Source organism: Paenibacillus sp. FSL R5-0378, assembly GCF_038009285.1.
Classification (GTDB): Bacteria; Bacillota; Bacilli; order Paenibacillales; family Paenibacillaceae; genus Paenibacillus_AQ; species Paenibacillus_AQ favisporus.
This window is the reverse complement of sequence record NZ_JBBPAY010000001.1, coordinates 1,150,311-1,265,653: the sequence shown is the minus strand read 5'-3', so window position 1 is coordinate 1,265,653 and position 115,343 is coordinate 1,150,311. Positions and strand designations below refer to the sequence as shown.

The following is a 115,343-nucleotide window of genomic DNA, read 5'->3' as shown; positions in this document are numbered from 1 at the left end:
GAATATCGTAGTTAAACACGTGCGTGACGCCTTCCACGTCAAGCCCGCGGGCCGCCACGTCCGTCGCGACCAGCAGCTGCAGCTTCGCCTCACGGAACCGCTTCATGACCGCTTCGCGCTTCGCCTGCGACAGGTCGCCGTGCAGCTCGTCCGAGTTATATCCTTTCTCCAGCAAGGCTTCGTTGAGTGTCGACGCCCGCCGTTTCGTGCGGCAAAAAATGATCGCCAGGAACGGGCGGTACGTGTCGATCATGGACATCAGCGCCTCCTGCTTCGTCCGGTCCGTCACTTCCACGACGATCTGCCGGATATGGTCCAGCGGCACCGGCGATTTCTCCCCTTTGATCACTACGTCCTCCGCGTCCCGGGTATAGGCTGCCGCAAGCCGCTTGACCTCGGCAGGCATCGTGGCCGAGAACAGCATCGTCTGGCGCTTGTAGGGCAGCGCCTGAATCAGCGTCTCGACCTCGTCCAGGAAGCCCATGTGCAGCATTTGGTCGGCTTCGTCCAGCACGAGCATTTTGACGCGCCCGAGCTCCAGCGTACCGCGCCGGAGGTGATCCAGCAGCCGGCCCGGCGTTCCGATGATCAGCTGGCGTCCCCCTTCGAGCTTCCGCAGCTGCTTCTCGACGTCCTGTCCGCCGTAAACGGCCAGAATCCGGATATCGGTCCCTGCCGCCAGCTTGCGCGCCTCCTCGGTAATTTGCAGCGCCAGCTCGCGTGTAGGCGCAACGACAAGCGCCTGCGGGTACAGCTGTGTCGGGTCTATTTTTTGCAGCATCGGCAGCATAAAGGCCAGCGTCTTGCCGGTTCCTGTACGTGCCCTCGCAATCACGTCGCTACCTGCAAGCAGGAGCGGGATCGTCTCCGTTTGCACCGGTGTCGGGATGGCAATACCGTTCGCCCTCAGTGTATTGACCAATGATTCGTTAACGCCCAAACTTGAAAACTTCAACAAAAATGCACCTCATTCATTAAGTTCCGCCTTTAGCGGGATATATAGTGGATTAACTCGGTTCAGACGCTTGTACTTTTATCTTAAAAAGGAGGACCGCCACGTGACCCGTGCAGGGCCGCCGGACAGACCTCCCTTAAAGGATGAAATGAAAAACGCATGAATAACAATGTATGGATCATAATGGCGGCAATACAGGCAGCTAAAACCTGCCGGATTTGAATATGGAAAACAGCAGCCACAGCACCATCAACAGCGCCACAATAAAGCCGGTTCCGATCACCGGAAAATGCCACAGTACCGAAGATTGCTGATTCAGGGAAGAACCGATGATCAGCCCAACCATGATGATGCTGAAGGCAAGCAGCACGATGCTGAAAGACAGCCGGTTGCTGATCTGGTCGAGCTTCCTCATCAGGGCTTCCATCTCCGGAACGCTGATCTCAACCTTCAGCTTGCCCTTGCTGATTAACGATGAAATCTGCCTTGCCTGGTCCGGCAGGTCGAACAGCGCCTCCGCCAGACCCGCCGCTCCGCCCAGCAGCTTCTTGCGCAGATTGCGGGTGCTGAAGCGGTCCTTGATCAGCTTCCGTCCAAACGGCTCCGCCATGTCGATGATGCTGAGCGTAGGGTCCAGCTTCTCGATGACGCCTTCCATCGTCAGCAGCGCCTTGCCGAGCAGCGTCAGATCAGGCGGAATCATCACTTTGTGACGCTGGGCGACCGCGAACAGATCGTTCAGCGCCGTCCCCATGCTGATTTCGGAAAAAGGAATATTATAGTACTGCTCCCGCAGACTGTCCAGATCCCTGCGCAGCTCGCGAATATCGCCGTCTTCCGGCATCATGCCCAGCCTCAGCACGGCGCGGACCATGCTGTCGGTGTTTTTCCGCATCAGGGCGATGATCAGCGAAGACAGATGATCCTTCATCTCCTCGCTAAGCCGTCCCACCATACCGAAATCCAGATAGGCAAGGCTGCCGTCCTTGCGCACGAGCAGATTGCCCGGATGCGGATCGGCGTGGAAAAAGCCTTCGATGAAAATCTGGTGCAGCATGCTCTCCACGAGCTTCTCGGCCGTTTCCTTCAAATCGTATCCCTTCGCCACAAGCTCCTCCTGATGGCTTAAAGAGATGCCGCGGACATATTCCATCGTCATGACGCGTGAAGATGTATACTGCCAAAATATTCGCGGGATGCACACGGTCTCATCGTTCTGAAACTGCAGTGCAATTTTTTCCGCGTTGCGGCCTTCCTGAGTATAATCCAGCTCAGCCCGCATGGAGCTCGCAAACTCTTCCACCAGGCGGGCGATCTGGTACTGCTTGACCCACACCCAGCGCTTCTCCGCTAGCGCGGTCAGGTCCCTGAGGATTTCCAGGTCTCTGACCACCATCTGCAGAGCGCCCGGACGCTGGACCTTGACCGCTACATCCTCGCCGGTCTTGAGCTTGGCGAGGTGAACCTGCCCAATGGAAGCTGCCGCGATCGGCGACTCCTCAAACCAGGAGAAAATATCCTCGATGGCGTCGTCCAGCTCCTGCTCGATAATGCCCTTGGCCGACTCGGACGAGAAGGGCGGAACCTGATCCTGAAGCTTGATCAGCTCCCGGATAATCGGCTCCGGCAATAGGTCCGACCGGGTGCTGGCCAGCTGCCCCAGCTTGACGAAGGTCGGTCCAAGGTCTTCCAGAACCAGCCGGATCCGTTCCCCCAGCGTCTTGGTCTGCGGCGTCTCATGGGTGATCCACCGTCTAGGTATGGACAGCATCTGGAACAGGCCCAGCTCCTCCACGATATAACCAAAGCCATGACGCATAAGCGCCATGGCGATCTCCCGGTAACGACCGGTATGTCTGATGCGCAGTGCCATCTTATTCCGCGGCCGGTCCGGAACGCTCTGCTTCGAGCTCCGCCACCCTCTTCTCCAATGTTGCAATGCGCTGTTCCAGACTGACGATATCCTGATCGGAAGGAACGTGAATGTCCGTTAATACACGCCGAACCTGGTCTTGAATCCACGTTTTAAATTGGGACTGCTCCTCCTCGCCGCGTTCCACCAGCCGGTTGACCAGATCTTTGGATTCCGACGGCGCCAGCTCGCCCCGTTTGACCAGATCGTCCACGATCTTCTCGACTTTCTCTTTGCTCACTATGGTAAGGCCCCATCCCAATGAAATTGCTTTTTTAAACAGATCACTCATGGTTATTCCTCCCAAAGCTATAGTCAATATATTATACCCCCAAATGATGGGTCATATAAACCCGGGAACCGCATTAACCCGGAAGATGCGCTGCCCACTGCGCTGCCTGCAGAATAAGCCGGCGGATCTGCGGATGGAGGAATGTCGGCTCGTGATGCCCCGGCATCAGAAAGGCGACTCTTCCCATACCGTAGCTATGTTTCCAGGCCGCCGGATGCCACGTTCCTTCCAGTTCGTATTCCAGCAGCACGGTTCTTTCGCCAAACGGGTCAAAATCAATCTGGTACGGCTCTTCGTCGAGTTCAAAAGGCTCGATGCCTTTCGTAACCTGGTCCTCTGCGCTCACCCGGAACGACAGCGGCTGGTACGGCGGATGACCGTTAAAACGGCCGCCGGCCAGCTGGGCCAGCTCATAGCGCCGGTTGCCGATAGACAGGCCGTTGTGGATGACAAGCAGGCCTCCTCCCTGGCTCACGTAAGACAGCAAACCCGCTGTCTGCTGCGGAGACACCTTCTCGTCCCACAAGTCGAAATAGCATATGCAAAGGTCAAACGGCTTCAAATGCTCCTCGAGCAGCAAATTTTTGTTTTCGCTGCATTGAACCGAAATGACATCGTTCAAAATATGGCTGATCTGCGCGTCTACCCCCTGCAAAGGGTGAAATTTCGGATGCGTGTAATCACCGAGTAAAATGCTTTTTTTCTTGTTCATTATGTTCCTCCTTGCTCGCTCTCGTTCCCTATAGCATTCCACACTTTCTGGAAAAAACCTTTAATTCCTTTCGTTTTGATGAAGGAAAAAGGGATGCAGCCAGCCGCATCCCCCGTCTGTATAGACATGTCCTTTCCTTCAATTTCGAACAAAATACCTTCCCAGTTCCACCATCATGCTGCCCATCCGCTCATCTTCCTCCGGCGAGCAGACGCGTTCGATGCCTTCTTCCCGCAGCGCCTGGGCCGTAATTTTGCCGACAGCCGCCGCGACCACCGGTCCGGAGAAAGCCGATACCAGCTTCGGGAGCTCGCCCTTCGCCCGGGCGTACTCGATCAGGTTGCGCACCTGCGGCCCGCTGGTGAACGCCACGGCGTCCAGCTCCGCCGCCGTAATTTCGGCGAGCAGCCGCGCAAGCTCCGCTTCCTCCGGAGCAATATGCTGATACGGCAGCACTTCCCGTACCTGGGCCCCCTGTTCCTGCAGCCAGGCCGTCAGCTTCGGAGCCGGATCGCCGTGCAGCTGTAGAATGACGTCCGCCCCTTGAAACGGATAAGACGCCAGCCCCCGAATCAGACCGGCCGTGCTCCCATCGTCGTCCCGTACGATCGGGATAAGCCCTCTCTTCTTCAGGGCATTCACCGTCTTGTACCCGCGGGCGGCAATGGACGAGCCCTGCAGCGCTTCGAGCAGTGCAGCGCCAGCCCCCATCTCCTCCGCCACCTGATCGATGGCGTCGAGCCCCATGCCCGTCGTCAATATGACCCAGGCGGGTGGATTGGCGATCCAGGCTTCAATATCCTTGCGCAGCTTCACATCGTCGAGGAATACCGTTCCCTGTGCGGGACGAATCAGCGGAATGCCTCCCATATTCTCCACAAGTTTGGCCATTTCGGCCGCTTTGCGGGGACCGGTTAACGCAATTTTTTTACCTGCCAAATTCCGAGCCATGCATCCTTCTCCTCATCAGGGTTCATGGAACCCGCCACTGTTTTATTAAACAGTATACTTGAAATTCCGCCCAAGGAGATGAAAAGATTCACAGACTTTTGACGGCAGCGGCGTTCTGGCGCTTGGCCAGGCGGTGCCTTTTACGCTGGTTATACAAGAATCGAACGACAAAAAAGGAAATGACGCCAAGCACCAGGCCGAACACCGACATGCCGATCAGTACGTGAAGACCGCCCTGCAGCAGATGCTTAAATATGGTAAAATCGCCGGACAGCAGGTTTCTCCAAGCATGCTCCTGGACCGGAATATCCACCATTTTTTTCGGGAAAAACCATTCTCCGATTTTCTTGGCAAAAGGGAGGAGGACGATAGGAAGGAAAGTGAGCTTGCCAATGACATTGCCTATAATAGCTGCCGGAAGCGAGCCGCCGGCCAACCTTACCGTAGGGTAAAAAATCAAATACACCAGCGATCCGGTGGAAATGACGATCATCTCGAGCCCGAACCCGAGTGCAAATCCGAGCGACACTTTGCGTGCTCCGCCCGGGGAACGGAACAGCTTGATCATGTTCAGCTTGATTTTCCGGTAAAACTTATGAAAAATGTTGTGCTTTCTCGATTTAGTTGTCATGTAATCACCCTTCAGGTATGCCTAGCAGGCAGGACATCCCCTTCAGCCGCAGGCTTCAGGGCCGCCCGTTCCTTCTATTGTATCACTTTTATCCCCTCTAATCTAACCGAAAGAGTCTGTTTTATTTTTACCGGCAGAAGGATCAGGTAGCGTCCTCCCGGGGTTCCTGCATCCGGGGTTTTCGATGGGGCCGATGGAACAAAAAGATGAAGAGCGGCAGCACGATGACGAACACCAGGGCCACGACCGTCCACTCCCTGTCGAACCGGAACACTTCGATCGAATTGGGATAGATCCAGAATGCTGTCACCACGGCGAATAACCCGATGGGCGAGGTCATCATTTTTCCGGAAATCTGCGGGATCATCGTTTTTAATCCGTAACAAATGATGAACAAGCTGGTGGAGATATTCAGCAGAACCGCCGGAAACCAGAGGCCAACGAGCAGCATGTCGAACCGGTCGAGGAAATCCGTTATTTTAATCTGCCGGGACATTTCGTAAGACGGGTACATCAGGCTTTCGGCAATGGGTACGCCTACCAGCAGCGAAATCATAATGACGATCAGCAGCAGCAGCCCTGTCGACAGGAGCAAAGCGTACATCCCGTCACGGATCCGGTAATCTTTGCTTGAGAAGATGAACGGGAGCGCCAAGATCTGGCCCAGGTAAGAAAAGACGACCCAGCTCCCTTTGCCGACGCCCGCCCAATCGACATAAAAGTAAGGTTTGATATAGTTGAAATCAAAATCCTTGGCAACGATAAACGGTATGATGAGGACCACCGTTGTCATCATCGGCCCATACAGGTCGGCAATGCCCATCACCGTCTGCACGCCCCCTCTGGCAATAAAAATCACCGTCGCCGTGATCGCAATAGAAATGATGAAAATCGGCGTGAGCGGCAGCAGGACGACATTGGTAAAGTCGGCAACCATGCGGATATCCCTGGCCAGGATGATAAAGAAAAATATCAGATACAGGATGGTAATCACTCTTCCGATCACTTTATGCCGTCCGTTCAGCGATTGGAACAGGTCCTTCCCGGGGAACCGCTTGGCGCTTTTGGACAGCAGCAGAAGCATCAGCGCAACGACGATTCCCGCCGGAAAAAAGGACAGGTAGGCGTGCTGCTTGGCATAATTGGCCAGCTCACTCGGTACGTGGATTAATGTGGTGTTCAAGATGTAGGTAATTCCGAGCATCCTAAACTGCCGGTTCGTCACTTTATTCACAGCCCTGCCTCCTTTATTGCGATTTCACATTCAAAAAGGAACGAATTTTTCGAGATAATGTCCCGCCAGTACCGATCCGTACACGACGTGGCCAAACTGCAGGCAGTAGGCCCAAATTCCGAACCCGCCTGCGAGCAGAATATAGGCCAACCAGCGATTAATCCCCGGAATTTCGCGCATGACCTTCCGATCGACCAGGATCACCAATATAGCGGCCAAGATATACAGCCCCAGAAGCTTAATCATTCCTGATTTCCTTTCTGCCGAAGGGCTTGCCGACGGCTCCGATATTCTCGATATGAAGCTCAGGTTTTACGATAACCCTGACCTCGGGATATGCTTTCTTCCAATTGCCCTTAAATCTCTGCCAAGCCTTAGGGTCATTCTCGTAGATCGACCTGCCGAATCCCAGAATATCCGAATTGTATTTATGCTGCAGAGACCGCATGGCGAGCTGCACTTTATCGACAATCTCCTCGCTGGCCCGGCGCTCCAGGTCCCGGAGGCTATGCTCATCGCTGATAATGCTGTTTGAATCATTTTCGTACACGGCGCCCTTGGCGTAAATTTCGATGGTCATCGTGATATCGTTGCCGCGGACAACCGGTTTCAGCTTGGCCTCATTTTCACTGAAACGGATGGAAATGTGGCCCTTGCCTCCGGGCCCGTCGACGATAATGTCCGGTGAGGGGGCCTGGTTCATGGCCAGATTGATGATTTTGCCTTCCTGCCCTTCCAGGGCTCCCACGAACTTGTCCTCGTCAAACAGAGCCAGGCCCGTAACCTGGATATTATTTTTGGAAGTGCCCACGCCCGGCGGCACCGCTTCTTGAATAGACAGGTACGGAAGAGCCACGTCCACGCCATCCGTCATGAGTGTGTTAACCAGCTGTTTCAGCGAATCGGGCCTTTTTGTGAATTCGTTGATCAGCTCCCGGATCATCTCGCTGGAGAATTGCTCCATCGGCGCTGCGGCGTCCAAAATTTTGTACGCCGATCCGCTTGTCACCGCCACCAGCGATGACAGGCGATTCTGAGGAATCCGGGCAAATTGGTCCAGCATCGGTGCAATGCCGTCCCTGGCGAAATCCTCGCCGATAAGCAGCACGCGCCGGTGGGAGAAGGAAAGGTTCCGGGAGTTGCCGGCCTGGATTTCCATGTTGGCGCTGCGCAGCGTAATGCCCGTTTTCGATTCCAGGTAGTAGGACTTTCCGCCGCTGGTGCCTCCGCCGCCGCCTTTGCTGCCTGCCCCGCCTAAATTCCCCGGCAGGGCGATCTGGAGGGCACTTCGGTACATCCCGTTTTCCTTGTCGACGGAAGATCCGATAACGAAGGCAACGTCGTTGATTTCTTTACGGTCCCAGCAGCCCGCCAGCGCAAGCGGGCTCAGGAGCAATAAACCGGCTACCGCCCATTTCTTGATCATGTCCATATCACCACACCTTGTTTGATTGCGGGGTACCGTTGATCTCCTTCTTCTCACGCACCCGGTCTTTCTTCGATGCCCAGGATGGGCGCCGCTTCATCTTCCACCATGGGGCGCGAACGAACACGTCCTTGTTATCCTGAACATGGAAAGGGCTGACGCCGGACATATACGGCACGCCAAAGGAGGTCAATTGGGTCACGTGGACCAGAATCCAGACCGTACCCAGCACGATGCCGAACAATCCGAGCACCCCGGCCAGAATCATCAGCGGAAACCGCAGCAGGCGGACCGTGATGGCCAGGTTGAACCGCGGAATCGTAAAGGAGGCGATCCCTGTCATCGACACGATAATGACCATAGGGGCCGATACGATGCCGGCCTCGACCGCTGCCTGACCGATAACGAGCGCCCCCAGGATGCTGACCGCCTGGCCGACGGTTTTCGGGAGCCTTACGCCAGCCTCGCGCAAGGCCTCAAAGGAAATCTCCATAATGAGCGCCTCGACGAGCGCAGGAAACGGTATTGCCTCCCGGGCAGCCGCGATGCTGAGCACCAAGGTCGAAGGCAGCATGTCCTGATGATAGGTCGTCGTAGCAATATACAATGCAGGTAAGAAGAGGGCGATAAACACGAATAAATACCGGATCCACCGGATGAAGTTCGTGATGAAGTACCGCTCGTAGTAGTCCTCGCTCGCCTGCATCAGTTGGAAAAAGGTCACCGGACCGATGAGAACGAACGGCGTACCGTCCGTGAATATGGCAAAACGTCCCTCCAGCAGCTGGGCCGCTGCGGTGTCGGGGCGCTCGGTGTACTGGAGCTGGGGAAAAGGCGAATACGGATGATCCTCGATCATTTCCTCGATATACCCGGATTCCAGTATTCCGTCGATTTCAATGTCCTTGAGCCGCTTCTCGACGTCCCGGATCATCTTGGGATTCGCCAGTCCCTCGATGTACGAAATGACCACATCCGTTTTGGTCTCTGTCCCGAGAACGATGCTCTTCATCTTCAGCCTCGGGGACTTAATTTTGAAACGCAGCAGCGCTGTATTGACGCGAAGCATCTCCGTGAATCCTTCGCGCGGCCCGCGGATGACCGCTTCGGTCTCCGGCTCGGATACGGTTCGGCGCAATCCGCCCTTTACATTGAACAGGTGGGCTTCCGAATACCCGTCCACCAGGATGACCGCGCTGGAATTCATCAGCCCCTCGATGACATCCCCCCACATGGTGGCGCTGTTGACCTGGGACAGGGATACGCGCGTATTTTCCAGTGGTTCCAGGTCAGGGTCTTGCTCCTTGCTCTCGTCCCCCTCATTCTTCAGGCGCACCAATCCCTGGATAATGGGCTGAATCATATGGATCTGGAGTTCTTCGGAGAACACGATCCCTTCCACATATACGAGCAGGCCCTCAACGCCCGGGGCAACCTCCATGCTCCGGTAGACCATGTCCGAGCAGTCATCGAAGATATCCTTCAGCATCTCCGTATTGACTTTCAGATCCTTCTGGATCGGCACCTTATCCAACGAAGGAGACGGCAGACCCAGTGCCCTGCCTGTTGGAAGGGCCATGCGCGGCTTATCCGGTGTTGCACCGCCTTTTTTCATCTCCACTAGTCACCTCGATTTCCGCTCCTTGCCAGCAAGAAGGAATTTAACCGTAGGTTGTGCCAGAATTGGATAAATTATGTGGATGGCTCGGGGAATGTACAAAAAAGGCGCCACCCGCTTGCAGCTTCGGGTGGCGCCTGCCTATTCATCGCCGTTAGATTTTAAATTGTGCGACCTGCTCGAGCAGCTGCTCAGCCAGCTTGTTCAGACTGGCCGCCGAAGAGGCAATCTCCTCAATGGAGGCAAGCTGTTCCTGGGCGGAAGCCGATACGGCCTGTGTGTTGCCTGCGGCTGCTTCGGAATACCCCTGAATGAGCCGAATCGACTGTTCGACGCTTTCGCCGCTCTGCGCAAGCGAGCGCGACGCCTCGGCGGCCGAGGCGATGTCCGCGCTGGCTCCTTTGACGGCCTTGCGGATCCGCGTGAACGACCGTCCTGTCAAATCCACCGCTTCGATGCCCTCGGACACCCTCGTCTTCGCGTCGTTCATGGCGGACAGAATCCGCGTCATCTCGCCCTTCATGCCGCTGACGAGCGCCTCGATCCGCTGGGCCGATTGCTCCGACTGCTCCGACAGTTTCCGCACCTCGATCGCGACGACCGCGAAGCCCCGTCCATGCTCTCCGGCCCTGGCCGCCTCGATCGACGCGTTCAGCGCCAAGAGATGGGTCTGCTGGGCAATGCCTGTGATCAAATTGACGATTTCGCCGATTTGGGCCGTACGCTCGTTCATCGTATCCACAATGCCGTCGAGATCGCTGACCGTCTCGTGGATGCTCTGGATTTTGTCCGTGACGCTGATCACGGCCGCGTTGCCTTCTTCCGCCGACTGGGTCGTCCGCTGCATCGTCTGCATGACATCGTCCATGTTGGCCCGAATCCGCTCGGACTCCTTGGACATGACCTCCATGCTCACCATGCTCTGCTCCACACTGCGAAGCTGCTGCTCACTTCCGACGGCAACCTCCTGGATGGCTTCGGTCACATGCTCGATCGCTTTGGTCGTCTGATCAGCGCCTGCAGCCAGCCCCTTGGCGGACGCGTTCACGTGATCCGTGATTTCCTGGACACTGATGATCATCGCGCGGAGATTGTCCACCATCGTCTGGAAGTGACGGCTGAGATTGCCGATCTCATCCCTCTTCGCCGTGTCCAGATCCTCCCGCAAATCCCCCTTGCTGATCCGCTCGGTCGCCAAGGTGAGCGCAGAAATCGGCTTAATGATCGAGCGGATATTGAACAGGATGATGGCCAGGGCGGCCAGAATGGATATCGAAATAACCAGGATCACCGTGTTGCGGATGCCGCTGACGGCACCGGCCACCTCTTTGTCGTACATCGTTCCGGCTATTTTCCACCCGGTGAGCTCGTTCGTCGTGAAGGACGCCCGCTTCTTCTCATTTTCGTATGTATAACTGAATTTTCCTTCTTGGCCGGCAAACAAATGCTTGGTCACCACTTCTTCCGCGGGTTCCCCCGTCTTGTCCGGATGCACCACATAGTTTTTTGCCGTATCGACGATCACGATGTATCCGTCCTTGCCCAGCTTCATTTGGGTCAGGCTGCGAATCGTATCCAGATTGAGCTCGATCGACATAACGCCTTTGCCTGATGGGAGCATCTGGGCGATGGAAGCGGACATTTGGCCGTTGGCCGCTTTAAACACAGGCGAGATGGTCGCGCCCTTCCCCTGCTTGATCGCCCGGATATACCAGTCCTGCTTGCGGACGTCGTATCGTTCCGGCAGCGGGTCCTCGGAGGCCCGGACGAAATCGCCGCTATCCGTGCCCAGCAATATATCCTTGACCTCCTTATGCAGGGTGAGATACTGCCTCAGCTGAGCCTTGAGCTCGCCTCCCTTGCCGGTGGGATCGCTTTCAGCACTGGCGACATAAGGCTGCTGAATCAGGTAAGCGAGATCATCCACCTTGGCCTGGATGTTCTGCGTGATGATCCGGTCAGCGGATTCGCTGCTCTCCAGGGCGTTGGTCATCAGCGTTCCCTCAATTTTCCCCTTGGCCGACTGGTAAGTTAGCATTCCGATCATGACGCTGGGAATGATCAGCACGACGAGATACGATACCAGCAACTTTCGTTTAATGGACAGCGACATTCGTTTCACTAGCACTTTCCTTTCTACTGGGTAATCTGTATCTCCCACCCTCAAATTTGTTACTTGAGTCACGGTCTATATGAGCACATTATCATAGATTTTTTCTCGCTCATCCCCATAACATTTCTACATATATCCATTTTCTTTAAAAATTTTGAACTTATCAATAGGTAATAAGAACTAGTAAGGGCATTCTCAGGCGTCATTCATCCGAGAGAGTTCACGGAGAGTTCACGGCATTTTCTCCGATGGATACGCCGTTTTGCACAAAAAAAACAGCCTGGTGCTTTGCACCCAGACTGCTTGCCGGCTTGCTGCTGATTATTGACTCCCGGTAAATAAAATCATCGCTGTTTGCCTCTGAAGGCAGACTATCGTTTTAGCGCGTTCGTAATCCGTTCCTGCAGCGCCACGAGCTCTTCCCGAACGCGGGCGATCTCCTGGATTTTGACGTCCAGCAGGCCGATCTGCTTGGTAACCGCTTCTCCCATTTGCTCCAGCTCAGCCGTGCGCTGGTCGTCGTCGGACGAGGACGAAAACTTGCTGCGGTGGAGCTCCACCTGCTCATGAATCTGTAAATACTCTTGAATCTCCTGCAGAGAGAAGCCGAGCACCTTGCGGGCTAACACGATATTTTTCAAATGCTGCACGTCATCTTCTGTATATAAACGCATGCCTCCGTCCGAGCGCTCGGGTGATTTGATCAGGCCGATTTCCTCATAGTAGCGGATCGTGCGCTTGGTCAGGCCGGTTTCCTTCGCCACATCGTCAATTTTAAGCCAGTCCATTCCGTTCCTCCCATTCAAGGTTCTCCCCCAAGTATATCGTTCTCCCTAGCAGAATGCCAATGCGCAGACAGCGGCAGGCGGGGGACTCGGGGCAAATGAGAAAACAATCGAAACGCCGTCAGGCGCTCATGAATAGGGGGCAGAAAAGCACTAAACGCTGTCCTTCGGTTTTTCTCCGATCAAACCAAGCAAAAACATTTGGGAATAAGCAAACCCGCCATGAAGCTTCTGCACAATCGCGGGAACGGTCAGATCATGTTCCAGATACATCGAGAGGATGCGGTGCGTGAATTGTTTTTGATCCGTTAGAGAGAACTCCTGAAGCTGCTTTACAAAGTCCTTATCGATCTGCTCCCTCCCTCCTAGCTCCTGCTGCAGCCGGTAACCTGCCACATACAAATCAGCCGCCGTTTCTTCGTCGGTTTTGCGGTGCTCGGCGACATAATCGGCAATCCAGTCCCTGACCAGGGTGGAAGTATCCTTATGATTATCCTTTGCCGCCTGCTGAAAGCTTTCTTTCAGCTCTTTCGGGAGACGGATATGCAAACTTGAATCCATTGGTCGTTCCTCCTATTTTGGCATCCATATACGTACGATTTTATACATAATGTGTACACATTGTCAACACAAATGGCAAAAGCAAGGCAGCCAACCCTAAGATTGACTGCCTTGTCCAGCTGCATCGTAATTTAAGCCTGCTGCGCTTTGCGCTGCTCCAGCTCCTGAATGATTTCGGCGTATTTGCGGTCCGTCAAATTATAGAAGAAGATCAGGACCATCGCGCCCAGCGTCAGAATGGCCGGAGCCAGCGTGAGCGAAAAGGCGATGCCGTGCAGCGCGGTAACCGTCTGTGCCTGGTTAGCCACATACCCGGTCAGCGTAAGCAGAATACCAGAGAGCGAGCCGGCAAGCGCCGTCGCGACCTTCTGGGCGAAACTGAAGGATGCGTAGCTGATGCCTTCGGCCCGAACCCCGGTTTTCCATTCGCCGTAGTCAACCGAGTCTGCGGCCATCGTCCAGCCGACGACCCACGGCACGGTGAGAGTCAAGCCGATCAAAGCCGAGAAGATAAAGATCAGCGTAATGCTGCTGTAGCTCGTAAAGTACAGACACACGCTGCCGACGATCGTGATCAGAAAAGCAAGCTGAAGCGTGTTTTTCTTGCCGATTCTCTTTTCCACAAAAGGAACGCAGGCCATGCCGATCATGCCCATCAGAAGGACCACCGGGATGTAATACGCCGCCAGGTCCTCCCGGCCTACATTATATTTGAAATAATACGCCGGAATGGCGAAGAAAATCGTATTGGCTCCGCCGCTCAGCATCATCGCAAAGGACGAGAGCAGGAGCGGTCTGTTTTTCGCTAACGTTTTCAATCCGCCCTTGGTGCTGACTTCCTTCTGGATCGGAATCCGCTCCTGTGTGCTCTTGAAGCAGCCCAGCAGCAGCACGATCGCTACGATGGCGTACAGCCCCACCGTGTATTGATAGCCTTTGGCGGTGTTGTCGCCACCGAACCAGCTGGCCAGCGGGCTGGTGGCATACGATACGATGAGCGTCGCAACATTGGCGAAGATCATGCGGTATGTCATCAGCTTCGTGCGGTCTCTCTGATCCTGTGTAATGACAGGCGACATGGCCGAATAAGGAATGTTGACCAGGGAATACAGAAATCCGAGCAAAATATAAGTCACGTACGCATAAACCAGTTTACCGGTGTTCCCCATATCCGGCGTCGAGAAGCATAATACGAACATAACCGACAGCGGAATGCTGCCGAATAATAAATAAGGTCTGAAGCGTCCCCATCTTGAATTCGTTTTATCGACGATCATCCCGATGATCGGGTCAAAAATGGCATCCAAGAACCGGGCGACCAGAAACAGCGATGCGACGGCCGCCGGGCTGATGCCGTAGACATCCGTGTAGAAGAACATCAGGTATACCGACGTCATGCCCCACACGAAGTTGTTGGCCGCGTCGCCCAGCCCGTATCCCATCATTCTGAACGAGCTGAGCTTGCCGTACACTGATGCCGCTGATGTTTTAGCTCCCATGTGATTGCCCCACTTTCAAAAAGTCTTCATTCAGGATGTTTAGGTGAGCTCCTGATATATTCAATTATAGGAAACGCTTGATATCGCTTTCATCGCGTTTTTTGCTCAGAACCTTCACGTTTTTTGTTGAACCGGTCCGGCTGCATCCGGTCCCGGCGGCAGTCAGGGGAATCATGATGCCCGAAAAGCGCAAAAAAGGTACAGCCGTTCCAATGAACAGCTGTACCTTATAGAGTGAACGTTATGGGCTGTGCTTAAACCTTCGTCTGGTGAACCGTAGCAAGCAGCTCGTCGACCATCGATTCAGGCGAGCGCTCAATCAGCATTTCCTGACCGTACAGCTGGATCAGCTTGATGAGCGGAAAGTCACCAAGAAACTCAAGCGACTGTTCGCTTAGCGAAACCGGATCGGAAATTTGCCCGTTCATACGCTCCATGAACCGCTCCAGCACTTCCCGGGACCGGGACTCCGCCATCCAATCGCGAATGAGGCTGTATCGGTGCAGACTTGGACTCTGCTGCGCCTCAAAAGCCATGTCTACCCGTGCCGTCGCGCGGATATCCGCAGAGGAGCTGCCGGCCATAAGCATAAACCAGCCGCTTTCCGCAACCCATTGCCCCCGCTTGGGATCATAGTAAGAGAAATCCCGCGGGGTCAGCGTAAAGACGGCAGTCTTCGTTTCCCCGGGCTCCAGCTGCAATTTGCAGAAGCCTTTCAGCTCCTTGACCGGCCGGATCAGGCGGCTCTCTTCGTCCTGAACATAGAGCTGGACGACTTCCTGACCCGCGAGGTCCCCCGCGTTACGGATATCCACTTCGACCGTCGCCACCCCGCCGGCAGTGCGGACGCGCAGGCCGCCGTACTCAAACGACGTGTAGGACAAGCCGTGGCCGAACGGGAACAGCGGCTCAAGCTCCTTTTTGTCGTAATAGCGGTAACCGGTAAAAATCCCTTCGCTGTACACCGCCTGCTGGTTGCCGTCGCCGAACGTAAGGTAGGACGGCGTGTCTGACAGCTTCACCGGGAATGTCTCGGACAGCTTGCCGGAAGGATTCACACGCCCAAACAGGATGTCCGCCACGGCCCGGCCGCTGCCCTGTCCGGACAGCCACATCTCCAGCACGGCCGGCACGCCGCCGATCCATTCCTGCATCGCCACCGCCGTACCGTTGCACAGGACGACGATGCAGTTCGGCTGAGCCGCGGCAACTTCCTGGATTAGCTTCACCTGTACCGGCGGCAGGTCGATCGTCTTGCTGTCGTAACCTTCGGATTCCGTGCCTTCAGGCTGGCCGACGAAAAGGACAGCCGCTTCGGCCTGGATGGCCAGCCGCACGCTCTCTTCGATCAGAGCGTCGTCCGGCTCGTTGTCGTTGCGGTACCCTTCCGCGTACGCCAGACGGTCCTCCCCGCCAACCATCGCCGCGATTTCATCGTACGGGATGTCCAGGCGGGTCGGGGTTACCCGTGCGCTGCCGCCGCCCTGGTAGCGCGGCTTCTTCGCCTTCTGGCCGATAACGGCCAGCCGACGGAGCTTCCCGGCCGCAAGCGGCAGGATGCCGTTCTCATTCTTCAGGAGAACGATGCTCTCCGCTGCGGCCCGGCGCGCCAGCTCGTGGTGCGCGTCCACGTCCCAAGGCTGCCGCGCCTCCTTGCTGCCGGCTGCGGCAGTGACCTTGGCAACCAGCTCCAGCATGCGCCGCACGGACGCATCCAGCACGCTCTCGTCCAGCTCGCCGCTCCGCACGGCGGAAACCAGCTTCACGGCGTTGTATTTCGCCGGCCCCGGCATTTCCAGGTCAAGCCCGGCCCGCAGGCTCTTCAGTCGGTCGTGGACCGCCGTCCAGTCCGACATGACGACCCCGTCATAGCCCCATTCCTCGCGCAGCACCTGGCGCAGCAGAAAATCATGCTCGCTGGTATAAGTACCATTCAGCAGGTTGTACGAGGTCATCACCGTCCAAGGATTCGCCTTCTTGACGATGATTTCAAACGCGGTCAAGTAGATTTCCCGCAGAGTGCGTTCATCCACAACGGAATTCGAAACCATCTTCTCGGTCTCCTGGTTGTTGCCGGCAAAATGCTTGACCGATGCGCCGACGCCCATGCGCTGCAGCCCGTTCACCATGGCCGCGCCCAGCTCCCCGGTCAGCACCGGGTCCTCGGAATAATACTCGAAGTTCCGTCCGCCAAGCGGAGAACGCTTCATATTGACGCCGGGTCCAAGCAGAATCTGCGTATCCAGCGCCAGACTTTCCCGGCCGAGGGCTTCGCCCACTTCCTCAATGAGCTTCGTGTTCCAGGTGGACCCCAGCGCCACGCCGGTCGGATAGCAGGTCGCCGGCATATTTTCCGAAAACAATCCCATTTCCTGCGTGCTTCCGGGCTTGCGGACGCCGTTGGTACCGTCAAACATCGTAATGGACGGAACGCCCGCCCGTTCAATCTCTTGCGTCTTCCACATGTCGGCCCCCGCGACGAGCGCCGCTTTCTCTTCCAGGGTCAGCGATTTCAGCAGCTTATCTATGGATGTATTCATGATGACTCATTCCTTTAATCATGGATTGTACATAGATTGAACTAAAGTTTTGCATGGAACTTCCTGTTATATAACGGTCCAATCGGCCCTATAACATCCATTTCTTTAGTTCACGCTATGTAGACGTTTGCAGAATCAACAAATGACTGCTTGTTCTCATTCTAACCCTGAAGCAAAAGCCCGTTCTTGTTCTCTTTTGCCTAAAAGCACCCCTTTTTTTGCGGTCATCCCCGGCTGCTGCAGGCATATCGCAAACAGCCCCGAATTTCCGTCCGGCACAGGAACGGGAAATTTCGGAGCTGTGTTCAATACTGTTTATGGAGCGTGATCAGCTGCACGCCGTGCGGCGGTACGGTGACCCGAACGGTATAGGAAGAAGCAGCCCGGATTTGGGAGACCTTCAAGTCAGGCCCGCTTTGGCGGCGCAGATAGGCAACCTCATCCTTACTGGGAAAGTCCGGCGCTCCCATCGCCTGCCATGCGTCAAACACCGATCCGTGCTCCCGGTCCAGGGTGTAATGCGACACCTTGTAATCTCCCTGCAAACCGCGAATGTCGAGGCCGACGTCCAGCGCCTCCTTGCTTTCAAACACGTCGTACCGGTTTTGCTCGCTGATGCCCGACCATTCGCCTTTGGCGTACAAGCTGTCCACATGTGTATAGTTGTACAGCAGCACCTGGATGTCTCCGTTCTCCTCGGTCGCGATATAATACGGACCCCTGGCCAAGATCCGGCGGCCGAGCTTGTTCAGCAACGCAAAAGCGTAATAGGAGGGCTTCTTGAGGCCGTGCATGCTGATCAGCCCGAATCCGCCGTGAAACGGGCTGTCGCCCGCCCGCATCTCCTCAAAAATGTCGGTGAACGTCCAGAACCCGAGCGACTGCAGCAGGCCGATGGAATCGACCGCGTTTTTGATAATAAACGGCGCCATGAACATCGTGTCATGCAGCAGATTGTGCGGATACAAGGAAAAGTTCCATTCCGTCAGATGCAGCTCCAAAGCCTCCGCCGGGGAATCGGCGATCCGCTCGCGGACTTTATGGATCGTATCCACAAAAAATTCCGGCGGCTGTGTATGGGATAGACCACCGGAGTGCTCGTCCCCGGGCCAATATTCCGAATAGCTGTGGAAGGAAAAGAAATCGATATCCACCCGGTGCTCGTGGCAGTACTGCAGGAAGGTCTGGATCCAGTCCGTCTCCCACACGGTAATATAATTCAGCGCCGGCCCGCCGACCCGGAGATCCGGGGAGACCGACTTGATCGCCAGCGCGGTGGCGGCGTAAAATTCGAAATATTCCTCCTTCGTCCCCGACCAGCAGATCTCGATGGCATCCGGCTCGTTCCACACTTCAAAGTACCACTGCCGCACCTCTTCCATGCCGTAGCGGTTGACCAGATGCCGGACAAACTGGCGGATGAGCTCCGACCACTTGGCCATATCCTTCGGCGGCGATATGTTCCCTTTCCACCAAAAGAGGGTCTCATCCGAACGCTTCAGCTTGCCGGGCATAAACCCGAGCTCAACGAAGGGACGTATCCCTTGACCCAGCAAAAAATCGTACAGCTCATCGGCATAACTCCAATTGTACCGCGGAGTCCCGTCCTCGGATTCGTCGTAAATCATCATCTCGTCATTGAAAATGCCGTGGAACCGGATATGTTGAAACGGCTGCTCCGCCTGGATTTCCGCCAGCTGCTTCCGCCAGTCTTCGCGCAGCCCTTCGGCGGCCCTTCCCGCCGTCAGCAGCCGGTTCCAGTGAGGCTCGTACGATTCTCCGGAAGCGGCCGCATCCAGAACGAGGCTTTCCTCAACGCTCCGGGCAGGGGTGGGCGGCACGGACGGTGCCGCGGCTTCAACCTGCGGCAGATGCCGGTACAAGCCCTCCAGCACTTTTACCGTATCGACCTTGATGTAGGAGCCGCTCTCCGATGTATCCCTCGTAAAAGGAAGATGCTTGTCATCCGCTCCCCCAATCTGCCGCTCATGCTTCTGCCGGTACTCGGAAGGCGTCACGCCCATTTTTTCCTTAAAGCTCTTGTTAAACAGCTTTACATTGGCGAACCCGCAGTCCGCGGCGATGTCGATAATGTTGCTCGTCGTCTCCCTCAGCATCGTCTCCGCTTTTTCCAAACGGATGAGGGTCAAATATTTCTGAAAGGAGATGCCGATCTTGCTTTTGAAAAAGTGGGAGAAATAATAGAAGCTCAGGTGCTCCTGTTCAGCCATCTGGTTCAGGTTGATTTTGTACATATAGTTCTCGTCCACATATTGAATGATCCGGCGAAGGCGCTCGAGATCCACGTCGCTCGCATTCGCGCTGTCGTCCAGCCGCTCCGCGGTCGCGAAATATCGGACCAGCTGGCCCAGCAAAAGATGCAGATGCCCCATCACTTTGTCGCCGTAGCCGTCCTCCCGCTTGTTCAGCTCCCACATCATTTGGGCAAGACCGGAGCGGATGGGCGCAAAGCGGGCTTCGTCTGCACCCCGGGCGTTCACGGAGCTGCAGTCGATCCGGTTTTTGGACTGCTGCGGCTGGGCCTGGACCGTGCCGGGATCGACCTGCAGGGTAAGCAGGACGTTGGCCTCGCCGGTCTTGTCGATTTTGTGCACGTCCATGCTGTTGATGACCAGCAGGTCTTCTTCCCGCAGAATCAGCCGTTCCTGGGCGACATGGATTTCCACCGAGCCTTTGAGGACGTAGATCAGCTCCAGCTCTTTATGCCAATGAAACGGAATATGGTCAATGCTGTTGATGAACAGCGTAAAAGGCATATGCTCATGGTGCTCGATAAACTCGTATCTGTGTTTCAATCCGATTTCCTCCACTTGGCTTTCTTGCCGCAACAGATTCAACGTAGAACTACTTTACAAGCTGCTCCGCCCGATGTAAAGCTGCAGCCCGGCGGGGGTCCTTGGCGTATCTAGAGCATTCCCGTTATCCGGTTGCCATAGACGAGCGATATATTCTCGGTCTGGAGAAAAAAAAGACCGCCCCGAGCGCGGTATCGGGATACCTGCTGCAGGACGGCCTTCGCCATGCCTTATTCGATCATTAGGAGTTCAAAATTTGTTCGATCCGTTCCAGCACGTCCGCCGAAAGCTCAATGCCCGAGGCCTTCACGTTCTCGGTGACCTGATCCGGACGGCTTGCGCCCACCAGCGCGCTTGCCACATTCGGCTGCCGCAGAATCCAGGCCAGGGCCAGCTGGCCTACCTTGATGTCCAGCTCGGCGGCGACCTTCTCCAACTGGCGCACCTTGGCGATCTTCTCTTCGCTGATGCGGTCTTCCTTCCAGCCGAGCTTGGCGGCGCGGCTGCCTTCCGGAGCCTGGCCGGGTGCCGTGTATTTGCCTGTCAGCAAGCCTTGCGCCAGCGGCGAGTAAACGACCTGGCCGATACCCTTCGCTTCGCCGAGCGGAATAACCTCGTGCTCGATCTCCCGCTGAAACATATTGTATACCGGCTGGTTTACAACGATGCGGTCCAGCAGGTAGCGGTCAGCCGTGCCGAGCGCGGCCTCCATCTGCGCCGCGGTCCACATGCTGACGCCAACGTACAGCATCTTGCCCTGGCGAACCAGGTCATCCAGCGCCCGCAGCGTTTCGTCGATCGGCGTATCGGCATGATACCGGTGGCAGTAGTACAGGTCCACATAGTCGTGGCCCAGCCGCTTCAGGCTGGCATCGCACTGCTCCATAATGTGCTTCCGCGACAGTCCCTGATCGTTGGGGCCGTCCCCCATTTTTCCGAACACCTTGGTTGCCAGTACGTAAGACTCCCGCGGGTACGCCTTCAGCGTCTGCCCCAACAGTTCCTCGGCCGCACCCCGCTCGTACACATTGGCCGTGTCAAAGAAATTTACGCCTTCGTCATAGGCCGTCCGGATCGCCAGAACCGCATTTTCGCGCTCCACGTATCCGCCGTAAGTCAGCCAGCTGCCCAGGCTGATTTCACTCACTTTCAGTCCGCTTCTTCCCAGTCTCCGGTATTTCATCGTTGCATCAGCGCCTCCTTGTTCATATCGGGATTCCCCAATTGGCCGCCCTAAGGCAGGTTTTCTGCCCGCCCGCAGGACGATTTAGGCTTTCCCTACTATTGTAAACAACCCCCGCAGGGAAGAAAAGCCGCCGCCCGGGCAAGCTCCGTTTCTTTTTGGCGAAAAGTGGTAATAAATGAAATGAAAATACTTAGGAGGCTACGATGCTATGCAACCATCTGAACCGATATCCAATGAGCTGCCGCAGTACCCTGAATCTTTATGGAGAGCGACAACGGACCTCCCTTCCTTTCCGCGTCTGGCGGAAGACATCAAGGTGGACGTTGCTATCGTAGGGGCGGGAATTGCGGGCATTACGACCGGGTACTTGCTTGCCCGGGAAGGGCTGAAGGTCGCCCTGGTCGAAGCGGGGAACGTACTGAACGGCACCACCGCACATACGACCGCCAAAATTACAGCCCAGCACGGTATGCTGTACGATGAACTGCTGAGCCATTTCGGGCAGGAACGGGCATCCATGTATTATCAGGCCAACCGGGATGCGCTGCAATTTATCCGGGATACGGCGTCCAAGCTGAATATCGACTGCGGTCTCCATGAAGAAGACGCCTATGTATATATGGAGAAGGATAAGGATCTCAATAAGCTGGAGAAGGAATTTGAGGCTTATGAAAAGCTGGGCATCCCCGGCGAATGGGTGAACAAGCTGCCGATTCCTCAGTTCGCATCGGGTGCCATCAAGCTGCCGGGACAAGCCCGGTTCCATCCGCTTCATTATTTGCGGCGCCTGCTGGAAGAGTTCGTGAAGGCTGGCGGACAAGTGTATGAGAATACGACGGTCCATAAGGTGGACAAGGAGGGACCGTTAACGGTCGTCACCTACCGCGGAAGCCACAAGATTCAATGCAGCCATGTCGTCGCCGCTACCCACTTCCCGTTCCTCGATGAAGGCGGCTTTTATTTCGCGCGGCTGCATGCCGACCGCTCGTATGCGCTGGCTATGAAGCCGGAAACGGCGTTTGCCGGCGGCATGTATATCAGTGCGGACAAGCCGACGCGCTCGCTGCGGGCCGCCTCCTGGAACGGTGAAGAGGTGGTCATCGTCGGCGGCGAAGGGCATAAAACCGGGCAGCATATGTGCACCTTCTCCTACTATGAGGCGCTCGAAGCCTATGGCGGCAAGCTGCTGGGCAGCAAAGGCATTCCTTTCCGCTGGTCCACCCAGGATCTGGTCACCATTGACAAGGTGCCGTACATCGGACAAATTACGTCCAAGGACGAAGGGATCTACGTGGCAACCGGCTTCAACAAATGGGGCATGACCAGCGGTACCCTCGCCGGGCGGATGTTATCGGATCAAATCATCGGCAGGGACAATCCGTACAGCGAGCTGTACACGCCGTCCCGTTTCCTCGCCGACCCGTCGATTATGAACCTGGTGAAGGAAAATGCCGATGTGGCTGGAGAGCTGATTTCCGGCAAAGTCGGCCTCGTCCACACCCGGATTGAAGACCTGAATCCTGACGAAGGCGCCGTCGTCCGCCATAACGGAAAAAAAGCCGGTGCTTATAAAGACCCGGAGGGCAATCTTCATCTGGTGGATAACACGTGTACGCATATGGGCTGCGAGACCGAGTGGAACGCGGCGGAGCGGACCTGGGACTGCCCTTGCCACGGCTCCCGGTTTTCCTATGACGGGGTCGTGTTTGAAGGACCGGCTATCAAGCCGCTTGAGAAACTGGATGCACACGAGTAGACTGAATTAAGGAACGATACCACAATCGGAGGCGATTCCTTATGATAGTCATCACCAATACGATTTTGATCAAGGAAGGGCACGGACAAGCCGTGGCCGAGCGTTTTGCGAATGCCAAGGGCGTGCAGGACATGCCGGGCTTTGTCCGGATGGAGGTATGGCTGGGCAAGAGCAAGGAGGCGGAAGCCGAGGAACTGAAGGTGTCCACCGTCTGGGAGGACGAGGCGTCGTTTAAAAACTGGACGCAGAGCGAGTCCTTCCGCGCTTCTCACCGCGGGGCCGGAGGCAGCAAGGACGTCCTTCTCGGCTCTACGCTGAACCAGTATGAGCTCGTCGTCAGCCCCTTGAACGCAGCGGAATAAGCAGTATGCTGTAGTGCAGGCGGGTTTTGCCCGACAACCAAAAAAGGATAGGTTCGAGAGATCCGAAGGGTCTGCCGAGCCTATCCTTTATTATTTTATAAGATGCAGTTGATCCAACTCTGACCCCGCGGCAGCCGGTTCCGACTGACATCAGGCGATGCCCGCCTCGGCTCCCGCTTCCTCCACCTGAAGCCGGTATGCATACAGCGACTCGTCGATAATGGCGCTCATCATGGGCAGATCCGCTTCGGGAATCAGCTCCAGCGCATAGTTCCATGCGTTCTCTTCAATCTGCAGCGCCACGCGCATCCGCTGTTCCTCAGTAAGATTCATGTCTTCCAGCGATTCGGAGAGCGCAGGCAGCTCCGGATCCGCGGCATGCCCCAGCTCATGGGCCAGGACAATCGTAAAATACTCCTCCACCCGGTCCAATGATCCGAACATCTGCATGCATTGTTCCTCGATCACACCGGTATACATCGTGATCCGCTTGGAAACCATCCCGTACTTGCCGCCGATCAGGCGTCCATCCCGGGACCGTGTTCTCAGACGGACCTGAACGCCCAGTCCCGACCGTCCGACCAGCTCACGGATGATTTCGTTCAAATATATGGTGTTCAACGCTCTATCTTTATCCCCTTTAATGTCAAATAACCTAATAAATCATTATACGACGCAGCAGGCGAAAAGCAACAAGCAATCAAGCACTTTTTTCGGGTTTGCAGGGTGTCGGAGTCGATCAGCTAATGGTGAAATGGGCATCCCGCTTGTTTCGGCGTAGCGTTTGACGCCTCTCTCTTAAAGAAGTTTGGCGTCTTGACCGTGTTGTCATACGAATGGTGAAAAATATGGGTCGTCGCCGGCGATAACGGCGGGATCAACCACGTCCAGTTCCCGGTGACCTCTCTGCCGCTCCTGGCTTCCCGCTCTTCAAACAGCCGGAACTGGGAAGCCGCCGTATGGTGATCCACCATGCTGACCCCCGCCTGCTTGTAGGAATGCAGCACGGCGACGTTCATCTCGACGAGTGCGCGGTCCCGCCAGAGCGAGGTTTCGCTCGCTGTGGACAAGCCCATCAGCTCCGCCACCCGCGGCAGCATGTTATACCGCTGTTCATCGGCGAAATTTCGCGCACCGACCTCGGTCACCATGTACCAACCGTTAAACGGAGCGGCCGTATAGCGGATGCCGCCGATCACGAGTTCCATATCGGAAATGATCGGCACGGCGTACCAGCGCAGGCCCAGCTCGGCGAAGGCGGGCATATCCGGATGCGTGATCGGCACTTCCATGACCAGCTCCGGCGGAATGGGATGCAGCTCAGGCCCGCCTTTCCCGCCTTGAATGACAAGAGGAAGGACGTCGTAGGGCGTCCCTTCTCCCGTCCAGCCCAGCTTCTTGCACAGCCTCGTAAACAGAACGGAAGCCGGATCACCGGTGACCGTCCCGCCGTTTTCGTACCCCGCATAGCGGATCAGCTGGTGGTTCAGGATGCGGATATCGCTCATGCCGGGTACCGACGGCCTAAATACCGTGATCGTCGGCACGATTTTGCCGCCGCCCGTGCCGCGTTCGATATGGCGCAGCAGCGCCTCGGCAATGTCGCCGGGCCGCTCAAGGCCCCGCTCATCGATGACCTGCATCGAGTCCCAGAACAGGCGGCCGATGCAGCGGTTGCTGTTGCGCCATGCCATTTTTGCCCCGTGAACCAGTTCCTCGTACGTATGCTCATACGTTCCGGTCTCTTCAATGCTGGCCCTGATTTCCGCCAGCCTCCGGACGGTCTCGGCCTCCGTCTTGCCAAGCTCCTGATAACACAATAATATATATTCTTCCGCATCACTCTGCAGAACGTCATACACCTTCATGCCGCGTTCACCTCGTCGTTCGTAAAAAGGGTCTGTCTCTCCCTATTATAAGCCGGACGCTGAAGCCACAGCCGTGTAAGGCTTGAGCAAATGGTGAATCTTGCGGCAGGCTGGATGAACCGGGTTGGGCGGCGGACGAGAGATGTTCGGTGGCAGCACAAAAGAGGAGCCCCTGAAAAACAGGGACTCCTCTTTAGGATGAATCAGGACGGCATGCCAGCCTTGGTGTTCTCGGCCTCCGAATGGGAAGACGGCCAGAAAGCAAAGCGGCCCAGCAGCGCCGTAATGGCCGGCACGAGAAACGGCCGGACGATGAAAGTGTCCAGCAGGACACCCGCGGCGGTAATGATGCCGAACTGGACTAGCACCTGGATCGGCAGCGAGGCGAGCACCGCAAAGGTCCCGGCCAGAATGAGGCCGGCGGAGGTGATGACCGAGCCCGTCTCGGACACACCCTCCTGGATCGCCTGCTTTAACGGCATATGCTTCCGTTTTTTCCAGATGCTCGAGATCATGAAGATGTTGTAGTCCTCGCCCAGCGCCACCAGGAACACGAATGAATAGAGCGGAATCGCTCCTTGGATCGCGTCCGCGCCAAGCCCGTAATGGATGATGAGCCAGCCCAGGCCGAGCGCCGAGAAATAAGACAAAATAACAGTCAAAATCAAATACACCGTTGCGGTGATCGACCGCAAATACACGAGCAGCAGCAGCGTAATCATCCCGATGACGACCGGAATAATGACCATGGTGTCACGGTCGCCGGTCTCGCGGGTATCGTATTGCTCGGCGGTCTGGCCGCTGATCCACACTTTATCCGCCGGGGAACCCACCCTCGCCGCCTGAAGCGCCTGCTCTGCCGTGCTCCGCAGGTGGGGAATCTGGTCCATCGCTTCGCTGGAATAAGGATTCATGTCGAGCGTGACGTCGTAGGCGATAATATTGGCGTTTTGACTGCCCGGTTGCCCTTTTGACACCTCATCCACATACGATAGCTCCTTCAGTTTCTGCCCCAGGCCATCCGTCTTGCCTTCCGTATCGACCATAATTTTCACCGGAGCCAGCTCCCCGGGGCTGAACTGCTTCCCGATCGTATCGAAGCCTTCACGCGAGGCCATATCTTTCGGAAAAGATGACATAATATCGTAGGTAAACTTCACCTGGCTGGATACGGAAGCGAGCGCGCCCAGCACGATCACCGTCACAATGACGATCATCCAAGGTCTGCGGACCACGAGCCGGCTGGCAAAGCCGGGATGCTTCGGCTTGCGGGCGGGTACCGGTTTGCCCTTCTTGCGGGCCCGTTCCTCTTCCATCTCCGGCGTGCGGGGAACGAACGGGAAGAACGACGTCCTCCCGAAAATCGCCAGCAGCGCAGGTACCAGCGTCAAGCTCGCGATCACCATCACAAGAATGGAAACGCTGAACGGAACCGCAAAACGGTGGTATGCCCCGTACTTCGCCAGCAGCAGGGCCAGCAGCGACAGGACCACCGTAAAGCCGCTCATGGCGATCGCCCCTGAGGATTCCGTCACTGCCCGCAGCAGCGCCCGGGTCTTGCTCTCTTCTTCCTTCAGCAAATGGCGGAAGTGCGAGATGAGGAACAGACAGTAGTCCGTCCCGGCCCCGAACAGCAGCACCGTCATGATCGAGACGGCTTGGGAATCGACAGTGATCCAGCCCTTCTGGGCCATCAGGCCGAGCAGGGGGCTGACTGCGCCATATGCAAAGCCGACCGCGATCAGAGGAATGAGCGCCAGAATCGGCGAGCGGTAAATGAGCAGCAGGATGACCAGCACCAAAATGACGGTGGACATGAGCAGCTTGAAATCCGCGTTCTTGAAGAGGCCGGTAGCGTCGATCGAAATGCCGACCGGACCGGTGACGCGGACGCTGAGGTCCGAACCGGAGTTATGGCTTGCGGCGAAGGGATCCTGCCCGGTTTCATGCGTGATCCCGGACTTCAGCTGCTCCACCCCTTCTTTCAGCTGGTCGCTGTCTGCGCTTTTCTCGAACAGCACGGGGGTGACCAGCGTGCTCTGGTCCTCGGACAGCATCGCTTTCAGCGCGGCCGCCGGCATTTGATGAAATGGCGGAACCGAATCCTGATAAGGCACCGGATTCGCGCTCCATCCGGCATACACCTTCTGCACATGCTGTAAATCATCGTCTTTCAGCCCGCCTTCACGGTGCCAGACCAGCAGGGCGGGAACCCCTGCATCGCTGCTGAACTGCTCCTCCGCGATGCGTTCAGCCTGAACCGAAGGCTTGGCGCCGTCCAGATTGGCCGCATTGTTCTGGACCTCGCTGTTGACCATCGGCCAGATGGCACTCAGCACGCCCACGATGATGACCCAAACGGCCAGCGTGATCCATTTGCTTCTTTTTCCGGCGACCCAGCGCCCGTATCCGGAATCCCCCATATTCTGCTCCTCCCCACCTGTTACAGGTGCCAAAATGGTATAGTATAAGTACATGTTCATGCCGATAAAGTGCGGCTTCCGCAGGCTCCGTGATACAATATGGGACACCGTACTTTTCAGCCTTATCAGGCGGCATACAATCGCAGAATTCAATGAAAAGCACACCCGCTATTACCATGCCACATTAATTATATATACCGGAAGGTTAATTATCAATCAGGATTTAGAACACGATTGCGGAATTACTGGAGGACAACGATCAACTATTTAGATTAATGGAGGACAACGATATGGAACAATCCCAGGGAAAACATCCGGCTAAACGCTCCCCGGGCCGGCCCAAACGCCGGCAGGAGGACACTCCCATGAACGAATTCATCCTGAAAACAGCGTCCGCCCTGTTCATGGAGTACGGCTATGAGCCGGTCTCGCTGCAGCAAATTGCCCAGGTATGCGGCGTAACCAAAGCTTCCATTTACTATCACTTTGAAAATAAAGCCCAGCTCTTCACGGCGGCCGTCACCGCCATGATGCAGAAGGCGCGCAATGCTTCCCTCCGGATTATGCAGCAGGACAAGCCGCTCTACGACCGGCTCGTGGAGCTGGCCGAGAACAAGCTTCGTTTCCCGCACGGAGACTTTGAAACGATCATGCGCGATGCCAGCGCCTCGCTGGCGCCCGAACAGCTGGAGGAAATCCGCGTCAGCGAGGACCAGATTCACGATGTGCTGACCGTCAGCTTCACCGAGGCGATCAAAAACGGGGAGGTGCGCTCCGCACACCCGCTCCTTATGGCGCACACGCTGGCATCCATGCTGATGATCGGCAACCGGGAGATTGCCAAAGAATTCGCCCCGTCTGCGGGTGAACTGGCCCAGGAGATCGTCAACATGTTCTGGAACGGGGTGGGCGTGCAGGAAGCGTAGCGGTCAGGACTGGCTGAAGGCGGCCTCGATGGTTGGTAGCAGGCGGCTCGATTATAGCGTAGGTCAGCCGCCGCTATTCTTCCGAGGCTTTCCGGGCCGACTTGCCGCGGACAGGCTTCTTCTGTTCCTTCTCCTGCTTCTGCCGCAGCTTCCAATCGTCAAGCCAAGCCCATAAGTAGTAAGCGGCGTAGCTCCGCCATGGCGACCAGCCGCGGCTGATCTCCAGCATGAGCGGAGAAGCCGGCTGGCTGTCAAAGCCCCACAGCACTTTCATCGCATTTTTCAGTCCGATGTCATCAGCCGGGAAGAAATCGGTTCGGCCCACGCTGAAGAGCAGGAAGCACTCGACCGTCCATTTGCCGACGCCGCGGATCGGGAGCAGCCGGTTGAAAATTTCTTCGTCCGCAAGGTCCGGCATGGCGTTAAGGTCGAGAGAGCCGTCCGCTACCTGCCGCGCCAGGCCGGTGATGTACTCGGCTTTGCGGCGGCTGAACTGCAGCGGCAGCAGCTCGTCCGGTTCGAGCGCGGCCAGCGCTTCCGGCTTCGGGAAGCTGTAGAGCGTATGGTCCCCGATCGTCACGGTGGTGCCGTACTGCTCGGTGATTCTCGAGACGAGCGAAGCGGCAAAGCTCAGGTTCATCTGCTGGCCGATAATCGTCCGCACCAGATTTTGAAACAGATTCGGCTCCAGCAGTATTTTCAGCCCATGAAGCCCCGGAAGAATGGAGCCAATAACAGGCTCATCCTGAAGCTGCGCATAGAACGGCCTGAGGTCCACATGGTTGGACAGCATTTTGCCTACATACGCCCGGACGGCTTCGGTTTCCTTCGAATTACAGGCCTGCAGCAGATCCACCTCCGCCGCCGGTCCCTGGTCGGTCTCCACCAAGGACACGGTGACCGGAATGTCGCGCCCTTCCGCCGGAATCACCTTCGTGAATACCGGGTATTCCGGATGAGCCAGCACGAGCCGGGGATTTTGCCCCCTGACCGCGACCATGGTTCGTTCGATGCTAAAGGGCGTAAGCAGCGGGATCGTTTCTTTCATGTTCCGTACCTCCTGACTCCTGTAAAGTGATCAAGCATTCACCGCAGGTTCGGTCTGCGTTTTATATTCCTGAATGAACTTCTAAGATCAATATTGACAAACACACGTTCGATATTCAAGCTTAAACTGCCAATATTCCAAAAAAAAGAGCAGCCGTCATGGCTGCTCTTTTGAAATGCGGATGATAAGGGATCGCGGGTGGGGTCACCTTCACCCTCAGACAACCTCCTGAATGCTTCCGCCGGAAAACTGGCTGTTATACAGATCGGCGTAGAAGCCGCCTTTGGCCAGAAGCTCCTCGTGGTTGCCCTTCTCGATCACACTGCCCTGGTTCATGACCAGGATCAGATCTGCGTCACGGATCGTGGACAGCCGGTGAGCGATGACAAAGCTCGTTCTGCCCTTCATCAGGTCGTTCATCGCCTTCTGAATATATACCTCCGTCCGGGTGTCGACGCTGCTGGTCGCTTCATCCAGAATGAGGATGGACGGATCGGCCAGAATGGCACGCGCAATCGTCAGCAGCTGCTTCTGCCCTTGGGAAATGTTCGACGCTTCTTCGTTGAGCACGGTGTCGTAGCCGTCCGGAAGCGTCCGGATGAAGTGATCGGCATGAGCCGCCTTGGCCGCCTCGATCACTTCCTCATTCGTGGCGCCGGCCCGGCCGTAAGCGATATTTTCCATAATCGTCCCGTTAAAGAGCCAGGTATCCTGAAGCACCATGCCGAAAATGCTGCGCAAATTGCCGCGCTTCAAGTGGGTAATGTTCACGCCGTCGATGGTGATCGCCCCGCCGTTCAGCTCATAGAAGCGCATCAGCAGGTTGATGAGCGTCGTCTTGCCGGCGCCGGTCGGCCCAACGATGGCGATCGTCTGTCCCGGCTTCACATCGATGTTCATGTCTTCAATGAGCATTGCGTCTTCCTTATAGCCGAACCGCACATGCTCAAACTCCACGGCCCCCTTCGGATTGTTCAGGACAGCCGCATCCGCCGCTTCCGGCACTTCCTCTTCTTCATCCAGCAGCTCGAACACGCGCTCCGCCGAAGCGATGGTGGACTGGATGATGTTCGCAATGTTGGCCGTCTGCATAATCGGCTGGGTGAACTGTCTGGCGTACTGGATGAACGCCTGCACATCCCCGATCGTAATCCGGCCGTGCGTGACGAAGATCCCCCCGACCACGCAGACCAGCACATAGCCGATGTTGCCGATAAACATCATCATCGGCATGATGATGCCGGAGATGAATTGGGCTTTCCAGCCGGAGCTGTACAGCTTTTCGTTGATTTTGTTGAAATCCTCGACGGACTCACGCTCGCGGCCGAAGGCCTTCACGATTTTATGGCCCGTGTACATTTCCTCCACATGGCCGTTGAGCTGTCCCAGAGAAGCCTGCTGGGCCATAAAATGCTTCTGGGACCGGGAAGCTACCGCTTTGATAACAATAAAGCTAAGCGGCAGCGTCACGATCAGAATCAGCGTCATCCATGGGCTGATCGACAGCATCATCACGATGACGCCGACCAGCGTCACGATCGACGTGATCAGCTGCGTCAAGCTCTGCTGAAGCGTGGTGCTGATGTTGTCGACGTCGTTGGTCGCGCGGCTCAAGATTTCCCCATGAGTCCGGGAATCAAAATATTTCAGCGGCAGGCGCGACAGCTTCGCATTGATCTGCTCCCGCATATCGTACACAACCTTCTGCGCCACGCCGGCCATCAGATACTGCTGAATATAGCTGAACGCTGCGCTGAACAGGTACAGACCAATCAGAATCAGCAGGATTTGGGTGATGTAGGTAAAGTCAATGCCGGCGCCCGGCGTCCCCTTCGCCATCGCGATGACGCCTTCCAGCAGCTTGGTAATCGCCTTGCCGAGAATTTTCGGGCTCGCGATGCTGAACACTGTACTAAGAATCGCCGTCAGAAAAATAACGATCAGCGTCCCCCGCCGCGGCCGCAGATAGCCGACCAGCCGCTTCAGGGAGCCCTTGAAGTCCTTGGCCTTCTGCGCAGGCATCATTTGGCCGGGATGGCCGCCGGGATGCCGGGGTCCTCCCATCCGGGGTCCGGGTCTTCTTGTTTGCTCACTCATGCGATCTCCTCCTCTGACAGCTGTGAGGATACAATTTCGCGGTAAACGTCACTGGTCTCCATCAGCTCGCGGTGGGTGCCGATGCCGGCAATCCGCCCTTCGTCGAGGACGATGATCCGGTCGGCGTCCATGACCGTGCTGACCCGCTGCGCCACGAGCAGAACGGTTGCGTCCCGCGTCACCGGCTTCAGCGCGCTGCGCAGCTTCGCATCCGTCTTGAAATCAAGCGCCGAGAAGCTGTCGTCGAACGCATAGATTTCCGGTCTGCGTACCAGCGCCCGCGCGATGGACAAGCGCTGCTTCTGTCCGCCGGACACGTTGTTGCCGCCCTGGGCAATTTCCGACTCAAAGCCGTCTTTCATATTCATAATAAATTCGGTCGCCTGGGCGATATCCGCCGCTTCGCGGATCTCTTCATCGGTGGCGTCCTTTTTGCCGTAGCGGATATTGTCCGCAATCGTCCCGGTGAACAGCAGCGCCTTCTGCGGCACGAAGCCGATCTTGGCGCGCAGCTCCTCCTGCGTCATCTCGCGGACATCGACCCCGTCGACCAGCACGCTGCCTTCCGCCACATCATAGAAGCGCGGAATCAAGCTGAGCAGCGTCGACTTGCCGGAACCGGTGCCGCCGATAATCGCCGTGGTCTCCCCCGGCTTGGCGGTGAATGAAATCCCCGACAGCGCCGGCTGCTCCGCGCCCGGATAACTGAACGTCACGTCCCGGAATTCCAAATAGCCGCGTCCTTCTTCAGAGGATTGTGCAACGAGCGGATCGTCGATATCCGGCGTAATGCTGAGCACCTCGTTAATCCGCGCAGCGGATGCGGAAGCGCGCGGTACCATGACGAAGACCATAGAAACCATGATCAGGGAGAACATGATCTGCATGGCGTACTGGATAAAAGCCATCAGGTCCCCGACCTGCATATGTCCGTCCCTAATGCGCAGGCCGCCAAACCAGACGATGGCGATGGTCGATAAGTTCATGACGATCATCATGATCGGCATCATGGCCGCCATGATTTTGTTGACCCGGACCGCCGTGCTGGTCAGATCGTAGTTGGCTTCCTTGAAACGCTCCTGCTCATGCTGAATCCGGTTAAACGAACGAATGACCCGGATCCCGGTCAGGTTTTCGCGAAGCACCCGGTTCAGTTTGTCCAGCTTGACCTGCATGGCCTTGAACAGCGGCATTCCCATGCCGGCTATGAGGGCAATGGAGCCCGCCAACACCGGAACGATCACGACGATGATCAGGGACAGCTTGGCGTCCTTGGACACCGCCATAATAATCCCGCCGATACACATCATCGGCGCGCTGATCATCATCCGCAGCATCATGGTCAGCACCTGCTGGGTCTGGGCGATATCATTGGTGGTGCGGGTAATGAGCGAAGCCGTGCCCAGCTTGTCAAATTCCTGCAGGGAGAAATTCTGGACATGCTGGAATACCCGGCTGCGCATCGATCTGCCGAAGCCGCCCGCCACTTTGGCGGACAGGTAGCTCGCGGCAATGGAGCAAATGGCTCCCCCCAGAGCTACGGCCAGCATAAAGCTGCCGATTTTCCAAATGTAAGGAATGTCTCCCTCGATGATGCCCTTATCCACGATGTCCGACATCAGCGTCGGGAGATACAGGTCCGACATGGACTGCAGAAACACAAGCACAAATGTGAACAGGATCAGAAGCCAGAACGGCTTCAATGAACGAAAAAGCTTCAGCATGTTGGCACTTCACCTCCATCCGATGAATCATTCTGCGTCTTGCTTTCATAATACTTATAAGCCTTGGTCAGCAGCTCGGACAGCTTCTCACTCTCCTCGATGCCCAGGTGATCGACAAGCCCCTTGAAGGAATGGATCGTCGCCTTACGGGCTTGGATAATCGCTTCCCGCCCCTCTTCGCTGAGCTTGATCCGGACCACCCTTCGGTCCGCCTCATCCGGCGTCCGTACGATCCATTTCTTCTTCTCCAGCGCTTTGACAAACTGGGTGACGGTCGGAGAAGTGACCCCCAGCATCGCACTGATCTCGGACACCTTCAGTCCCGGGCTATCCGGCTCGACATGACGCATGAGCAGAACCATCAGCCCCATCTCGCTCATCTTCAAGCCTTCGATTACCCGGTGGCGAAACTCACCCCTGTTAAATCGCATGACTGCCTGAAGCAGCTGGACAACGGTTTCGTGGTGCTGGTCATGCTCCTGCGGTTCGGTACCCTGGCAGAAGGCTTTCTGTCGGTTGTTGCCATCGTCGTTCATGACGCCAATAATCCTCCTTTCTCAAACGTGCTATGAAGGATGAGATCCCGCACAAAAAAATAATTAGGTTACCAATTAAATAGGCAACCTAATTATATGACCTTTCCGATTTATATGTCAATTAAAACATATCTAATAAAGTCCAACAATATTTTGTTCATGGATCAGCTGTGCTTGCATGACCAGAATTCCGCAGCAGACGTTTGACCGTCGCCGCAAACAATATGCAGCAGGTGACCGCTGCGCAGGCGTCTGCAATCGGCTCGGCCATAATGACGGCATCGGCTTTGGGCGATATGAACTCCGGCAGCACAAAAACCAAAGGAATCAGCAAAATGATTTTACGCAGGACGGCAATAAAGATGGACACCTTAGCCTGCCCAAGCGCAAGAAACATCTGCTGCAGCGCCAGCTGAATGCCGTAAATGCATGTCCCCAGGAAAAAGACCGGCATCAGCCTTTCCGTCAGCGCAATCAATTCAGCCTGATCCGTGAAAATCATGGCGGGAAACCGCGGGAAGAACACCGCCACCGCCCACATCACGATGCCGAGGACACCGCAAACGGCCGTACAAAACCGGATCGCCGCCTTCACCCTTGCATAGTCTCCCGATCCATAATTGTAGCCGATGACCGGCTGCGCTCCCTGCGCAAAGCTGGATAAAGGCAGGGAAAACAGCTGCATGAGGCTGGTCAGAATGCTGATTGCGCCCACATACAAATCGCCGCCATACCGTGCTAGGGAAATATTAAATACGATCTGGATCAGGCTTTCCGTCGACTGCATGATAAAAGGGGACAGCCCCAGCGCAAGGATGCGGCACGCCATCCGGGGGTTCACCCGCAGGTTGCGGAGCCGAAGGCGGAGGTGGCTGCGCCTGGATGTAAGAAACGACAGCACCCATATAGCGGACGCAGTCTGGGAAATGACGGTTGCCAAGGCAGCCCCGCGGACTCCCATATGCATCGGAAATATAAAAAGGGGTGCCAGGATGGCGTTCAGCACAGCTCCGGCACAGACCGTGGCCATTGCCGTTTTGGCAAAACCCTGAATGGAAATAAAAGAATTCAGCCCAAGGGACATCATCACGCTGACCGTCCCCAGCAAATAGATGCCCATATAATCACTGGCATAGGGCAGTGTTGTACCGCTCGCCCCGAAGGCGATCAACAGGGGACGGTGAAAACACAGCAGCACCGCCGTCAGCACTCCCGAGACGAGCAGGAGCATCAGACAGCAGCTGCCCAGCAGCTTCTCCGCTTCCTTGGGTTTCCCTTCCCCCAGCTTCATGGAGGCCAGCGGAGCGCCGCCAAGGCCGATGAGGGCCGCAAACGCCGAGATGGTCATGATCAGCGGGAAGGCGATGCCCAGTCCGGTTAATGCAAAGGTACCGCCTCCCGGCATCCTGCCGATCAGCATCCGGTCGACGACATTGTACAGCGCGTTGACGATTTGAGCCGCAATCGCCGGAAGTGCAAGAGACAACAGCAGCTTGGGGATGCTCCCCGCGGCAAACCGGCTGCTCATTTCATCATGGTTGATTGTAAATCATTCCTTTTCGCTCGTAGTTTCCGTAGAAATGCGCATTTCCATCTTTCATTATATCAGACTGAAATCGCATGAAAACACGAGTTTTAAGGTATCTATGCGGCCGTTTAAGGGTTGTAAAATATAAAAATAATGAGGAGATACACGTCTGAATCCAAAACGCTTTAAAAGCAAAAATAGGAGGTCTGAGAGGGTGTAGGTTTAATGTATTTTTTCTTGTAGCCTCATTAAAATAATGCGTTCCAGTCTGCCCGGTTACCCCCTGTCATCCATCAATTTTCCCTGCGTAAACGCGATCCATTCCCGCGCGGCATAGGACAGGTAACGGTCCCTGCGCCAGATCATCCCCAGCTGCCACGGAATAACCGGTTCCACCAGCGGCATAATCCGGATCCGCTCCCGGTTGATTTCCCGGCAGATCGTTTCCGGCAGCAGGGCGATGCCCAAATTGGCGGCGACCATGCCGCTGATCAAGTCCCATTGAGAGCTTTCGTAGACGATATGCGGCTGGAAGCCGACCTTGACGCATTCCGTAATGATCCGGTCATGCAGCGCAAAGTCCTCCCGGAACAGCACGAAGTTCTCTTCCGCCAGATCGGCAAGCCTGGCGCACTCGCGATGCGCAAGACGGTGCGACGGGTGCACCAACAGCATCAGGTTTTCCCGGACGAACGAAAACGAGTGGAACAGCGAGTCGTCGGTCGGCAGCACCACAACGCCAATGTCGAGCAAACCGCTTTCTACGTCGACCTCCACCTTTTTGGCGCCGTCCTCAAAGATCTGCATCGTCACCTGCGGGTATTTCTGATGAAACTGCCCGATCACCTCAGGAAAAAAACTCGATCCGACCATCGGCGGCAGGCCGAGGCGGATATGGCCCTTCTTCAGATTTTTCAAATCGCCGAGCTCGGAGGACAAGCTCTGGAACGACTTCACGATCGGCTGCGCCTGCTCGTAAATAATCCGGCCGGCATCGGTCAGCACCACCTTTTTGCCTGAACGGTCAAACAGGGTGACGCCAAGCTCCTCCTCAATGTTGCGGATCGTTTTGCTGATCGACGGCTGCGTGATGTAGAGCGATTCCGCCGCCTTCGTAAAACTCTGCAGCCGGGCGACCTCCATAAAATACTGCAATTGGCGGATGTCCATACGTCGTTCTCCTTTTCCTTGAGTAAGTCTATCGGGGACATTTTACGTACTTGCCCATCATCCATTTCGATTTTCAACTTATACGTCATCCTTATGCCATAGCCAATTGGAATGATATCCATTCGATATATGCATTTTACCCATGAAAATGAATGCTGTAAAATTTTCATTATAAATGAAAGGAAGGCGAAAACAATTGATGAAGCATGCCGTCAAAGGGACCTTTCAGGTCGCCGTTTTAATGCTGTTTTCATATGCGATGAACCAGCTGGCCGGTCTGCTGCATCTGCCGGTGCCGGGCAGCATTCTCGGTATCATCGTGTTGTTTCTTTTGCTCGAATCCGGCGTCGTCAAGCTCGAATGGATCGAAGTCGGAGCGAACTGGCTGCTCGCCGAGCTCCTGCTCTTCTTCATCCCGGCCGCCGTCGGGGTGATGAAATATTTTTCGATGCTGGAAAGTGACGGGGTGCGAATCCTGCTTGTCGTTATTTTCAGCACGGTCGTGGTCATGGCCAGCTCCGGCTTGACCGCCGCGCGCATTGCCAAACATAAAGAACGGAAGGTGTCATGATGATCGGTCTTATCTGTCTGCTGCTAACCCTCGTGATCTACATGGCAGCCAAACGATTGTATAAGCGGTATCCCAAAGTGTATCTGTCGCCGCTGCTGGTGACGCCCTGCATCATTATTATTTTCCTGCTGTGCACGCATATTCCCTATGAACATTACAACGCCGGCGGGAAATGGCTGAGCGATATGCTTCAGCCTGCGACGGTCGCCTTTGCGGTGCCGCTCTATAAAAATTTTAAAGTACTCAAAAAGCACGCCGTCGAAATCGTCGTCAGCGTGCTTACCGGTTCCTTCATGGCTATGATCTCTTCGGCGGTGCTCGCCAAAGGGCTGAAGCTGGACACTTCATTGGTGACCAGCCTGATCCCCCGCTCGATCACGACGCCGATCGCCATGAACGTATCGCAGGTCATCGGCGGGGTGCCGAACATTACGGCGGTCTTCGTCATTATGACCGGCCTGCTCGGCTCCGTGCTCGGGCCGATGATTCTGCGCCTCCTGCGGATCGAGAACGAAATCGCCCGCGGCGTGCTGCTCGGCACGAGCGCCCACGGGACGGGGACGTCCTTGGCCTTCGGCTTCAGCTCGATGAGCGGAGCGATCTCCAGCGTCTCGATGATTCTGGCCGCCTTGTTCACGCTTGGCGCGGCGCCGCTGCTCATGCTGATGTGGTAAGGAGTTAGAGGCGGACCGGCTTGCCGGTAGATGCCGAGACCAACGCGGCACAAGTCACAGCCTGCGTCCGGCAGGCATCCTCATAGCTTGAAAGAATACGGGAGCGGTCTCCGGTGCGCAGCGCATGGAGAAACGCTTCCGTTTCGCGTACATAGGGGCTCCCCTGCTCTGTATATTTTGTCGTGACGCCGGGCGCCGCCAGCTGCAGCCGCTGCGGGTTCCAATCGACGATCCCCCGGTCCGTATAGAATGTCAGTCCCGTCTGGCTCAGCCCGCCGCCTTCCGGCAGGACGCATGTGTTGGAGATGTTCGCTACCACGCCGCTCGCCAGGCGGAGCGTGACCGTTCCCACGTCGGCAACTTCCACCCCGTCCACCTGGCTCCGCTTGACCCGGTCCCCGTAAAGCGCATACACTTCTTCCACTTCGCCGGCCGTATACCGGAGCATGTCGACCATATGCGTCGTCTGCTCGATGAACTGTCCGCCGGAGCCGCTTTGCCGTCTCCACCAGGACACGCCCGGCATGCTGTCCATCCACCGCCCCAGCACCATGCCGGTCGTATGGTTCGACAGCTCCTCCTTCAGCCGCGCCGCATTGTGCTGGTAGCGGAAATGGTACCCCACCGACGTCAACAGCCCCGTCTCGCGGACCCGGGCCAAAATTTGTTCCGGCAAGCTGGTGTCGAGCCCAAGCGGTTTTTCCACCAAAAACGGAATACCGCGCTCAATCAGCTTCATTTCGATTTCGCCGTGTGCCATCGGCGGCACGCAGATATACACCGCGTCGAGCGGCCCCGCGTCCAGCATGGCATCCAGATCCCCATATCCCTCGGCGCCGTAACGCCGCGCCATCCGGTCTGCTTTCTCCAGGCTTGTACCACAAACCGCCGTCAGCTTTACTCCATCCATCGCCGCCAAGTTGTCGGCATGTACGCCGCTGAACCATCCGGTTCCGATCAATCCGATACGAAGTGTCATCCTGCGCGATCCCACCTTTATCCTGTTTTCTCCACTATACCGGGGGCCGTCCCGTTTGGCTACGATTTGTTGGGAACGCATCGCACGCCCTCGTATCCATCCCGTTCGCGGAACCAAATCCCGACGAGACCAAGCGGCCCGGAGGACCACTTCGCCGTGCCGCGTCTCGCCCGTCTAAGGCCTCCCGACTTTGAATCCCTTCCACTCATCCGGGAGCAGCCCCTGATAGTGCCGCTGGAGAAATCGGTCGTCGACCAGCACCAGCACGCCCGTATCCTGCTCGGAGCGGATCAGCCGCCCTCCGGCCTGCAGCACCTTGTTCATCCCGGGGAACACGTAGGCGTAATCATACCCGCTTTTCCCGTTTTCATTGAAGTAATCCCGAATCAGGTTCCGTTCAAAACCGAGCTGCGGCAGGCCCACGCCGACTACGACCACGCCACCCAGACGGTCCCCCTGCAGGTCGATGCCTTCGGAGAAAATACCCCCGAGTACGGCGAAGCCGACGAGCGTATCCGCATTGTCCGCCTGGAACGCCGCGAGGAACCGCTCCCGCTCCTCCTCGGCCATTCCGGTATCCTGCACGATGATGCCAACCTCCGGGTGCAGCTCCGCAAAAGGCTCGACCACCATACGCATATATTGGTACGACGGGAAAAAGACCATGTAATTCGCTTTGCGCTCCGATATGAGGCCATGCAGCAGCTTCACCAGCGCGTCCCGGGTGTCGTCCCGGTCCCGGTACCTGGTGGACAGCGGCTCGATGCGCACATCCAGCTGCTCCCGGCTGAACGGCGACGGCACGGACAAGCTGTAGTCCTCCTCGCCGGCGCCCAGCATGTCCCTATAGTAGGACAGCGGAGACAGAGTGGCCGAGAAGAACACGGTCGAGCGGAAGCCTTTTCCCGCCTGGGTGAGCAGGTAGGACGGATCCATGCAGAACAGCTTCAGCACGCAGTCGCCGCCGTGAATCTCGGCATACGTCAAAAAGCGTTCGTCATACAGCTTGGCGATCCGGATATAATGCTGCGACGCAAAATAAGCATCCAGCAGCTGCTCCTGCAGCCCGGGGTCGCCTTTGGGAGCCAGCAGCTCCCGCTCGGCTTCGGCGATGAACAGCTCCAGCCGCTCACCCAGTTCCCGAGGCTGTTCCTGCCACTGCTTCTGGCGGACTTCGCCCATTTCCTTTTTCAGCTCGATAAAAAATTTATTGACCGCATCCGCCGCCTTCTGAACCCCGGCATCCACGCCCTTGTATCCGCGCTTCAGCTCGAGAAATGCCGCCTTGCCGATCTCAGCCGAGAACATGTCCCGTCCCCGATCAACGAGGTTATGGGCTTCGTCCACGAGCAGCACCGTCTGCCTCTTCTGCTCCTCGGGCAGCCGTTTGAACGAAACCCGCGGATCAAAGATGTAATTATAGTCGCAAATGACCGCATCCGCTGCGTAGGCCGCGTCCAGCGAAAACTCAAAGGGACATACCTGGTGCTTGCGAGCGTAACGCTCGATGACGGCGCGGTCCATCACCGTTTCCTGGGACAGCATGTCCAAAATAGCCCCGTTGACCCGGTCGTAGTAGCCGTCCGCAAACGGGCAGGCGTCCTTCCGGCAGACCGTCTCCTCCTGAAAGCAGACTTTGTCCTTAGCCGTAATCGTCACCGTCTGCATCCGCAGCCCTTTGGCCTGCATCAGCGCAAAGGCCTGCTCGGCGGCCGTTCGGGTGATCGTCTTGGCCGTCAAATAAAAGATCTGCCCAAGCAGCCCCTCCCCGATCGCCTTCACGGACGGGAACAGCGTGGACATCGTCTTGCCGATCCCCGTCGGGGCCTTGGCAAACAGCTTCCGCTTCTCCTTCACCGCCTGATAGACCGCTCCCGCCAGCTTGCGCTGTCCTTCCCGGTAAGTGTCGAACGGGAACGGCAGCGCGCGGATGCTCTCATCCCGGAGATGCGCATTTTTCAGCCGGAGCGCGGCATACGGGGTATAGACCTCCAGCACCCCCATCACAAAGGCTTCGAGCTCTGCCAGCGTCAGCATCCGCCGGAAACGGCGCTCCGTGCCGGTATGCGTCTCGACGTAGGTAAGCTGCACCGTCATCTGGTCCAGGCCGTGGTCCATGGCATAAATATAGGCGTAAACTTGAGCCTGTGCCCAGTGAACTGGCTTTCCGTCCCCCTCCATCGCATCCAGGCTCGCAGCGGTCGATTTGATCTCATCGATCATCCAGCCGTCATCCGTTTGGATCAGGCCGTCGCATCTTCCTTCAATGACATAAGTCAGGTCCCCGAAGGAGATCTCCCGCTTCAGAAACACCTCCTTCTGGTCGCCTTCCCCGTAGGTTTTCTGCACCTGCTGGTGAATTCGTGTGCCTTCAACCATGGCGGTGGCCGACCGGAATCCGGAATCGATATCCCCGCTTGAGAAAGCATATTCCACCAGCGGTCGAACCGATATCCGAACCTCCGCCCGCTCCCGGTTTTCTTCAGACATAAGATCACCCGTTCCCCTTGTTTTTCCCATCATACCATAATGGAGCAGGCAGTCCCAATGCGCTATCCACGAAAAAAGCCCGTGCCGCCCTGATAAAGGGGCACGAGCTTTGTCTAATGAACTCATCCGGCAGCGGCAGGTCACACGACGCCACCGTCTTCCTGCTATCTTCTCCGCGTCTCGGTCAGGCGGAACTGGTTGACAAGCTGAAGCAGCGATCCGGTGATGGACTCCACATTTTCCGATGTGCCGCGGACGTGCTGCATGTCCTCCTGCAGCTCCTGCAGGGTGCCTTCCACCTCTGCCGAAATGCTGCGGTTTTCGATGCTGACGGCGGCTACCTTTTCCATGATGCCCACCACTTCACCGACCATCTTGGTCTTGAGGCTGTCCTGGCTGCCAGCCTGTCCCAGCATTTCAGAGGCCGAAGCGACGATTTTCGTACCCTCCTCCACCGCCCGGCTGCCTTCGTCCATGGAGGCAAAGGCCAGTTCCACCTGCCCGCCGATCTGCCGCAGCGTCCGCTGGATCTGCTCGGTGGAATGCCGGGTAAGCTCGGCCAGCTTGCGGATTTCCCCCGCCACTACCGAGAAGCCTTGACCGTGCTCGCCCGCCCTCGCCGCTTCGATCGACGCGTTCAGCGATAACAGGTTGGTCTGCTTGGAAATGTTCTCGATGGCCGTCAGCAGGCCGGCAATATCCCGCGTCGTTTCCATAAACGTCCGAATGGTCCGGTTGCTCTCCTCCACCTTGTCCTGGATTTGCTTCATCTTGTCGCCGATATGCTGCACTTCGCTTTGCGCCACCGCAATTTGCTGAGCAGCCGCCTCTTCGATTTCCCGCAGGGTAACGCTCATCTCCACCGACACGTCCTTGGCCACGTCGATATCCTTCAGCTGGCCGCGGATGCCGCGAATCATGCTGTGAACCTTCCCGCTCACCCGCTCCGTGGAGCTGGCGGTCGACTGGGCCGTCGCATGCTGCACGTGCTGGCTGTCCTGAACGTCCTGCGCCGCCTGCTTAACCTGCAGCATAATGCCTTCCAGGGCATCGATCATGCTGTTTACCCATTTGCCGAGCTCCTTGGCCTCGTCATCCGCAAATTCGCGCAGGTCCAGCCGCTGCGTCAAATCCCCTTTGCCTTCGGCATTGATGCGGATGAACCGGCTCAGGCTGCGTAAATGCTCCGCCGTCCGCCGCGTCCCCCTGCGTTCAAGAACGAAGACCGCGATCCAGCCGAACAGCACGTTTGCCGCCAGAACCATGATCAGCCCCGTGACCGGAGGCAGACTCCAGGCCAGCAGACCGAATAGAAGACCGTTCAGCACCACGCCCGCCAGACCTGTCATCAGGTGCATTTTCTTCATCTTCCAACCGAAGCTCCGGAAGCGGTACACTTCCTCCAAATCCCCTTCGCACATCATCCCCCATACGTCCGGGCAATGCGGAAGCTGAAAAGTAACCCCTTTACCGATCACCGGAATGTGCCGGTAGTCCGAATATCCCGGAAACTCCACAAACAGATTGCTTCCGTTCTGTATCGTGTTCGCCACCCCTGGATGCAGTTCTCCTGTGGCCGGGTCCTTGAACACCAGTTCCAGCTCGGTATGGTTCTTTACCTGAACCGTCCCGTAGTCGGTCCGTACCCCTTCTTTCAGGTTATCGCCGTGCGTAAAGGTAAAGTCCTCGAAGCGGCTCCGCGACAGCGCCGTTCCGGGCGCAATGTTCTTGCTCAGTCCCGGCTTGGCCATGAAAATGTAGTTATCGCCTGAATCGGGATATACATGCCCCTGCTCCCGCTGGATCAAGTCGCCCAGGACATCGTTTGGAACCCGGCCGCACAGCGCCCCTTTCCACTCACCGTCATTCATGACCGGCAAAATAAACATCAGCGTCATCGCGTCGTGAAACGCCGAAGTGCTCGGGCCGACCTCTAATGTGGCCGGGTCGGAATAGGGGCCGAACAGGCAAGGATTCCCCTGCAGCGTATACTTCAGCCCCGGCTCGATCAGGCCCTCCCGGCTGCAGCTTGCTCCGATGCGGGACGGATGGGTGGAGTACACCACCTTCATGTCGTCACGAATCAGGAAAATCTCCGAGAAATCGGCACCTCTCTTCATATAGGAAGCGAACAGCGGCTCCAATGCAGCGGCCCCGGCAGGATCCTGGACGATATGGTCAAAGTTTGGGCCAAGCTGTATGCTCAAGCGCTCCAAATGGGACCAATACTCCGTAACCCAGCTCTCTAATATTTGTATACGATTCTGGGCTATTCCCTCAAAAATGTTTTCGATATCCTCTTTCAAATGACGGTTTAACCGGTACGACCACCAGAGTGGCAGCCCCGTTGTAAAGCCAAGCCAGTCAAACATCCCCCTCAACCCCTTCATCTAACATTACATCGCGTGTTAACTTATTTAACACAATATGGTTTTCGCACATTTTACCTAAAATACAGGCCCGGTTCAACACAATATTTTACAGTTTTTAGGGGGTTATTGACCGGTGGGAAATAAGCAGTGTACCGCAGTGTTTAGCAGGGTGTCGTGGTGTTACGGCTCAGCCCGCCGTACCCGGGCGGATCGGAAATCCGGACGTTTTCAAAGAATGCTTCAGAGGAGCGGCGGAAGCGGTTCATTTACTTCCCAATATGGTAAATGATAACTAGAAATGACAAGGATTCGCCTTTTGACATCTTTCTGAGCCGAAGGCATAATAAACCTATTGCCCTCGATTCCATGCGACAAAAGGGCTCAAGCAACCGCAGGATATTCAATTTTATGCGCAATCATCCAGCTTTTCGCGCGATATACTCAGCTGCCCGGCTTAGATCAGCCAGTCAGCCCGTCATTAAAAGGAAGGAAGTTGGTAACGTGTCTTCACTTCGTGGATTTCTGCGAAAACCGTTTGTCTTATTCACCATTCTTTTACTTTTAAAGGGGTATTTGGCATGGGCCGTTACGTTTAATGACCTGATGCCCTGGAAGCCCATCATTACCGAAATTCCGTTTATTTGGCTCGTGTTCTGTCTGATTGAGTGGTTTGCCGGCAAGCGGAAATTCGGGGCTTATGTCATCGCCAACCTGCTGCTGACCACGATCTTTTTCGCCGTCATTATGTACTTCAAATACTATGGCGTCATCGCGACTTACCATGCCCTGGAGCAGGTCAACCAGGTTACGGCCGTCCGCAACAGTGTCTTTTCGCTGATGGACCCTTACTATTTGCTGATCTACGCCGACATCGTCGTGATCTTTGTCATCATGGTGCGCGGCCGTAAAGCGCGGCAATGGAAGGATCAGACCAGCCGCCGGGCCCGCCGGAGCGTCGTTACCGTGCTGTTCATCCTGTCCCTCGTGATCTGCCTGTTTAATATCGTTCCGAACCGGGCCAGCATGAACGAGATCACAAAAGCCCAGCAAATGGGCATTTTGAATTATGAAGCGTATACGATTTTCTCCAAGAAGAAAGAGGACATCGTTCCGCTGAACAGCATTACCCAGGCCTCGATCGATGAGCTCAAAGGCATCAAGAAGACCGATCAGCCGCAGCATTTCGGGGATGCCAAAGGCAAGAACGTCATCATAATCCAGCTGGAATCGTTTCAGAATTTCCTGATCAACCTGAAGATCGACGGTCAGGAAATTACGCCTAATATGAACAAGCTGGCCAAAGAGCAGTACTACTTCCCGAACTTCAACCAAATGGTCGGCCAAGGCAATACATCGGATGCCGAATTCGTCGTGAACACCTCGTTCTATGTTCCGCCGAGCGGGGCAGCCACGCAGAACTATGTCGACAAGAAGCTGCCGAGCCTGCCGAGGCTGATGGAGAGCAACGGTTACGCGACCGCGACCTTCCATACGAACGACGTGGAGTTCTGGAACCGCGGGGAGCTGTATTCGTCCCTTGGCTTCCAGCATTATTACGACAAGTCCTTCTTCGGTGACGAAGATTCCTTCTTCTTCGGCCCATCGGATGAAGTGCTGTATAAGAAGACTGCCGCGAAAATGAAGGAAATGGACCAGGAAGACAAACCGTTCTATGCCCAGGTCATCTCGATGTCGGCGCATCATCCGTTCACGATTCCGGAGAGAAAATACCACATGCAGCTCCCTGAGCGATACGACGGTACGTTTGTCGGAGATTATATCCGCGCCCAGAATTATGCGGATTATGCGCTGGGCCAGTTTATCGATGAACTGAAGACTAACGGCCTCTGGGAAGACAGCCTCATCGTCATCTACGGGGATCACATGGGGCTGCCGCTGTACTCCCTGGACCGTGATGATAAAGAATTGATGAAGGAAATTTACGGACATGAATATTCCTATTCGGATATGATTAACATCCCGCTGATTCTGGCGGGCGGCTCGATCCAACATCCGGAAGTGAACAACACGGTGGGCGGACAGGTCGACATCCTGCCAACGGTCGCCAATCTGACGGGCGTTTCCGTCAAAGACCATATTCATTTCGGACAGGATCTCTTAAATCAGAGCTATAATCTGATTCCGGAGCGTTATTATTTGCCGACCGGTTCCTTCCTGACCGACAATGCGCTCTTCGTGTCGGGAGCCGGATACGAGGATGGAGCGCAGTACCCGCTGAGCGGCCGAACCTCAGTGGACGGCGGCACTACGGAAGAGGAATATAACCGGGCGCTTAAGCTCCTTAATTTGTCCGACAGCTACGTGAATCAGCAGCCGCTTAAATAGAGAATGGCCTCATGCATATCAAGCCTTGCCTGTACAATTACGGGCAGGGCTTTTATTTTTCACCTTTGTTATCAATGTGTTATCTATTTTTCACGCACCCTATCTCCACACCAAGACGGGCATACCATCTATAACCATCATATTTTCACAACCACACACTTGATCTTCAGACGTATTTTGTTTATAACAAGTATATAAAGTTATCATAACTAAATAACGAAATATGCTAACAAAATAACACAAGAAGAGGTGCACACGGTGAATTTAATGCGCAATAACTTGCTGGAAGGATATATCGGCGGCATGACCTGGGGATGGACCGGCATCCGGGGAACATGGAACACCCCTGAGGCCGGACATTCGATGGAGGAAATGGTAAAACGCCTCGGCGTGAACTGGACGGCCGTCACCTTTGCGGCCCTGCAGGATACGGCCCATTCGACGGAAATCCACTTTGCGGAAGAGCCGACCGTAACGGATGAAGAGGTTCGCCATGCGATTGCCTCCGCCAAACGTCTCGGCTTGCGCGTCTGCCTGAAACCGGTCGTCAACTGCACCGACGGAACTTGGCGGGCCCATATTAACTTTTTCGATATTGACGTGCCTTGTGAACCGAAATGGTCCGAGTGGTTTGACTCTTATACCCGGTTTATGCTGCACTATGCGGCTATGGCCGAGGAAACCGGCTGCGAAATGCTGTGCATCGGGTGCGAGATGGTGCAGACCGACCGAAGGGAACGGGAATGGCGCGAGCTCATCCGCCAGGTTCGGCAAGTATACTCCGGCATCGTTACTTATAACTGCGATAAATATCAGGAAGGCCAGGTGGCTTGGTGGGATGCAGTGGATGTCATTTCATCCAGCGGCTATTACCCGATCGACAGCTGGGAAGAGCAGCTGGACCGCATTGAGCCGGTCGTCCACCGGTACGGCAAGCCTTTCTTCTTTATGGAGGCGGGATGTCCCAGCCGGACCGGTTCGAGCCGGATTCCAAACGACTGGGGACTGCCCGGAGACCCAAACGAGGACGAACAAGCCGCTTATTATGAGCGGATGTTTGAAGCCTGCGCCAGCCGTTCATGGGTGGGAGGATTTATGCTGTGGGACTGGCCGGCAGCACTGTATGCACCGGAGGACGCCGCCGGGAATGATGATTACTGCCCTTATGCGAAAAAGGCGGAGGGCCTCATCCGCGATCATTACACGGCACAAATCCGCGAGTTCGATGGACTGCCTGCCCAGCCGTAAGCGATCTAAAGGGCGCACAAGAAGACTGAACCTCGAGATTTCAGCTCTTTCAACCCGCACATACGGCAACCCTGTGCACTTTCCGGAAACTTCGAAACTTCCTTTATCGATAAAAAGCATCCTGCCTGTTGGGCGGGATGCTTTTTTTGTTATGACCGGCTGAGATTTCATCGTACCTGCCGTGATGTCAGCTCCCGGAGCCATCCGGCGCCGGCGCCGTGGAATCGCGGTAGACGATATCGCCGGCGAGCAGGATTTTTTCCAGAGGCGTATCCGCCTTGTCCATTCGTTCGAGCAGCTTCTCGACAGCCCGGCGGCCCATCGCCTCCTTCGGAACATGGACGGTCGTCAGGGACGGACTGCCCTTGGCCGCATCGGCGATATTGTCGAATCCGGAGACCGACACCTCCTCCGGAACCCGCACGCCAAGCTCGATCAGGATATCCCGGGCCGTCAGCGCAATCGCATCGTTGGCGCAGACCAGTGCGGTCGGCAGCGATTTGGATTTGATTTTCCGCGAGATCCACGACCGGATTTCGGGCTCGAAGCTGCCGTTCTCCAAATCGGGAAGCGGAATGACCAGCCCTTCCTGGCTCGGCAGCCCCTGCTCATCCAGCGCCGTCCGGTACCCGATGGAGCGGTCCCGGAAGCTGCGCGAATACCGGTCGTTTCCGATGAACTGCAGCCGCTGATGGCCGATGCCGATCAGGTGGGTCGTCAGCCGGGCCATCACATCCATATTGTTCGCAAAGACCGTGTCGGACGGAATGAGCGGATCCTCCATGTCGACCAGCACAATCGGCAGCCCCATCCGGTGCACCTCCAGCAGCAGCGGCGTGGAAATTTCACCGACCCCAATGAGTCCGAGAATCCCTTCCGGATTCAGGAGGCTGACAAAGTTGTCCACGTTCTGCTCAGAGATGATCACCATGCCCAGTCCCCGTTCCTCGAGGCTGATCGAAATCCCCTCCATAATCTTGCCCCAGTACAGCGATTCCCTGTTCTGAAAACGGATGTTGGGCATCAGCACGATCACGGAATGCTTGGCGCCGCTGCGCTTAAGCGTGTTGGGTTCCGTGCGGGGGCTTCTCATATAGGCTTTCTTTTGCGAAAAATAGCCGAGCTGGGAAGCCGCCTGGATCACCCGCTCCCGGGTCATTTCATTGACTCCGCCCTTGCCGGACAGCGCCTTGGATACAACGAACTTCGAAACGCCCAGGTGGTCGGCGATTTGCTGCATCGTAATCTTTTTGGCCATCGTCTCTATTTCACCTCAAATAAACTGTCATTCATATTACGAATATCGTAAAGGGCTGCATCGGGCGTGCCGCTTCCCAGGCGGTTTAGACGCCGGTGATGCTCCGGGTCCGGATACAGCCGTTTCTGGAACCATGTTTGTTAGTCTGCAGAATCAACAACATTATAACAAAATGGACGCTGGCATTATATAGAGACGATAACGAAGACCAGAGAAAGCTGGACTTTTCCAGATTTAGGGTAAAAAGAATTGACTCTCACCACACAATCGTATACATTTGTATACAAACAGCATTACACGTATACACATCCACTAATTCTAAGGGGTGACGTCAATGAAAGAAGATATGAACAACGAGGGCGGCCGCTGGGAGCGAGGCGACCGGCGCGGCGGGGGCCGCGGACACGGGCACCACGACCACGGCCGGCGCGGCAAAAGGGAGCATCACGGCGACGACGAGGGCGGCCGGAGCTTTCAGAGCGCCCAGACGTTTCGGCGCGGCCGCGTGCTGATGTTTCTGGAGCGTATGCAGGTCATGCGCAGCACGCTAATGCAGCAGCTGAGCCAGCCCGAGTACCAGCCGATTCAGCAGGTCATTACCGGTGAGCTGAAAGCCGTTGACCAGATGATCCAGGAGTACATCCATACGTTCGAGCTGCGTGAAACGGCGGATGGCGGAGCCTCGGGTTCTTCGCCGGGAGGCCAGGCGCAGGCTGCCGATTCTGATACCAAGTGAGGTCCCGCCAATGTGGAAACTGATGATATCCTACCTTCGTCCGTATAAGGTGTCGGCCCTGCTGGCACCTCTGCTGATGCTGCTTGAGGTATCCATGGACCTGCTGCAGCCAGCGCTGATGGCGAACATCGTTAATAAAGGAGTTATCCCCGGCGATCTTGCGTACATCGAGCGAACGGGTCTTCTGATGATCGGGGTTGCCGTAGTCGGCCTGCTGGGCGGCGTGGGGTGCACCGTCTTTTCAACTTATGCCTCTCAGCATTTCGGCACCGATCTCCGGGACCATCTGTTCCGGAAAATACAAACCTTTTCTTTCCGCAATCTTGACGAGCTGAAGACCGGATCGCTGATCACCCGGCTGACGAATGACGTCGTTCAGCTGCAGACAGTGGTCCAGATGATCCTGCGGAGCATCCGCTCCCCGCTGCTGTTCCTCGGCAGCCTCATCCTGGCCCTCTGGATCAGTCCCCGGCTGACGCTGGTCCTGGCGGTATCGATCCCTGTCCTGGTCGTCTTTCTGGTGCTGCTGATTCGGAAGTCTTTTCCGCTGTTCGGCCGGGTTCAGTCGATGCTCGACCAAGTGAACGGCGTCCTGCAGGAGAACCTCGCCGGCATTCGGGTCGTCAAGGCCTTCGTCCGCGCAGGCTATGAACGCAAGCGCTTTGCCGGCGCTAACGGCGATTACACGAAGGAGGCCATCTCGGCCAACCGGCTCTTGGGGCTGAACATGCCGGTCATGACGCTGATCCTGAATTTGAGCATCGTCGCGGTGCTCTGGTACGGAGGTGCCCTTACCAGCGGCGGATCCCTTCCCGCCGGCGATTTGATCGCTTATATCAATTACGTGACACAGCTCCTGTTCGCCATGCTGATGGTAAGCAACATGCTGACCTTCATCTCCCGGGCCAGAGTCTCCGCGGCCCGGGTGCAGGAAGTGTTTGACGCGCAGCCGGACATTGTCGATCCCACCGGCGCCCAGGCCAAGGAACCGGCGGCCGCGGACGTGGTCTTCGAGAATGTATCCTTCGGTTACGGGGAGCATCCGCATGCCGATCCGGTGCTCAGCGGGATCAGCTTTACAGCCAAACCGGGCCAGACGACCGCCATTCTCGGCGTTACCGGATCCGGCAAATCCTCGCTCGTGCACCTGATCCCGCGGCTCTATGACGCCACCGGCGGCCGCGTTCTTATCGGCGGCACGGATGTCCGCGACATCCCGCTGGACATCCTGCGCGGGATGGTGGGCATGACGCTGCAGCAGTCCGTGCTGTTTAGCGGCACGGTGCAGGATAACATCCGATACGGCCGGCCCGCCGCTCCGCTGGAGGAAGTGACTGCGGCGGCCAAGGCCGCCCAGGCCCACGATTTTATCATGCAGATGCCGGACGGGTATGAGACCGTGATCGGGCAAAAAGGCGTCAACCTGTCCGGCGGGCAGAAGCAGCGCCTGTCGATCGCCCGCGCGCTGCTCGTTAAGCCGCGGATTCTCATCCTGGACGACAGCACGAGCGCGGTCGACGTCGGCACGGAATCGCGCATCCAGGCTGCGCTGAAGGAGCTGATGAACCGCAGCACCAACATCATCATCGCGCAGCGGATCAGTTCAGTCATGGAGGCCGACCAGATTCTGGTGCTGGAGAACGGCTCCATTGCCGCCCGGGGGACCCACGAAGAACTGCTGCGGACCAGCGCGATCTATCAGGATATTTACCGTTCGCAGCGGAAGGAGGAAGATACACATGCCGCAGCCAACTAAACAAGCTGGCGCTGAACCCGGCCGCGGGGGCCCTCCCATGATGGGCCATGGACCCGGCCGAAACATGGTCATGCAGAAAGCCAAGCCCAAGCAGGCTGGTGCTACCCTCAGAAGACTGTGGGCCTATTTGAGCCGGCAGCAGCTCGGCTTGATTATCGTATACGTGACGACCATTCTCAGCGCGGTCATTTCCCTGATCGGCCCTTTCCTGCTCGGCAAAGCGATCGACCGCTTCATTATGCCAAAAGAGCATGAAGGCTTCTGGTCGCTCTGCTTGCTGATGATCGGCATCTATGCACTGGGCAGCGTCGTTTCCTGGATTCAGGTGTACGTCATGACGGCGGTCTCCCAGCGCACCGTCTTGGCCCTCCGCCAGGACCTGTTCGATAAATACCAGCAGCTGCCGCTGCGCTTTTTCGATACCCATCCGACCGGAGAGCTGATGAGCCGCACGACCAATGACATCGAGAACGTGTCGAACACGCTGAACCAGAGCGTAACGCAGCTCTTGAACAGCATCATTACGCTGGCCGGGTCGCTGGTCATCATGCTGAGGCTCAACCTGCCCCTTACGCTCGTCAGCCTCATCAGCATTCCGCTCGTGCTCGTGGCAACACGCCAAATCACGCGGCTGACCCGAAAGCTGTTCAAAGCCCAGCAGCAGCACCTCGGCGAGCTCAACGGCTTTATTGAGGAGACCGTCAGCGGGCAAAAAATCGTCAAGCTGTTCCGGCGGGAGCCTGTCGCAGTCGAGCAGTTCCAGAAGATCAACCACAAGCTGAATCAGGTCGGCATCCGCGCGCAGATCGCCTCCGGCATGGTCGGGCCGGTCATGAACATGGTGAACAACCTCAGTTTCGCCCTGATCGCGGCGGCCGGCGGCTGGATGGTGTTGCAAGGGCACACCTCCGTCGGCATCGTCGTCAGCTTTCTGAACTACTCCAAGCAGTTCGGCCGTCCGATCACCGAACTGGCCAACCAGTTCAACCTGATGCAGTCCGCCATTGCGGGTGCCGAGCGCGTATTTGAGATTTTCGACCTCGACACCGAGTATGCCGAAGACCACAAGCGGGCCGTCGTGGAGCTTGGAGAGGTAAAGGGCAGCGTCGAATTCCGGAATGTAACTTTCAGCTATAAACCGGGAACGCCGGTGCTGCAGGACGTATCCTTTACCGCCGAGCCCGGCCAGATGATCGCCCTCGTCGGCCCTACGGGTGCAGGCAAAACGACAATCATCAACCTGCTGACCCGGTTTTACGAGATCGACCAAGGCGACATTTGCATCGACGGGGTGAGCATCCGCGATATGGATAAAGACAGCCTGCGGAGCAAGGTGGGGATCGTCCTCCAGGACGCCTACGTTTTTTCCGGCAGCATCCGCGAAAACATCCGGTTCGGACGGTTGGATGCGACCGATGCCGAAGTGGAGCATGCCGCCAGGCTGGCGAATGCCGACCGCTTTATATCCCGTCTGCCGGACGGGTATGATACCGTCCTGGCCGCCGAGGGCAGCAATCTCAGCCACGGCCAGCGCCAGCTGCTGACCATCGCCCGGGCGATCCTCGCCGATCCGGCCATCCTCATACTGGACGAAGCCACCAGCAGCGTCGATACCCGGACCGAAATGCATGTCCAAGAAGCGATGCAGACGCTGATGAAGGGACGGACCAGCTTTGTCATCGCCCACCGGCTGAGCACGATTCAGGATGCGGACCGGATTCTGTTCATCCACGGCGGACGCATTGCCGAGCAGGGGGACCACCGTCAGCTGCTGGAAGCCAAAGGTTTTTATTATGACTTGTACACCAGCCAGTTTCAGCGGTCGATTTAATTGGGGAATCATAATAAAACTCCGGATGCCTTCACAGGCGCTTCCGGAGTTTTTTTCGAATGAACGATGTTTTCAGGTCAGGATTTAACCCTCCACGGGGGTCAGAACAGCCTGCGGCTCCGATCCGGGAATCATCTCCTTTTCCGTCCCCTTCCCTAACCGGATATAACGCCCAATAAATTGGCGTATCCTGCGTTCGTACTCTTTTTTGTCCACAAAATAAGCGTTCGCATGCGAAGCCCCCTGAACCACATAGACTTCCTTATCCCCTGCCGCGGCATCCACAAGACGGTGCAGCATCGCGTATGGGACAAAGGTATCGCGGTCCCCGTGAATAAACAGAATCGGGAGCTTCGTCACGCCGACCTGCTTCAACGCTGAGGCTTCTCCGAAGGAGTATCCTGCCCGCAGCTTGCACATCAGGCTGGTTGCCGGCAGCAGCGGAAATGGCGGGAGCTTATACATCTGCTTGAGTTGATGGGTCAAAATGTCACGCACTGACGTGTAGGCACAGTCCGATACGATGCACTTCACCTGACCCGGGAGCTCCTCCCCGCTTACCATCAGCACCGTCGCTCCGCCCATGGATACGCCGTGCAGTATGATTTCCGCCCCGGGTCCGCTGCGGTCAATGACCGTGCCGATCCACCGCATAATATCCCTGCGGTCCGGCCAGCCAAACCCGATGTAATTCCCTCCGCTTTGGCCGTGCCCCCGGTTATCCGGCATCAGCACGTTCATGCCCATCTCATGGTACAGCTTAGCAAAAGCCCCCATTTCCCGGCCTTGGCTGGAATAGCCGTGCACGACGATGGCGGTTTGGCGGGCAGGCGTGGATGCGGGGATGAAATATCCTTTGAGGGCAATTCCGTCCGAGGACGTCAGCTCCAACGTTTCAACGGGCTGGCTGCGGAGCCACTCCTCCTCCAGCTCCCAGGGGTGCTCTTCTTTGACCAGCGCCGGATCGGCTTCCAAAAACTCCTTCGTGCTGCGCTTGATGCCCACATTATAAAAATAAGCACTTGCCGCGGCCAGCAGCAAAACGATCACGGCCAGGCAAATGATGGCGACCCATACGGCGGTGAACATGATGGTGATCTTTCCCTCCCGGTCTTAGGCGATTATTGGATATGTATAAAATAACATTCCGCAGCACGGCATACAATGGCGGTTCTGCGTCCGTTCCTCACGATCACGCAAAAACAGCCCTTTCGGTCCATCACCGAAAGCGGCTGTTCGCTGTGCTGCAGGATCGTGCTACTTTTTGTTCTTCGCCATCGACCGCAGCGCTTCCCGGTAGGCGTTGTCCGTACTGTAGTCCGGCTTTGGCGCCGGGGGCTCCTCCTTGGCCGGCGTGCCTCCGGCGAACTGCCGGAGAGCATCGCGGTAAGCCCGGTCGCCCTGCTGCTCCGCAGCCTGCGGCCTCCGGGTTGTCACCGGCACCGGCTCGGGTCTTCTTACCGGTTCAGAGGCCACCGGTCCGGTGGTTGCCGGCAGCGGTTCCGCCGCCTTCACAGGTTCAAGATGAGCGGCTGGCTCCGCCGCCTCTGGGTTGTTTGGGACGGATTCCGGAGCATCCTTTTTTTTCGCCGTTTTCTTGGACATCCGGGCATTGTAAATAAAAAGAAAAACCAGGGCGAGGACAGCCAGAACGATAAAGGCGATAATCATAGCCTGTACCTTACCTTGCTGCCGAGGAGAATCGTCCGGCCAATTCGGCTACGCGCTTGCCTAATGCTCGGCCCAGGGCGAGGTCGTTTTCGCCGGGCAGGTTTTTGGGATCGTCATCCGAAAGCTCCACGGGACACGTCACACCCACGCCGTAATACGATCCGTACAGGGCATTCTCCGGTATGTTTCCGGGAAGACCGACAACGATCATGCCGTTGTGAAGCATCGGCGTCAGCAGGTTGATCATGGTGGATTCCACCCCTCCATGCACGGTTGCTGTCGTGCAGAATACGGCCCCTACTTTGTTGACCAGTTTGCCCTGCGCCCACAGGTAGCCGAGCCGGTCAATCCAATTTTTGAGTCCTGAGCTGATGGTTCCAAAATGCCCCGGGCATCCCCATACGATGGCGTCCATATCCTCAAGTTTATAAATGTCCGCTTCATTGACGTGAGCGATCTCTGCTTCAGCTCCGTCTACGCCCTTAGCCCCTTCCCATACGGAACGCGCCAAGGCTTCCGTGTGGCCGTTTTCGCTGTCGTAAACCACGTACACTTTCATGCATAACTCCCCTTTCATCAACTGGATTTCTTATTTATCCCCAGGGCAGCGTTCCTTTATCCTAGCAGTGATCCGGGAAATTCCTCTGCTGAATATGAATGGGGCAATTAGGAGATGCTCTTGGATATCTGTTTTCAATCGATAACTAGGAAGCAACTTTAGGAGGGATTATGCTTTTATGAACTCGCGTGCACTGCTGGTCAACGTTGTAGTCGTCATCATTGTGCTCGTCCTGGGCGGCGCGGCCATTTATTACTACAACCAGACGTCCAACTACATTAAAACCGACAACGCCCAAGTCACCGGACAGGGGGTATCCATCACCGCACCAGCGGCCGGCAAGCTTACGACCTGGAACGGATCCGTCGGAAAGTATTACAATTCCGGCGATGTCGTAGGAAGCGTAACTTCCGGAGGTACCCGGGTCGATATTACGTTCCCTGTGAACTCCACCATCGTTCAGCAAACAGCGGTTCCCAATTCTTTTGTATCCCCGGGAACTTCGCTGGCAAGAGCCTTCAACCTGAACAACCTGTGGGTTACAGCCAATATTGAAGAAACCAAGCTGGATAAAATCAAGGTCGGCCAAACCGTCGACGTCTACGTTGATGCTTTTCCGGATACATCGCTAACCGGCAAGATCGATCAAATCGGACTGGCTACCTCGTCTACGTTTTCGCTGTTTCCAACGACGAATTCCAACGCCAACTACACCAAAGTGACGCAAGTCATCCCTATCGTCGTAACCATTGAAGGATATAAAGGCCTCGGGCTCGTTCCAGGCATGAATGCGACTGTCCGAATCCATATTTAGGGGGCTTGTCTAATGGAAAATATACACTTGGGGCGGACGTTGACGGTACTCATGCTTGGGGCGTTCGTCTCCATCCTGAACCAGACGCTGCTGAACGTGGCGATCCCCCACCTGATGAACGATTTTAACGTGTCCGCAACGACGGTGCAGTGGCTGTCCACCGCCTACATGCTGGTGAACGGCGTGCTCGTTCCGGTCACGGCTTTTCTGATTGAGTCCTACGGGACCCGGGTGCTCTTTATTACGGCCATGAGCCTATTCACCATCGGTGCGGTGCTCTGCGCCGTCAGCACCAACTTTCCGCTGATGCTGTTCGGCCGCGTTGTGCAGGCCAGCGGGGCGGGGATCATTATGCCCGTCGTGATGAACGTGTTCCTGACGGTTTTCCCGCCCGAAAAACGCGGGACCGCGATGGGCATGATGGGGATTGCCATGATGTTCGCACCGGCGATCGGACCGACGTTATCGGGATGGATCGTGGAGCACTATACGTGGCGCATCCTGTTTTTCATGGTCATTCCGCTGGCCGTTCTTGATATACTGTTCGCCCTGAAGTGGCTGAAAAACATCAACCGCCTGACCAAACCGAAATTCGACTTCTGGGGCGTCGTCTTCTCTACCCTGGGCTTCGGGATCCTGCTGTACGGGTTCAGCTCCGCCGGAGACAAGGGCTGGACCAGCTTTACGGTGCTTGGCTCGCTGATTGTTGGCGCCATATTTATCATCCTGTTTATCGTGCGCGAGCTGAACATGGAATCGCCGATGCTCGATTTCCGCGTGTTTAAGTACGACATCTTCTCGGTTTCGACGGTCGTCGGCGGCCTCGTCAACATGACGATGTTCGGAGCGATGCTGCTGCTTCCGATTTACCTGCAAAATATCCGCGGGTTCACCCCGCTCCAGTCCGGCCTGCTCCTTCTGCCAGGGGCGATCCTGATGGGGATCATGTCCCCGATCTCGGGAGCGATTTTCGATAAAATCGGCGCACGGCCCCTGGCCATTATCGGGCTGCTCATCACTGCGGTCATGACCTTTGAATTCAGCCGGTTGACCGACGCTACGTCGTATTCGCATCTGATGATGCTCTACACGATTCGCAGCTTCGGCATGTCGCTGATCATGATGTCGGTACAGACCGAGGGACTCAACCAGCTTCCCTACTACCTCGGAAGCCACGGAACCGCGATGTCCAATACGATGCGGCAGGTGGCCGGGTCGATCGGGACCGCGCTGCTGGTGACGGTGATGTCGACGCGGACCACTTTTCACATCGCGGAATCGTCCACGCTCTACAACGAAGACAATCCGTTCATCATGCAGGATATCGCTGCACTTGGGCAGGAGGTTGCCACCACCGCAGGGGTTCCCGCCGAGACCGGCGTATCGCTGGCACTGCAGTCGGTGCTGGGGCTGGTGTCGTCGAATGCAAGCATCAACGGGATTAACGACGCCTTTATCGTGGCGACCTGGTTCGCTATCGCCGCCCTGTTCTTTTCCCTCTTCCTGCGCCGGGCGCGCAAAGGCAAACGGTCCGGGAGCCCGGCCAAGCAGCCCTAAGCTTCTAGACCCAAAGCGCAGCACCAAGATATTGGGCCTCATGATCGGGGTACATATACAAAGCCGCTATCCCGCATGGGATAACGGCTCTTTTATTTTTCGGACAAGATTTGCTTTTTTAGTCGTACAAGCAGAGCCCCTCTCATAGGATGTAACAATGCGACAGACCGATGAAGGGGGTTCTCTTTGAATGAGTGTATGGATCAGCCATTTCCTGCTTGGCCTTTCCCTGGCCGCTCCGATTGGTCCCATCAATGCGGCACAGATGGACCGCGGGCTGCGCGGAGGCTTTTTACACGCGTGGCTGGTGGGCCTCGGGGCCATGGTGGCCGACGGAATTTTTATGCTGCTTGTGTATTTCGGGGTCATTCATTTTCTTAACATCCCTTTTATGAAAACGTTTCTGCTGCTGTTCGGCTTTTTTATCCTGACTTATATCGGCGTAGAAAGCCTCCTGACCGCAGGAAAAGCGGGTATGGAAACCCGCAGCAGTAATGAATCGCATGTGAAATCCTTCAGCGCCGGCTTTATCATGTCCATCTCTAACCCGCTGTCTATCCTGTTCTGGATGGGGATTTACGGGTCGGTTCTCGCCGACATGATCGCCAAGTACGAAGCCAAAGAGGTGTTCCTGTACAGCTGCGCCATCATGGCCGGCCTCCTGCTGTGGGATGTGCTGATGGCAATCGTAGCCAGCATGTTCCGGCGGGTGCTTACGCAGCGCCTGGTCAGCGCGATTTCGGTCATTTCCGGCATTTCGCTTATCGGATTCGGCCTCTACTTCGGATACGAGGCATACCGAATTTTGTTCGGGTCCTGATCGTTCTCGGGCCAGACTCTGCGTGCTCTTCGGTATGGTACGAGCCCTTCTTCGACCCATCAGTCTTGTTCCAGAAATGGCGCATGACCAGCGTAACACAGCCGATCACGACGATAAATCCGAGACTGATGAAAAAACCGGGACGGCTGATTTTATGAAACAGCGTTCCGATCAGTGTCAGGGTGATCAGCGCCATGCCGATATACCTCTTGGCTTTGCCCCATCCGGTCAGCTCCAGCAGCTTGCCGGACGTGACGAGAATAAACATCCAGTTATACAGCAGCATCATGCCCGCAGCCGTCGTAATGTACTCATATACGCTTTTCGGCATCAGCAGAGCGGATACCACGGAAGCGAGGAGCCCCACAGCCGTCAGACCGATGGCCGGCAGGGGCTTTTTGCCTTCCTTCTTCTTGCCCTTAATGAAAAAGGGCGGTGCGTCCCCATCGCTGGCCAGCGTAACGATCATCGTCGTCACCGCAAACAGCGAGGCCGTCATCGTCGAGAAGCCGGCAATAATGAGGACCGCATTAAACAAATGCGGCACAAACGGAAGTTTATAATCGACAAGAGCCACCACAAACGGGCTCTCCTCGGCGGCATAGGATTTCCATGGCTCGAGAATAAGCGCCAGTCCGATGGAAATGACATAAATGGACACTAACAGCAGCAGCATCACTTTGCCAGCCTTCGGCGCGTCTTTGGGCTCCTTCAGCCTCATGGTCATCAGACCTAACGCTTCCAGACCCCCGTATCCGTAAAAAGCAAAAATGAGCGCCGCCCAAAATCCTGTGAGCCCGCCCGGTACCCAATCCCGCGGAAAGGCGGGACCGTGAGCTTTGGTCGGGAGTACGCCGGATACCGCCAGAATGGCGATGACCATAAACATAAAGATCGCCGCAATTTTTAGCACGGCAAAAATGTTCTCCATTCGCTCGAATCCCTTGGTTCCAATCCAAATAATAAGGAGCCCGAGAACACCGTACCCCGCCGCAAAGCACCACATCGGAACCTGCGGAAACCAAAAGCGCGAAAACAAGGCAAGCGCCGTTAATTGGCTCCCCATAATAAGCAGCTCCGACGACCAGTACACCCAGCCGCTGCTGAACCCTGCCCACCGGCCGAAAGCCTTCTTGGCGTAAGAGCGGAACGAGCCCTCCATCGGATCCTCCGCTGTCATTTGAGACAGCTTGTCATAGACCAGGTAGGCTCCGAACGCCGCCAGGGCGTACGCAACGACAGCGGAAGGGCCGCCGATCTCGATCGCAATATGAGAGCCCAGAAAAAAACCCGTACCGACCGTGCAGGCCACCCCAAGGAGCGACAGCTGCCACCATTTCAGTTTCTTTTCTTTCGTCTGGGAGCCTTGATTCTGTGCCATAAATGATTCCCTCCACCGTATTGGTCGAACTCTGTTATCATCCCCTGGAGGTGACATCTTATGTACATTATGGCGGGCCCCGAAATACCAAAAAACCGCAGCTGCAGGGACTTTCGCCATCCTGCAAACTGCGGCTTTGAAACAATAGATTTATGATTCCTTTTAACGATTCGTTACTTCTTGATTCCCCAAGCTTTCAAAATGGCATCATGCACATACGTGTTTTCGTAGACGCCTGCAAACAGCTCGGCTCCGCTGCCCGTAGCCGTCAGCGGCACGTCCACGCCGGAGTGGCCGGAAGTCGTCCAGTCCACATAGAACTGATTCTTCGAGTTCGCGATGGCGAACGGACCGTCTTCCTTCGAGATGCCGTCTCCGGACTCGTCCTTGTCATCCGGCTCTTCAATTGTCAAACCGCCTGTCTCATGGTCGGCCAGCACAAGCACCAGCGTGTCAGGATGCTTTTTCGCGAATTCCTTGGCGACGCCTACCGCTTTATCCAGCTCCTGGCCGGCTTTGATCGTCAGCTTGGCGTTATTTTCATGCGCCATTTCGTCCGTACCTTCTTCCTCCACCATCAGGAAAAAGCCCTTTTTATTCGTAGAGAGTGTATCGAGCGCCTTTTTCGTCATATCCACAAGCGGTACCGTCGGGTTGTACAGGTCGCCTTGTCCTTCCTCTCTTTGCTGGAACATTTCTTCATTGGCGAACAGGCCGAGAATTCTGCCGTTCTTCGCTTTGCTCAGCTCTTCTTTGTTCGTTACAAATTGATATCCGAGCTGCTTGGCTTTCTCCACCAGGTTGCCCTGAGTGCCCTTGCTGCCTTCCGACGGATCTTCAGCAGGCTGGTCCGGATGCGGCCCCGGCGTACCTTGCGGGTACCAGAAATCCTCACCGCCGCCCAGCAGGACGTCTACTTTTTTCTCCAAGTATTGCTTGGCGATATCGCTTTGCTTCGAGCGGTCCTCCACATGCGATGCGAATGCTGCAGGCGTTGCGTCGGTAATTTGGCTCGTCGTCACCAGGCCCGTGGATTTGCCTTTCTCCTTGGCGATTTCAAGCAGCGTTTTGACCGGTTTTTTGTTGGCGTCCACGCCGACGGCTCCATTGTAAGTCTTCACGCCGCTGGCAATCGCCGTTGCCGCTGCAGCGGAGTCGGTGACCGTAGTTGTGGAATGGGTACGAAGAAGTCCAACATATGGCATATCGTCCATTTGCAGCTTGCCGTTAACGCCAACCGTGCTCAGACGGATGGCATCGCGAGCTGCGGTGCCCATGCCGTCACCGACAAACAGGATCACGTTTTTAGCTTTGCCCGCATTGGGCGATGGAGCTTTCGAGTTTCCTTGGGCGCTGACCGAGCCCGTAAAAATTAAACTTGCCGCCGCGCTCAGGCAGAAAGCGGTTTGAACCAGACGTTTACTGCGTTTCATTCATCATTCACTCCTTTAAAGGATTCTAGCATGTCCCCATTATAGGAGCCGATTGTTAAACGGGATGGCGGAGTTTGTAAAATGTATTTCATCTTTACGAAGAGGCATGCGGATTGGGGCCGGACAGGTCCAAACTGGTTTCGGGTGAAATCTGTTTTCTCCTGGTCCCCGGATTATGATATATTTCATATCAGGAAGACCTATTTTTCATAGAAGTGGAGAAGGAGGAAACACAATTGGAATTCAGAATTGAGAAAGACACCATCGGCGAGATCAAGGTTCCGGCGGACAAGCTTTGGGCGGCGCAAACCCAGCGCAGCTTTGAAAATTTTGAAATCGGCACGGAGAAAATGCCCCTTGAGCTGATTCGTGAATTCGCCATCCTCAAGAAAAGCGCAGCTCTCGCCAATAAAGAGCTCGGCAAGCTGAATGCAGAAAAAGCCGACGCTATCGTCGCAGCGGCCGACGAAGTGATTGCCGGCAAACTGGACGATCATTTTCCGCTCGCCGTATGGCAGACCGGAAGCGGCACCCAGTCCAACATGAACGTAAACGAGGTCATCGCCAACCGGGGGAACCAGCTGCTTCAGGAACAAGGCAGCGACCAGCGTATCCACCCGAACGATGACGTCAACAAGTCGCAAAGCTCCAATGACACCTTCCCGACCGCTATGCATATTGCCGCCCTGATCGCCGTGGAGGATCAAGTCCTGCCTTCCCTGGTGAAGCTGAAGGAGACTTTCCGGGCGAAGAGCGAGCAGTTTATGGATATTATCAAGATTGGCCGGACCCACCTACAGGACGCGACTCCGCTGACCTTGGGACAGGAAATCAGCGGATGGCACCGGATGCTGGAGAAAAGCGAAGGCATGATCCGCAGCAGCCTGGAGTCCCTGCGCGAGCTGGCAATCGGCGGGACCGCGGTAGGAACCGGGATTAACGCCCATCCGAAGTTCGGCGAGATGACGGCAGCCAATATCAGCAAGCTGACCGGCAAAACGTTCACATCGGCAGAAAACAAATTCCACGCGCTCACGAGCCATGACGAGATCGTCTATGTTCACGGCGCGCTGAAAGCGCTTGCCGCTGATCTCATGAAAATCGCCAACGACGTGCGCTGGCTGGCCAGCGGTCCGCGCTGCGGCATCGGCGAGCTGACGATCCCGGCCAATGAACCGGGCAGCTCCATCATGCCGGGCAAGGTCAACCCGACGCAGAGCGAAGCACTGACGATGGTCGTCTGCCAGGTTATGGGCAACGATGCAGCGATCGGCTTCGCGGCGAGCCAAGGCAATTTCGAGCTGAACGTGTTCAAGCCGGTCATCATCTATAACTTCCTGCAGTCCGCCCGCCTGCTGGGCGACGCCATGCGCTCATTCAACGATCATTGCGCCGTGGGCATCGAACCAAACCGCGCAGTCATCGAGCGCAACCTGAATCAGTCGCTCATGCTCGTGACGGCACTCAATCCGCACATCGGCTACGAAAACGCCGCCGCGGTCGCCAAGCTGGCACACAAGGAAGGCCTGACGCTGAAAGAAGCGGCCCTGAAGAGCAACCTACTCACCGAAGAGCAGTTCGACGCGGTCGTGCGTCCGGAGGAAATGATTCATCCGAAGGAATAGTTAGAGATAGAAAAAAAGTCGAGTTAAGGTCAGGAATCTTCCTGGCCTACTCGACTTTTTTTATTTCTCTCACCATACTCCCCTCAGCTTGTCATTGCCCCTCGGTCTGCCCCTGCGGCGGCAGGTTTGGCTTTGGAGCGTGCCAGCCGGATTTCCTCCTGCTTTCTCGCGGCGTAATAACGCCGGAAGCGGACGGAATAACCGAGCATATACAGCACCAACAGCGAGGCCAGCGTGTTCAGCACCACGAGCGACACATGCAGATCGAAAAAGTACGTCAACACGCCGGTGCCGACAACCGGTACGATAAACCCGGCATAGCCGGCAAGGTAAAAGGTCGTGATGACCTTTGACCGAGCCTCGGCGTGCGGCAGCTCACCAGCCAGACGCAAGCTGATTTGGAACGTCCAGCCGCTGCCAAGGGCTTGAACCAGTACCCCGATCCACAGCAGAACGATGCTTCCGGTGGATCCTGAGAATACGACCAGCCATGCCCCGATCGACAGCAGCGCGATGCCCAGCCGAAGACGGGTAACCGGTTCGCTCGCCAGCGGCAACAATTGCAGCAGGGCCCCTCCTCCAAGCAGCAACAGGATCAGCAGGCCGGAGACGGACAAGTTGGATGAATGGAGCACGCTTTTCACAAAAGAAGGAATCAGGGACAAAATAATACCATTCAGCGTAAACAGCGTAAAGATCGGCAGGGCGCTGAACGACCAGAAATGCGGGCTGATCTCGGACGGCACTCCCAGCGATATCGGTGCAGGTGCTGCTTTCGGCTTGCCTTTTTGAGCCAGAAAATCGGCATCCTTTAACGTTTCCAGAGCCATCCACGCGGTCACCAATAATGCCGTCAACAGCCAGAAAGGAACGCGCAGCGGCATCAAGTGCAGATACTGAATGACCAGTCCCGTCAAAGCCGGACCGAGACCGAATCCGACCGAGACCGTTATACCCGATAAGGTGATGGCCAGCGGGATTTTATCACCCGGCGTCTGCTTCAGCAGAAACGCCACCGCGGTACCGGTAAACGTCCCGTAAGCGATCCCCTCCAGAATCCTTGCGGCATACACGAGCCATGCCTGCTGACTGCCCATAAATACCAGAGTGGCAAGAATGGAGATCCATATGCTGATCCGGAGCACCCGCTTGAGCCCCCAACCGCTTCCCCGGGATCCGGAGACCAGCAGTGACGGCAGCAGGAACAAGGCGTATACCGCAAACAAAATCGTGATCTGCAGGCTGCTTAAATGGTAACGCTCCTGATAGAGCGGAAATAACGGGGACGTAAACGTCGCCCCGATCGACATCATTAAAATGATCCAAAGCATGCGTTTCATATGATTACCCTCACTTTTATTGGAATGTTCGTTCAAGAAAAAGGGTTAAAAATCGGCCTCCTCCCTACAAAAGGGAGAAGCAGCCGGTGCTGTAACTGCATTTATCTGAACGCTCGTTCAAGAAAATCTCAAAAAAATAGGGTCCAGACTCGCTGAAAACTTCCCCATTTCTATTTATCTTTAAAAAACCGTAGACACCGCGACGGCACAAATATCCTCCAGTACGCCGCGATCAGCCGTCGTCCGGGCCATGACATGGACGCCCTGCTTGACGCCGTTCAAAAAACGGGCCAGCTGGCGCAGACTTTGCTTGCTTCGCACCAGCCCTTTGTTTTGCGCCCGCATCAAGAAGCTGAACAGCAGCCCTTCTGTATGCATATAGTGCGCATCGATCCGGCTGGCGACGTTCGGGACATAAGCTACCGCTCCCAGGGTCGTGTTCGTCATGAGGCAGCCGCGCCCACGGGCCGCGTTACTCAGCGAAACGTCCATCACTCTGGAAAAATAACGCTCCAGCTGCTCCTTGGGCGAGTCGCTGTCCTCTTTTAAAATATAGTTGTAATTCTCGTCCGTCCTTGCGCTGAAACGGTCCAGGCAGGCCAAAAACAGCTCGTGCTTGTCGCCGAACGTATCGTACAAGCTGCCCCGGTGAATCCCGAGATGATCGCACAAATCCTGGATTGAGGTGCTCTCGTAGCCCTTCTCCCAGAACAGGTCCAGCGCCTGGTCGATGGCTTTCTCCTGGTCGAATTCCTTATGTCTGCCCATACCGTAAACGCCCCTTTCTTGATCCTGATGTGAGGATAACATTTTCTTGAACGTGCAGTCAAGTATTTTGCACAAAAACAGGCGGGACGCCCCCGATCTTCACGATCTCCTTAAGGCGTCCCGACGTCATATCGCTGCTATAAATGGAAAATGGTCTTTTGGCCAAAGCCCGAGGGCCGATTATTCGTTATCCTGGGTTGGCTGCTGGCTGAACGCTTCTTTAGCGTCCTTCACCATTTCTTTGGCGAACTCTTCTCTTTGTTTGTCCGGTACCGGCATTTTGTTCAGCTCGGTTCTTTGGACTTCGTATTTGCTAGGCTCTTGATCGTTGTGATTCGTCATGTCCGGGTGCACCTCCTTTAATTGCAAAAAACTGCCCAAGTGGTAGGATGCACCAGTCCGGTTTTTTTATGCATGGCTAGCCTTCCACAGCCGCTTAATTGGCCTTGATCAGCAGCGCCTCCGGCCGGTCCAGCTGGTACAAGCTGCGGTAGCGGGGCTCGTTCTCCATCAGCTCGGCATGGCTGCCGCGCATCACGATCCTGCCGTCCTCCATAAACACGATTTCGTCCATGTGTTCCGCTCCGGCCAAATGATGCGTCACCCAGATCAGCGACTTCCCCTGCAGCGAATCGAGCATGATCCGGATCAGCTCATTCTCTGTCCGGGGGTCCAGGCCAACCGTCGGTTCGTCCAGCAGGACCACCGGGTTGTTCCGCAGCCAAATCCGGGCCAAAGCGATCCGCTGGCGCTCGCCTCCGGAGAACCGCTGACCGGTCTCGTGCATCCGGGTATGGTAGCGGTCCGGCAGCGATTCGATCAGCCGGTCCAGCTTCACCTGCCGGGCGGCCCGCACGATATCCTCCTCGCCGGCGTCCTGGCTGCCGAGCCGGATATTGTTGGCCACGCTCGTATCGAACAGATGCGGATTCTGGTTCAGCAAGGAAACGATATGGGGCATATGCTCCCCGATCGCCGCGGCCGGAACGCCGTTCAGCGTGACCTCGCCTTCGCTAGGGGTAAGCGCCCCTTCCAGCAGCTTAAGCAGGGTCGATTTGCCCGCACCGCTGCGGCCGATGATGGCGACCTTTTTGCCCTGCGGAATATCGAGGGATATGTCCCGAAGTGTCCAGGACGAATCGCCTTCATAGCGAAAGCCGGCGCGTTCCACCCGAATATGAACGGCGCCGCCGGCCATCGCCGCGGCTTGATCCCCGCTCACCTGTCCGTTTCCGTATCCATTCACGTTAGACTCCTCCCCTTCCAAATCCGAGAGCCGCCGCAGGGAATCCCGGTAGCGGGGAAGATGCTCCACGGCTTCCGAGACCGGGAGCAGCGCATCCGTCACCGGGAACACGACCAGCACAAAGGCTGCGATCAGCACGGCCGGCAGCTTCCCGTCGGCATACATTCCTGCCGCCCAGACCAGCACCGCCAGCAGGATCAGGCCGACAACGCACTGGCCGGCCAATTGTCTGAAGCGTACCCAGCCGCGGAGCTTCGCATCCGTTCGGGCGGCTTCCCCGGCCTTCGCCTCGTATGCCGCCAGAAAATGGGCCTCCCGGCCGCTGATCACCCAATCGCCCATGCCCAGCACGGCATCGGTCAGCTGCCGGTACATGCCGGCTTTCTGTGTTTTGGCCAGCTTCGTTAGGGCCTTGGTCATCAGCAGGGATAGCCACGGCAGAATGCCGACCAGGATGAACATATACAACGCCAGGACCAGGGCAAAGCGAAGATCCCAGCGGCCCACCGCCGCTGCGGCTGCCGCGTACATGACCAGCGCCGACGCTCCGGGAAACACGGTCCGCAAATACACATCCTGCAGATGCTCGATGTCGGCGGACAGCACGCCCAATACGTCTCCGGCGCGAAACCGCGACTGGATCCAGAGCGCCTGCGGCTCCAGGATCCGGTACAGCCGCTCGCGCATGGAGGATACGATCCGAAGGACCGTATCATGGCCCGCCAGCCGCTCGCCATAGAACAGGACGGCCCGCCCGATGCCGAACGTGCGGACGAGCACGATCGGCACGTATACCATCAGAATGTTCTCCGGGCGCAGCGCCGATTTGGAGATCAGCAGTCCGGAGGTGAACATCAGGCCTGCCGCGAACAGCAGCGCGAGACTGCCAAGCCCGATAATCAGCAGGCAGCGTCCCCAGTGGGCCCGGATGTACGGTAATATCCATCCTTCTTTTCTCACCTTACTCCCTCCATTTGCGATCGAATCAAAGCGTCATACGCCCCGCCCTTGCCGAGCAGCCCCGAATGGGTGCCCTCCTCAACGATTCTGCCGTGGTCCATCACCAATACACGGTCCATATCGGGCATCCAGTGCAGGCGGTGGGTGGCCAGAAAAACAAGCTTGCCCCGGAACAGGCGCAGCATCGTTTGCTTCAGTTCATACTCGGTTTCAATATCGAGATGGGCCGTCGGCTCATCCAGTAAAATAATCGGCCGGTCGCTCAGAAAAGCCCTGGCGAGCGCCACGCGCTGCGCCTGCCCGCCGCTCAGCTGGCGCCCGCCCTCGCCGATCGGCTCATCCAGGCCACTTGGCAGACTGCGGACCAGCCCGGCAAGGCCGGCCGCTTCCACAGCCTGCAGCGCTTCCTCCCGGGACGCCTCCGGCGAGTAGAACCGGATGTTGTCCAGCAGGGAGCAGCTGAACAGATACGGATTCTGCGGGATGTAAGTGATCTGGCTGCGCCACGCTTCACCGGCCAGCGAACCGACCGGCGTCCCGTTCAGGCAAATCTCGCCTGCATCGGGTGCGAGGAACCCGCCCAGCACGTCGATCAGCGTGGATTTGCCTGCACCGCTGGCGCCGATGATGCCGATGGTCGGCATGCCCTGAACCTCAAAGGACGCGCCATCCAAGGAACGAGGGCTCTGAGGGTTCTGAGGGCTCTGGGGGCGCTGCCCCTGCCCTTGCTCCTGCCCGGACCCATCCGTACAGCCCTCAGCTGGCCGGTCAGCCCCAGCCTCCCGTCCGCGTTCCGCACCATCCGTCTCCGGTGCTGAACCGTACGCCTCAGCCTGGTGCTGCACGGTCACCCCCGACAGCGTCAGCCGGCTGAACGGCGACCAGCGCCAATCGACGCCCGGACCCGGCGCTCCGTCGGAATCAGCCGGCTCTTCCGCCGGCCGGTCCAGGATGGACTGCATCACGGCGCCCGCCTCTTTGCCGTCCTGCGTCGCATGGAAATCCGTACCGACCTGCCGGACGGGCAGGAAATATTCCGGCGCCAGGATCAGCACCGTCAGCGCGGTGACCAGCTCAAGCTGGCCGTTCACAAGCCGCAGGCCAAGGCCGACGGCGACGACGGCCACCGACAGCATCGTAAAGAAGTCGAGCGCGAACGAGGACAGGAAGGCGACGCGCAGCGTGCGCATCGTCGCCCTCCGGTAGCGGTCGCTCACCTTGGCTACCGATGCGCCGTGCTCCCGGCTCTGCCCCAGCAGCTTCAGCGTCTCCAGGCCGCGCAGCGAATCGACGAAGTGGTTGGACAGCACCCGGAAGGTGTCCATCTGCTTCTCGGCCTGCTTGCGGGCCGCCAGCCCGATGAGGATCATGAAGGCGATCAGGATCGGCATGGAGACCAGCAGAATGACGCCGGACGTGATGTCGCGGAAAAAGACGTAGGCCAGAATCAGCCAAGGAATGATGGACATGCCTGCCATCCGGGGCAGGATCAGCTCCAGGTATTTGCGGAACTTCTCCGTCCCTTCGAGCGCCAGCGTGACCAGATGGCCCGTGCCTTCGGTTCGCGCAAACCGCGGGCCGAGCCGGAACAGCTTGCGCAGCACCCGCCCCCGGACATCGGCAGCGGTGCGGTCCGCAAATGCGCTGCCGATTTTCTGCTGCAGCAGTCCGAGCCCGTGCCGGAGCAGGAAAGCACCCAGGAACATCGAGATCCTGCCGGTCTGCCCGGATAGCGGCGCCCCGGCGAACAGAGCCGACACGGCCTCTGCCAGCCCCTTGGCCATCATCAGGATGGAGACGCCTTGCAAAACCGTCAGGAGCAGCATGACGGCGAAAACGGGCTTTATCCCTTTGTAACCCAGCAGCTGCTTATCCATCGTGCTCAGTACTCCAGATGGCTCTGCTCGTGAACCCGTTTATGAAAGACGAAATAGCTCCAAATCTGATAGCCAAGCACGAACGGCAGCAGGGATAAAGCCACGATCGTCATGACTTTCAGGGAATACGGACCCGATGCGGCGTTGGTCAGCGTCAGGTTGAACGCCTGATCGATCGAGCTGATCATGACGTTCGGGAACAGTCCGGCAAAGAAGAAGGCAATCGTCAGCGCAATGACGGCGCCCGTCATGCCGAATGCCCAGCCGTCACGGCGCTTGGCGATGAAAACGGCGGCCAGCACGTAAGCGGCGACGATCACCACGCCCATGACGGTCAGCAGGAAGGCACGGCCCTCAAAAATGTCCGTTTCGAAATAGGTCATCGCCCCGAACGCCGCAATCAGTACCGCCAGCGGGGCAAGCAGCACCTCCGCCAAGCGGCGGGCCCGCACCTGCAGGTCGCCGGTGACCCGAAGCGTCGTAAACATCAGTCCGTGCACGAGGCAGAGCACTACCATGGTGAGCCCGCCGACCACGGAATACAGGTTGACGATGTCGCCGAAGAATCCGGCTTTCATCTCCATCGCCTGGTCGATCGGCAGCCCCCGGATCAGGTCGGCGAAGACGACGCCGAGCAGCAGCGGCGGCAGCAGACTGCCGATGAAGATGACGACATCCCACGTTTTTTTCCAAGCTGCGGTCTGCACCTTGCCGCGGAATTCAAAAGCCACCCCGCGCCCGATCAGGGCGAGCAGCAGGAGCACGAGCGGCGTGTAAAATCCGCTGAACAGCGTCGCGTACCAGTTCGGGAATGCGGCGAACATCGCGCCGCCGGCCGTCAGCAGCCACACCTCGTTGGCATCCCAGAAGGGGCCGATCGAATTGATCAGCACCCGGCGCTCCGTATCGTTTTTGGCCAGAATGCCCGTGGACATCCCGACCCCGAAGTCAAAACCCTCCAGAAAGAAAAACCCGATAAACAGAACAGCTACAAGGACAAACCACAGCTCATTGAGAGACAGCATGCGGAACTCCCCCCTTATCAAATGGATCGGCCGACTCATTCGAATGAGCAGCGTTGTCGGCGTACGGTCCTTTTTTGATGACGCGGACGAACAGATACACCATGACCACCGCCAGAATGGCGTAAATGGCCGTAAAAGCAATGATGGAGAACAATACCTGGCCGGCCGTGACGCTCGGCGACACCCCGTCGGCGGTCGTCATCAGACCGAATACGGTCCAAGGCTGGCGTCCAATCTCCGTCATGATCCAGCCCGACGTATTGGCGACAAACGGCAGCGAAATGGCAAACAGCATCAGGCGCATAAACCAGGTGTTGCGGTTGTCGAGCTTTTTGCGTGCCGCAAGATAGGCGCCATACAAGCTGAGCACAATCAGCAGCGAGCCGCTGGCCACCATGATGCGGAAGCTCCAGAAGGTCGTGCGCACCGGAGGAATGTAATCCCCGGGGCCGTACTGCTGTTCATATTGGGACTGCAGCTCCTTCATCCCCGTCACTTCGCCGGAAAACTTGCTGTAAGACAAGAAGCTGAGCAGGTAGGGAATTTGAAATTCCCCGGTATTGGTCTGATTTTTCGTATCGATAAATGCGGTGACCGTCCACGGCGCGGGATCGCTGCTCGTTTCCCAGAGCGCTTCGGTCGCAGCCATTTTCATCGGCTGGGTCTTCACCAAATATTGCGCCTGCTGGTGGCCCACCAGTGCCACGCCGATCGAGGACACAAGCCCGATGATCACCGCGATGGCAAAAGATTTTTTGAAAAAGGCGGTATCCTGTTTCTTCAGCAGCTTATAAGCGCTGACCCCGGTGACCACAAAGGCCCCGGTCATAAAAGCCGCCAGAATCGTGTGCGGGAACTCCAGCAGCAGCTGGCCGTTCGTAATCAAAGCTAGAAAGTCGTTCATCTCCGCACGGCCGTTATGGATCGTATAACCGACCGGACGCTGCATAAAGGAGTTGGCCGCCAAAATCCAGAACGCCGACATCACCGTGCCGAACGCGACCAGCCAGATGCAGATCATGTGGACCTTTTTGGACAGACGCTCCCACCCGAAAATCCACAGGCCGATAAACGTCGATTCGAGGAAAAACGCAAGCAGCGCTTCGATCGCCAGCGGCGCCCCGAACACGTCACCCACAAAGCGGGAGTAAGCCGACCAGTTCATGCCGAACTGGAACTCCTGCAAAATCCCCGTCACCACGCCGACGGCGAAGTTGATCAGGAACAGCTTCCCCCAAAATTTAGCCATTCGTTTGTACTCTTCTTTGCCTTTGACGACATACATCGTTTCCATGATCGCGATCGTGAACACCAGTCCAATGGACAGCGGCACGAAAAAAAAGTGAAAAATCGTCGTCGCGGCAAACTGGATACGTGACAGCATAACTACATCCATCGTCTCTTCCCTCTTTCCTGTCGTTATTCTTAAAACCCGCCTAACAGGTTCCGATAACTTGGCTTCATCGTTTCTTCCTGTATCATGGCAGACTTTGAATCCGAATATTGTGATAAATGTCACAATACAAAGCCCAAATCGTTGATTTTGTGAAATTAGTCACAAAATATTAAAAAATGAGGCCCTTCAAGCACAAAAAAGACGCCCGCACCTTTCGGCGCAGCCGTCCAATTCTTCAGTTCCTCTATATATGTTGCCTGCTTCAGGCTCGTTCGTGAAATCATGCTAGTCCCGTGCCACATAGTATTTATTGGTCATGTACCAGGCATCGCCCTTATCGGTCGGCACTCTGCCCTTCTTCTTGTCCAAAAATACGATTTCCTTGCACTTGGAACAATACCATTTGGTCGTGTAGTATTGGGAAAAGGTCGTGTAAGTCGTACCGCATTTGCAATCGACCTTGAAGTACACCCGGTTTTCTTCGTACGCCTTCGACAGCTGATCCGTGTTGTCGGACTCCGAAGAAGGAACCACGGGCTTGATCAGTTCAGCGTAATTGGAGAACCGATTATGCACTTTAAAATCGGCGACCAGCTCCGGATTCAGGCCAAAAAACTCCTTACCGATCGCTGTGATGAATTTCGCATCTGTGCGATAGCACTCGATCCATTCCTGAATCTGCTTATTGGATAAAGGTACAGTTCCTTTAATGCCGCTATTCAAGGTGTAGGTCATGATGCTCAAATTCTCATTGTCTTCATAGAACATTAATTCGGAAACCTCCTTATGATTTCAATTAATAATGTACTACTTCTGAGGGACAGAATCAAAGTGAGAAATAGTGCCAAGTGCCGGAAATATAAAAAAGCCCCCTTTCGGGGGCCTTCCAAAGCGGGAAACCCGCAGCTGCCGGATGTAGAGCGCTTTAATACGGCATGCGTGCGGCTTCATTTTTTGTATGAAATTACGACAAAAGGATAACATTTACCAGCCATTTTGTCGAAATCCGCCTGGTGTAAACGGTTGTTAGCCGCAGAAACAAGTCCGATTAAAGACGACGGTATGGGCCGGGATACGGACCGTGTGGATAGTGTGGATGCGGAACATGATGGTGACGGCCGTCCGCCAGCACAATCACCAGCAGATCAAACAGTACGAGCGGCAGAATGAAAGGAAAAAACGAGATATGCGCCTTTCCGGGACTGCTCGAGACCGAGGAAACCTTCAGGTATACCTTGGAACTGCTGACCTTGACGATCTTACCGTAGAACGTGCTTCCGTACTTCGTCTTGATCTTTACCCGGCGGTTCATATACTTCTTGGCAGCCGAATAATGTTTGGATGTCGTCATGCGTCTCACCCCCTTCTCCCCAGCTTATTCCAGCTGAGGCGAAGGGAGCCGGGGCGGAAGGCTATTTCCTGAGCCGGTTGGAGCGGAACATCAGAAAGAGCAGGTAAGGCGTTCCGATGACCGCTGCGACAAGACCGACCGGAATTTCCTTGGGGGCGATCAGCAGCCTGCCGACGATATCGGATATGACCATCAACAGGCCCCCGAGCAGCGCCGACAGCACGACCGCGCGCCGGGTATGATGCCCGGTCAGCAGGCGGACGGCGTGCGGGGCCAGCAGGCCGACGAAACCGACCGTGCCAACGGCCTGAACGACGGCGGCCGCGATGAGCACGCCGATCAGCGCTGTGAGCAGCCGGGCCCGCGTCAGCGCCAGGCCAAGCCCCTGGGATACGGCATCGCCGAATCCCAGCAGGTCCGCCCGGCGGCCGATCAGCCAGGCCGCCGGAAGCAGGACGATCAGCAGCGCCGCCAGCCTGATCAAATCGCTCCAGCCGCGGGCATAGACGGTGCCGGCCAGCCAGGCCAGCGCCGGAGCAGCCCCCATACCGGAGCGGATGACCAGGAACTGGATCGCCGCGGCGCAGGCCGCCGACACGGCGATGCCGACCAGCGTCAGCGTGCTGGTCTCCAGCCCCTTCCGCCAGGACAGCACGCCCACCACGGCTGCTGCGCCCACAGCGCCCACGATGGCCGCAGCCGGCAGCCATCCGCCGGAGGCGGCCGGGAAGAGCACGATCAGCAGCAGCGCCCCAACGCCCGCGCCGGAGGTGACGCCCACCACCGAGGCATCCGCCAGCGGATTGCGGACGGTGCTCTGCAGCATGACGCCGGCCACGGCGAGACCGGCTCCGGCCAGCAGCGATACCAGCAGGCGGGGCAGACGCATATCAAGGATGATATTGCGATACATCGCCTCCCCGCCGCCGCTCAGGACCGCGAGCGTATCGTCCAGCGGGATGCGCAGGCTGCCTGCCGATATGCCGATGACCGATGCCAGCAGGATCAGCACCATCATGGCGGCAAGCAGCAGCGGGTACGGCGGGCGCTTATGCAGCACGCCGGCGCTCATCCCGCCTCCGCCGTCCGCCGCAGCCGTGCGGCTGGCCCGCAGCGCCAGCCAGATCAGCCACGGCGCGCCGAACAGCGCCGTGACGGCCCCCGCCGGCAGCTCACCGAGCGTGCCGCGGAACAACCGGGCAATGGCGTCGGCACCCAGCAGGATGACCGCGCCCCATAACGCGCTGCCTGGAATGAGCAGCGCATGCCGCCGCATCCCGAGCAAGCGGATGAGATGCGGGGCGATCAACCCCACAAAACCGATCGGGCCCACCACGCTGACGGTGACCCCGGCGAGCAGGACCGCCGCGGCGAGTGCGGCGGTGCGGGCCAGCCCGACCCGCTGGCCCAGCGCCTGGGCGGTCTCGTCCCCCATCTCCAGCAGGTCCAGCTGGCGCCGGAACAGCCATGCCAGAACGAGGACGCCGGTCACCCACGGCCAGCTGTAGGCCGCTCCGTGCCAATCGTTCTGGTTCAGCGAACCCGAGCCCCAGACGAACAGCCCATTCGTCTCGTTCTCAAACAGCAGCTGGAGCGCGCCGGTGAACGAGGCGAGCACCAGCGACACGATCATGCCGGAGAGCGCCATCCGGACCGGCGTGCTCCGGCTTGCCCCAGCCAGCAGGTAAGACAGCCCTGCGCCCAGGCAGCCGCCGAGCAAAGCCGTGATAAGCGGTGACGAATGAATCAGGGACGGCATAAAGATCGTGCACAGCACCACGGCAAAATAAGCGCCGGCATTGATGCCGAAGGTTCCCGCTTCCGCCAGGGCGTTCCGCGTCACCGTCTGCAGCAGGGCGCCTGCCGCAGCCAGGGCGGCACCAGCCAATATGCCCATGACGGCTCTGGGCAGCCGCAGGCCGCGAATGGTCTGGTGTTCCGCGATGTTTTCCGGGTGAACGATCGCCTCATACACCGTACGAAGCGGAATATGAAGCTCCCCTTGCGTCAGGCTCAGCACCAGAAGGATCACCAGAAGAACACCTCCCCCGGCAAACACCAGCAGATTCAGGCTGATTCGGCGGTTTTCCGGCCTTACGGCAGCCACCGGTTCCGTCACCGGCTCCATTACCGGCTTCATTGCGTCAGCAGGCTGACCGTCTTATCGACCAGGATTTTCGCCGACAGCGGGCCGCCGTATACCCACATATCGCCGCCGAGAGAATACGTTTGTTGTTCCTTGACGAAATGCAAGCCGTTCCAGACGGCATTGTTCTTCATCTGCTTCTCGATAATGTTATCATCGTCCTGAACGACGTACAGCAGATTGGCATCCTGTACAGGTACCAGCGATTCCACTGTCGTCTGGGCGTAGCCGTCCTCCGGAAGGGGATTAGGCTGATAGGCATTCTCGAAGCCCGCACGCTTCAGCGCGCCTGCAGCAATCGAGTTGTCCGAGTACAGCAGCATGACCGCCGCATCCTGATTCGAAAAGCCTTGAATCAAAGCGTATTTCACATGTTCTTTGCCCGCGGCCTTCAGCTTCGCTTTGGCATCGTCAAAGGTGGCCTGCACGTCAGCGAGCACCTTCTCGCCTTCTTCTTTCTTGCCGACGATATCGGCAATCGTCCGGAAGGAATTTTCCATCGTGGCGTATTGATCCTGGGAAGCTTCTTTGGAGTAGTTATCAAAAACTACGGTCGGCGCAATCGCCTTTAGCTGCTCGTAAGTATCCTTCACGCGGAAATTTTCCGCGATAATCAGGTCCGGTTTGAGGCTTGTAATCAGCTCCAGACTGGGCTCCTGCCGCGTACCTACATCGATGACGTCCGCCGACAGCCCCGGCTGGGCGTTCACGTATTTCTTATACCCTTCCACGTCGGCGACACCTTTGGGTTGAATGCCCAGTGCAATCAAATCCTCCGCGTACGTCCATTCCAGAACGACGATGTTTTTCGGCGTCCCTTTCATCTCGGCGGTTCCCATCGAGTGTTGGATCGTGCGCACCTCTTCCTGTTGGGCCGGTGTGCTTGAATCTCCGCTGCCAGCCTGTGCCGCAGCTCCTTCCTTGGCTTCTCCCCCCGTACTGCAGCCTGCAGTGAATAAAGCGATGAGGCAGCACATGATGAACGGGGCGAACAGCCCCCTTTTTAACCGGAATGTCTTCATGAACACAATCTCCCTCTCTGCTATGTAATTATTATTGATATTGAGAATCAGTATCAATTAAATATCTAAATGATATTGGTTCTCAATTGGGATGTCAATAGCGATTTTGGGCATTAAAAAGCGGCCTTCCGCCGCATTGGCGGAGCCGCTTATGTACAGCTTGATAGAAGACCGCTTGCTGAATATATTCCGGCCCTTAGCTTAAAGGTTACGGAAGGCCAGTTTCCATGCGGCAATATTGGCGATCAAGGCCACAGCCATCAGCACATATACTCCGTAAGTCGAGAAACGGAGTGCAAAATGAAGCCCTGCCATGGCCCCCAATATTAAAAAAAGTAGGAGCATCAGGCCGGTCCTTCCGGATTGCGTTCCTGCCTGAGCGGGTTCGGTAAACGGCATCTCCAAACCCATCAGCCGGAAGCTGATCACGGTATACAGCAGGGTCATAACGAGTATGACCAGCAGATCCGGCAGGATCCTGACGCCGAATATCACCGTAAAGATCATGCTCTCCACAACGAAAATCGGCAAAATAAGCTGAGCAATGCATGCTTTAAGCGTGCCTTTATAGACAGGCTCATGATTACGCAGCGGTACGGTATTGAAAATCCACGCCCCTTTCGGCGTGCTGGTGTACTGCAGCATCATGACGGCGCTGGGGATCATCACGGCACAGAAATACATAAACAAATAAGAGTTGCCTGCACGAATCTCCTCCCAGCTGCTGCCCGAATTAAACGTATTAAACATGAAAATAAACGGAAAGATGAGCGAGAGTCCCAGCGAAGGGTACACCTTTAGTTTATAATCCCGCTCCTTCCGGATCATGCCGAGCGCAAAGCGGAAAAACACCTGCTCCTCCCGGCTTCTGCAGATCCAGCGCCCCAGAACATCCGGCCACCGTCCGCCCCTTCCCTTCTTGCGGGCAGTCTGGGTGGACAGTTTCCGCAAATTGGCTTCAAACGAAGGGATCATCCGAACATAAATCCATACGGCCAGGAGCGGCAGGAGGACCGACAATAGGCTGAAAACGATGATCGCCTCTCCCCTATGTCCACCGAACAGCCATTCAAACGGAGCCGCAAACCAGACCGGGAACAGAAATACATGCCACCATTGGGCTTCATACCCGATCTGCAGATCCACTAAATTGAACACTCTGGCGATGAGCTGATAACCAACCGCCATGACCATCGTGAGGCCGATTTGCACATAATTGATGATGTCCTTCAGCTTTTCTCCGTCGAAGAAGCGGAGGACGAGCCAGTACAACAATGCCGTTATCGCGACGATCAGCAGATCCATCAGTACGATCTCCAGCACAAATACCAAAAAGAACAAGATACCATAACGGAACAGGACACCAACGAGCGGTGCGGCCGTAATCGAGCCTGTAATAAAAAACAAATAAATCATGATATGAATGGCCTTAGCCATATTGATCGTCTTAGCGTTCACCGGTTTGGAACCCAAAATGGTATGGTCCCGAACGTCCAGCAATACGGAGGAGAAGTCGGAAATCATCGACGTCGTGATCATAAACATCAAGATACCGAATACGATGCTCATCTGAAAAATAAGGTTGTGACCCATGACCACGAACGGCGTCATGACCGCCCCCATCACGGCATAGATCCACAGCGACTTAAGAAATTGGTTCGACAGCTCATCAGGATCAGCAGATCGGGAAGTTTTACCGATGAGTGTCGGCGCCCGGCGGCCATCCATCGTGAGTTTGACCTGTAGTATACGGCGCATCTGCACATAATCCATCCCTGCCTTTTCGAATAAACCCTTGCAGCGGTCCAGCAGAATCAGCGTTTTGAAATCATTCATCGCTGTACCTCTTTTACAATGGACACGATTCGGGCTGCCGTATCTTTATGCTCATGATACCCGGTCAGCTCTGTAAAAATCTCTTCCAGTGTTCCTTCATGCAGCTGTTCCTGCAGCTGCTCGAAGCTGCCGTCGGCGACAACGTTCCCTTCATTCAGCAAAACGATCCGGCTGCTGATCTTCTCCACAACCTCCATAATATGAGACGAATAAAAGATCGTTTTGCCTTCGGCTGCAAGGCTCGCCAGCATTTCCTTCACCACCATAACGCTGTTTGCATCCAGTCCGCTGAGCGGCTCATCCAAAAAAAGGATGTCAGGATTATGCAGGAGGCTTGAGATTAACAGTACCTTCTGGCGCATGCCTTTGCTTAAAGAGGAGATCCGGTTAAAGTACACCTCTTCCAAGCCAAACTGCTCCATCAGCCGCTGCGCCTTGTGATCGGCAAGCCGCCGCTCAAGACCGTACAGCTCGCCAACGAACGTCAGATATTCCTGAGCGGTCAAGCTATCGTACATCTCGGCGATCTCCGGAACATAGCCGATCTTGGCCTTATACTCTACCTCTCCGTCCGAAATATCCTTGCCGAAGATGCGAACCCGGCCGCTGTAGCCTTTGATCAGTCCCAGCATGATTTTGACCGTCGTACTTTTTCCCGCGCCGTTCGGGCCGATATATCCGATGATTTGCCCTTCATACACATCCAGGTTGATGCCCTTCAGAACCTGCTTTCCCCCATAGTTCATTTCGAGTCCTTGGATGGAGATGATCGGCTCACGGTTTGATTCTGGCATAGCAGCTCCCCCTATCATCTTATTTTCCAAATACTAGCATAGCAGATATAGAGATGGAAGCGGACCTTGAATCATACAATCGCCGTATTTTTTGCCGATAATCGACAACTTTCCTTCGTTTTACGCGTTCTACACAATGTCCGGTTGAATGCACACCAAACCGGCATCATGAAAGGAGAATAACGTTATGGTGACTCCCGGGCCACCGCCCTTTGGCGGAGGAGGCTTTGACTTCTTCGATTTTATGTTTAGAATTTTCCCCTTTATTTTCGGCATCGTGTTCATCATCATCGTTGCCAGCTTCATTATGAATGGTGCCCGTTATTTCAAAAATGCCCGTACGCCCCGGTCATCCGTGTACGCCCGCGTCATTTCCAAACGGATGGACATCCGCCATCATAGCGGCAGCCATCATGATAATGGCAGCGGCTTTGTCAATTCCAGCGGCTCCTCCAGAACGTACTATTACATCACCTTGGAATTTGATAACGGGGAGCGGAAGGAATATTTGGACGTGAAGCATCTGTACGGCTTGGTTGCCGAAGGAGATGAGGGTTATGCCGCGGTCCAGGGTGATTGGATCGTCGGTTTTGAACGGGAGGTTGGGCAAACGCCCTAAAACGGTAAAAGCAGCCTTGGCCGCGGGTACAATCGCAGGACAAAGGCTGCATTTTTAACATTCGGGGAAGCCGTCGATGACGAGCGCTTTACAAAAAAAGAAGGCCGGCGCTTCAGCCGAGCCCTTCCCCGCATATAATGCATATAAACGGCATCCGGTGGATGCTTGCTTACTTCCAAGCCTGTCTGAACTTCATCACTTTACGATACATGGATTTGTCCTTCAGCTGGTTAAAAATGTACGGATCGGGCTTTGTGTTCACCTCAATGATCCACGGCGTCCACGTCCGGTCAAAGCCGATGTCCAGGCCGATTTGCCGGAAACCGGGGTACTTCTTGTGCAGATGCTTTGCGGTAGTCACCCCGAGCTTGTTCAGGGATTGGATGACTTTAGCCGTCTCTTTCTCATTTAAATGGGCCCCGAGCAGCGTTTTGACATCCATCGGCGTGCCCCCGCTGTGATAATTGGTCACGATTTTGCCTTCGCGGGCGACTCTTCCGATCAAACCGGTCGCCTCCCAATCTCCTCCAGGACGTCGCTGGACCATCACCCGGATATCGAAACGACGCTTACGGTACTTTACCAGGTGAATCCCCTTTTGAATCAGGTAGCTTCGCTTCCCGGTCAGTTTCTGCAGCGATTGATAGAACGGATCATAGCTGCTGAATGTCTTTTTCACCGTCTCCACCTGATACGTATAATCTCCGTTCTCCAGCTGTTCCGCCCGAATCACCCCTTTGCCGTGGGTGCCGTTTTCCGGTTTGACATAGACCATACGGTACGACTTGAGCATCTCCTTCAGGTCGGTTTTGCTGATTTTACGGGTATCGAGCATAAACGGCCGGACTTCCTTGCTGCCAAGCAGCACTTTCGTTTTAATCCACTTGCTGACGACTGCCGTGCGGTTCTTCTCCCCCATCCACCGATCTCTCCTGTCCTGTCTTCAAAATTGATGGTAACGCGCTTGCAAAACCTGTTTATTGTATGCAAGGCACGGCGGACTGGACAGGACATTCATCCCGCAAGCGGAACAATAGGTTCCGTTTCTGGGCTGGCATCCCGTACTCCTTTCTGGGGGCACGCATAAATAATAGAAGGATCAATTGAAGCAGCAGGTGCGGGGATCAGCATCTTTGCTGTAAGGGAGGAAAGCGGCTTGAACATACTGATCGTAGCCCCCGAACGGCTCCCTGTTCCCGGCAGCGGCTCGGTGGAAATCTGCATTTTATCCATCGCCAGGCAGCTTGCCAAGAAGCATGCGGTAACCGTCTTAAGCAGAGCCTCCGCGGGATTGCCTCTGGAGAGCACGGATGAGGGGGTTCGTATTGTCAGGGTCCGTTCCGGCAGCTCCAAAGTCTACCTCGCTTCGGTACTTCGATTCATTCATGGGAAAACTTACGACGTCATCCAGGTGGATAACCGTCCCCACTATATGGCCGCTATTCAGCGGACTGTTCCCCAGTCCAAAGTAACCCTGTTTCTGCATTCGCTCACTTTCGTGCCTTCGACACGGCTCGTTGCCGCGAGCCTGAAGCATGCATGGTGGATTATCGCCAACAGCGCTTCGCTAAAGCAAAAGCTGTCCGTACGGTTTCCCTCACAAGCGCACAAAATACGTACGGTCGAGCTTGGTGTCGACACCGACCGGTTCCGTCCGCCAACCGATTTTGAGCGGGCGCAGGCCCGCAGCCGGTATGGAATCGGGGATGTCTTCACCGTGCTGTTCACTGGACGGATCATCCCGAGAAAAGGCGTGCCCGTTCTGCTGAAAGCCGCGCAAATCGCAAGCAAGCAGGTCCCACTGCATCTTGTGATTGCAGGCCGGAGCAAGGAGGGATATATCCGGAAGCTGAAAGCCGAGGCCGCCAAGCTGAGGGTAGCGGTCACCTGGACCGGCAACAAAAACCACAGCGAAATTCACAGCATCTACCGGATGGCCGACTGCTTTGTCTGTCCCTCCCAGCGGCACGAAGCCTTCGGCCTCGTTAACGTCGAGGCCATGGCATCCGGGCTTCCGGTCATCGCCTCGCAGATCGGCGGCATTCCCGAGATTATTAAGCACGGGGTAAATGGTTACCTGGTGGATGACTACTGGCGCCCGGAAGGTTTTGCGGAATATCTGGTCACACTGGCCCAAAGCAAAGAGCTGCGGCGCAGCCTGGGCGGCAGCGGACGCAGCATGGTACTTCAGTCTTTCACATGGGGCCGGACCGCCGAAAAGCTCGCGGCGCTGTATTCCTAAAGGGTGCTCCTCTGGCTGCTGAAGACAAATGACTCATTGCATTTTTCTCAATAATCCGTCCGCGTTGCGCAGCATCAAAGCACCGGCAGCCAAGGAGAGCAGGAAGCAGAAGCCGGCAGCGACAGTAAGGGTTGACCATTCAAGAACCGTATGGCCCAGCATCGTCTGCCATCCGATGAAGACCAATCCAAGCACGTAGCAAGTGCCCGTCAGGTGGATCATTCGGAGACGTACCCAAACGGAGAGCGAAGTCCGGGTACTCAGCCAGGCGACGAGCGGGATGGCCTGAAGTGCGTGGAAGCCTAGGCCGTGCAGCCAGATAATGTTGCCATGAAGCCCCACGGTCCGGCCTTGGTTAACCGAAATCCAGATCCCAGCTGCAAAAGACAGCATAACGGCCACCATGGCATAACGGATGCCCGTCACCAGCTCAGGATGAGCCGCGTATACTTTGCGGCGGAAATACTGAGCAGCCAGGAACAGATAAAAGACGACGAGCAGCAGGGCGACGGACGCAAAAATGTTGCCCACTCCCTTGTCAAAGGCGGACCCGTCTTTGACAAACCGGGGATTGACCCCCCGGAAATTTTGTACCGTTTCGGCAAAATAGGAATACAGTGCGAGCGCGATGTAGGGGTAGCGGTAAAAGGCCCTACCTCTTCGTCCGAGACCCGAATACGGGATAATGAGAGCCGTCGACAGCAAAAATATCCCGATCGCAGCGTTAAAAGAAAATGCGCTTTGAACATTGCCCCCAGGGGCTACTTCCGCCCCGTTCGCAAGGGTCCAGATCCCGCAGAAGGCGGACAGCAGAAATCCCAAGACAGCAGTCAGGACCAGCCACTTCTCCCCTTCAAACCAGCGGAACGCCGGCCGGGCGCCCACGCTCCTTACATTGACCATTTCCATTAATAATCTCCTCCATCCGAACGTTTTGGCATTGATTACGTCTTATTGTACAGAGAAGGAGGTTCCGGCAATTCTATCCGGGGTCCAGACTTTTCCCTGGACTTTGGTCGATGCCGTCCCCGACCAAAGTGCGGGATCCAAGCCTCTTCATTGTTTAGTTCGGTGACAGAATAAGCAGGGGGAAGTTTCAGCCAGAATAAACAGGGATGAGTTTCAGCCAGAACAAACAGCCCTGAGCCGGTTGACCGGCTCAGGGCTGTATTTGTTAAGGCTTTATTTGTCTGGCTGCCAAGCCGCTCCTCGTTGAGCTCGCAGAAGAAGTGCTCATGCCCGGGAGTTATCCGGCCTGCACAGGATCAAGGCGGCACCGTCTACCCGGACACCTCCCGCAGAGGTTCTTCATGGGCGCGTTTCTTGGCGTCCGTCGGCCAGAGCATCCGCTGCAGCAGAAGGCAGATGATCCCAAAGGCAAGAACGAGCAGGCCCAGGACGCAAAATACCTCTCCCACGCCAAATCCCTTGATCAGCAGACCGCCGGCCAACGGAGCTGCGATCATGATCGTACTGGACATCATGTTCTGAATGCCGAATATCCGTCCGGTCATGCCTTCCGGCGTCTCCTTTTGCAGCGCGTAATTGTTCGTCACCATAAACAGCCCGTTGCCGATCCCGATGATAAGGCCCAGCACGATGCTCCAGATCTCCGGAGAACCGGGTCTCAGCAGCCCCATCGCCCCGATCGCTGCGCCTACCAGGACAATGCCGCCTCCGATTCCTGTGCCGTAACCGATCCGGTTCCGGCGGTTCAAGATCATGATCGTGGCTACGGCACCCACGCCGGTTGAGGAGACCATCCAGCCCAGAAGAGATTCGTTATTTGGAGCAATCTCTCTATAGAGCGTGGGAAACTGGAAATCGATCATAAGAATAACGAGGATGACCGTCATATTCACGATCAGCGTGGTGAGCAGAATCCGGCGCTGCAGCAGCACCGCCCAGCCCTGCTTCCATTGCTCGATGAAGCCCGGTCTGTTCTCCGGACCGGCATTTTCACCCGGATTCATGTCCGCCTGGGGAGCTGTATGATTTGCCTCGATTCGGCGCAGCGTAAACAGCAGAAGGCAGGAGATTAACCGGGTTACGGCATTCACCAGAATACACAGCTGCGGGGAAAGCACCGTCAGGACGACCGCGCCCAGCAGCGGACCGGCAATTTTGGAGAACTGGTTGACCAGGCCGTTGTAGGAAGTGGCCTTCAGCAGCTGATCCTCGTGGACCACCTGGCGTGTCAGCGCCTGATGGGACGGGACGCGGAATACGCCCATAGCGGCACGCAGCGCCAGCAGCGGCAGCAGCCAGTACATGCCGGGAGCAAACAGCAGCAGGACCGTTAGAACGGTCTCGGCCGCATCGGCGATCAGCATCAGGTTGACCTTTTTCCACCGGTCGGCGACCACCCCCGCGAGCGACCCGAGAAGGATGCCCGGCAGGGCCATCATGACCGGGATCAGCGCAATCATTAAGGGATCGGCCTGCCAGCGGTAGGCGACCAAAACCTGGATCGCAAAGGCGTCGAACCATTCGCCGAACGACGAGATGGCGTAAGCCGTAAACATTTTGGCATAGATGCGGTTGGTCCACACCGATTTCGATTTTGCGGGCGGCCGAGGCTCGGTAACAAGGGTAGACATGAAAAATTCCTCCGTTCAGTCAGAATGTGGCGTACTCTCACTGTAACGAAGGAATATCAGAGGAACATCAGACAGCGTCCAGAATGCTTTCAATTTTCTCTTCGATCGGCGCTTTATTGGCTTCCAGTTGATACATCCGGTTATATTCGGCGTATTTTGCGGCAAACTGGCGGTGAAGCTGGGGATCCTGCACGCTGCGCTCCAGATAAACCAGCGTTTCCCGAATCGATCCGACGATCAGCGGCACGTTGTGCGTCATCTCTCCAACCTCAATGCCGTAGTTCAGGGCAGCCGCGGCCTCGGCGCGTTTCCCCTGCCGGAGCAGCATCCGGCCTTTAAGCCCGTGATAAAAGCAAATTTCCCGCAAATACGGGGTTTCCTCCAGCATCCGTTCGACTTCGCCTGCGCAGCGTTCGGCTTCGGGCAGGTTGTCTGCACCCAGGTGGACGTACATCTCCGCCATTTTGATATGGACGTTGAACATATCCAGATCTCCCCCCGCCTCGCGAACGGCCTCGTATGCCGCCTTAACCCTGGACAGATCCTCTTCGGCCCGGCCGTTGTCGGTATACAGCCCGATAATATTTAAAATCCTCAGCTCCCGCTGATGATCCTCCGGACCAATGTTGGCGGCCATGGTTCGCTCGAAATAATCCAGGCATTTTCCCGGCTCATTGTAAAAGTACAAGTAAAAATGCAGCAAATAATACAGCTTGCTCGACGGCGGAAATTCGGTATCCGTTAAAAACCAGTTGATATCCGCCTGCGCATACCGGATAAAAATCAGGTGGGACGGGGGCAGCTCAAATCCGAGCAGATCCTGCTGGCTCGCCAGCGTAATCATCGATTTGCATTGACCGTACATGAGGTACTTGTTCATCAGCTGCCGCATTTGGGCCTGCAGCTCGGTATCCTGCATCGACGGATTGCGGAGATCCGGCTCTTTGACCGTCAGGCTGTAGCCATAGCCGCGCACCGTGTTCAGAAAGACCCGGTTACTCCAAGGACGCAGCTTCTTACGCAGACGGTAAATGTGGTCGTCCACCGTCCGCTCCACCGGATATTCCATCGGCCATACCCGGTCCAACAGCTGTTCCCGGCTGAAAGCCTGACCGCGATGGCTGTATAAAAATTGCAGCAGGGCATACTCTTTGGCAAGCAGCGAAATGCGCTCCTCCTGGTAGCTGACTGTATATCCGCTAGGATCAAAATCCAGCTGGGCCACCATGCTCCCCCCTTTCTTCAACCGCGCATGTTGGCGACCGTTTGTAACCCTTTCTGTTATTTAAGCATATTCCCGATTTACCGCACAATAGGATGGAGGCGTATGATGAAATGATACTGTTAAGCCAACTTTTACCGCAGCGTAACGTTCAAGAGTAAAAGACGTTGGATTTTGAGATATGAGTAGGAGGTGCACCCGTGATCAAAATTCAAACCAGACTGGTCATGGTACCGATTGTGTTATATGCCATCTGCCTGTTGATAGGCTGCAGCCAAGCAACGTCGGCCTCGCCCGGCCCTCCATGGTTTCACAGTGCTGAACAGGCCGTGGAATATGGCCTTCATGAAGAGCAGGTTGAACGGTCCGACGTACTCACGACCATCACGGTCGACGGGGAAGAGCTTATCTTTTACGAAAAATACGGCGCCTTCGGTGTGGGCGGGGTGAACGAGGGATCCCGCGGATATCAGTGGTACCGGTTATCTGCCTATTTGAACTTTGAAGGAGAGGACACCCCTTATATGACCGGAGGCTTTACCGTTCAAACCGCTAAGGGGCGTAATGTGAACATTCTTGCCGGAAAAGTGTTTGATCCGAAGATTACCAGCATGACCGTAAAAGGGAATAACGAAGCTCAAGAGCTGTCCGTTACGGGGCATTCCCGTTTCTTCTTTATGGTCCACCAATCGCCTTTTTCTGAATTGGAGGTAACCCCCGGTTCTGCGGAAGGAGCGGCCAAGATGGAGGAACGAAAGGAACCAATAGATAGATAGCACCCCGATTTATTCAAGTGACGAAAGAGGTGTTTTATCGATGAAACGCCAACTTAGACGCCCGGCAGCTCTGCTCGCAACGATTGCCGGTACAGCCACCATCCTGCTTTGGATGAAGCTGGGCTTTTTCAATCCGTATTCATCCAGCCTCGAAACCGGCCCCCTTCAAATCACCTTCTTTACGCTATGCGTGCCGGCCGTCCTTGCGATCGTGTCTGCTTGGTTTCGCCGTAAAGCGCTTGTGCTGATCGCTTTTCTTTGGTCCCTGCCCATTAGTTTGTACCTCGCGATGACCCCGGGCATATTTGCATGGTTTGGCGCTACCTCTTGCGCTTATCTGGTCACCTACTTCCTGATGCTGGCGGAACGACAGCGATAAGGTGACAGAGAAGGCAGTAAGAGTAAATAGGTGCACAAGTACATCTATTTCAATTTCAGTCGCGTGTCCCCTCCAGTCCCCGATTCCCCGCCTCTCCCTGTTTGCCTCCCAACACTTCGCCTGCTGTACCCACCAAACGCAAAAAAACCGCCGCGGCGTCCTTACGGACCTCCGCGACAGCTCCTTGTGGCACGCGCCTCAACGGCCGCGTACTCTTTCCCTAGCTACTGAATGCTTGCTCCGACTTCCTTGACCATCTCCTGTACCGACAGCAGTCCGCCGCCGGATAGGTACCAGTAGTTCGGATCTAGATATACGATGTGCCCTTCTTTGAAGGCTTTTGTATTTTTGATCAGATCGTTCTCCACCGTCTGCTTGGCGGATACGGATTCTCCGCCTTCTCCGGCCACAGCCGCGCCGCGGTCCACGACAAACAGGTAGTCCGGATTCTTCTCGGCTACGTATTCGGATGTGACGCTTTGACCGTGCGTAGAAGCTTCAATGTTTGCATCCACCGGCGTAAAGCCCAGCACGTCGTGGATCAGTCCGAAGCGGGAGCCCGCGCCGTAAGCGCTCAGCTTGCCTTCATTCGCCAGCACGATCAGGGCGTTTTTGCCCGATGCAGCGGCTTTATCGTGAATTTCCGCGATCGTCTTGTCGACATGGTCCAGCTCCGTTTGGATCTCGTCCTCTTTGCCGAAGATCTGGCCGACGGTGTTCATATTCTCCTTAAACGATTCCATGTACCGTGTCGTATCCAGGCCCAGGTAGACCGTCGGCGCGATCTTGCTGAGCTCTTCGTAAGCATCGGATTGGCGGCCGGAGATAATAATCAGGTCCGGGCTCAGTGCGTTGATTTTTTCAAAATCCGGCTCTTTCAGGCTCCCCACGTTGCTGTATGCATCCTTGTCGGCGTACTTGGACAGGTACGGAGGAATGTTCGCCTGCGGAACCCCGGTAACCTGAACGCCCAATTTATCCAATGTATCCAGAATGCCAAAGTCGAACACGACGACCTTCTGCGGATTTTTTTTGACCTTTGTCTCGCCCAGCTTATGTTTAATCGTCAGCTCCTCGGAACCAGAAGCCGCCGAAGTGTTGGTTGGTTCAGCAGACGCCTCTTTCGCGGGTTCTGCCGTATTTTTATTGCCGCATGCCGCCAGGACGACGACCAATACGGCCGTGATGATGAACAGCATCATCTTTCTTGTATTCAACTTCATCCACCCCATATTCTGATTTGGTTTTCGGCTTGAACCAAGCCGTAAATGTATAAAATTATGTGATGAACTATCCGCCGGCGCCTGGCTGGGATGAGTCCACGCATATAATTTCCCTTGGTTAGCACTGCATATGATTCTTCACCTGACCCGTTCAACTCAGGGAGAATTTTATTTTTCGAACAAACTGCCTCTTACCTCTCCCGGGCCTCCGGATTCAGGCAAAATAAACGCAAATTTTGTTGTTGTTAATGTTCTCAATGGGGATATCCATCCCGTAGACCTGCTTCAGCACCGGCGTATCGATGATCTCGTCCGCCGTTCCTTCCTTCACGACTCTGCCGTTCTTCAGCGCGACGATGTCGTCCGAATAGACGGAGGCAAAATTGATGTCATGAATGACGATAATGACCGTCTTACCCAGCTCATCCACCATCCGCCGCAGCACCTTCATGATCTGCACCGAGTGCTTCATGTCCAGGTTGTTCAGCGGTTCATCCAGCAGCACGTAGTCGGTGTTCTGGGCAATAACCATGGCGATAAAGGCCCGCTGCTGCTGCCCTCCGCTCAGCCGGTCCAGGTACTGGTCCTGCAGATCGTCGAGCTCCATATAATCGATGGCTTCCTGGACGTATTTCCAGTCCTCCGGCTTCAGCCGGCCCTGCGAGTAAGGAAACCGGCCGAAGCTTACCAGTTCCTTAACCGTCAAGCGGACGTTAATATGATTGGACTGTTTCAGAATCGAGATCTTCTTGGCGAGTTCGCTGCTCTTGCAGCGGTCCACCCGCTCCCCTTCGATCAGGATTTCACCGCCGTCACAGGATATGAGGCGGCTGATCATGGAGAGAAGCGTGCTTTTGCCCGCCCCGTTGGCACCGATAAAGGAGGTGATTTTCCCTTTGGCGATGTTCACCGAGACGTTGTCGACCACTGTTTTGCCGCCATATTGTTTGGAAACCCCTTTAACCTCGATCACGATGATTTACTCCCCTTTAGCAAAAGATAGATAAAGTACGCGCCGCCGACCATATTGATGATGACGCTCAGCGTCGTGGAGAAGGTAAACACCCGCTCCACCAGCAGCTGCCCGCCTACAAGGGCGACGATGCTGATCAGCACCGCAGCCGGAATCAGCAGCGTGTGCCGGTAGGTCCGCATCAGCTGATAGGCCACGTTCGCCACGAGCAACCCCAGGAAGGTGATCGGCCCGACGAGCGCCGTCGCGATGGAAATGAGCACCGCCACAACAATGAGCAGCCTTTTCACCACCCGGTCGTAATCGACGCCCAGATTGACGGCGTGATCCCTTCCCATAGCAATAACATCGAGATACTTGGTATAGCGCATAAAATAGGCGGTCACCAGCACGATCCCTGCCGCCGAAACCAGCAGCAGATCCGTATTGACGTTGTTGAAGCTGGCAAACATTTTGTCCTGGACGATTTGGAACTCGTTCGGATCGATGAGCACCTCCATAAAGGAGGACAGGCTCTGAAACAATGTGCCGAAGATCAGACCGAGCAGAAGCAGAAAGTAAATGTTCTGGCCTTCCCTTTTAAAAAGGAGCTTGTAGAACACCACCGAGAACACGGCCATCATACCGACGGATATGAGAAAATTCACGTTTTTGCCCATCGCCGTCAGGCTGATTGAGCCGAAAACGTAGACCATAAAGGTCTGAAATAGCATATAAAGGGAATCCAGCCCCATAATACTCGGCGTCAAAATGCGGTTGTTGGTAATCGTCTGGAACACGACCGTCGAGAAGGCGATCGCTCCGCCGGTCAGGACCATGGCCAGCACTTTTTTGCCCCTGCGCGGAAGGATATAGTCCCAGTTGCCCCCGGACTGGATCACCATAAAGACAGCAATCAGGACAAGTGCGATGACGGTTAGAACGATCAGCTTGGTCAGGTTGGATTTGCTCATGTATAAGCCCTTCTTCTCAGCAGTAAATAGATAAAGATCGCGCTGCCAATCACCCCGACAGTGACGCCGATGGAGATTTCATACGGAAAGATGATGACCCGGCCCAGAATGTCGCAGAACAGAACGAACACAGCTCCCAGTAGTGCGGTATGTAGCAGGCTTTTTTTCAGATGATCCCCCAGATACATCGTGACGATGTTCGGAACGACCAGGCCCAGAAAAGGAATCATGCCCACGGTTAAAATCACGACCGATGAAATAGCGGCGACGATGACCAGTCCGATATTGACGACGGCCTTATAGTTAAGCCCCAAGTTCACCGCGAACTCCTCCCCCATGCCCGCAATTGTAAAGCGGTTCGCGAACAGATAGGCGATGATCAGGAGCGGAATGCTGATGTACAGCATCTCGTATCGGCCTTTGAGGATCATGGAAAAATCGCCCTGCAGCCAGGAGGACATGTTCTGGATCAGATCGTTTTTATAGGCAAAAAACGTCGTGACCGAGCTGACAATGTTGCCGAACATGAGTCCGACAAGCGGAATGAAAATTGCGTCCTTGTATTTGACCTTATCCAGGATCCGCATAAAGATCATCGTTCCCAGCAGGGCAAAAACGAAGGCCACCAGCATTTTCACCAGCGGCGCCGCGTTACCAAACACCATGAGGGCCACCAAAATGCCGAACCTTGCCGAGTCTATCGTTCCGGCCGTCGTCGGCGACACGAACTTGTTTCTCGTCAGCTGCTGCATGATCAGGCCGATAATGCTCATGCTCGTGCCGGCAATGATAATGCTGATCAGGCGCGGCAGACGGCTGATCCAGAGCACCTGCTTCTGTTCGGCTGTGAGATGAAACAGATCCAGCGGGGAAATATCCTTCACCCCGATAAACAAAGAAGCGGCTGAGAATACGATAAGCAGGATCCACAGCGTCCACAGGTAAGTGTTTTTCATGGCTATCCAACGCTTTCTTTAGTCTGGCCAGTCATTGAAAATAATGAAAATATTCCGAAAAAGCATATGTCACTTTCGATCTAATTAATAATGATATTCATTCTCAATTAACTGACTTAGTTATTATTCTAACAGCTGACCGGTTTTTGTCAAACGTTTCTGGGTATTTTTATTCTTCTGCCTTCCTCCCGCAGGATGAATGCAGGCCGCCCGGAGTGGTCATAGTAACAGGGAATGCCGACTGCAAACACAAGGAGGATGAACAGCCATGGACAGCACGCATGAGTATGTGGAGAAGCTCCACGATACCCAGGAAAAAGCCCGCAAACACAAGGATGGCATCAGCAAAGGAGCCAGCGCAAAGCTTCCGACCAAGCAGCATGGCACGAAGAAATAACCGCAAACCTTAAAAATGGGCATTTCCCTTTCGACCGAAGGGGAAGTGTCCTTTTTATTTGAAGATATATGAAAGTATAAGCTCCAGAGAGTGCTCCTCCTTATACCGCAAGAAAAACAACCGCTAACCGCGGTCTGTCTACTTTGAAGGTACGTCGATAGGCGTTTTTCTTATTATTCAGGGATTTTCGCAAAGTTTCTGCAATCTCCAAGACCAAAGTCCAGTTTGATCCTAGTCCAGAGACAGTTTCTGGATGGCCTGCCGCTCCGTTAGAATGAACGAAAGCATGAGACGGCATCGTCCTCAGGTTGGATTTGACTGCAGGCGGCGAAGGCCGGTAAGGAGAGAAACTATGGAGTGGATCATCCATCTGTTTGAACAATACGGGTATATGGTGCTGTTTGGCGGCCTTTTCGCCGAATCGTTGGCGATTCCCTTCCCGGGAGAGCTGGCCATGGCCATCTCCGGCCATATGTCGACCCTGGGGAGCTTTCACCTGCTGCAAATTATTTTGTATTCGTATATCGGCGCCATTGTCGGCACGACGGTGACGTATATTATCGGGTATCGTATGGGAACGCCCTTCTTTGAAAAATACGGCAAGTACGTCCTCCTGAACCCGGCCCGGATCGCCAAAATTACCGGCTGGTTCGACCGGTACGGCACCAAGCTCATTCTGATCTGTTACTTCGTGCCTGGACTCCGGCATTTTACCGGATACGTGTCCGGCGTGCTCCGGATCAATGTCCGGACCTTCTTTATCTATAACTACATCGGCGGACTCGCCTGGGTCATCGTCTATGTCATGATCGGCAGACTGGTCGGCTCGAAGATCGAGCAGTTCCTGCATTTGATTTCCCAGTATTCGCTTGCCGCGATCCTGGTGGCTGCTGCGGTCCTCGTTCTCGTCGTGTACCTAAAGCGGAGAAAAAAATCTGCAGTCCCCCGGGTCAAAGCCGAAGTGCGGCAGGAGGACTAAGGGCAAGCGCACACGAACGAGCAGCTAACAGCTGTGAGAAAGCCGGCGGCTGCGATGACAGCACGCTTACAGCACTGGCTATCGTCTAGAACGTCAAAAGCCGCCCCCGGTGCTTGCCCGGGGAGCGGCTTGTAGCAAACGCTTTACACTTTATTTGACGGCGCCCTGTGTCACGCCGTTGATGATCCATTTTTGTGCGAACAGGTAGATGATGATCATCGGCAGCATCGCCATCAGATACGAAGCGAAGGCCAGGTTGTAGTCCGTGTTGAACTGTCCCTGGAAAATGTACTGCACGAGCGGCAGCGTATAGCTTGCCTGGTCGCTGATGATGATCAGCGGGAGCAGGAAGTCGTTGTACGTCGACAGGCAGATCAGGATGCCGACGGTGGCGTTGATCGGCGCCATCAGCGGGAAAATGATCCGCCAGAACGTGCCCCATGTCGTTGCCCCGTCCACCGTGGCGGCCTCCTCGAGCGCCGTCGGGATCGAGCGGATGTAGCCGACGTAGACGAAGACGTTAAAGGCCAGCGCATACACCGTATGCAGAATCGTCAGGCCGACCAGATTGGTCATGTGCAGCGCCGACGCCAGCTTGACGATCGGCAGCATGATGATCGGGAACGGAATGAACATCGCGCTGATGAAGTAGAAGTACAGCCCTTTGAAGAACTTCCGGTGCATATTCCGGGCGATGGCGTACGCCACGAGCGAGTTGGTGAGCAGCGTCAGCACCACCGTCGAGATCGTCACGAGCGCGCTGTTGCGGAATGCGCGGAAGAAGTTGGTCATTTTCACCGCGTTCGAGAAGTTTTCCCAGTGAAACGTCGTCGGAATCGCGAAGACCGACCGCGTCATCTCCTCGGGATTTTTCAGCGCAATGGTCAAGGTCATGTACAGCGGGAACAAAATCAGCAGCGTCCCCAAGGCAATCAGGATCATGACGGCCCAGTTCGTTTTCGTTCTCATTACATATCGCTCTCCCTTCCTTGAAGAAATTTAAGCTGCAGGATGGAGATGATCGCAATGACGATAAAATAAATGACCGAGTTGGCGGACTGGTAGGCGAACTCGCCTCCCTGGAACCCGCCGATGTAGATCAGGTGCGAAATGGACTGTGTCGCCCGGCCGGGCCCGCCATTGGTCAAGGCGACGACCTGGTCGAAGACCATCAGCGAGTTTTTCATCGCCAGCACCATATTGATCGTGAAAAACGGGGAAATGAGCGGAAAGGTAATTCTCCAGAATTCCTGCCAGCGGCTGGCCCCGTCCAAATTTGAAGCTTCATACAGCGAAGCCGGGATGGTCTGGAGTCCTGCCAGATACAGAATCGTATTAAACGCAATCCCCTGCCATACCGCCACGATGACGACCCCGATCCAGGCTAGATTTTCGTTGCCCAGTATGTTCGTTGAGAACGCATGGATGCCCAGGTTCTGCCCCCAGATCGTAAAGACGTTGGAGAACAGATAGTTGAAAATGTAACCGACGATCAGCACGCTCAAAATGTTCGGCAAAAAGTAAATGCCGCGGAAGAAGTTGCGCGCCTTGATCCGCGCGTTCAGGCCAAGGGCGATCAGCAGACTGAGCACATTGATCAGAATGGTGACGACAATGGCGAACTTGAAGGTGAACAGATAGGCGTTCCCCACGTTGCTGTCCGTAAAGAGGTTTGCGTAGTTGCGGAACCCGATAAAGTCGTAATGTTTACCGAACCCGTTCCAGTTCGTGAACGAATAGTAAATGCCCTGCAGGGCGGGCAGTGTCATAAATACGAAGAACAGTACGACCGCCGGCACGGTCATCCAATAAAACGCCGTAAGTCGCTTGGACATCCCTTCATCCTCCTCTTTTAGTCATGATGTTATTTCCGGCTCTGGACTTTGTCCCACTCGGTATCGAGCATTTTCAGGTAGGCGTCGATATTCCGGTTTTGCAGGAATCCCTGAACGATCGAGTTCAGCTGCACGGCGGCCGGGATATAGTGGTCGGCAAAATCGACGACTCGGCCCGCCTTGAAATAAGGCTGCAGCTCGGCAACCGCCGGGTCGTCCTGCGTCACACCTTTAACGGCCGAGAACGCGGTCTGCTCTTTGATGTACTGGCCGATGTTGTCCGGCTCGAGGAGAAAAGCGATGAATTCCTCCGCTTCTTTTTTATGCTTGGTGCTCTCGGAGATGGTCAGCAGCGTGTCCACCCCGGAGATCAGCTTGTTCTTGTCCGGGTCGTTTCCGGTCGGGAACGGGAAGAAGCCGATATTCGCGTTCGGGTTCGATTTCCGGATTTCCGGAATGGCCCAGCTGCCCTGGATATACATGGCCGATTCCCCGCGCGCAAAGGCACGGTTGCCGTCCGCGTATGTTTTCCCGAAGTTGTCCCCATGTCCGTAATCGAGCAGCTTCAGCTGCTTCTCCGCCACCTCGCGGAACTTCTCCTGGAAGGTCACCTGATTTTCACGGCGCTGCTTGAAGAAATCGATGCCGACCAGGTTGGGTGCCAGCGCATTAAACGGCAGGTTCGTCTGCCAGTCGTCCTTGTATGTAAAATAAAACGGAATGATGCCGCTGTCCTTCACCTTTTGGGCAGTCGCAATCAGCTCATCCCACGTTTTCGGAACGCTCAGCCCCAGCTTCTTGAAGATGTCCTTGTTGTACATAATGCCGTTGGCGTTGGTTGCGTAAGGGATGCCGGTAATTTTACTCAGCCCCGTTACGTCCTTGAGCATTTTTATGTAGTTCGGATCAATGGATTCGACCAGCTTGCTCTGGGTCAGATCGGCGAAAATATCGCTCTGCGCCAGGATCGAATACGTGTCGGTCGCGCCCATGCCGATGACGTCGGGAATGTCGTTCTTGACGACCCTTGTCTTCAAGACCGTTTCGGCATCCGGCGGATTCACCTGGGTGACCTGGATCCCGGGGTGCGAAGCGTTGAACTTGGCCACCAGCTTATCAAAGGAGCCTTTGGCCTCCGGCTTGTTTTGAAAAAACTCCAGCTTGACCTTCCCGGCGTTCTCCCCGTTATTCCCGCAGGCCGTCAGCATCGACGCGAGCAGCAGGCAGGCCAGAAGGATTCTTCCCATTTTCATGCGAAACCCCCCATATCGAAATTCTTGATGTTGAATTTTCACTAAAATTACCCGATTTTGTCGAAAAATAAACAAGCCGCCAAGCATGAAGCCTGCAGCGAACATGCGAATGCAGCGCCGTTTTCCCGGCGAAGTAAAAAAGCAGCCCCCTGACGGAAAGCTGCTTTTTGCATGGCTGGGCCGAAGCGTGCTTATTTTTTGGCGGCCAACCACTGGGCTACGCCTTGAATGTCAGCATCGGACAGTTGGCCTTTGAAAGCCGGCATGCCGCCGCGGCCGTTCGATACGATCCCGGCGATTTCGTCCGCGGAGTATTTGGCTCCGACCTTTTGCAGGTTCGGTCCTACAGCGCCTTCGAGGTTGTTGCCGTGGCAGCTGACACAGTTCGCTTTAAAGGTCGCTTCCCCGTTGCCGGCTGCTGCATTGCCGCCGGTTTGACCGGTCGTTGCACCCGTATTCCCGGCGTTGTTATTGGCTGCGCCCTGGTTGTTGTTATTGTCGCTGCTTTTACCGCAGGCGGACAGGGAAAGAACGAGCAGCAAGCTCAGGAAAATGATCGATTTTTTCATTGGGGGTGTCTCCCTTCAACTTTTTCAAATTTGCCTCAATACAGCTACGATGCCCCAGCAATAAGCTTTTCATGTACGCGGATTATCGTGATTTCTCGGATTTGCGGTTTTTTCGCCTTGGCGTGGCATGTGCATAATATACCCAGCAAAGGGGAACATATCCCTCAAGGAGGAATGCAACCATGGCAGAACAACAAAAGGAACAACCACCAAGCGGGTCCAGGCGCCAGTTCCTGAAATATTCAGGGACGGCGATCGGCGGTCTGGTCGTCGGGGGCGTGATCGGCGGAGCCATTACCGGCGGCTTCAACAAGAAAAAGCCGGCTGCGAATGCGCCGACATCGCCGCAAACCGGAACGCAGCCTGCTGCAGATTATAACCATGCGACCATGTACTTCAACCAGCGCCAGCTGCAAATTACACAGGCAGCGACAGAGCGCATTTTCCCTAAGGACGATAACGGTCCTGGAGCCAACGATTTGGGTGTTGCTTACTACATCGACCACCAGTTAGCCGGTCACTGGGGCTTCAATGCCCGCGAATACCGCATGGGGCCTTTTGTTAAAGGGGAAGCCACACAAGGCGACTATCAGAGCATTAACCGTAACGAGGTCTTCCTGCTCGGGCTTACCGCCATTGACAATGCAAGCCAGAAAAAGTACCAAAAGGGGTTTACCGACCTTGCCGACGAAGAAAAAGACGCCATTCTGACTTCGCTCGAAAAGGGTGACATTGAAGTGATTAACGGCATCACCGGCAAAAGCTTCTTCGATCTGCTTCGCAATATGACGCTCGAAGGCGTATATGCGGACCCGCTCTATGGCGGCAACGTCAACATGGAGGGCTGGAAGATGCGGAACTATCCGGGCAACCAGATGTCCTATGCCAAAATTGTCGGTGAGGACGCTTTTGCAAAAACAGATCCGCTCAGCCTGCATGACCATTTGGCCACACATTAATTTTTACATGCTGACAGAGAAGGAGAGTTATCCATGGCTACGAAATTGCCAAGAGTCCCGGTATTGATCGTCGGGATGGGATGGATCGGCGGCATTATCGCCGCTGAATTAAGCAAACAGGGAATCAAGGTCGTCGGCCTGGAACGCGGTAAACCCCGTTCCACCGAGGATTATTACATGGTCCATGACGAGCTCCGTTACGCCCAGCGCTATGAACTGATGCAGGATTTGTCCAAGGAAACGATCACCTTTCGGAACACATCGAAAATGACCGCCCTGCCGATGCGCCAGTACGGCGCCTTCCTGCTCGGGGAAGGCCTCGGAGGCGCAGGCATCCACTGGAATGGACAAACGTACCGGTTTCTGCCGTACGATTTCGAGATCCGGAGCAAAACGATCGAGCGCTATGGGAAGAAAAAAATTCCGGATGGCATGACCATTCAGGACTGGGGCATTACATACGACGAGCTGGAGCCCTATTTCTACAAGTTCGAAGAGGTCGCAGGCATCTCCGGGGAACAAGAACAGACGCCGATGGTCGGCAAGCGCTCCAAACCGTTCCCGACCAAGCCGATGATCAAGACGCCGATGATCAAAATGTTCGAGGAAGCGACCAAAAAGCTGGGCTACCATCCGTATATGATGCCGTCGGCCAACCTGTCCGAGCAGTATACGAACCCCGACGGCATTACCCGCGCCCCTTGCCAGTACTGCGGCTATTGCGAGCGGTTCGGCTGCGAATACGGCGCCAAGGCCGATCCGGTCGTGACCGTGCTTCCGGTCGCACAGAAATCGGGGCATTTCGAGCTCCGTGAGTATGCCAACGTGACGGATATTCTGCATGACGGGAAAAAAGCCACCGGCGTGAAATACGTCAACCCGTTGACCGGCCAGGAATATGAGCAGCCGGCAGACGTCGTCATTCTGGCGAGCTACGTGTTCAACAACGTCCGGCTGCTGCTGACGTCCAAGCTCGGCAAGCCGTACGATCCGAATACGGGAACGGGCGTCGTGGGCAAAAACTACGCTTACCAAACGAATGGCGGGTCGGCGACGGGATTTTATGACGACCAGCAGTTCAACCTGTTTGCCGGAGCCGGCGCGCTTGGCATGGAGATCCCGGACTTCAACGGCGACAACTTTGACCACAGCGATCTGAATTTCATCCACGGTGCCGGCATCCGGATTTCGCAAACCGGGCTCCGCCCGATCGCGAACAATTCGGTTCCGAAAGGGACGCCAACGTGGGGCAAAGACTTTAAAGCGACCTCGCTGAAATACGCGAACAACTACTTGACCGTGGCGGCGCAGGGATCGAGCATGCCATGGAGGCACCACTATCTCGATCTGGATCCGACCTACAAGGATGCTTACGGCAAACCGCTGGTCCGGATCACGTTCGACTTTGAGGAGCAGGACCGGCAGATGATCGCCTTCATGGCAGGTAAAACCGAAGCCATCATGAAGGAAATGAAGCCTTCGTCCATCGGCTCCTCCAAAGAGCTGGGGCCGTTCAATATCGTGCCGTATCAATCCACGCACAACACCGGCGGCGCGATAATGGGATCCGACCCTTCAACTTCGGTCGTCAACAACTATCTCCAAATGTGGGATGCCGAAAACGTGTTTGTCGTCGGCGCATCCGCCTTCCCGCATAACAGCGGTTATAACCCGACGGGTACCGTTGGCGCCCTCGCTTACCGGGCTGCGGAAGGCATTGCGAAGTATTTGAAATCGGGCGGATCTCTCGTTTAAGCGAAAACACCGCCTGGGGGCAAGGAAAAAGCGGAGGAAATCAAATGGATCAAGACAACTGGATTGTTCATGTCGCCGAGGCGCGAAAGCGGCTGATCATCGTCGGCATCTGCTTCATCGTGACGTTTGCCGCCGGATTGTACGCCGCCCCCGGCATCCTGCTCTACCTCAAGTCTCAGCCTTTGGCGGAGCCGATCGCCTGGAACGTGTTTTCCTTTACGGACGGCATTCTGATCTACATGAAGTGCGCGCTGATCTTCGCGCTAATGTTCACGGTTCCCGTCCTGCTGTACCAGCTATGGGCTTTTGTGAAGCCGGGGCTCACAGAGCATGAGGCGAAGAGCGCGTTCCCCTTCATTCCGGTCGCATTCATGCTTTTTCTGGCTGGGCTGTCGTTCAGCTATTACGTCGTGTTTCCGATGATGCTGAAGTTCATGAAGCGCATGAACCAAACGATCGGGGCGATCGAAACGTACGGGATTGACCGGTACTTCGGGTTCCTGTTCGATCTGGTCATCCCGATGGCCATCGCCTTCGAGCTTCCAGTGGTCATTCTGTTCCTGACCCGAATCGGAATCTTGACGCCCGATACGCTGAGAAAGACGCGCAAATACGCGTACTTGGGGCTGGCGATCCTCGGCTCCTGCATTTCGCCGCCGGATTTCGTCTCGCACCTGTCCGTCACCATTCCGCTCATCCTGCTGTTCGAGATCAGCGTTTACGTATCCGGCCGCCAGTGGCGGAAAATGCAGTCCAGCCCATCCGGCAGCTAGGTCGCTGCATTCCCGCCATCCGGTTGCTGGGCTACTGCAGTTCCTGTTCATCAGCAGCTGGACAGCCCCAAAGTCTGGCAACTGCAGCAGTTCAATCCGTCAGGCAACTATGAAATTGCACTCTCCGTCTACCCGAGACCGCATCAGTTCCGTAGTCCGGCAACTCGGGGTTGCAGTCCTGACCATACGACAGCCGCCATCCGTCCAGCGTTCAGTCATCTGGGGCTAGGACGTTAATCCAGAAAAGAGGTGTACATGCTATGCTGAACAACATTGGTGTATCCGGCCTGGTCATTATTTTGGCCATCGCCCTCGTCCTCTTCGGGCCATCGAAGCTCCCGCAGCTCGGAAGAGCGTTCGGGGACACGCTCCGCGAGTTCCGGAGCTCCACACGCGGAATCGTCGAGGAAGAAGAGACTTCCTCCGAGTCTTCGGTGAAGCAGCTTGTCGAGAAGCGCTAATATGCCCAACGCAACGCCTATTAAACAGATAAAAAGCAGCCTCCCCTATGGGGAATGGCTGCTTTTTCAATGAGGGTCCCTTCGATGGGGACTCTTTTTGGCTCTTCAATGGGACCCTCTGAAGAGACTAGTTGCTTATTAATGAGGGTTCATTTCCGGGGACCCCTGCACGACTCACTTCTATGTGCCCTTCGCTTACTTTATAAGAATAAAGAGGGGGGTATACGAAAATCGTCCTTTTCCAGTGTACATTTCTCTATTTTGTCCCACAAAAGAAAGACACGGCACTTATATCTCCAGCCCTCGAATCAAAGAGGATACCTCTATATTTAGTGTTAAAACTCACGAATAATCTATATCTAGAAACTCACGATGGACCAAAGGTATGGTACTAGTGTCCACCTTTTAAAAGACAAAATCGAGTTTTGTTCGTTGTCAGTAGACAAATCCAGTCTAATTGGGACCAGCAAGAGGGCGTAAGGGCCCAAACCTTTCTTTTTCCCGTTGTTCTCCTGGTTTTAAATTCACGAACTGCTCCCTAGAACTCCACAATTCACAAGCCAATCAACTGCTCCACGACACTCCAAAAATCTCAAGTCAATCAGCCTTTTCTCCGGTACTGTTCAGATTTCAAAACCACCAACACTCTTCCTGATCTCAAACCCACTAACTGCTCTCAACAATCACAAATCCCAAATCAATCAGCCTTTTCGCTGGTACTGTTCAGATCTCAAACCACCAACACTTTTCCTCCTGATCTCAAACCCACTAACTGCTCTCAACAATCACAAATCCCAAATCAATTAGCTTTTCTCCGGCACTGTTCAGATCTCAAACCACCAACACTTTTCCTGATCTCAAACCCACTAACTGCTCCTGACAATCACAAATCCCAAATCAATCAGCCTTTTCGCTGGTACTGTTCAGATCTCAAAACCACCAACACTTTTCCTGATCTCAAACCCACTAACTGCTCTTAACAATCACAAATCCCAAATCAATCAGCCTTTTCTCGTCTCAAAACTACTACCTGCTCCCCGACACTCTCGATTTTGAAATAGCAATCGCACTTCCTCTGTCCTCATATAATGGACATATCCTTGTTTTGTTTTATAAAAGGAGGACACGACACTATATTCTTCTACGGGCGGTTGGATAGAAAATTTTCCTATATTTTGTGTTATTATTTATGTTCAAATCAATATATGGGGTTGTGACTGAGGATAAAGATATGGTGTTAGTGTCCACCATTCAAAAGACAAAATCGAAATTTGTTCGTTACGAGTGAACAAACACTATGAAAATAAAAATTTAGGTTTTGTTCATTGTCAGTAAACAAACATCTTGAAAGATACAATCTGAATGTGTTCGTTGTCACGGAACAAACACCGTGAAAGATACGATTTGAATGTGTTGGCTGTCAGTGAACAAACACCTAGATACACATCGAAATGTGTTTGTTGTCAGTGAACAAACTCCTTTAAACGCTACAATCTGAATGTGTTCGATCTGATTAAGACAAATTCAATAGAATCGCGAACAAGCTCCGGGAGCGCAAGCCGACCCATTATTCTCCTGCGCTCTCCAGGTTTTTGAACTGGCTCTCGAACATCCGGGCATAGAAGCCCTGGCGCCCGATCAATTCGTCGTGGCTGCCCTGCTCCACGATCTCACCATGATCGATGACCATGATGTTGTCGGCGTCCCGGATCGTATTGAGCCGATGCGCGATAATGAAGGTCGTACGATCCTTCATGATTTGGAGCAGCGCATCCTGGATATGCAGCTCGGTTCGCGTGTCGATACTGCTCGTTGCCTCGTCGAGGATGAGGATCGATGGCTTTGCCAGAATGACGCGGGTGATGGCCAGCAGCTGGCGCTGACCCTGGCTGAGATTGCCGCCGTTCTCCGACAGCTCCGTCTCATAGCCGTCCGGCAGGCGGCGGATGAATACGTCGGCGTTCGCCATCACGGCGGCTTCGCGGATTTCCTCATCCGTCGCGTCAGGCTTGCCGTACTTGATGTTTTCCTTGATCGTGCCGGAGAACAGGTACGTGTCCTGCAGCACGATCCCGAATGTGCGGCGGAGGCTGTCGCGGGTGTAATGTCGGATATCGACGCCGTCGATCCGGATGGAACCCCCCGTCACGTCGTAGAACCGTGTCAGCAGATTGACGATCGTCGTCTTGCCCGCCCCTGTCGGCCCCACCAAGGCCGTACTGGTCCCCGGCTTCGATTCGAAGCTGACCCTTTTCAGGATCGGCACCTCTGGCCGGTACCCGAAGCTTACGTCCTCGAATACGACGTGGCCTTTGGTGCGATTGAGCTGTACCGCATCCGGCAAATCGTCCGGCTCCTCCCGCTCGTCCAGCACCTCGAACACCCGCTCTGCACCCGCCACGCCGGACTGGAGCAGATTATAGATGTTGGCCAGGTCGTTCAGCGGGCGGACAAACTGGCGGGAGTAGCTCAGGAAGCTCGCGATCACGCCGACGGTAATGAGGCTCTTGACGGCAAGAATCCCGCCGACGAGCGCGACCGCGGCGAAGCCGATGTTATTGATGACGTTCATGAGGGGCATCATGAAGCCGGAGCGGATCTGCGCTTTGAGCCCGACATCAAACAAGCGGCCGTTGACCGCCTCAAACTCGTTGATCGCTTGATGCTCGTGATTAAACGCCTTGACGACTTCCATGCCGGAAATCGTCTCTTCGATATGTCCGTTCAGCATGCCAAGCTGAACCTGCTGCTCCTTGAACAGCACCGACGTTTTGCGGGTGACCGTGCGCGTCAGCAAATACAGAATCGGCACGGTTATGAGGCTCGCCAGGGTCAGGATCGGGCTGAGCACGATCATCATCACCAGCGAGCCAATAATGGCGATACCGCCGGCCATCAGCTGTGTGGTGGATTGGGAAACGGTCTGGCTCACATTGTCGATATCATTAGTCAGCCGGCTCATCACTTCCCCGTGCGACCGGGCGTCGAAATAAGAGACCGGAAGCTTCTGCAGCTTCTGAAACAATGAACGGCGGAGCCCCGCAACGATTCGCTGCGACACGCCGGCCATCAGCCAGCCCTGCAGAAAGACGAGCACGACGTCCGTGATATAGGCAGTTGCCAGCACGATAATAAACGACTGAAGCAGCCCGAAAGCGACGCGCCCCTGGTTCGCGGACATAGCGTCGATCGATTTACCGATCAGAAACGGTCCGATCAGGGTTACGCCCGCATCGATGATGATAAACACCATGATCAGGCTGAGCAGCTTGCGCTCGCGTCCGAAATAACGCCACAGGCGCCCCATCGTTCTCCGGAAGTTTTTGGGCTTGACCGGCTTGCCCCGGCCCATACCCCCGCTTCCGGGTCCCCTCATCATCCCGCCAGGGCGTCCCGCAGGACCCGGTGCCCCAGGAGGCGGCGTCTGCTGTGCCTGTGCGGCTTCATTCTGCGGCATGCGGATGCATCTCCTTTCCCATTTGGGATTGGTAAATCTCCTGGTAGACCCGGCACGTCTCCATCAGCTCTTCATGCGTGCCCGTGCCGACCATCTCCCCGCGGTCCATTACCACGATCCGGTCGGCATCCATGACCGACGTGATCCGCTGGGCGATCAGGATGCAGGTCAGCTCGCTGGCATACGTCCGCAGCGCTTCCTTGATTCTGGCTTCGGTCGCGACGTCCACAGCGCTCGTGCAGTCGTCGAGAATCAAAATTTCCGGCTTCTTCACCAGCGCCCTGGCAATGGACAAGCGCTGCTTTTGTCCGCCCGAGAAGTTGACGCCGCCTTGGCCGATCCGGCTGGCATATCCTTCAGGCGAAGCCATGATGAAGTCATGCGCTTCGGCGATCCGGCACGCCTCTTCCATTTCATCTTGGCTCGCGTCTTCTTTGCCCCATTTCAAATTGTCCTCCACCGTGCCGGTGAAGAGCATGATCTTCTGCGGAACGACGGCGATCATCTCACGCAGCGCATGCGGGTCCATGTCCCTCACGTCGGTGCCGGCCACTTTGACCCGCCCTTCGCCGGCATCGTAAAAGCGCGGAATCAGGCTGACGAGCGTACTTTTTCCCGAACCGGTCGAGCCAATAATCCCCACCGTCTCTCCGGGAAGGCAGGTCAGCGTAAAGTCGCGAATGACCGGGTCGCCCTGGGTTCCCGCATAGGAGAAGCTCACATGCTCGAAGTCGATGCGTCCGCGCTGAGAAGCGCGTTTCGCCGCCGACTTCCCTCCATGATACAGCCCGCTTCCTTCGGCAAACACTTCGCCAATCCGTCCGGCGGACGCCTTGGCCCGCACGAACATGTTGAAGACGTTGCTGATCATCATCAGCGAGAACAGCATTTGCGTCATGTAGTTAATGAACGCGATGATGCTGCCGACCTGCATCTGCCCGTTGTCGACCCGAATCCCGCCGATCCAGAGGACGGCGATGATGCCGAAATTGAGGAAGAGCGAAATTCCCGGTCCGAAAACGGACATGACCCTCATCGACAGGACCGAGCGGCTGGACAGCTCCGTGTTGGCGCTTTCAAATTTTTCCACTTCGTAATCAAAGCGGTTGAACGCCTTGACCACCCTTACGCCCGACAAATACTCGCGCATGACGCCGTTCACTTTATCCAGCGCCCGCTGCACCCGGATAAAGAATGGAAAGCCGATCTTCATGTTCAGCACGATGAGAACGGCCACAATCGGCACCACCACCGCCAGCACGAGCGACAAATGCACATCCAAACGGATGGCCATAATAAGGCTGCCCACGCACAGCAGCGGTGCCTTTACGAAAAACCGCATCATCCCGTTCACGAAGTTCTGCACCTGGGTGACGTCATTCGTCAGCCGTGTGATGAGCGAGGCCCGGTCGAACTTATCCATGTCTTCGAACGACAGGGACTGGATTTTCCGGAATAAATCGGACCGCATTTCCGCCCCGAACCGCTGTGACACATGGCTTGAAATGATGTTCCGGGTGGAGGCCGACACCGCGCCAACGGCGGTGATCAGGAGCATAAGCCCTCCGTAATGGAGGACTTGATCCATCCGGCTCTGGGCCACTCCGACATCGATGACCTTGGACATCATCGTCGGCTGCAGCAAGTCGCACAGCGACTCTACCGCCAGAAACAATACCGCTACGCAAAACAGTTTCCAGTATTTCTTGACGTACTTGTTGAAAAAGGACATGGCTGCATCACCTTTTTACGCTTATTTGAGGTAAAGCTACATGTTCACCGATATGTAATTTAAGACATATACACTAGTGAAGATTACTCCTTTTTCGGTCATCTGTCACGACCAATATCCGGCAAAAATCTTTTTATTCCCTAAGCCACTTGTCAAAAAACTCGCGGTACCCTTCCTTCATGATGCGGCTGGAAAAGCTCTCAAACGCGTAGCTCCGGTTGTCCCAAGAATAAGAAGACGGCGATGCCGCAGCCATGTTGACCAGCTCAAACCAATTTTTTTCGTTCCCTGAAAAGGAATGCCGGGCGCTGATATGGCCGTAGCATGGGTGCTCGGGCTTTACGACGATTTTGCCCATGGCGAGCGCTTCGGTCAGCGGCATGGCGAACGTATCGAATTTCGAACAGTTCCAGTACACCTTCGCCGTGTTCATCAGCTTAAAAATATCATCCTGGCTCAGCGCAAACTGCAGCCGGACATTGAGCGGGATGTCGTATTTCTTCATGCTCTCCCGGTATCGTTCGCCCCCGAAGACCATGTACACCTCTTTGTCCGGATTCTGCCGGGCATACTCCAGCACGAGATCCGGCCGGCGGTTCTCCTCGTCCCGTCCGATCCACAGAATGCGGTTGTTCACGATCTGCGACGGGTCAAAATGCCGCTCCGCCAAATCCTCGCTGAATCCGATCGGGATCACATCCACGTCGGTTACCCCGAAATTGCGGGCAAGCTCGCCTTTCAAAAACTCGGTCTGCACGATCGCCTTGTCCACCATTTGATAAAAAGGCTTCATCATGTCGTACCCCGTCAGGGCCGGATCGGGAAAGCTGTGCGGAAAGAGCACGCTGTGTTTAAGAAACATTTTCAGATAGGTAAATCCGGATACGGTATAGATCACGTGCTCGATGCCGTTCGCGTAAATCTGGTCCAGCACGATGTCATAGTTTACCAGGTCACCCTTCTCATGCTCGTATCCCGGCACCCAGTCATACCCGCTCACATGGCGCTCCGGAGATATAAAGACGATATCCACCCCCAGCTCGCGGCCGATGGCCTGCAGGCGGTCCGCAAAGACGCGCGGCCCCTGCCTCTCGGTAAATTGGATCTTTCTCATGACCAGTCCGACTTTGTTCATAACTTCATCATCCTTTATCTGCACTGCCTTTCTGAGTTGAGAAATCAACAGGTATACGGGTCAGGACAAGAGCGGGCAGGCCAGCAGCGCCATTTCCAGGCATATACGGCGTTCCGGCTCCAAAAAGTCCTCCCCGAGAATTTCATTTAGTTTGTCCAGACGGTTGTACAGGGTCTGCCGGTGGATAAACAGCGCCTTGGCCGTATCGTTCTTCGAGCCCATGTACTGCAAATAGACGTCGAGCGTCTGCACCAAATGCAGGTGATGCTCCTTGTCGTAAGCCATCAGCGCCCCAAGCTGCTCCTCGACGAACGATTGGAGGAACGCCTTGTCCGGGATGGCCTTCAGCAGCTGGTAGACGCCGATCCGCTCGTAGAACAAGTTGCTGCGCATCAGCTCCACCGAGCGGGATACCTCCATCACTTGCTCCGCTTCCTTGAAGCTTTTGTGCATGTCGGTCATCCGCGGGCGGATGCTGCCAAAGCCTGCGTGCAGGCTGAACGGCTGGGTAAGACCCACGCCCGTCAGGCGCAGGCTCTCCACGATCCGGCGCACCGCCTGCTTCAAGGCCGCCGCGTTGTCCCCTGAAGCGGAACGCTCCCGCGCGCACAAAATGTAGATGCGGTGCCCTTTCTGCATCAGCAAATTGCGCAGACCGTGCTTCTTGAGCAGGGCGCGCAGCCGGACGAGGAGATCCTGCTCCTCCGCTTCGATCCGGTCCCGGTCGGGCCGCAGGGCGCTGTCCGGATACTCCAGCTCGACGATGCCGCCGATGAAGAGGACCTCCCCCTGCTTGGCCGGACGTACGCCCATCCGGGAACGCGCCGCCTCTTCGTCCTCCAGCTGGTGGGACAGAATGTCCTGGATCAGCTGGTTCTGATCCCGCAGATGCTTCTCCTCCAGGAACAGCATCCGCAGCAGCAGCGTGGCCAGCGATTTGGCCGTGTAGTCCAGCAGCAGGACGATCCGGTCCAGCGGCTGCTCGCCCGGGAGGATCATCCCCACGTACGCCAAGGTCTCGCCGAGGCAGATGACGGGCTGCGAGAGCAGCAGCCGGTCTCCCGGCATCGGAAAGCGGCTGGGCTCCTGGGCGGCCGCTTCATTTCCCTCCACCTGCTTGCGGTAGAAGAAAGTCAGCTCATCCGCCTCCTCCGAGGTTGCCGGCTTCGGACAAAATTTATTCGCCTCCACGGACGAATGATACACAATTTGATAACCCGTGTATTCATATAATACATGGAGAACGGCATGAACATCCGTACTCTGCAGGGTAATCTGCTGCAGCCGGCGGGAAAAGGCCTCCAGATCCTTCAGCAGCTGATGCTGCTGGTTGATCAGCAGCCCGTGAATATCCTGGGTGATTTCAACGAAGCGGACAGGCTGCTCGAACACGAGCAGCGGAAAATCACACTGGTCCGCCAGCTCGATAATTTCCTCCGGAATGTTCTCGATGCTCGTGCCCAGCTCCACGCACAGCCCCGCCGCCTGCTGGCGGATGAGCTGCTGCATGTAGGACAGGCGCTCCTGCTCGTAATGATGGAGCCAAAGGCCGGTGGTGAGGATCAGGTCGTTCTTCGTCACGAACGGAGCCACGTTCGTGATTTCGAGAATATGCACCCAGCCCACCTCACGGTCCAGGCCGTTCGCTCCGGCAATCAGCCGGGCCCGTTTGAACACCGGGCGCTCCAGCACTTCCCGGATATGCAGGTTGAAGCCGCTGCTCATCGGCATTCACATCCCTTATGTTAATTATGGTAACACCAGCCGAACATTATGTCCTGCCGCTGCGGCAAACGGATTGACAAGACGTATGATGAATACGCGCCGATTCGATTGTACACTTTTAATATATTATGAGGTGAGGTGATCTGTCATGAAAATCGGAGTACCCAAGGAAATAAAAAACAACGAAAATCGCGTCGCCGTCACGCCGGCAGGTGCCCTCGAACTGATTCAGCACGGACATGCGGTATATATCGAGCATCAGGCCGGAGCGGAAAGCGGATTTCCCGATGAAGAATACAAGCAGGCCGGAGCCACCATTCTGACGGAAGCATCGGAGGTGTGGTCCCAGGCCGATATGATTATGAAGGTGAAAGAGCCGCTTCCCAGCGAATACGGATATTTCCGTAAAGGGCTCATCCTGTTCACATACCTTCACCTGGCCGCCGAGCCGAAGCTGGCCGAGGCACTGGTGAAGTCCGGCGTTACCGCCATCGCCTACGAAACCGTAAACGTGAACGGCACTCTGCCGCTGCTCACGCCGATGAGCGAGGTGGCCGGACGCATGGCGGCGCAGATCGGCGCCCAGCTGCTGGAGCGCCCGCATGGCGGCAAAGGCATCCTGCTCTCCGGCGTTCCGGGCGTGTCGCGCGGCAAGGTGACGATCATCGGCGGCGGGACGGTCGGCATGAACGCGGCGAAAATCGCCGTGGGTCTCGGCGCCGACGTCACCCTGCTCGATCTCAGCATTCCACGGCTGCGCCAGCTGGACGATATTTTCGGCAGCCAGATCAAAACGCTGGTGTCCAGCCCGTCGAACATCGCGAAGTCGGTTCAGGAGGCGGACCTCCTGATCTGCGCCGTCCTGATTCCGGGCGCCAAAGCGCCGCGCCTCGTCACCGAGGAGATGGTCAAATCGATGAAGCCGGGCTCGGTCATCGTGGACGTGGCGATCGACCAGGGCGGCATCGTCGAAACGATCGACCATATCACGACACACGATAACCCGACGTACGTGAAGCACGGCGTCGTGCACTATGCGGTGGCGAACATGCCGGGCGCGGTGCCGCAGACCTCCACCTTGGCGCTGACGAACGCCACCATGCCGTTCGCCCTGAAGCTGGCCGGCGAAGACCTGCAGCATCTGCTGGCAACGAACAGTGCCATCCGCAGCGGGGCGAACGTGGTCAACGGCAGCATCACCTACGAGGCGGTGGCCCGCGACCTCGGTTACGACTACGTGCCGGCGGAGAAGGCACTCGGACGCATTAAAGTATAGCTTTCACTCATCCCTACGGGATCGATGCCCATGGCAAAAACCGGCTTCCTAATGTATAGGAGCCGGTTTTTTGGGGTCCGCTTCGGTTACTTTACTTGACAGTAATTTGAATTTCGGCCGATTCCTCGAAACGCTCGCCCGTGGACTTCAGGCTAAAGTCTGGACGCGCGGTGATCGTGTACTTCCCTGGAGGAAGGGTGCTCCACCTGGCGTCCTTCAGCATCTCGGCGGGCAATTCCTCATTCGGGTGGGCCTTCTGATAGATCGTAAAGTTATAGCTTGGAATATCGATGAATGAGTCCAGCTGATCCAGAAACACATCGCCGGGCGAATAGGTAGTGGGAATCAGGATCCCAGGGATAAGGGCGCCCCCTCCCTCCCCCGCCTCATCGCGAATCTCAAAGTAGAACGGCTTAAAGCCTTGATTAACAACTGCCTCCTTGTCCCCCAGGTACTCCAGCTGCGCCCAGACCGGAATCGGCTTGCCGTAGGGAACCTCCGTTTCGGCAGCATACAACGACAGCTTGAAATCCCCCAACGTCTTCGTGGCATGAACCTTCGACTTCCCGTTCACCGGAACAGGCGTATCCACATGCACCGTGTTGAACTCCTTGTCGTAAGAAACTTTGGCTCCCATCGCCGTGGAAACGTCGCGCAGGGGGACGTAAGTCGAGTCCCGGTAGGAGAACATCGGACCGGTTCCGCCCTTCGCCTCTTCCCCGTTAAAAACCAGCCGCGGATGAACCGGCTTGACCTGAAGCGAGTCGGAGGAATAGGCGGCGACGGATAAGCTCCATGCGGCGGCGGCCAGACCGGTTACCGCAGCCGCCCGTATCCATAATTTGCTCATGCTGCTGCACCCTCTTTTCCATGAATCTGTATGCCTCTCGAACTCATTGGACATTTTAATCACTTAGCCCAATCATACATGGTTATGGAAATTATTTGAAGTACCAGGGGTGCAGCAACACAGCATGTAACCCTATTCAGTGAAGGTGGCGCGCGTTCCTTGGTCAAACAAGACCGTTAATTTCACGTCCTCCGGCGGATAACCGGTCATGCCTGAAAGACGTTCGCGGATCCTCTTCGATACTTCCGCAAGGTTGACTGAAGGTTCTTTGAAGATGTCCACAACGACACCCCCAATTCCTCCGGTCCTGGCAGTCGTCTGCCTATCAACCAGCGATGGGGAAAGGGTCGCAACGGAGGAGAGGGGCACGCTCTGGTCGTGGTCTCCGCAGATAGCAGCGTCCATCCAATCCGTCTCGTACGGGCTCCAGCCTGCAGCTTCGAAAGGGATGAACGTAACGCTGTCCGCCAGTCGGGCTTGAACAGAAAGATCGTTTACCCCGTCCAAGGACTGCTTGACGTTATCGACCGTTAATCCAGCCTTGGCCAGTTTATCCATCCGAACCGATAGAACATAGGTATTTTCTCCCGAGCCGGTACCCCGGACATCGCTTACCCCCGTTGTACGCAGCAATTCATCGGCGATGCGGGCTTGAACAGTCGTTCGCAGCGTCTCTTCATCCACCTCTCCTGAAGGGCTTGTCACCTTTAACTTCATGATCGGAAAAGAGTCGGCCCGGATGCGGGTGACCTTCGGCTCACCCGTGCCCGCAGGCAAATCCACGCCCTTTAAAGCTTCGTTTACGTCCCGCTCGGCACGGTCCATAGTATCATGCAAGGGAAAATACAGGCTGATCAGGAGTCCGCCATTAAAACTGTTCATCTCCAGCAGCTGCAGATCTTCCACAGCGCGGACCGCTTGCTCAATCGGCGTTGTCACGTTATGTTTAATCTCCTCGGCCAGGTAACTCGGGGCTTGGACCGTAATCAAAAGTGCAGAATGATTGACCGGTGGGAGATCCTCCCGCTGCATACGGTACGCAGACATTTCTCCCCAAACTAAAATGATGGCCGGCAAAACCAGAATCAATACGGTTCGTTTCATCGCTGCCCCAATGAGTCTGTTCAACATCCATCAGCTCCTTGTAGAATTGACGAAATGCAGACCATCTCCGCGGGATCCGGTCCGGTACGGACTCATAAGGCTTGAGATTCGGCTTGCAGGTCAAGAGCTCGCTCAAAGGGATGGCTCTTCCGCATCGCTCTGTCTCATCGTTCCCGCTTCTTTTTGGATCGGTTTGGAGCCGGCCTGCAGCCTAGATAGTAAGAAGTGAATGTAACGGTGATATAAAAAGAAACGTCGAATCAGATTAAACCTGCATCCAAAGCAAAGAAGAGGCCCTCGCAGGACCTCTTCATACATCGCTTTGAGCTGACCGGACGTCGCGCCCTTAAATGAGCGTCCCCTTCTTCAGCATTTTCGTCGGATGGTCGTTGACGACCAGCGGCAGCATCTTCATGCTGCTCACCATTGGAGAGTTGCACTGAACGCAAACCGGCTCCGTTTCAAAAGCAAAGTTGTCTCTCATCCAGCCGTTGCATCCATCGTTTACGCATGACCAGATTAAAGTATCGGCCTCGGGAATTTCCTCGACCACTTTTTTTCCGAAATACATCGCGAACCCTCCCGTTATTTACCTCAGTTCATCGGTGTCCGCTTAGTATGCCCCAGAAATATATATTTATGATAAAAATCGCCTGATAATCCGTAAAACAGTTACCGCTGGATTTCGTAGTACGTTTCGTCCGCGTGCTTGCGGTCCGTTCCTTTCAGATACGCCCATATAATTTTCGGGTTCTTGACGACGGCCCAATCACCGTACTCATCGAATTTCCGGCAGGAGGTCGTCATGCTGGCCTTCGTGACGGTGCCGTACTTCTTCCCCTGCTGCTTGCCCCATTGCTTGAGCCGCTTGGCAAAGTCGGCATCTTCCGCCATCAGCATGTTTTCGTTAAAGCCGCCGATCGCTTCAAAATCCCTCGTGTACCCCCAGAACAGTCCGACGGTGACCAGTCCGTATTTGAACAGAAGGGGCACGATCAGCAGCATCCCGGAGACGATGATACCGAGCGACACCCGCTCAAACTGGCTCCTCACCCCGCCGCCTATCCACTGTCCGGTTGCCAGCAGCCGGTCGATCTCGGTGAGCATGTTGTCCGTCACCCAGCTGTCGGCGTCAATCGTCACGATGATTTCGCCCCTGGCCGCCTGAATCCCGGCGTTGCGGATCTGCGACAGATTTTTGCTGTCGTTCTTCAAAATGACAGCCCCGTACGACGAAGCAACCTCCTCCGTCCGGTCGGTGCACCGGTTTAAGACGGTGATGACCTCTACCTGTCCCGGATAAGGCTCCGCTGCGGCAGCCAGAGAATCAAGGCAGCGCCCGATATAGTTCTCTTCGTTTCTGGCCGGAATAATCACCGAAAATTTAATGTTCCCCGTGTGGTCGGTACCTGCGAACCGCTTTGTTTCCATCAGCCATCTCTCCCTAGGATTGATTACTTGCGAATCCCATCAAGCAGTAACGTGGTGGCTTTACGGAACAGCTCTTTCATCGCTGCCTTGTCCATCAGGTGGTAGCTGTCGCTGAGACCGGAATAATAGCTGAGAATAATAAAGGACAGCTCCTGCACGCTCTCCCCTTTCCATTCCCCGCTGTCCAGTCCGGCCTGGACCAGATCCTCAAATCCCTTCATGTAGTTCTGGATGATCTCCATAAACCGCCGCCCGGCTTCCGAATCGGCACCCACCCGGATCATAAATTCCTCGCCGGCCTTGTTGAGCGGCTTCTGAAGTGTGTCGACAAAATAGTCGGCGTAAGCGTAGAGCTGCTCCGTCGCGGAATGATCTCCTCCGGACTGCTCATGCCAGGTCTGCCAGGAGTTCGTAAACGCCTGCTCCGCCAAGTAGAGAAACAAATCCTCTTTGCTCTGAAAATGGTGGTAGATGCTTCCCTTGCTGCAGCCTGTGGCCTCGCAAATATCCATCATGGACGTTGCGGCATACCCTTTGGCGGCAAACAGCGCCTTAGCTCCCTCGACAATGGTCTGTTTGGTCTGTTCGGCTTCGTATTTACGCTTTTTCATGATCGGAAGGCTCCTTGTTGTTTTAAAACCGACCGTCCGGTTTGTATCCATTATATGGTACCTGCAGGCCTGGCGCAGACTGCTTCTTTGTCTGTTTTTTGACATTTTCGGGCAGCCTGCTCCGTCGGGAAGCCTATGCTCATGCAGTAGCCACGCCGGATCGGTTATGTCATAATCAGGATCAGGGAGATTGTAAAAGGAACGGAATAAACGGTTGGTAACCGGTAGTCCCGGTATCACCTGGGAAAAGGAAGCGGTGCGCATGTTTGAAGATATTACGGAAATAGCGGGGCAGATGCTCATTTTGGACCGGACGGCACAACTGGAGGATGTGGATGCCCTGTATCCATTCGCGATGGACGAGCTGCTGTGCCGGCGCACAGGAGAAGGCGGTCCGCCGTTATGCCATATTTGGCGTCATCCCCGCTCTTTTATTATCGGTCTGAGGGACAGCCGGCTTCCCGGAGCGGAGCAGGCCCGGGTTTGGCTGGAATCGCTCGGGTACCGCACGGCCATCCGCAACTCGGGTGGCGCCGCCGTTCCGCTCGATCCGGACGTGGTCAACGTGTCGCTCATCCTGCCGAAGCGGGGCGCGGGCGATCTCCACTTCCACCGGGACTTCGAGCGGATGTACGCGCTCATCCGGCAGGCGCTGGCCGCCACCGGCCAAACGGTGGACAAAGGAGAAATCGCCGGGGCTTACTGCCCGGGTGACTATGATCTGAGCATCGGCGGACGCAAGTTCTGCGGCATTGCGCAGCGGCGCCAGGCTCATGCCTATGTGATCCAGGCCTTTGTCATCGCAGGCGGATCCGGGCGTGAGCGCGGTCAGCTGGTCAAGTCGTTCTACGACCTGGCTGCAGCCGGGGCCAAAGACGGAGATTACCCGTCCGTTGAGCCCGGTACCATGGCTTCGCTGGACGAGCTGACCGGCATGGGTCCGGGTGCGGCCGATATGTTTGCCGCTTCCGTCAAGGAAGTGGTCCGGAGCCTGCAGACGGCTGCCGGTGTAGCCGAGGCGGCGAGCCGCCTGCACCTGCCGGCCGAGGAGGAAATCCGGGAGATGACGGTCAAGCTGACACACCGCTACACGCCCCGGACGCCATAGGCGCCCCTATAAATTCAAAATCCGCCCGCGAAATTTATCGGGGCGGATTCATGATCAGCAGAAGAATGCTCTTATCCAGCTTATCATTCCAGTCTATAAAGCAATCGGATACCGGCTGATGCAGCAGGCTGTTCAGACGCTTGCTGCGCATAATACACTCTTTTTCCAGTCCGCTCTTCACCGACTTCAGCAAGCGGCCATGGCCCAGCCGGATCAGTGCCTTCTCCAGCTCCAGGTATACGCCGCTTCGCACGACCAGCAGCGTTCTGGAATTGAGCTCAAAGGAATCAATCTGCTCGGGCGATTTTTGAATCTGCTGGCAAATGTGGAGTATTTCCGCTTCCACTTCGGATTTCACAGGGTACTCCCTGTTCACCTCGGTGCCCTGTTTGCCCGCCTCTGCCGATACGACCGCGATCATCCCCGATCTTTTATGGAGATTCCAGTCATAATACACCTCTTCCGGTTTCGATCCGTTCATGATTTCAAGATAACTGATAATTTCGGGAATCACCGCCTGCATCAGATTGGCTCTGGTCTGCACAATCATGTCCTCCTGCTCCTGTTCCAGCAGGATGCGTTCAGACGGCGTCAGGAAGTTGCGCAAATATATCGTAATAAAGGTGTGACCGACAGAAACCACCACGGATTCAGGTCCTTTGCCAAAGTGGTCTCTTAATAGCTTGCTGGTATAGCTGGCAAAGAGCTGATGAAATGGTTGTTGGTTATGTAATTGATCCATTGAATTAGACGCGTCGTTGCGGTACGCTGCTAAACATGATTGCGGCAAGCCGCCATATCGTGTACCCGCAAAAGCGTGTCTTTATATCCCTCCTGATTACGAAATAAGCGGGTGTTTCCCTGTCCCCGGCACAACCTCCCGGGTCCTCAGCAAAACAAAAAGGCCTAACTTTCCCTTTAACAGCAAGAAAAAGTTAGGCCATAAATGACTTTTATCCAAGGATATATTCATTCATTTACCCGACAATATGAAATTGACGTTTACCAGTCTTGATTATAGCATAGGTATCGTTCCAAGAACAACCGCGTTTCATAAAGTGCGAATATGTTTATTTACATTCCAAATGAAAGCAGATGAGCGGAGGTTGACGGCATGAACGGTGCGGAGATCAAAACGATATTTTTTAAGGATGACGGTGTTATTCCGGGCAACCCCAACCTGCCGGTCATCCTATACTTGGGTTCGCTTAAGGATGAACCGGAGGAAACGGAAGCTATCTTTAACCGCAACGGCTGGCTGAACAGCTGGACGAACGGCGTCTTTGATTACCATCATTATCACAGCAATGCGCATGAGGTGCTGGGGGTTATTCGCGGCTCCGCCGTGCTTCAGCTCGGCGGTGAACATGGCCAGAAGTTCGAGCTGACCGCCGGTGACGTGGCCGTCCTTCCGGCCGGAACGGGGCACAAGCGATGCT

Annotated in this window: 98 protein-coding genes (2 of these 98 cut by a window edge); 28 read left to right on the top strand and 70 right to left on the bottom strand. The window is 55.8% G+C overall.

Going from position 1 to position 115,343, the window contains the following annotated elements:
• The 16 genes from MKY74_RS05590 to MKY74_RS05515 form a co-directional block, all read right to left on the bottom strand.
• A protein-coding gene (locus MKY74_RS05590) for a DEAD/DEAH box helicase (protein ID WP_076171842.1) crosses the window boundary here: on the bottom strand, positions 1 to 958 show its 5' portion. Its footprint begins 581 nt before the window's first position; 958 of the gene's 1,539 nt are visible here — the first part of the coding sequence; the start codon lies at positions 956 to 958; its stop codon lies off the left edge, out of view.
• 199 nt (positions 959 to 1,157) lie between these two features.
• The gene (locus MKY74_RS05585) at positions 1,158 to 2,828 is read right to left on the bottom strand and encodes an ABC1 kinase family protein (RefSeq protein ID WP_076171844.1); all 1,671 of its coding nucleotides are present in this window, start codon (positions 2,826 to 2,828) and stop codon (positions 1,158 to 1,160) included.
• A gap of 1 nt (position 2,829) precedes the next feature.
• Positions 2,830 to 3,159: a phasin family protein gene (locus MKY74_RS05580; protein WP_076171846.1), complete on the bottom strand. Its 330-nt coding sequence runs from the start codon at positions 3,157 to 3,159 to the stop codon at positions 2,830 to 2,832.
• Between the two features lie 73 nt (positions 3,160 to 3,232).
• Positions 3,233 to 3,871: a ThuA domain-containing protein gene (locus MKY74_RS05575; protein ID WP_076171848.1), complete on the bottom strand. Its 639-nt coding sequence runs from the start codon at positions 3,869 to 3,871 to the stop codon at positions 3,233 to 3,235.
• Between the two features lie 138 nt (positions 3,872 to 4,009).
• Positions 4,010 to 4,822 (bottom strand): uroporphyrinogen-III synthase, encoded by an 813-nt coding sequence (locus MKY74_RS05570; RefSeq protein ID WP_076171850.1) that lies wholly within the window; start codon positions 4,820 to 4,822, stop codon positions 4,010 to 4,012.
• Between the two features lie 88 nt (positions 4,823 to 4,910).
• Complete coding sequence (locus MKY74_RS05565; RefSeq protein WP_076171852.1) at positions 4,911 to 5,453, bottom strand: DUF2062 domain-containing protein; 543 nt, start codon at positions 5,451 to 5,453, stop codon at positions 4,911 to 4,913.
• Positions 5,454 to 5,595: 142 nt separating this feature from the next.
• Positions 5,596 to 6,687 carry a GerAB/ArcD/ProY family transporter gene (locus tag MKY74_RS05560; RefSeq protein WP_076171855.1) on the bottom strand — a complete coding sequence of 364 codons (1,092 nt, stop codon included), beginning with the start codon at positions 6,685 to 6,687 and terminating at the stop codon, positions 5,596 to 5,598.
• 30 nt (positions 6,688 to 6,717) lie between these two features.
• Positions 6,718 to 6,933 carry a hypothetical protein gene (locus MKY74_RS05555; RefSeq protein WP_076171857.1) on the bottom strand — a complete coding sequence of 72 codons (216 nt, stop codon included), beginning with the start codon at positions 6,931 to 6,933 and terminating at the stop codon, positions 6,718 to 6,720.
• On the bottom strand, positions 6,926 to 8,113 hold the full coding sequence (locus tag MKY74_RS05550; RefSeq protein ID WP_076172527.1) for a Ger(x)C family spore germination protein: 1,188 nt from the start codon (positions 8,111 to 8,113) through the stop codon (positions 6,926 to 6,928). The genes MKY74_RS05555 and MKY74_RS05550 overlap by 8 nt, the downstream gene beginning before the upstream one ends.
• A gap of 7 nt (positions 8,114 to 8,120) precedes the next feature.
• Positions 8,121 to 9,692 (bottom strand): spore germination protein, encoded by a 1,572-nt coding sequence (locus tag MKY74_RS05545; protein ID WP_076172530.1) that lies wholly within the window; start codon positions 9,690 to 9,692, stop codon positions 8,121 to 8,123.
• Positions 9,693 to 9,885: 193 nt separating this feature from the next.
• Positions 9,886 to 11,844, bottom strand: a complete 1,959-nt coding sequence (locus MKY74_RS05540) for a methyl-accepting chemotaxis protein (protein WP_076171859.1) — start codon at positions 11,842 to 11,844, stop codon at positions 9,886 to 9,888.
• A gap of 371 nt (positions 11,845 to 12,215) precedes the next feature.
• Positions 12,216 to 12,632 (bottom strand): MerR family transcriptional regulator, encoded by a 417-nt coding sequence (locus tag MKY74_RS05535; RefSeq protein ID WP_076171861.1) that lies wholly within the window; start codon positions 12,630 to 12,632, stop codon positions 12,216 to 12,218.
• A 150-nt stretch (positions 12,633 to 12,782) separates the two neighbouring features.
• Positions 12,783 to 13,190: a ribbon-helix-helix protein, CopG family gene (locus MKY74_RS05530; protein ID WP_076171863.1), complete on the bottom strand. Its 408-nt coding sequence runs from the start codon at positions 13,188 to 13,190 to the stop codon at positions 12,783 to 12,785.
• 131 nt (positions 13,191 to 13,321) lie between these two features.
• Positions 13,322 to 14,689, bottom strand: coding sequence for an MFS transporter (locus MKY74_RS05525; RefSeq protein WP_076171865.1), 1,368 nt, complete (start codon positions 14,687 to 14,689; stop codon positions 13,322 to 13,324).
• A 254-nt stretch (positions 14,690 to 14,943) separates the two neighbouring features.
• Positions 14,944 to 17,229: a beta-glucosidase family protein gene (locus MKY74_RS05520; protein ID WP_076171867.1), complete on the bottom strand. Its 2,286-nt coding sequence runs from the start codon at positions 17,227 to 17,229 to the stop codon at positions 14,944 to 14,946.
• Between the two features lie 305 nt (positions 17,230 to 17,534).
• The gene (locus MKY74_RS05515) at positions 17,535 to 20,045 is read right to left on the bottom strand and encodes a GH39 family glycosyl hydrolase (RefSeq protein ID WP_076171869.1); all 2,511 of its coding nucleotides are present in this window, start codon (positions 20,043 to 20,045) and stop codon (positions 17,535 to 17,537) included.
• Between the two features lie 101 nt (positions 20,046 to 20,146).
• Between MKY74_RS05515 and MKY74_RS05510 the strand changes: the two genes are divergently transcribed.
• Positions 20,147 to 20,290: a hypothetical protein gene (locus tag MKY74_RS05510; protein WP_167372887.1), complete on the top strand. Its 144-nt coding sequence runs from the start codon at positions 20,147 to 20,149 to the stop codon at positions 20,288 to 20,290.
• Here MKY74_RS05510 and MKY74_RS05505 read toward each other — a convergent pair.
• A complete protein-coding gene (locus MKY74_RS05505; protein WP_076171871.1) occupies positions 20,287 to 21,228 on the bottom strand; it encodes an aldo/keto reductase family protein in 942 nt (313 codons plus the stop codon). The two genes, MKY74_RS05510 and MKY74_RS05505, sit on opposite strands and share 4 nt — an antisense overlap.
• A 211-nt stretch (positions 21,229 to 21,439) precedes the next feature.
• Here MKY74_RS05505 and MKY74_RS05500 point away from each other — a divergent pair, with 211 nt between their 5' ends.
• Both MKY74_RS05500 and MKY74_RS05495 read left to right on the top strand, forming a co-directional pair.
• Positions 21,440 to 22,987 (top strand): FAD-dependent oxidoreductase, encoded by a 1,548-nt coding sequence (locus MKY74_RS05500; protein ID WP_076171873.1) that lies wholly within the window; start codon positions 21,440 to 21,442, stop codon positions 22,985 to 22,987.
• Between the two features lie 41 nt (positions 22,988 to 23,028).
• Entirely contained in the window at positions 23,029 to 23,349 is a 321-nt protein-coding gene (locus MKY74_RS05495) for an antibiotic biosynthesis monooxygenase (protein WP_076171875.1), read from the top strand.
• 150 nt (positions 23,350 to 23,499) lie between these two features.
• Here MKY74_RS05495 and MKY74_RS05490 read toward each other — a convergent pair whose 3' ends face one another.
• From MKY74_RS05490 to MKY74_RS05480, 3 genes are all read right to left on the bottom strand, one after another.
• A complete protein-coding gene (locus MKY74_RS05490; RefSeq protein ID WP_076171877.1) occupies positions 23,500 to 23,970 on the bottom strand; it encodes a hypothetical protein in 471 nt (156 codons plus the stop codon).
• 122 nt (positions 23,971 to 24,092) lie between these two features.
• A complete protein-coding gene (locus MKY74_RS05485) occupies positions 24,093 to 25,217 on the bottom strand; it encodes a nitric oxide synthase oxygenase (protein ID WP_076171878.1) in 1,125 nt (374 codons plus the stop codon).
• Positions 25,218 to 25,420: 203 nt separating this feature from the next.
• Positions 25,421 to 27,640: an MMPL family transporter gene (locus tag MKY74_RS05480; RefSeq protein WP_076171880.1), complete on the bottom strand. Its 2,220-nt coding sequence runs from the start codon at positions 27,638 to 27,640 to the stop codon at positions 25,421 to 25,423.
• Positions 27,641 to 28,005: 365 nt separating this feature from the next.
• Between MKY74_RS05480 and MKY74_RS05475 the strand changes: the two genes are divergently transcribed.
• Positions 28,006 to 28,566: a TetR/AcrR family transcriptional regulator gene (locus tag MKY74_RS05475; RefSeq protein ID WP_240913409.1), complete on the top strand. Its 561-nt coding sequence runs from the start codon at positions 28,006 to 28,008 to the stop codon at positions 28,564 to 28,566.
• A 73-nt stretch (positions 28,567 to 28,639) separates the two neighbouring features.
• Here MKY74_RS05475 and MKY74_RS05470 read toward each other — a convergent pair whose 3' ends face one another.
• The 6 genes from MKY74_RS05470 to cidR form a co-directional block, all read right to left on the bottom strand.
• Positions 28,640 to 29,614, bottom strand: coding sequence for a DNA-3-methyladenine glycosylase family protein (locus MKY74_RS05470; protein ID WP_076171884.1), 975 nt, complete (start codon positions 29,612 to 29,614; stop codon positions 28,640 to 28,642).
• Between the two features lie 216 nt (positions 29,615 to 29,830).
• Positions 29,831 to 31,711: an ABC transporter ATP-binding protein gene (locus MKY74_RS05465; RefSeq protein WP_076171886.1), complete on the bottom strand. Its 1,881-nt coding sequence runs from the start codon at positions 31,709 to 31,711 to the stop codon at positions 29,831 to 29,833.
• Positions 31,708 to 33,435, bottom strand: a complete 1,728-nt coding sequence (locus tag MKY74_RS05460) for an ABC transporter ATP-binding protein (protein WP_076171888.1) — start codon at positions 33,433 to 33,435, stop codon at positions 31,708 to 31,710. Before MKY74_RS05460 ends, MKY74_RS05465 begins: the two co-directional genes overlap by 4 nt.
• Positions 33,429 to 33,971, bottom strand: coding sequence for a MarR family winged helix-turn-helix transcriptional regulator (locus tag MKY74_RS05455; RefSeq protein ID WP_084203953.1), 543 nt, complete (start codon positions 33,969 to 33,971; stop codon positions 33,429 to 33,431). The genes MKY74_RS05460 and MKY74_RS05455 overlap by 7 nt, the downstream gene beginning before the upstream one ends.
• Before the next feature lie 157 nt (positions 33,972 to 34,128).
• Positions 34,129 to 35,499, bottom strand: a complete 1,371-nt coding sequence (locus MKY74_RS05450; protein ID WP_076171890.1) for an MATE family efflux transporter — start codon at positions 35,497 to 35,499, stop codon at positions 34,129 to 34,131.
• A gap of 276 nt (positions 35,500 to 35,775) precedes the next feature.
• A complete protein-coding gene (gene cidR, locus MKY74_RS05445; protein ID WP_076171892.1) occupies positions 35,776 to 36,669 on the bottom strand; it encodes a cidABC operon transcriptional activator CidR in 894 nt (297 codons plus the stop codon).
• Between the two features lie 199 nt (positions 36,670 to 36,868).
• Between cidR and MKY74_RS05440 the strand changes: the two genes are divergently transcribed.
• Positions 36,869 to 37,240: a CidA/LrgA family protein gene (locus MKY74_RS05440; RefSeq protein WP_076171894.1), complete on the top strand. Its 372-nt coding sequence runs from the start codon at positions 36,869 to 36,871 to the stop codon at positions 37,238 to 37,240.
• Entirely contained in the window at positions 37,240 to 37,914 is a 675-nt protein-coding gene (locus MKY74_RS05435) for a CidB/LrgB family autolysis modulator (protein WP_076171896.1), read from the top strand. The genes MKY74_RS05440 and MKY74_RS05435 overlap by 1 nt, the downstream gene beginning before the upstream one ends.
• A 4-nt stretch (positions 37,915 to 37,918) precedes the next feature.
• Here the strand turns inward: MKY74_RS05435 and MKY74_RS05430 are convergent, their stop codons facing one another.
• From MKY74_RS05430 to MKY74_RS05420, 3 genes are all read right to left on the bottom strand, one after another.
• Positions 37,919 to 38,893 carry a Gfo/Idh/MocA family protein gene (locus tag MKY74_RS05430; protein ID WP_076171898.1) on the bottom strand — a complete coding sequence of 325 codons (975 nt, stop codon included), beginning with the start codon at positions 38,891 to 38,893 and terminating at the stop codon, positions 37,919 to 37,921.
• Positions 38,894 to 39,067: 174 nt separating this feature from the next.
• Positions 39,068 to 41,383, bottom strand: a complete 2,316-nt coding sequence (locus tag MKY74_RS05425; protein ID WP_076171900.1) for an ATP-dependent DNA helicase — start codon at positions 41,381 to 41,383, stop codon at positions 39,068 to 39,070.
• Positions 41,384 to 41,547: 164 nt separating this feature from the next.
• Positions 41,548 to 43,755 (bottom strand): methyl-accepting chemotaxis protein, encoded by a 2,208-nt coding sequence (locus MKY74_RS05420; protein WP_076171902.1) that lies wholly within the window; start codon positions 43,753 to 43,755, stop codon positions 41,548 to 41,550.
• A 501-nt stretch (positions 43,756 to 44,256) separates the two neighbouring features.
• Here MKY74_RS05420 and MKY74_RS05415 point away from each other — a divergent pair.
• A complete protein-coding gene (locus MKY74_RS05415; protein ID WP_244169300.1) occupies positions 44,257 to 46,101 on the top strand; it encodes an LTA synthase family protein in 1,845 nt (614 codons plus the stop codon).
• A gap of 267 nt (positions 46,102 to 46,368) precedes the next feature.
• Positions 46,369 to 47,349, top strand: a complete 981-nt coding sequence (locus MKY74_RS05410; protein WP_076172538.1) for a glycoside hydrolase family 113 — start codon at positions 46,369 to 46,371, stop codon at positions 47,347 to 47,349.
• Positions 47,350 to 47,536: 187 nt separating this feature from the next.
• Here the strand turns inward: MKY74_RS05410 and MKY74_RS05405 are convergent, their stop codons facing one another.
• A complete protein-coding gene (locus tag MKY74_RS05405; protein ID WP_076171904.1) occupies positions 47,537 to 48,607 on the bottom strand; it encodes a LacI family DNA-binding transcriptional regulator in 1,071 nt (356 codons plus the stop codon).
• A gap of 334 nt (positions 48,608 to 48,941) precedes the next feature.
• On the opposite strand from MKY74_RS05405, the gene MKY74_RS05400 reads away from it, so the two are divergent.
• The 3 genes from MKY74_RS05400 to MKY74_RS05390 are packed head-to-tail and all read left to right on the top strand — an operon-like array spanning position 48,942 to position 52,930.
• A complete protein-coding gene (locus tag MKY74_RS05400; protein WP_076171906.1) occupies positions 48,942 to 49,343 on the top strand; it encodes a hypothetical protein in 402 nt (133 codons plus the stop codon).
• 10 nt (positions 49,344 to 49,353) lie between these two features.
• A complete protein-coding gene (locus MKY74_RS05395) occupies positions 49,354 to 51,099 on the top strand; it encodes an ABC transporter ATP-binding protein (protein WP_076171908.1) in 1,746 nt (581 codons plus the stop codon).
• Complete coding sequence (locus MKY74_RS05390) at positions 51,083 to 52,930, top strand: ABC transporter ATP-binding protein (RefSeq protein ID WP_076171911.1); 1,848 nt, start codon at positions 51,083 to 51,085, stop codon at positions 52,928 to 52,930. Before MKY74_RS05395 ends, MKY74_RS05390 begins: the two co-directional genes overlap by 17 nt.
• A gap of 84 nt (positions 52,931 to 53,014) precedes the next feature.
• Here MKY74_RS05390 and MKY74_RS05385 read toward each other — a convergent pair whose 3' ends face one another.
• From MKY74_RS05385 to MKY74_RS05375, 3 genes are all read right to left on the bottom strand, one after another.
• Entirely contained in the window at positions 53,015 to 54,019 is a 1,005-nt protein-coding gene (locus MKY74_RS05385; RefSeq protein ID WP_076171913.1) for an alpha/beta hydrolase, read from the bottom strand.
• A gap of 168 nt (positions 54,020 to 54,187) precedes the next feature.
• Positions 54,188 to 54,601: a hypothetical protein gene (locus tag MKY74_RS05380; protein WP_076171916.1), complete on the bottom strand. Its 414-nt coding sequence runs from the start codon at positions 54,599 to 54,601 to the stop codon at positions 54,188 to 54,190.
• A gap of 10 nt (positions 54,602 to 54,611) precedes the next feature.
• The gene (locus MKY74_RS05375) at positions 54,612 to 55,160 is read right to left on the bottom strand and encodes an NAD(P)H-dependent oxidoreductase (protein WP_076171918.1); all 549 of its coding nucleotides are present in this window, start codon (positions 55,158 to 55,160) and stop codon (positions 54,612 to 54,614) included.
• 178 nt (positions 55,161 to 55,338) lie between these two features.
• On the opposite strand from MKY74_RS05375, the gene MKY74_RS05370 reads away from it, so the two are divergent.
• From MKY74_RS05370 to MKY74_RS05360, 3 genes are all read left to right on the top strand, one after another.
• Entirely contained in the window at positions 55,339 to 55,974 is a 636-nt protein-coding gene (locus tag MKY74_RS05370; protein WP_076171920.1) for an HlyD family secretion protein, read from the top strand.
• Between the two features lie 12 nt (positions 55,975 to 55,986).
• Positions 55,987 to 57,531, top strand: a complete 1,545-nt coding sequence (locus MKY74_RS05365; protein ID WP_076171922.1) for a DHA2 family efflux MFS transporter permease subunit — start codon at positions 55,987 to 55,989, stop codon at positions 57,529 to 57,531.
• 190 nt (positions 57,532 to 57,721) lie between these two features.
• Positions 57,722 to 58,351: a LysE family transporter gene (locus MKY74_RS05360; protein WP_076171924.1), complete on the top strand. Its 630-nt coding sequence runs from the start codon at positions 57,722 to 57,724 to the stop codon at positions 58,349 to 58,351.
• Here the strand turns inward: MKY74_RS05360 and MKY74_RS05355 are convergent.
• Both MKY74_RS05355 and MKY74_RS05350 read right to left on the bottom strand, forming a co-directional pair.
• Complete coding sequence (locus MKY74_RS05355) at positions 58,293 to 59,732, bottom strand: amino acid permease (protein ID WP_076171926.1); 1,440 nt, start codon at positions 59,730 to 59,732, stop codon at positions 58,293 to 58,295. The two genes, MKY74_RS05360 and MKY74_RS05355, sit on opposite strands and share 59 nt — an antisense overlap.
• A 173-nt stretch (positions 59,733 to 59,905) precedes the next feature.
• On the bottom strand, positions 59,906 to 61,165 hold the full coding sequence (locus MKY74_RS05350) for an alkaline phosphatase (protein WP_076171929.1): 1,260 nt from the start codon (positions 61,163 to 61,165) through the stop codon (positions 59,906 to 59,908).
• A gap of 236 nt (positions 61,166 to 61,401) precedes the next feature.
• Between MKY74_RS05350 and fumC the strand changes: the two genes are divergently transcribed.
• Positions 61,402 to 62,790 carry a class II fumarate hydratase gene (gene fumC / locus MKY74_RS05345; protein WP_076171931.1) on the top strand — a complete coding sequence of 463 codons (1,389 nt, stop codon included), beginning with the start codon at positions 61,402 to 61,404 and terminating at the stop codon, positions 62,788 to 62,790.
• A gap of 83 nt (positions 62,791 to 62,873) precedes the next feature.
• On the opposite strand, the gene MKY74_RS05340 is transcribed toward fumC, so the two are convergent.
• From MKY74_RS05340 to MKY74_RS05280, 13 genes are all read right to left on the bottom strand, one after another.
• Positions 62,874 to 64,130 carry an MFS transporter gene (locus MKY74_RS05340; protein WP_084203966.1) on the bottom strand — a complete coding sequence of 419 codons (1,257 nt, stop codon included), beginning with the start codon at positions 64,128 to 64,130 and terminating at the stop codon, positions 62,874 to 62,876.
• 180 nt (positions 64,131 to 64,310) lie between these two features.
• Positions 64,311 to 64,898 carry a TetR/AcrR family transcriptional regulator gene (locus MKY74_RS05335; RefSeq protein ID WP_076171937.1) on the bottom strand — a complete coding sequence of 196 codons (588 nt, stop codon included), beginning with the start codon at positions 64,896 to 64,898 and terminating at the stop codon, positions 64,311 to 64,313.
• 180 nt (positions 64,899 to 65,078) lie between these two features.
• Positions 65,079 to 65,240, bottom strand: coding sequence for a hypothetical protein (locus MKY74_RS05330; protein ID WP_163881934.1), 162 nt, complete (start codon positions 65,238 to 65,240; stop codon positions 65,079 to 65,081).
• A 94-nt stretch (positions 65,241 to 65,334) separates the two neighbouring features.
• Entirely contained in the window at positions 65,335 to 67,104 is a 1,770-nt protein-coding gene (gene cydC / locus MKY74_RS05325; protein WP_076171939.1) for a thiol reductant ABC exporter subunit CydC, read from the bottom strand.
• On the bottom strand, positions 67,101 to 68,981 hold the full coding sequence (locus MKY74_RS05320; protein ID WP_076171941.1) for an ABC transporter ATP-binding protein/permease: 1,881 nt from the start codon (positions 68,979 to 68,981) through the stop codon (positions 67,101 to 67,103). The genes cydC and MKY74_RS05320 overlap by 4 nt, the downstream gene beginning before the upstream one ends.
• Positions 68,982 to 68,986: 5 nt before the next feature.
• On the bottom strand, positions 68,987 to 70,006 hold the full coding sequence (cydB, locus tag MKY74_RS05315) for a cytochrome d ubiquinol oxidase subunit II (RefSeq protein ID WP_076171943.1): 1,020 nt from the start codon (positions 70,004 to 70,006) through the stop codon (positions 68,987 to 68,989).
• Positions 69,990 to 71,402: a cytochrome ubiquinol oxidase subunit I gene (locus MKY74_RS05310; RefSeq protein ID WP_076171945.1), complete on the bottom strand. Its 1,413-nt coding sequence runs from the start codon at positions 71,400 to 71,402 to the stop codon at positions 69,990 to 69,992. The genes cydB and MKY74_RS05310 overlap by 17 nt, the downstream gene beginning before the upstream one ends.
• A gap of 285 nt (positions 71,403 to 71,687) precedes the next feature.
• On the bottom strand, positions 71,688 to 72,170 hold the full coding sequence (locus MKY74_RS05305) for a hypothetical protein (protein WP_076171947.1): 483 nt from the start codon (positions 72,168 to 72,170) through the stop codon (positions 71,688 to 71,690).
• Between the two features lie 280 nt (positions 72,171 to 72,450).
• Positions 72,451 to 72,753 (bottom strand): hypothetical protein, encoded by a 303-nt coding sequence (locus tag MKY74_RS05300; RefSeq protein WP_076171949.1) that lies wholly within the window; start codon positions 72,751 to 72,753, stop codon positions 72,451 to 72,453.
• Between the two features lie 61 nt (positions 72,754 to 72,814).
• Complete coding sequence (locus tag MKY74_RS05295) at positions 72,815 to 74,881, bottom strand: iron ABC transporter permease (RefSeq protein ID WP_084203956.1); 2,067 nt, start codon at positions 74,879 to 74,881, stop codon at positions 72,815 to 72,817.
• 8 nt (positions 74,882 to 74,889) lie between these two features.
• On the bottom strand, positions 74,890 to 75,921 hold the full coding sequence (locus MKY74_RS05290; RefSeq protein ID WP_076171951.1) for an ABC transporter substrate-binding protein: 1,032 nt from the start codon (positions 75,919 to 75,921) through the stop codon (positions 74,890 to 74,892).
• Between the two features lie 201 nt (positions 75,922 to 76,122).
• Positions 76,123 to 77,757 carry a hypothetical protein gene (locus MKY74_RS05285; RefSeq protein ID WP_076171953.1) on the bottom strand — a complete coding sequence of 545 codons (1,635 nt, stop codon included), beginning with the start codon at positions 77,755 to 77,757 and terminating at the stop codon, positions 76,123 to 76,125.
• Entirely contained in the window at positions 77,754 to 78,551 is a 798-nt protein-coding gene (locus MKY74_RS05280) for an ABC transporter ATP-binding protein (RefSeq protein WP_076171955.1), read from the bottom strand. The genes MKY74_RS05285 and MKY74_RS05280 overlap by 4 nt, the downstream gene beginning before the upstream one ends.
• A 190-nt stretch (positions 78,552 to 78,741) precedes the next feature.
• Between MKY74_RS05280 and MKY74_RS05275 the strand changes: the two genes are divergently transcribed.
• Positions 78,742 to 79,170 carry a DUF2500 domain-containing protein gene (locus MKY74_RS05275; protein WP_432206615.1) on the top strand — a complete coding sequence of 143 codons (429 nt, stop codon included), beginning with the start codon at positions 78,742 to 78,744 and terminating at the stop codon, positions 79,168 to 79,170.
• 169 nt (positions 79,171 to 79,339) lie between these two features.
• Here the strand turns inward: MKY74_RS05275 and MKY74_RS05270 are convergent, their stop codons facing one another.
• Positions 79,340 to 80,089: a YheC/YheD family protein gene (locus tag MKY74_RS05270; RefSeq protein ID WP_076171959.1), complete on the bottom strand. Its 750-nt coding sequence runs from the start codon at positions 80,087 to 80,089 to the stop codon at positions 79,340 to 79,342.
• A 237-nt stretch (positions 80,090 to 80,326) separates the two neighbouring features.
• Here MKY74_RS05270 and MKY74_RS05265 point away from each other — a divergent pair, with 237 nt between their 5' ends.
• On the top strand, positions 80,327 to 81,412 hold the full coding sequence (locus MKY74_RS05265) for a glycosyltransferase family 4 protein (protein ID WP_076171962.1): 1,086 nt from the start codon (positions 80,327 to 80,329) through the stop codon (positions 81,410 to 81,412).
• 33 nt (positions 81,413 to 81,445) lie between these two features.
• On the opposite strand, the gene MKY74_RS05260 is transcribed toward MKY74_RS05265, so the two are convergent.
• The 3 genes from MKY74_RS05260 to MKY74_RS05250 all read right to left on the bottom strand — a co-directional run bounded on the left by MKY74_RS05260 (position 81,446) and on the right by MKY74_RS05250 (position 85,240).
• Positions 81,446 to 82,321, bottom strand: coding sequence for a hypothetical protein (locus MKY74_RS05260; protein ID WP_076171964.1), 876 nt, complete (start codon positions 82,319 to 82,321; stop codon positions 81,446 to 81,448).
• 371 nt (positions 82,322 to 82,692) lie between these two features.
• Positions 82,693 to 84,012 carry an MFS transporter gene (locus MKY74_RS05255; RefSeq protein WP_076171967.1) on the bottom strand — a complete coding sequence of 440 codons (1,320 nt, stop codon included), beginning with the start codon at positions 84,010 to 84,012 and terminating at the stop codon, positions 82,693 to 82,695.
• 67 nt (positions 84,013 to 84,079) lie between these two features.
• A complete protein-coding gene (locus MKY74_RS05250) occupies positions 84,080 to 85,240 on the bottom strand; it encodes a winged helix-turn-helix domain-containing protein (RefSeq protein WP_084203957.1) in 1,161 nt (386 codons plus the stop codon).
• A 194-nt stretch (positions 85,241 to 85,434) separates the two neighbouring features.
• On the opposite strand from MKY74_RS05250, the gene MKY74_RS05245 reads away from it, so the two are divergent.
• Positions 85,435 to 86,010 (top strand): hypothetical protein, encoded by a 576-nt coding sequence (locus tag MKY74_RS05245; RefSeq protein WP_076171970.1) that lies wholly within the window; start codon positions 85,435 to 85,437, stop codon positions 86,008 to 86,010.
• Positions 86,011 to 86,050: 40 nt separating this feature from the next.
• Positions 86,051 to 86,389 (top strand): hypothetical protein, encoded by a 339-nt coding sequence (locus MKY74_RS05240; RefSeq protein ID WP_076171973.1) that lies wholly within the window; start codon positions 86,051 to 86,053, stop codon positions 86,387 to 86,389.
• 224 nt (positions 86,390 to 86,613) lie between these two features.
• Here MKY74_RS05240 and MKY74_RS05235 read toward each other — a convergent pair whose 3' ends face one another.
• The 4 genes from MKY74_RS05235 to MKY74_RS05220 form a co-directional block, all read right to left on the bottom strand.
• Positions 86,614 to 87,591 carry a siderophore ABC transporter substrate-binding protein gene (locus MKY74_RS05235; RefSeq protein WP_244169317.1) on the bottom strand — a complete coding sequence of 326 codons (978 nt, stop codon included), beginning with the start codon at positions 87,589 to 87,591 and terminating at the stop codon, positions 86,614 to 86,616.
• Between the two features lie 235 nt (positions 87,592 to 87,826).
• Positions 87,827 to 88,585 (bottom strand): iron ABC transporter ATP-binding protein, encoded by a 759-nt coding sequence (locus MKY74_RS05230; RefSeq protein ID WP_076171979.1) that lies wholly within the window; start codon positions 88,583 to 88,585, stop codon positions 87,827 to 87,829.
• Complete coding sequence (locus MKY74_RS05225) at positions 88,582 to 89,538, bottom strand: iron chelate uptake ABC transporter family permease subunit (RefSeq protein WP_076171982.1); 957 nt, start codon at positions 89,536 to 89,538, stop codon at positions 88,582 to 88,584. Before MKY74_RS05225 ends, MKY74_RS05230 begins: the two co-directional genes overlap by 4 nt.
• Positions 89,535 to 90,494 (bottom strand): ABC transporter permease, encoded by a 960-nt coding sequence (locus MKY74_RS05220; RefSeq protein WP_076171985.1) that lies wholly within the window; start codon positions 90,492 to 90,494, stop codon positions 89,535 to 89,537. The genes MKY74_RS05225 and MKY74_RS05220 overlap by 4 nt, the downstream gene beginning before the upstream one ends.
• Before the next feature lie 268 nt (positions 90,495 to 90,762).
• On the opposite strand from MKY74_RS05220, the gene MKY74_RS05215 reads away from it, so the two are divergent.
• Both MKY74_RS05215 and MKY74_RS05210 read left to right on the top strand, forming a co-directional pair.
• Positions 90,763 to 90,891, top strand: coding sequence for a DUF4023 family protein (locus MKY74_RS05215; RefSeq protein WP_076171988.1), 129 nt, complete (start codon positions 90,763 to 90,765; stop codon positions 90,889 to 90,891).
• 352 nt (positions 90,892 to 91,243) lie between these two features.
• On the top strand, positions 91,244 to 91,870 hold the full coding sequence (locus MKY74_RS05210) for a DedA family protein (protein WP_076171991.1): 627 nt from the start codon (positions 91,244 to 91,246) through the stop codon (positions 91,868 to 91,870).
• Between the two features lie 150 nt (positions 91,871 to 92,020).
• Here the strand turns inward: MKY74_RS05210 and MKY74_RS05205 are convergent, their stop codons facing one another.
• From MKY74_RS05205 to MKY74_RS05190, 4 genes are all read right to left on the bottom strand, one after another.
• A complete protein-coding gene (locus MKY74_RS05205) occupies positions 92,021 to 92,839 on the bottom strand; it encodes a carbohydrate ABC transporter permease (RefSeq protein WP_076171994.1) in 819 nt (272 codons plus the stop codon).
• The gene (locus MKY74_RS05200; RefSeq protein ID WP_076171997.1) at positions 92,839 to 93,705 is read right to left on the bottom strand and encodes a carbohydrate ABC transporter permease; all 867 of its coding nucleotides are present in this window, start codon (positions 93,703 to 93,705) and stop codon (positions 92,839 to 92,841) included. The genes MKY74_RS05205 and MKY74_RS05200 overlap by 1 nt, the downstream gene beginning before the upstream one ends.
• Before the next feature lie 29 nt (positions 93,706 to 93,734).
• Positions 93,735 to 94,958, bottom strand: coding sequence for an ABC transporter substrate-binding protein (locus MKY74_RS05195; RefSeq protein ID WP_076172000.1), 1,224 nt, complete (start codon positions 94,956 to 94,958; stop codon positions 93,735 to 93,737).
• Positions 94,959 to 95,149: 191 nt separating this feature from the next.
• Positions 95,150 to 95,527, bottom strand: coding sequence for a c-type cytochrome (locus MKY74_RS05190; RefSeq protein WP_076172002.1), 378 nt, complete (start codon positions 95,525 to 95,527; stop codon positions 95,150 to 95,152).
• 182 nt (positions 95,528 to 95,709) lie between these two features.
• On the opposite strand from MKY74_RS05190, the gene MKY74_RS05185 reads away from it, so the two are divergent.
• The 4 genes from MKY74_RS05185 to MKY74_RS05170 all read left to right on the top strand — a co-directional run bounded on the left by MKY74_RS05185 (position 95,710) and on the right by MKY74_RS05170 (position 99,475).
• The gene (locus MKY74_RS05185) at positions 95,710 to 96,486 is read left to right on the top strand and encodes a gluconate 2-dehydrogenase subunit 3 family protein (protein ID WP_076172005.1); all 777 of its coding nucleotides are present in this window, start codon (positions 95,710 to 95,712) and stop codon (positions 96,484 to 96,486) included.
• Positions 96,487 to 96,519: 33 nt separating this feature from the next.
• Complete coding sequence (locus MKY74_RS05180) at positions 96,520 to 98,241, top strand: GMC family oxidoreductase (protein ID WP_076172008.1); 1,722 nt, start codon at positions 96,520 to 96,522, stop codon at positions 98,239 to 98,241.
• 44 nt (positions 98,242 to 98,285) lie between these two features.
• Positions 98,286 to 99,014 carry a twin-arginine translocase subunit TatC gene (gene tatC, locus MKY74_RS05175; protein WP_076172010.1) on the top strand — a complete coding sequence of 243 codons (729 nt, stop codon included), beginning with the start codon at positions 98,286 to 98,288 and terminating at the stop codon, positions 99,012 to 99,014.
• 260 nt (positions 99,015 to 99,274) lie between these two features.
• Positions 99,275 to 99,475 carry a twin-arginine translocase TatA/TatE family subunit gene (locus MKY74_RS05170; protein ID WP_076172013.1) on the top strand — a complete coding sequence of 67 codons (201 nt, stop codon included), beginning with the start codon at positions 99,275 to 99,277 and terminating at the stop codon, positions 99,473 to 99,475.
• Positions 99,476 to 101,042: 1,567 nt separating this feature from the next.
• On the opposite strand, the gene MKY74_RS05165 is transcribed toward MKY74_RS05170, so the two are convergent.
• The 4 genes from MKY74_RS05165 to MKY74_RS05150 form a co-directional block, all read right to left on the bottom strand.
• A complete protein-coding gene (locus tag MKY74_RS05165) occupies positions 101,043 to 102,932 on the bottom strand; it encodes an ABC transporter ATP-binding protein (protein ID WP_076172015.1) in 1,890 nt (629 codons plus the stop codon).
• Positions 102,919 to 104,664 (bottom strand): ABC transporter ATP-binding protein, encoded by a 1,746-nt coding sequence (locus MKY74_RS05160; protein ID WP_076172018.1) that lies wholly within the window; start codon positions 104,662 to 104,664, stop codon positions 102,919 to 102,921. The genes MKY74_RS05165 and MKY74_RS05160 overlap by 14 nt, the downstream gene beginning before the upstream one ends.
• A 133-nt stretch (positions 104,665 to 104,797) precedes the next feature.
• Positions 104,798 to 105,799: a glycosyltransferase gene (locus tag MKY74_RS05155; RefSeq protein ID WP_076172021.1), complete on the bottom strand. Its 1,002-nt coding sequence runs from the start codon at positions 105,797 to 105,799 to the stop codon at positions 104,798 to 104,800.
• 60 nt (positions 105,800 to 105,859) lie between these two features.
• Positions 105,860 to 107,524 carry a PucR family transcriptional regulator gene (locus MKY74_RS05150; RefSeq protein WP_076172024.1) on the bottom strand — a complete coding sequence of 555 codons (1,665 nt, stop codon included), beginning with the start codon at positions 107,522 to 107,524 and terminating at the stop codon, positions 105,860 to 105,862.
• A 148-nt stretch (positions 107,525 to 107,672) separates the two neighbouring features.
• On the opposite strand from MKY74_RS05150, the gene ald reads away from it, so the two are divergent.
• Positions 107,673 to 108,800 carry an alanine dehydrogenase gene (gene ald / locus MKY74_RS05145; protein ID WP_076172027.1) on the top strand — a complete coding sequence of 376 codons (1,128 nt, stop codon included), beginning with the start codon at positions 107,673 to 107,675 and terminating at the stop codon, positions 108,798 to 108,800.
• Positions 108,801 to 108,891: 91 nt separating this feature from the next.
• Here the strand turns inward: ald and MKY74_RS05140 are convergent, their stop codons facing one another.
• The 5 genes from MKY74_RS05140 to MKY74_RS05120 form a co-directional block, all read right to left on the bottom strand.
• Complete coding sequence (locus MKY74_RS05140) at positions 108,892 to 109,650, bottom strand: stalk domain-containing protein (RefSeq protein WP_076172030.1); 759 nt, start codon at positions 109,648 to 109,650, stop codon at positions 108,892 to 108,894.
• 132 nt (positions 109,651 to 109,782) lie between these two features.
• Positions 109,783 to 110,781 (bottom strand): efflux RND transporter permease subunit, encoded by a 999-nt coding sequence (locus MKY74_RS05135; protein WP_076172033.1) that lies wholly within the window; start codon positions 110,779 to 110,781, stop codon positions 109,783 to 109,785.
• A 319-nt stretch (positions 110,782 to 111,100) separates the two neighbouring features.
• Entirely contained in the window at positions 111,101 to 111,325 is a 225-nt protein-coding gene (locus MKY74_RS05130; protein WP_076172035.1) for a cold-shock protein, read from the bottom strand.
• Between the two features lie 101 nt (positions 111,326 to 111,426).
• The gene (locus tag MKY74_RS05125; RefSeq protein WP_076172038.1) at positions 111,427 to 112,185 is read right to left on the bottom strand and encodes a glycosyltransferase; all 759 of its coding nucleotides are present in this window, start codon (positions 112,183 to 112,185) and stop codon (positions 111,427 to 111,429) included.
• A gap of 23 nt (positions 112,186 to 112,208) precedes the next feature.
• The gene (locus tag MKY74_RS05120; RefSeq protein WP_076172040.1) at positions 112,209 to 112,796 is read right to left on the bottom strand and encodes a TetR/AcrR family transcriptional regulator; all 588 of its coding nucleotides are present in this window, start codon (positions 112,794 to 112,796) and stop codon (positions 112,209 to 112,211) included.
• A 262-nt stretch (positions 112,797 to 113,058) separates the two neighbouring features.
• Between MKY74_RS05120 and MKY74_RS05115 the strand changes: the two genes are divergently transcribed.
• Positions 113,059 to 113,904 carry a lipoate--protein ligase family protein gene (locus MKY74_RS05115; RefSeq protein WP_076172042.1) on the top strand — a complete coding sequence of 282 codons (846 nt, stop codon included), beginning with the start codon at positions 113,059 to 113,061 and terminating at the stop codon, positions 113,902 to 113,904.
• A 34-nt stretch (positions 113,905 to 113,938) separates the two neighbouring features.
• Here the strand turns inward: MKY74_RS05115 and MKY74_RS05110 are convergent, their stop codons facing one another.
• Entirely contained in the window at positions 113,939 to 114,646 is a 708-nt protein-coding gene (locus MKY74_RS05110) for a DUF2294 domain-containing protein (RefSeq protein WP_076172045.1), read from the bottom strand.
• Positions 114,647 to 115,018: 372 nt separating this feature from the next.
• Between MKY74_RS05110 and MKY74_RS05105 the strand changes: the two genes are divergently transcribed.
• Positions 115,019 to 115,343, top strand: the 5' portion of a protein-coding gene (locus MKY74_RS05105; protein ID WP_076172047.1) for a cupin domain-containing protein. 203 nt of this gene lie beyond the right edge of the window; 325 of the gene's 528 nt are visible here — the first part of the coding sequence; its start codon is at positions 115,019 to 115,021; its stop codon lies beyond the right edge, outside the window.

Bases quoted from the DNA above. Each gene is read 5' to 3' on its own strand.
- MKY74_RS05585 (WP_076171844.1), bottom strand. From the start codon at position 2,828: ATGGCACTGCGCATCAGACATACCGGTCGTTACCGGGAGATCGCCATG.
- MKY74_RS05580 (WP_076171846.1), bottom strand. From the start codon at position 3,159: ATGAGTGATCTGTTTAAAAAAGCAATTTCATTGGGATGGGGCCTTACC.
- MKY74_RS05575 (WP_076171848.1), bottom strand. From the start codon at position 3,871: ATGAACAAGAAAAAAAGCATTTTACTCGGTGATTACACGCATCCGAAA.
- MKY74_RS05570 (WP_076171850.1), bottom strand. From the start codon at position 4,822: ATGGCTCGGAATTTGGCAGGTAAAAAAATTGCGTTAACCGGTCCCCGC.
- MKY74_RS05565 (WP_076171852.1), bottom strand. From the start codon at position 5,453: ATGACAACTAAATCGAGAAAGCACAACATTTTTCATAAGTTTTACCGG.
- MKY74_RS05555 (WP_076171857.1), bottom strand. From the start codon at position 6,933: ATGATTAAGCTTCTGGGGCTGTATATCTTGGCCGCTATATTGGTGATC.
- MKY74_RS05550 (WP_076172527.1), bottom strand. From the start codon at position 8,113: ATGATCAAGAAATGGGCGGTAGCCGGTTTATTGCTCCTGAGCCCGCTT.
- MKY74_RS05545 (WP_076172530.1), bottom strand. From the start codon at position 9,692: ATGGCCCTTCCAACAGGCAGGGCACTGGGTCTGCCGTCTCCTTCGTTG.
- MKY74_RS05540 (WP_076171859.1), bottom strand. From the start codon at position 11,844: ATGTCGCTGTCCATTAAACGAAAGTTGCTGGTATCGTATCTCGTCGTG.
- MKY74_RS05535 (WP_076171861.1), bottom strand. From the start codon at position 12,632: ATGGACTGGCTTAAAATTGACGATGTGGCGAAGGAAACCGGCCTGACC.
- MKY74_RS05530 (WP_076171863.1), bottom strand. From the start codon at position 13,190: ATGGATTCAAGTTTGCATATCCGTCTCCCGAAAGAGCTGAAAGAAAGC.
- MKY74_RS05525 (WP_076171865.1), bottom strand. From the start codon at position 14,689: ATGGGAGCTAAAACATCAGCGGCATCAGTGTACGGCAAGCTCAGCTCG.
- MKY74_RS05520 (WP_076171867.1), bottom strand. From the start codon at position 17,229: ATGAATACATCCATAGATAAGCTGCTGAAATCGCTGACCCTGGAAGAG.
- MKY74_RS05505 (WP_076171871.1), bottom strand. From the start codon at position 21,228: ATGAAATACCGGAGACTGGGAAGAAGCGGACTGAAAGTGAGTGAAATC.
- MKY74_RS05500 (WP_076171873.1), top strand. From the start codon at position 21,440: ATGCAACCATCTGAACCGATATCCAATGAGCTGCCGCAGTACCCTGAA.
- MKY74_RS05495 (WP_076171875.1), top strand. From the start codon at position 23,029: ATGATAGTCATCACCAATACGATTTTGATCAAGGAAGGGCACGGACAA.
- MKY74_RS05485 (WP_076171878.1), bottom strand. From the start codon at position 25,217: ATGAAGGTGTATGACGTTCTGCAGAGTGATGCGGAAGAATATATATTA.
- MKY74_RS05480 (WP_076171880.1), bottom strand. From the start codon at position 27,640: ATGGGGGATTCCGGATACGGGCGCTGGGTCGCCGGAAAAAGAAGCAAA.
- MKY74_RS05475 (WP_240913409.1), top strand. From the start codon at position 28,006: ATGAACGAATTCATCCTGAAAACAGCGTCCGCCCTGTTCATGGAGTAC.
- MKY74_RS05470 (WP_076171884.1), bottom strand. From the start codon at position 29,614: ATGAAAGAAACGATCCCGCTGCTTACGCCCTTTAGCATCGAACGAACC.
- MKY74_RS05465 (WP_076171886.1), bottom strand. From the start codon at position 31,711: ATGAGTGAGCAAACAAGAAGACCCGGACCCCGGATGGGAGGACCCCGG.
- MKY74_RS05460 (WP_076171888.1), bottom strand. From the start codon at position 33,435: ATGCTGAAGCTTTTTCGTTCATTGAAGCCGTTCTGGCTTCTGATCCTG.
- MKY74_RS05455 (WP_084203953.1), bottom strand. From the start codon at position 33,971: ATGAACGACGATGGCAACAACCGACAGAAAGCCTTCTGCCAGGGTACC.
- MKY74_RS05450 (WP_076171890.1), bottom strand. From the start codon at position 35,499: ATGAGCAGCCGGTTTGCCGCGGGGAGCATCCCCAAGCTGCTGTTGTCT.
- cidR (WP_076171892.1), bottom strand. From the start codon at position 36,669: ATGGACATCCGCCAATTGCAGTATTTTATGGAGGTCGCCCGGCTGCAG.
- MKY74_RS05440 (WP_076171894.1), top strand. From the start codon at position 36,869: ATGAAGCATGCCGTCAAAGGGACCTTTCAGGTCGCCGTTTTAATGCTG.
- MKY74_RS05435 (WP_076171896.1), top strand. From the start codon at position 37,240: ATGATCGGTCTTATCTGTCTGCTGCTAACCCTCGTGATCTACATGGCA.
- MKY74_RS05430 (WP_076171898.1), bottom strand. From the start codon at position 38,893: ATGACACTTCGTATCGGATTGATCGGAACCGGATGGTTCAGCGGCGTA.
- MKY74_RS05425 (WP_076171900.1), bottom strand. From the start codon at position 41,383: ATGTCTGAAGAAAACCGGGAGCGGGCGGAGGTTCGGATATCGGTTCGA.
- MKY74_RS05420 (WP_076171902.1), bottom strand. From the start codon at position 43,755: ATGTTTGACTGGCTTGGCTTTACAACGGGGCTGCCACTCTGGTGGTCG.
- MKY74_RS05410 (WP_076172538.1), top strand. From the start codon at position 46,369: ATGCGCAATAACTTGCTGGAAGGATATATCGGCGGCATGACCTGGGGA.
- MKY74_RS05405 (WP_076171904.1), bottom strand. From the start codon at position 48,607: ATGGCCAAAAAGATTACGATGCAGCAAATCGCCGACCACCTGGGCGTT.
- MKY74_RS05400 (WP_076171906.1), top strand. From the start codon at position 48,942: ATGAAAGAAGATATGAACAACGAGGGCGGCCGCTGGGAGCGAGGCGAC.
- MKY74_RS05395 (WP_076171908.1), top strand. From the start codon at position 49,354: ATGTGGAAACTGATGATATCCTACCTTCGTCCGTATAAGGTGTCGGCC.
- MKY74_RS05390 (WP_076171911.1), top strand. From the start codon at position 51,083: ATGCCGCAGCCAACTAAACAAGCTGGCGCTGAACCCGGCCGCGGGGGC.
- MKY74_RS05385 (WP_076171913.1), bottom strand. From the start codon at position 54,019: ATGTTCACCGCCGTATGGGTCGCCATCATTTGCCTGGCCGTGATCGTT.
- MKY74_RS05380 (WP_076171916.1), bottom strand. From the start codon at position 54,601: ATGATTATCGCCTTTATCGTTCTGGCTGTCCTCGCCCTGGTTTTTCTT.
- MKY74_RS05375 (WP_076171918.1), bottom strand. From the start codon at position 55,160: ATGAAAGTGTACGTGGTTTACGACAGCGAAAACGGCCACACGGAAGCC.
- MKY74_RS05370 (WP_076171920.1), top strand. From the start codon at position 55,339: ATGAACTCGCGTGCACTGCTGGTCAACGTTGTAGTCGTCATCATTGTG.
- MKY74_RS05365 (WP_076171922.1), top strand. From the start codon at position 55,987: ATGGAAAATATACACTTGGGGCGGACGTTGACGGTACTCATGCTTGGG.
- MKY74_RS05360 (WP_076171924.1), top strand. From the start codon at position 57,722: ATGAGTGTATGGATCAGCCATTTCCTGCTTGGCCTTTCCCTGGCCGCT.
- MKY74_RS05355 (WP_076171926.1), bottom strand. From the start codon at position 59,732: ATGGCACAGAATCAAGGCTCCCAGACGAAAGAAAAGAAACTGAAATGG.
- MKY74_RS05350 (WP_076171929.1), bottom strand. From the start codon at position 61,165: ATGAAACGCAGTAAACGTCTGGTTCAAACCGCTTTCTGCCTGAGCGCG.
- MKY74_RS05340 (WP_084203966.1), bottom strand. From the start codon at position 64,130: ATGAAACGCATGCTTTGGATCATTTTAATGATGTCGATCGGGGCGACG.
- MKY74_RS05335 (WP_076171937.1), bottom strand. From the start codon at position 64,898: ATGGGCAGACATAAGGAATTCGACCAGGAGAAAGCCATCGACCAGGCG.
- MKY74_RS05330 (WP_163881934.1), bottom strand. From the start codon at position 65,240: ATGACGAATCACAACGATCAAGAGCCTAGCAAATACGAAGTCCAAAGA.
- MKY74_RS05320 (WP_076171941.1), bottom strand. From the start codon at position 68,981: ATGGATAAGCAGCTGCTGGGTTACAAAGGGATAAAGCCCGTTTTCGCC.
- cydB (WP_076171943.1), bottom strand. From the start codon at position 70,006: ATGCTGTCTCTCAATGAGCTGTGGTTTGTCCTTGTAGCTGTTCTGTTT.
- MKY74_RS05310 (WP_076171945.1), bottom strand. From the start codon at position 71,402: ATGGATGTAGTTATGCTGTCACGTATCCAGTTTGCCGCGACGACGATT.
- MKY74_RS05305 (WP_076171947.1), bottom strand. From the start codon at position 72,170: ATGTTCTATGAAGACAATGAGAATTTGAGCATCATGACCTACACCTTG.
- MKY74_RS05300 (WP_076171949.1), bottom strand. From the start codon at position 72,753: ATGACGACATCCAAACATTATTCGGCTGCCAAGAAGTATATGAACCGC.
- MKY74_RS05295 (WP_084203956.1), bottom strand. From the start codon at position 74,881: ATGGAGCCGGTGACGGAACCGGTGGCTGCCGTAAGGCCGGAAAACCGC.
- MKY74_RS05290 (WP_076171951.1), bottom strand. From the start codon at position 75,921: ATGAAGACATTCCGGTTAAAAAGGGGGCTGTTCGCCCCGTTCATCATG.
- MKY74_RS05285 (WP_076171953.1), bottom strand. From the start codon at position 77,757: ATGAATGATTTCAAAACGCTGATTCTGCTGGACCGCTGCAAGGGTTTA.
- MKY74_RS05280 (WP_076171955.1), bottom strand. From the start codon at position 78,551: ATGCCAGAATCAAACCGTGAGCCGATCATCTCCATCCAAGGACTCGAA.
- MKY74_RS05270 (WP_076171959.1), bottom strand. From the start codon at position 80,089: ATGGGGGAGAAGAACCGCACGGCAGTCGTCAGCAAGTGGATTAAAACG.
- MKY74_RS05260 (WP_076171964.1), bottom strand. From the start codon at position 82,321: ATGGAAATGGTCAATGTAAGGAGCGTGGGCGCCCGGCCGGCGTTCCGC.
- MKY74_RS05255 (WP_076171967.1), bottom strand. From the start codon at position 84,012: ATGTCTACCCTTGTTACCGAGCCTCGGCCGCCCGCAAAATCGAAATCG.
- MKY74_RS05250 (WP_084203957.1), bottom strand. From the start codon at position 85,240: ATGGTGGCCCAGCTGGATTTTGATCCTAGCGGATATACAGTCAGCTAC.
- MKY74_RS05240 (WP_076171973.1), top strand. From the start codon at position 86,051: ATGAAACGCCAACTTAGACGCCCGGCAGCTCTGCTCGCAACGATTGCC.
- MKY74_RS05235 (WP_244169317.1), bottom strand. From the start codon at position 87,591: ATGATGCTGTTCATCATCACGGCCGTATTGGTCGTCGTCCTGGCGGCA.
- MKY74_RS05225 (WP_076171982.1), bottom strand. From the start codon at position 89,538: ATGAGCAAATCCAACCTGACCAAGCTGATCGTTCTAACCGTCATCGCA.
- MKY74_RS05220 (WP_076171985.1), bottom strand. From the start codon at position 90,494: ATGAAAAACACTTACCTGTGGACGCTGTGGATCCTGCTTATCGTATTC.
- MKY74_RS05215 (WP_076171988.1), top strand. From the start codon at position 90,763: ATGGACAGCACGCATGAGTATGTGGAGAAGCTCCACGATACCCAGGAA.
- MKY74_RS05210 (WP_076171991.1), top strand. From the start codon at position 91,244: ATGGAGTGGATCATCCATCTGTTTGAACAATACGGGTATATGGTGCTG.
- MKY74_RS05205 (WP_076171994.1), bottom strand. From the start codon at position 92,839: ATGAGAACGAAAACGAACTGGGCCGTCATGATCCTGATTGCCTTGGGG.
- MKY74_RS05200 (WP_076171997.1), bottom strand. From the start codon at position 93,705: ATGTCCAAGCGACTTACGGCGTTTTATTGGATGACCGTGCCGGCGGTC.
- MKY74_RS05195 (WP_076172000.1), bottom strand. From the start codon at position 94,958: ATGAAAATGGGAAGAATCCTTCTGGCCTGCCTGCTGCTCGCGTCGATG.
- MKY74_RS05190 (WP_076172002.1), bottom strand. From the start codon at position 95,527: ATGAAAAAATCGATCATTTTCCTGAGCTTGCTGCTCGTTCTTTCCCTG.
- MKY74_RS05185 (WP_076172005.1), top strand. From the start codon at position 95,710: ATGGCAGAACAACAAAAGGAACAACCACCAAGCGGGTCCAGGCGCCAG.
- MKY74_RS05180 (WP_076172008.1), top strand. From the start codon at position 96,520: ATGGCTACGAAATTGCCAAGAGTCCCGGTATTGATCGTCGGGATGGGA.
- tatC (WP_076172010.1), top strand. From the start codon at position 98,286: ATGGATCAAGACAACTGGATTGTTCATGTCGCCGAGGCGCGAAAGCGG.
- MKY74_RS05170 (WP_076172013.1), top strand. From the start codon at position 99,275: ATGCTGAACAACATTGGTGTATCCGGCCTGGTCATTATTTTGGCCATC.
- MKY74_RS05165 (WP_076172015.1), bottom strand. From the start codon at position 102,932: ATGCCGCAGAATGAAGCCGCACAGGCACAGCAGACGCCGCCTCCTGGG.
- MKY74_RS05160 (WP_076172018.1), bottom strand. From the start codon at position 104,664: ATGTCCTTTTTCAACAAGTACGTCAAGAAATACTGGAAACTGTTTTGC.
- MKY74_RS05155 (WP_076172021.1), bottom strand. From the start codon at position 105,799: ATGAACAAAGTCGGACTGGTCATGAGAAAGATCCAATTTACCGAGAGG.
- MKY74_RS05150 (WP_076172024.1), bottom strand. From the start codon at position 107,524: ATGAGCAGCGGCTTCAACCTGCATATCCGGGAAGTGCTGGAGCGCCCG.
- ald (WP_076172027.1), top strand. From the start codon at position 107,673: ATGAAAATCGGAGTACCCAAGGAAATAAAAAACAACGAAAATCGCGTC.
- MKY74_RS05140 (WP_076172030.1), bottom strand. From the start codon at position 109,650: ATGAGCAAATTATGGATACGGGCGGCTGCGGTAACCGGTCTGGCCGCC.
- MKY74_RS05135 (WP_076172033.1), bottom strand. From the start codon at position 110,781: ATGTTGAACAGACTCATTGGGGCAGCGATGAAACGAACCGTATTGATT.
- MKY74_RS05130 (WP_076172035.1), bottom strand. From the start codon at position 111,325: ATGTATTTCGGAAAAAAAGTGGTCGAGGAAATTCCCGAGGCCGATACT.
- MKY74_RS05125 (WP_076172038.1), bottom strand. From the start codon at position 112,185: ATGGAAACAAAGCGGTTCGCAGGTACCGACCACACGGGGAACATTAAA.
- MKY74_RS05120 (WP_076172040.1), bottom strand. From the start codon at position 112,796: ATGAAAAAGCGTAAATACGAAGCCGAACAGACCAAACAGACCATTGTC.
- MKY74_RS05115 (WP_076172042.1), top strand. From the start codon at position 113,059: ATGTTTGAAGATATTACGGAAATAGCGGGGCAGATGCTCATTTTGGAC.
- MKY74_RS05110 (WP_076172045.1), bottom strand. From the start codon at position 114,646: ATGGATCAATTACATAACCAACAACCATTTCATCAGCTCTTTGCCAGC.